This window comes from Leucobacter sp. 1207-22, assembly GCF_052850455.1.
Genome location: NZ_VXCR01000006.1, coordinates 1 through 115,343, shown reverse-complemented (window position 1 = coordinate 115,343; position 115,343 = coordinate 1). Strand labels below are relative to the sequence as shown.

103 protein-coding genes, 2 tRNA genes, 1 pseudogene and 2 riboswitches (1 of these 108 running past the window's edge) are annotated in these 115,343 nt (G+C 61.1%); of the genes and pseudogenes, 36 read left to right on the top strand and 70 right to left on the bottom strand.

Features of this window, described 5'->3' with window-relative positions; translation table 11 throughout:
• From FW756_RS11240 to FW756_RS11220, 5 genes are all read right to left on the bottom strand, one after another.
• Positions 1-109: the start of a class C sortase gene (locus FW756_RS11240; protein WP_446430247.1), read on the bottom strand. It extends 968 nt beyond the left edge of the window; the window shows 109 of its 1,077 coding nt (coding positions 1-109); its start codon is at positions 107-109; its stop codon lies beyond the left edge, outside the window.
• Positions 110-232: 123 nt separating this feature from the next.
• A complete protein-coding gene (locus FW756_RS11235) occupies positions 233-1,783 on the bottom strand; it encodes a SpaH/EbpB family LPXTG-anchored major pilin (protein ID WP_446430246.1) in 1,551 nt (516 codons plus the stop codon).
• A gap of 93 nt (positions 1,784-1,876) precedes the next feature.
• Positions 1,877-5,710 carry an MSCRAMM family protein gene (locus FW756_RS11230; RefSeq protein ID WP_446430245.1) on the bottom strand — a complete coding sequence of 1,278 codons (3,834 nt, stop codon included), beginning with the start codon at positions 5,708-5,710 and terminating at the stop codon, positions 1,877-1,879.
• A gap of 158 nt (positions 5,711-5,868) precedes the next feature.
• The gene (locus tag FW756_RS11225) at positions 5,869-7,611 is read right to left on the bottom strand and encodes a hypothetical protein (RefSeq protein WP_446430244.1); all 1,743 of its coding nucleotides are present in this window, start codon (positions 7,609-7,611) and stop codon (positions 5,869-5,871) included.
• 168 nt (positions 7,612-7,779) lie between these two features.
• Positions 7,780-7,860: transfer RNA gene (locus tag FW756_RS11220), tRNA-Tyr, on the bottom strand.
• A 146-nt stretch (positions 7,861-8,006) separates the two neighbouring features.
• Here FW756_RS11220 and FW756_RS11215 point away from each other — a divergent pair.
• Positions 8,007-8,507, top strand: a complete 501-nt coding sequence (locus FW756_RS11215; protein WP_446430243.1) for a GNAT family N-acetyltransferase — start codon at positions 8,007-8,009, stop codon at positions 8,505-8,507.
• 80 nt (positions 8,508-8,587) lie between these two features.
• Here the strand turns inward: FW756_RS11215 and FW756_RS11210 are convergent, their stop codons facing one another.
• The 3 genes from FW756_RS11210 to FW756_RS11200 form a co-directional block, all read right to left on the bottom strand.
• Positions 8,588-11,203 carry a transglycosylase domain-containing protein gene (locus tag FW756_RS11210; protein ID WP_446430242.1) on the bottom strand — a complete coding sequence of 872 codons (2,616 nt, stop codon included), beginning with the start codon at positions 11,201-11,203 and terminating at the stop codon, positions 8,588-8,590.
• A 119-nt stretch (positions 11,204-11,322) separates the two neighbouring features.
• Positions 11,323-12,561, bottom strand: coding sequence for a glycosyltransferase (locus tag FW756_RS11205; RefSeq protein WP_446430241.1), 1,239 nt, complete (start codon positions 12,559-12,561; stop codon positions 11,323-11,325).
• 76 nt (positions 12,562-12,637) lie between these two features.
• A complete protein-coding gene (locus tag FW756_RS11200; RefSeq protein ID WP_446430240.1) occupies positions 12,638-13,897 on the bottom strand; it encodes a glycosyltransferase family 4 protein in 1,260 nt (419 codons plus the stop codon).
• A 115-nt stretch (positions 13,898-14,012) separates the two neighbouring features.
• Here FW756_RS11200 and FW756_RS11195 point away from each other — a divergent pair, with 115 nt between their 5' ends.
• A complete protein-coding gene (locus FW756_RS11195) occupies positions 14,013-14,324 on the top strand; it encodes a helix-turn-helix domain-containing protein (RefSeq protein ID WP_446430239.1) in 312 nt (103 codons plus the stop codon).
• A gap of 64 nt (positions 14,325-14,388) precedes the next feature.
• Here the strand turns inward: FW756_RS11195 and FW756_RS11190 are convergent, their stop codons facing one another.
• From FW756_RS11190 to dnaK, 5 genes are read right to left on the bottom strand one after another with little or no spacing between them, the layout of a single operon-like run.
• Positions 14,389-15,576 (bottom strand): class I SAM-dependent methyltransferase, encoded by a 1,188-nt coding sequence (locus FW756_RS11190; protein ID WP_446430238.1) that lies wholly within the window; start codon positions 15,574-15,576, stop codon positions 14,389-14,391.
• Complete coding sequence (locus tag FW756_RS11185) at positions 15,561-16,001, bottom strand: heat shock protein transcriptional repressor HspR (RefSeq protein ID WP_446430237.1); 441 nt, start codon at positions 15,999-16,001, stop codon at positions 15,561-15,563. The genes FW756_RS11190 and FW756_RS11185 overlap by 16 nt, the downstream gene beginning before the upstream one ends.
• A gap of 14 nt (positions 16,002-16,015) precedes the next feature.
• A complete protein-coding gene (locus FW756_RS11180) occupies positions 16,016-16,966 on the bottom strand; it encodes a DnaJ C-terminal domain-containing protein (RefSeq protein WP_446430236.1) in 951 nt (316 codons plus the stop codon).
• Positions 16,959-17,564 carry a nucleotide exchange factor GrpE gene (locus FW756_RS11175; protein WP_446430235.1) on the bottom strand — a complete coding sequence of 202 codons (606 nt, stop codon included), beginning with the start codon at positions 17,562-17,564 and terminating at the stop codon, positions 16,959-16,961. The genes FW756_RS11180 and FW756_RS11175 overlap by 8 nt, the downstream gene beginning before the upstream one ends.
• Before the next feature lie 2 nt (positions 17,565-17,566).
• Complete coding sequence (gene dnaK, locus FW756_RS11170) at positions 17,567-19,414, bottom strand: molecular chaperone DnaK (protein ID WP_446430234.1); 1,848 nt, start codon at positions 19,412-19,414, stop codon at positions 17,567-17,569.
• A 248-nt stretch (positions 19,415-19,662) separates the two neighbouring features.
• Here dnaK and FW756_RS11165 point away from each other — a divergent pair, with 248 nt between their 5' ends.
• Positions 19,663-21,051: an MFS transporter gene (locus FW756_RS11165; RefSeq protein WP_446430233.1), complete on the top strand. Its 1,389-nt coding sequence runs from the start codon at positions 19,663-19,665 to the stop codon at positions 21,049-21,051.
• Between the two features lie 373 nt (positions 21,052-21,424).
• Here FW756_RS11165 and FW756_RS11160 read toward each other — a convergent pair whose 3' ends face one another.
• Entirely contained in the window at positions 21,425-22,639 is a 1,215-nt protein-coding gene (locus FW756_RS11160; protein ID WP_446430232.1) for an MFS transporter, read from the bottom strand.
• Positions 22,640-22,698: 59 nt separating this feature from the next.
• Here FW756_RS11160 and FW756_RS11155 point away from each other — a divergent pair, with 59 nt between their 5' ends.
• Positions 22,699-23,982 (top strand): ATP-dependent DNA helicase, encoded by a 1,284-nt coding sequence (locus FW756_RS11155; RefSeq protein ID WP_446430231.1) that lies wholly within the window; start codon positions 22,699-22,701, stop codon positions 23,980-23,982.
• A gap of 8 nt (positions 23,983-23,990) precedes the next feature.
• On the opposite strand, the gene FW756_RS11150 is transcribed toward FW756_RS11155, so the two are convergent.
• Positions 23,991-24,749, bottom strand: a complete 759-nt coding sequence (locus FW756_RS11150) for a FadR/GntR family transcriptional regulator (protein WP_446430230.1) — start codon at positions 24,747-24,749, stop codon at positions 23,991-23,993.
• Between the two features lie 104 nt (positions 24,750-24,853).
• On the opposite strand from FW756_RS11150, the gene FW756_RS11145 reads away from it, so the two are divergent.
• On the top strand, positions 24,854-25,780 hold the full coding sequence (locus FW756_RS11145; protein ID WP_446430229.1) for a carbon-nitrogen hydrolase family protein: 927 nt from the start codon (positions 24,854-24,856) through the stop codon (positions 25,778-25,780).
• An 88-nt stretch (positions 25,781-25,868) separates the two neighbouring features.
• On the top strand, positions 25,869-27,218 hold the full coding sequence (locus FW756_RS11140) for an APC family permease (protein WP_446430228.1): 1,350 nt from the start codon (positions 25,869-25,871) through the stop codon (positions 27,216-27,218).
• A 120-nt stretch (positions 27,219-27,338) separates the two neighbouring features.
• On the opposite strand, the gene FW756_RS11135 is transcribed toward FW756_RS11140, so the two are convergent.
• A complete protein-coding gene (locus FW756_RS11135; RefSeq protein WP_446430227.1) occupies positions 27,339-27,965 on the bottom strand; it encodes a TetR/AcrR family transcriptional regulator in 627 nt (208 codons plus the stop codon).
• A gap of 131 nt (positions 27,966-28,096) precedes the next feature.
• On the opposite strand from FW756_RS11135, the gene FW756_RS11130 reads away from it, so the two are divergent.
• Positions 28,097-29,359, top strand: a complete 1,263-nt coding sequence (locus FW756_RS11130; RefSeq protein WP_446430226.1) for an MFS transporter — start codon at positions 28,097-28,099, stop codon at positions 29,357-29,359.
• Positions 29,352-31,001: an amidohydrolase gene (locus FW756_RS11125; protein WP_446430225.1), complete on the top strand. Its 1,650-nt coding sequence runs from the start codon at positions 29,352-29,354 to the stop codon at positions 30,999-31,001. The genes FW756_RS11130 and FW756_RS11125 overlap by 8 nt, the downstream gene beginning before the upstream one ends.
• A 6-nt stretch (positions 31,002-31,007) precedes the next feature.
• Here the strand turns inward: FW756_RS11125 and FW756_RS11120 are convergent, their stop codons facing one another.
• Positions 31,008-31,190, bottom strand: coding sequence for a hypothetical protein (locus FW756_RS11120; RefSeq protein WP_446430224.1), 183 nt, complete (start codon positions 31,188-31,190; stop codon positions 31,008-31,010).
• A 46-nt stretch (positions 31,191-31,236) separates the two neighbouring features.
• Here FW756_RS11120 and FW756_RS11115 point away from each other — a divergent pair, with 46 nt between their 5' ends.
• A complete protein-coding gene (locus FW756_RS11115) occupies positions 31,237-32,208 on the top strand; it encodes a hypothetical protein (protein WP_446430223.1) in 972 nt (323 codons plus the stop codon).
• 452 nt (positions 32,209-32,660) lie between these two features.
• Here the strand turns inward: FW756_RS11115 and FW756_RS11110 are convergent, their stop codons facing one another.
• On the bottom strand, positions 32,661-33,113 hold the full coding sequence (locus tag FW756_RS11110; protein ID WP_446430222.1) for a DoxX family protein: 453 nt from the start codon (positions 33,111-33,113) through the stop codon (positions 32,661-32,663).
• 161 nt (positions 33,114-33,274) lie between these two features.
• Here FW756_RS11110 and FW756_RS11105 point away from each other — a divergent pair, with 161 nt between their 5' ends.
• Both FW756_RS11105 and FW756_RS11100 read left to right on the top strand, forming a co-directional pair.
• A complete protein-coding gene (locus FW756_RS11105; RefSeq protein WP_446430221.1) occupies positions 33,275-33,955 on the top strand; it encodes a response regulator in 681 nt (226 codons plus the stop codon).
• Positions 33,952-34,983: pseudogene (locus FW756_RS11100) on the top strand (sensor histidine kinase); the annotation flags it as partial. The gene FW756_RS11105 and the pseudogene FW756_RS11100, both read left to right, overlap by 4 nt.
• 29 nt (positions 34,984-35,012) lie before the next feature.
• Here FW756_RS11100 and FW756_RS11095 read toward each other — a convergent pair.
• Together FW756_RS11095 and FW756_RS11090 are read right to left on the bottom strand one after the other, a co-directional pair.
• Entirely contained in the window at positions 35,013-36,101 is a 1,089-nt protein-coding gene (locus FW756_RS11095) for an FUSC family protein (protein ID WP_446430220.1), read from the bottom strand.
• A 20-nt stretch (positions 36,102-36,121) separates the two neighbouring features.
• Positions 36,122-37,219 (bottom strand): biliverdin-producing heme oxygenase, encoded by a 1,098-nt coding sequence (locus FW756_RS11090; protein WP_446430219.1) that lies wholly within the window; start codon positions 37,217-37,219, stop codon positions 36,122-36,124.
• 120 nt (positions 37,220-37,339) lie between these two features.
• On the opposite strand from FW756_RS11090, the gene FW756_RS11085 reads away from it, so the two are divergent.
• Both FW756_RS11085 and FW756_RS11080 read left to right on the top strand, forming a co-directional pair.
• Complete coding sequence (locus FW756_RS11085; protein WP_446430218.1) at positions 37,340-38,596, top strand: serine hydrolase domain-containing protein; 1,257 nt, start codon at positions 37,340-37,342, stop codon at positions 38,594-38,596.
• A 70-nt stretch (positions 38,597-38,666) separates the two neighbouring features.
• A tRNA-Gly gene (locus FW756_RS11080) sits at positions 38,667-38,737 on the top strand.
• 256 nt (positions 38,738-38,993) lie between these two features.
• Here FW756_RS11080 and FW756_RS11075 read toward each other — a convergent pair.
• Positions 38,994-39,722 (bottom strand): LuxR C-terminal-related transcriptional regulator, encoded by a 729-nt coding sequence (locus tag FW756_RS11075; RefSeq protein ID WP_446430217.1) that lies wholly within the window; start codon positions 39,720-39,722, stop codon positions 38,994-38,996.
• On the bottom strand, positions 39,715-41,169 hold the full coding sequence (locus FW756_RS11070; protein WP_446430216.1) for a PspC domain-containing protein: 1,455 nt from the start codon (positions 41,167-41,169) through the stop codon (positions 39,715-39,717). The genes FW756_RS11075 and FW756_RS11070 overlap by 8 nt, the downstream gene beginning before the upstream one ends.
• Before the next feature lie 113 nt (positions 41,170-41,282).
• Here FW756_RS11070 and FW756_RS11065 point away from each other — a divergent pair, with 113 nt between their 5' ends.
• Together FW756_RS11065 and FW756_RS11060 are read left to right on the top strand one after the other, a co-directional pair.
• A complete protein-coding gene (locus FW756_RS11065; protein ID WP_446430215.1) occupies positions 41,283-43,061 on the top strand; it encodes a PspC domain-containing protein in 1,779 nt (592 codons plus the stop codon).
• Positions 43,058-43,507 carry a hypothetical protein gene (locus FW756_RS11060; RefSeq protein WP_446430214.1) on the top strand — a complete coding sequence of 150 codons (450 nt, stop codon included), beginning with the start codon at positions 43,058-43,060 and terminating at the stop codon, positions 43,505-43,507. Before FW756_RS11065 ends, FW756_RS11060 begins: the two co-directional genes overlap by 4 nt.
• Positions 43,508-43,620: 113 nt before the next feature.
• Here FW756_RS11060 and FW756_RS11055 read toward each other — a convergent pair whose 3' ends face one another.
• The 3 genes from FW756_RS11055 to FW756_RS11045 form a co-directional block, all read right to left on the bottom strand.
• A complete protein-coding gene (locus FW756_RS11055; RefSeq protein ID WP_446430213.1) occupies positions 43,621-45,561 on the bottom strand; it encodes an LPXTG cell wall anchor domain-containing protein in 1,941 nt (646 codons plus the stop codon).
• Positions 45,562-45,756: 195 nt separating this feature from the next.
• Positions 45,757-46,404, bottom strand: a complete 648-nt coding sequence (locus tag FW756_RS11050) for a TrmH family RNA methyltransferase (RefSeq protein WP_446430212.1) — start codon at positions 46,402-46,404, stop codon at positions 45,757-45,759.
• 25 nt (positions 46,405-46,429) lie between these two features.
• The gene (locus tag FW756_RS11045; RefSeq protein ID WP_446430211.1) at positions 46,430-47,044 is read right to left on the bottom strand and encodes a LysE/ArgO family amino acid transporter; all 615 of its coding nucleotides are present in this window, start codon (positions 47,042-47,044) and stop codon (positions 46,430-46,432) included.
• A 140-nt stretch (positions 47,045-47,184) separates the two neighbouring features.
• Here FW756_RS11045 and FW756_RS11040 point away from each other — a divergent pair, with 140 nt between their 5' ends.
• Both FW756_RS11040 and FW756_RS11035 read left to right on the top strand, forming a co-directional pair.
• Entirely contained in the window at positions 47,185-48,117 is a 933-nt protein-coding gene (locus FW756_RS11040) for an AEC family transporter (RefSeq protein WP_446430210.1), read from the top strand.
• A 124-nt stretch (positions 48,118-48,241) separates the two neighbouring features.
• A complete protein-coding gene (locus FW756_RS11035; RefSeq protein WP_446430209.1) occupies positions 48,242-48,820 on the top strand; it encodes a nitroreductase family protein in 579 nt (192 codons plus the stop codon).
• 116 nt (positions 48,821-48,936) lie between these two features.
• Here the strand turns inward: FW756_RS11035 and FW756_RS11030 are convergent, their stop codons facing one another.
• The 11 genes from FW756_RS11030 to FW756_RS10980 form a co-directional block, all read right to left on the bottom strand.
• Complete coding sequence (locus FW756_RS11030; protein ID WP_446430208.1) at positions 48,937-50,145, bottom strand: cobalamin-independent methionine synthase II family protein; 1,209 nt, start codon at positions 50,143-50,145, stop codon at positions 48,937-48,939.
• 395 nt (positions 50,146-50,540) lie between these two features.
• The gene (locus FW756_RS11025) at positions 50,541-51,323 is read right to left on the bottom strand and encodes a uroporphyrinogen-III synthase (RefSeq protein WP_446430207.1); all 783 of its coding nucleotides are present in this window, start codon (positions 51,321-51,323) and stop codon (positions 50,541-50,543) included.
• 149 nt (positions 51,324-51,472) lie between these two features.
• The gene (locus tag FW756_RS11020) at positions 51,473-51,730 is read right to left on the bottom strand and encodes a DUF3618 domain-containing protein (RefSeq protein ID WP_446430206.1); all 258 of its coding nucleotides are present in this window, start codon (positions 51,728-51,730) and stop codon (positions 51,473-51,475) included.
• Entirely contained in the window at positions 51,727-52,191 is a 465-nt protein-coding gene (locus FW756_RS11015) for a phage holin family protein (RefSeq protein ID WP_446430205.1), read from the bottom strand. Before FW756_RS11015 ends, FW756_RS11020 begins: the two co-directional genes overlap by 4 nt.
• Positions 52,191-52,538: a YtxH domain-containing protein gene (locus FW756_RS11010; RefSeq protein ID WP_446430204.1), complete on the bottom strand. Its 348-nt coding sequence runs from the start codon at positions 52,536-52,538 to the stop codon at positions 52,191-52,193. The genes FW756_RS11015 and FW756_RS11010 overlap by 1 nt, the downstream gene beginning before the upstream one ends.
• 92 nt (positions 52,539-52,630) lie before the next feature.
• Positions 52,631-53,965, bottom strand: a complete 1,335-nt coding sequence (locus FW756_RS11005) for a hypothetical protein (protein WP_446430203.1) — start codon at positions 53,963-53,965, stop codon at positions 52,631-52,633.
• Positions 53,958-55,151 (bottom strand): CPBP family intramembrane glutamic endopeptidase, encoded by a 1,194-nt coding sequence (locus FW756_RS11000; RefSeq protein ID WP_446430202.1) that lies wholly within the window; start codon positions 55,149-55,151, stop codon positions 53,958-53,960. Before FW756_RS11000 ends, FW756_RS11005 begins: the two co-directional genes overlap by 8 nt.
• Before the next feature lie 128 nt (positions 55,152-55,279).
• Positions 55,280-56,665 carry a glycine--tRNA ligase gene (locus FW756_RS10995; protein WP_446430201.1) on the bottom strand — a complete coding sequence of 462 codons (1,386 nt, stop codon included), beginning with the start codon at positions 56,663-56,665 and terminating at the stop codon, positions 55,280-55,282.
• A 125-nt stretch (positions 56,666-56,790) separates the two neighbouring features.
• A complete protein-coding gene (locus FW756_RS10990) occupies positions 56,791-57,753 on the bottom strand; it encodes a quinone oxidoreductase family protein (protein WP_446430200.1) in 963 nt (320 codons plus the stop codon).
• A 75-nt stretch (positions 57,754-57,828) separates the two neighbouring features.
• Positions 57,829-58,770 (bottom strand): 2-hydroxyacid dehydrogenase, encoded by a 942-nt coding sequence (locus FW756_RS10985; protein ID WP_446430199.1) that lies wholly within the window; start codon positions 58,768-58,770, stop codon positions 57,829-57,831.
• A 43-nt stretch (positions 58,771-58,813) separates the two neighbouring features.
• Positions 58,814-59,758 (bottom strand): NAD(P)-dependent oxidoreductase, encoded by a 945-nt coding sequence (locus FW756_RS10980; protein WP_446430198.1) that lies wholly within the window; start codon positions 59,756-59,758, stop codon positions 58,814-58,816.
• A gap of 98 nt (positions 59,759-59,856) precedes the next feature.
• On the opposite strand from FW756_RS10980, the gene FW756_RS10975 reads away from it, so the two are divergent.
• The 3 genes from FW756_RS10975 (at position 59,857) to FW756_RS10965 (ending at position 63,142) form a co-directional block, all read left to right on the top strand.
• The gene (locus FW756_RS10975; RefSeq protein ID WP_446430197.1) at positions 59,857-60,747 is read left to right on the top strand and encodes an alpha/beta fold hydrolase; all 891 of its coding nucleotides are present in this window, start codon (positions 59,857-59,859) and stop codon (positions 60,745-60,747) included.
• An 18-nt stretch (positions 60,748-60,765) separates the two neighbouring features.
• Complete coding sequence (locus FW756_RS10970; RefSeq protein ID WP_446430196.1) at positions 60,766-61,821, top strand: lipoate--protein ligase family protein; 1,056 nt, start codon at positions 60,766-60,768, stop codon at positions 61,819-61,821.
• Between the two features lie 76 nt (positions 61,822-61,897).
• Positions 61,898-63,142: a D-alanyl-D-alanine carboxypeptidase family protein gene (locus FW756_RS10965; RefSeq protein ID WP_446430195.1), complete on the top strand. Its 1,245-nt coding sequence runs from the start codon at positions 61,898-61,900 to the stop codon at positions 63,140-63,142.
• A gap of 29 nt (positions 63,143-63,171) precedes the next feature.
• On the opposite strand, the gene FW756_RS10960 is transcribed toward FW756_RS10965, so the two are convergent.
• On the bottom strand, positions 63,172-64,584 hold the full coding sequence (locus FW756_RS10960; RefSeq protein ID WP_446430194.1) for an aminotransferase-like domain-containing protein: 1,413 nt from the start codon (positions 64,582-64,584) through the stop codon (positions 63,172-63,174).
• Between the two features lie 22 nt (positions 64,585-64,606).
• Between FW756_RS10960 and FW756_RS10955 the strand changes: the two genes are divergently transcribed.
• Positions 64,607-65,536 (top strand): DMT family transporter, encoded by a 930-nt coding sequence (locus FW756_RS10955; protein WP_446430193.1) that lies wholly within the window; start codon positions 64,607-64,609, stop codon positions 65,534-65,536.
• 15 nt (positions 65,537-65,551) lie between these two features.
• Here FW756_RS10955 and FW756_RS10950 read toward each other — a convergent pair whose 3' ends face one another.
• Entirely contained in the window at positions 65,552-66,268 is a 717-nt protein-coding gene (locus FW756_RS10950; RefSeq protein ID WP_446430192.1) for an MgtC/SapB family protein, read from the bottom strand.
• Positions 66,269-66,335: 67 nt separating this feature from the next.
• Positions 66,336-66,505: riboswitch (M-box (ykoK) riboswitch) on the bottom strand.
• Positions 66,506-66,639: 134 nt separating this feature from the next.
• On the opposite strand from FW756_RS10950, the gene FW756_RS10945 reads away from it, so the two are divergent.
• A complete protein-coding gene (locus FW756_RS10945; RefSeq protein ID WP_446430191.1) occupies positions 66,640-66,930 on the top strand; it encodes a hypothetical protein in 291 nt (96 codons plus the stop codon).
• A 194-nt stretch (positions 66,931-67,124) separates the two neighbouring features.
• Here the strand turns inward: FW756_RS10945 and FW756_RS10940 are convergent, their stop codons facing one another.
• The 7 genes from FW756_RS10940 to FW756_RS10910 all read right to left on the bottom strand — a co-directional run bounded on the left by FW756_RS10940 (position 67,125) and on the right by FW756_RS10910 (position 74,186).
• Positions 67,125-68,018, bottom strand: coding sequence for a CorA family divalent cation transporter (locus FW756_RS10940; protein ID WP_446430190.1), 894 nt, complete (start codon positions 68,016-68,018; stop codon positions 67,125-67,127).
• Entirely contained in the window at positions 68,015-68,959 is a 945-nt protein-coding gene (locus FW756_RS10935; protein WP_446430189.1) for a CorA family divalent cation transporter, read from the bottom strand. Before FW756_RS10935 ends, FW756_RS10940 begins: the two co-directional genes overlap by 4 nt.
• 60 nt (positions 68,960-69,019) lie before the next feature.
• The gene (locus FW756_RS10930) at positions 69,020-69,262 is read right to left on the bottom strand and encodes a hypothetical protein (RefSeq protein WP_446430188.1); all 243 of its coding nucleotides are present in this window, start codon (positions 69,260-69,262) and stop codon (positions 69,020-69,022) included.
• 37 nt (positions 69,263-69,299) lie between these two features.
• A complete protein-coding gene (locus FW756_RS10925; protein ID WP_446430187.1) occupies positions 69,300-70,250 on the bottom strand; it encodes a CorA family divalent cation transporter in 951 nt (316 codons plus the stop codon).
• Between the two features lie 59 nt (positions 70,251-70,309).
• Positions 70,310-70,669, bottom strand: coding sequence for a hypothetical protein (locus tag FW756_RS10920; protein ID WP_446430186.1), 360 nt, complete (start codon positions 70,667-70,669; stop codon positions 70,310-70,312).
• A gap of 47 nt (positions 70,670-70,716) precedes the next feature.
• A riboswitch (M-box (ykoK) riboswitch) is annotated at positions 70,717-70,882 on the bottom strand.
• Between the two features lie 88 nt (positions 70,883-70,970).
• Positions 70,971-72,350 carry an ABC transporter ATP-binding protein gene (locus tag FW756_RS10915; protein WP_446430185.1) on the bottom strand — a complete coding sequence of 460 codons (1,380 nt, stop codon included), beginning with the start codon at positions 72,348-72,350 and terminating at the stop codon, positions 70,971-70,973.
• Positions 72,351-72,431: 81 nt separating this feature from the next.
• Positions 72,432-74,186 (bottom strand): ABC transporter permease, encoded by a 1,755-nt coding sequence (locus FW756_RS10910; RefSeq protein WP_446430184.1) that lies wholly within the window; start codon positions 74,184-74,186, stop codon positions 72,432-72,434.
• Between the two features lie 115 nt (positions 74,187-74,301).
• Between FW756_RS10910 and FW756_RS10905 the strand changes: the two genes are divergently transcribed.
• Both FW756_RS10905 and FW756_RS10900 read left to right on the top strand, forming a co-directional pair.
• On the top strand, positions 74,302-74,685 hold the full coding sequence (locus FW756_RS10905; RefSeq protein ID WP_446430183.1) for an ArsR/SmtB family transcription factor: 384 nt from the start codon (positions 74,302-74,304) through the stop codon (positions 74,683-74,685).
• 39 nt (positions 74,686-74,724) lie between these two features.
• Positions 74,725-75,600: a DNA-3-methyladenine glycosylase family protein gene (locus FW756_RS10900; protein WP_446430182.1), complete on the top strand. Its 876-nt coding sequence runs from the start codon at positions 74,725-74,727 to the stop codon at positions 75,598-75,600.
• Between the two features lie 112 nt (positions 75,601-75,712).
• Here FW756_RS10900 and aztD read toward each other — a convergent pair whose 3' ends face one another.
• The 4 genes from aztD to aztB all read right to left on the bottom strand — a co-directional run bounded on the left by aztD (position 75,713) and on the right by aztB (position 80,063).
• Positions 75,713-76,921 carry a zinc metallochaperone AztD gene (gene aztD / locus FW756_RS10895; protein WP_446430181.1) on the bottom strand — a complete coding sequence of 403 codons (1,209 nt, stop codon included), beginning with the start codon at positions 76,919-76,921 and terminating at the stop codon, positions 75,713-75,715.
• Positions 76,922-77,000: 79 nt separating this feature from the next.
• Complete coding sequence (aztC, locus tag FW756_RS10890; protein ID WP_446430180.1) at positions 77,001-77,960, bottom strand: zinc ABC transporter substrate-binding protein AztC; 960 nt, start codon at positions 77,958-77,960, stop codon at positions 77,001-77,003.
• Positions 77,957-79,183, bottom strand: a complete 1,227-nt coding sequence (locus FW756_RS10885; RefSeq protein ID WP_446430179.1) for a hypothetical protein — start codon at positions 79,181-79,183, stop codon at positions 77,957-77,959. Before FW756_RS10885 ends, aztC begins: the two co-directional genes overlap by 4 nt.
• 64 nt (positions 79,184-79,247) lie before the next feature.
• A complete protein-coding gene (gene aztB, locus FW756_RS10880) occupies positions 79,248-80,063 on the bottom strand; it encodes a zinc ABC transporter permease AztB (protein ID WP_446430178.1) in 816 nt (271 codons plus the stop codon).
• Between the two features lie 105 nt (positions 80,064-80,168).
• On the opposite strand from aztB, the gene FW756_RS10875 reads away from it, so the two are divergent.
• Together FW756_RS10875 and FW756_RS10870 are read left to right on the top strand one after the other, a co-directional pair.
• Entirely contained in the window at positions 80,169-80,858 is a 690-nt protein-coding gene (locus tag FW756_RS10875) for a metal ABC transporter ATP-binding protein (RefSeq protein ID WP_446430177.1), read from the top strand.
• Between the two features lie 114 nt (positions 80,859-80,972).
• The gene (locus FW756_RS10870; RefSeq protein ID WP_446430176.1) at positions 80,973-81,575 is read left to right on the top strand and encodes a methylated-DNA--[protein]-cysteine S-methyltransferase; all 603 of its coding nucleotides are present in this window, start codon (positions 80,973-80,975) and stop codon (positions 81,573-81,575) included.
• On the opposite strand, the gene FW756_RS10865 is transcribed toward FW756_RS10870, so the two are convergent.
• Both FW756_RS10865 and FW756_RS10860 read right to left on the bottom strand, forming a co-directional pair.
• Complete coding sequence (locus tag FW756_RS10865) at positions 81,572-82,648, bottom strand: phosphotransferase (protein ID WP_446430175.1); 1,077 nt, start codon at positions 82,646-82,648, stop codon at positions 81,572-81,574. The two genes, FW756_RS10870 and FW756_RS10865, sit on opposite strands and share 4 nt — an antisense overlap.
• Positions 82,649-82,702: 54 nt before the next feature.
• Positions 82,703-83,386: a GntR family transcriptional regulator gene (locus tag FW756_RS10860; RefSeq protein WP_446430174.1), complete on the bottom strand. Its 684-nt coding sequence runs from the start codon at positions 83,384-83,386 to the stop codon at positions 82,703-82,705.
• A gap of 125 nt (positions 83,387-83,511) precedes the next feature.
• On the opposite strand from FW756_RS10860, the gene FW756_RS10855 reads away from it, so the two are divergent.
• Positions 83,512-84,855, top strand: a complete 1,344-nt coding sequence (locus tag FW756_RS10855) for an aspartate aminotransferase family protein (protein ID WP_446430173.1) — start codon at positions 83,512-83,514, stop codon at positions 84,853-84,855.
• A gap of 76 nt (positions 84,856-84,931) precedes the next feature.
• Here the strand turns inward: FW756_RS10855 and FW756_RS10850 are convergent, their stop codons facing one another.
• The 5 genes from FW756_RS10850 to FW756_RS10830 all read right to left on the bottom strand — a co-directional run bounded on the left by FW756_RS10850 (position 84,932) and on the right by FW756_RS10830 (position 87,792).
• Positions 84,932-85,243 carry a hypothetical protein gene (locus FW756_RS10850; protein WP_446430172.1) on the bottom strand — a complete coding sequence of 104 codons (312 nt, stop codon included), beginning with the start codon at positions 85,241-85,243 and terminating at the stop codon, positions 84,932-84,934.
• A complete protein-coding gene (locus FW756_RS10845; protein ID WP_446430171.1) occupies positions 85,243-85,494 on the bottom strand; it encodes an addiction module protein in 252 nt (83 codons plus the stop codon). Before FW756_RS10845 ends, FW756_RS10850 begins: the two co-directional genes overlap by 1 nt.
• A 132-nt stretch (positions 85,495-85,626) precedes the next feature.
• Positions 85,627-86,394, bottom strand: coding sequence for a hypothetical protein (locus tag FW756_RS10840; RefSeq protein ID WP_446430170.1), 768 nt, complete (start codon positions 86,392-86,394; stop codon positions 85,627-85,629).
• A 65-nt stretch (positions 86,395-86,459) separates the two neighbouring features.
• Positions 86,460-87,128, bottom strand: coding sequence for a hypothetical protein (locus tag FW756_RS10835; RefSeq protein ID WP_446430169.1), 669 nt, complete (start codon positions 87,126-87,128; stop codon positions 86,460-86,462).
• Positions 87,129-87,219: 91 nt separating this feature from the next.
• Entirely contained in the window at positions 87,220-87,792 is a 573-nt protein-coding gene (locus FW756_RS10830; RefSeq protein ID WP_446430168.1) for a MarR family winged helix-turn-helix transcriptional regulator, read from the bottom strand.
• Positions 87,793-87,969: 177 nt separating this feature from the next.
• On the opposite strand from FW756_RS10830, the gene FW756_RS10825 reads away from it, so the two are divergent.
• Positions 87,970-90,162 (top strand): MMPL family transporter, encoded by a 2,193-nt coding sequence (locus FW756_RS10825; protein WP_446430167.1) that lies wholly within the window; start codon positions 87,970-87,972, stop codon positions 90,160-90,162.
• Positions 90,163-90,520: 358 nt separating this feature from the next.
• Here FW756_RS10825 and FW756_RS10820 read toward each other — a convergent pair whose 3' ends face one another.
• Positions 90,521-91,900: a DNA-methyltransferase gene (locus FW756_RS10820; protein WP_446430166.1), complete on the bottom strand. Its 1,380-nt coding sequence runs from the start codon at positions 91,898-91,900 to the stop codon at positions 90,521-90,523.
• Positions 91,901-92,072: 172 nt separating this feature from the next.
• Between FW756_RS10820 and FW756_RS10815 the strand changes: the two genes are divergently transcribed.
• Positions 92,073-93,842 carry a DGQHR domain-containing protein gene (locus tag FW756_RS10815; protein WP_446430165.1) on the top strand — a complete coding sequence of 590 codons (1,770 nt, stop codon included), beginning with the start codon at positions 92,073-92,075 and terminating at the stop codon, positions 93,840-93,842.
• Positions 93,843-94,026: 184 nt separating this feature from the next.
• Here the strand turns inward: FW756_RS10815 and nrdF are convergent, their stop codons facing one another.
• The 8 genes from nrdF to FW756_RS10775 form a co-directional block, all read right to left on the bottom strand.
• Positions 94,027-95,028: a class 1b ribonucleoside-diphosphate reductase subunit beta gene (nrdF, locus tag FW756_RS10810; RefSeq protein ID WP_446430164.1), complete on the bottom strand. Its 1,002-nt coding sequence runs from the start codon at positions 95,026-95,028 to the stop codon at positions 94,027-94,029.
• A gap of 305 nt (positions 95,029-95,333) precedes the next feature.
• Entirely contained in the window at positions 95,334-95,606 is a 273-nt protein-coding gene (locus tag FW756_RS10805; protein ID WP_446430163.1) for a DUF3892 domain-containing protein, read from the bottom strand.
• Between the two features lie 100 nt (positions 95,607-95,706).
• Positions 95,707-95,979, bottom strand: coding sequence for a DUF3892 domain-containing protein (locus FW756_RS10800; protein ID WP_446430162.1), 273 nt, complete (start codon positions 95,977-95,979; stop codon positions 95,707-95,709).
• Between the two features lie 184 nt (positions 95,980-96,163).
• Complete coding sequence (gene nrdE / locus FW756_RS10795) at positions 96,164-98,269, bottom strand: class 1b ribonucleoside-diphosphate reductase subunit alpha (protein ID WP_446430249.1); 2,106 nt, start codon at positions 98,267-98,269, stop codon at positions 96,164-96,166.
• Between the two features lie 230 nt (positions 98,270-98,499).
• A complete protein-coding gene (gene nrdH, locus FW756_RS10790; RefSeq protein ID WP_446430161.1) occupies positions 98,500-98,733 on the bottom strand; it encodes a glutaredoxin-like protein NrdH in 234 nt (77 codons plus the stop codon).
• Positions 98,734-99,000: 267 nt separating this feature from the next.
• On the bottom strand, positions 99,001-99,426 hold the full coding sequence (locus tag FW756_RS10785; protein WP_446430160.1) for a hypothetical protein: 426 nt from the start codon (positions 99,424-99,426) through the stop codon (positions 99,001-99,003).
• 67 nt (positions 99,427-99,493) lie between these two features.
• Complete coding sequence (gene rlmH / locus FW756_RS10780; RefSeq protein WP_446430159.1) at positions 99,494-99,952, bottom strand: 23S rRNA (pseudouridine(1915)-N(3))-methyltransferase RlmH; 459 nt, start codon at positions 99,950-99,952, stop codon at positions 99,494-99,496.
• Between the two features lie 9 nt (positions 99,953-99,961).
• On the bottom strand, positions 99,962-101,836 hold the full coding sequence (locus FW756_RS10775) for an ABC transporter ATP-binding protein (protein WP_446430248.1): 1,875 nt from the start codon (positions 101,834-101,836) through the stop codon (positions 99,962-99,964).
• A 198-nt stretch (positions 101,837-102,034) separates the two neighbouring features.
• On the opposite strand from FW756_RS10775, the gene FW756_RS10770 reads away from it, so the two are divergent.
• From FW756_RS10770 to FW756_RS10745, 6 genes are all read left to right on the top strand, one after another.
• On the top strand, positions 102,035-102,826 hold the full coding sequence (locus tag FW756_RS10770; RefSeq protein WP_446430158.1) for a DUF1684 domain-containing protein: 792 nt from the start codon (positions 102,035-102,037) through the stop codon (positions 102,824-102,826).
• 174 nt (positions 102,827-103,000) lie between these two features.
• Positions 103,001-104,623, top strand: a complete 1,623-nt coding sequence (locus tag FW756_RS10765) for an ABC transporter substrate-binding protein (protein WP_446430157.1) — start codon at positions 103,001-103,003, stop codon at positions 104,621-104,623.
• An 18-nt stretch (positions 104,624-104,641) separates the two neighbouring features.
• Positions 104,642-105,664 carry an ABC transporter permease gene (locus FW756_RS10760; protein WP_446430156.1) on the top strand — a complete coding sequence of 341 codons (1,023 nt, stop codon included), beginning with the start codon at positions 104,642-104,644 and terminating at the stop codon, positions 105,662-105,664.
• Entirely contained in the window at positions 105,661-106,533 is an 873-nt protein-coding gene (locus tag FW756_RS10755; RefSeq protein WP_446430155.1) for an ABC transporter permease, read from the top strand. The genes FW756_RS10760 and FW756_RS10755 overlap by 4 nt, the downstream gene beginning before the upstream one ends.
• Positions 106,530-108,161 (top strand): ATP-binding cassette domain-containing protein, encoded by a 1,632-nt coding sequence (locus tag FW756_RS10750; RefSeq protein ID WP_446430154.1) that lies wholly within the window; start codon positions 106,530-106,532, stop codon positions 108,159-108,161. The genes FW756_RS10755 and FW756_RS10750 overlap by 4 nt, the downstream gene beginning before the upstream one ends.
• A 4-nt stretch (positions 108,162-108,165) precedes the next feature.
• The gene (locus tag FW756_RS10745) at positions 108,166-109,314 is read left to right on the top strand and encodes a peptidase C39 family protein (protein ID WP_446430153.1); all 1,149 of its coding nucleotides are present in this window, start codon (positions 108,166-108,168) and stop codon (positions 109,312-109,314) included.
• 110 nt (positions 109,315-109,424) lie between these two features.
• On the opposite strand, the gene FW756_RS10740 is transcribed toward FW756_RS10745, so the two are convergent.
• From FW756_RS10740 to FW756_RS10730, 3 genes are all read right to left on the bottom strand, one after another.
• Entirely contained in the window at positions 109,425-109,913 is a 489-nt protein-coding gene (locus FW756_RS10740; RefSeq protein WP_446430152.1) for a septum formation family protein, read from the bottom strand.
• A 332-nt stretch (positions 109,914-110,245) separates the two neighbouring features.
• Complete coding sequence (locus FW756_RS10735; protein WP_446430151.1) at positions 110,246-111,055, bottom strand: PaaX family transcriptional regulator; 810 nt, start codon at positions 111,053-111,055, stop codon at positions 110,246-110,248.
• Positions 111,052-111,642: a GNAT family N-acetyltransferase gene (locus FW756_RS10730; RefSeq protein WP_446430150.1), complete on the bottom strand. Its 591-nt coding sequence runs from the start codon at positions 111,640-111,642 to the stop codon at positions 111,052-111,054. The genes FW756_RS10735 and FW756_RS10730 overlap by 4 nt, the downstream gene beginning before the upstream one ends.
• A gap of 129 nt (positions 111,643-111,771) precedes the next feature.
• Between FW756_RS10730 and FW756_RS10725 the strand changes: the two genes are divergently transcribed.
• A complete protein-coding gene (locus FW756_RS10725; RefSeq protein WP_446430149.1) occupies positions 111,772-112,776 on the top strand; it encodes an alpha/beta hydrolase family protein in 1,005 nt (334 codons plus the stop codon).
• Between the two features lie 20 nt (positions 112,777-112,796).
• On the opposite strand, the gene FW756_RS10720 is transcribed toward FW756_RS10725, so the two are convergent.
• Together FW756_RS10720 and FW756_RS10715 are read right to left on the bottom strand one after the other, a co-directional pair.
• Positions 112,797-114,428: a GNAT family N-acetyltransferase gene (locus tag FW756_RS10720; RefSeq protein ID WP_446430148.1), complete on the bottom strand. Its 1,632-nt coding sequence runs from the start codon at positions 114,426-114,428 to the stop codon at positions 112,797-112,799.
• Between the two features lie 164 nt (positions 114,429-114,592).
• Positions 114,593-115,096 (bottom strand): FBP domain-containing protein, encoded by a 504-nt coding sequence (locus FW756_RS10715; protein WP_446430147.1) that lies wholly within the window; start codon positions 115,094-115,096, stop codon positions 114,593-114,595.
• Positions 115,097-115,343: the final 247 nt, after the last annotated feature.

Here is a 115,343-nt window from a genome sequence, read left to right as displayed (position 1 = left end):
TGCGCTTCTTTACGCTTGCGACCGACTGCTGATCCCGCCGTTTTCGCGCACCACGCTGCGAAGCCTCTGCGATGGGGAGTTGCTGAGACTGCGCTGCGTGGCGATTCATAAGACTTCCTACGGTAACGGCGAGGCGTCGGCACGGGGCGGGTGACTCATTTGGGGGAAACAGTAACTTCCCCGCACCGACGAGTACAAGGCTGGGGGCGCGAACGCCCCCAGCGGAGAGGACTTACGCCTCTGAGTTCTGTCGGCGACGAGCGATCATCACCGATCCTGCTGCGATCGAGACAAGCGCGAGCCCGCCGACGACCATGAGTACCTGGCCAGCCGCACCGGTCAGTGGGAGTGACGGCACTTCCTGCTGGCGGTTCGGGATCTGGTTCTCGACAGGAACAGTGGTCACTGCACCAGCGCGAACAATGACCTGAGTCTTTGCGTCGTCACCGGTCGGAAGCACGAAGCCGTTCGGTGCCTTGATCTCTTCAAGTACGTAGCAACGTTCGGTCAGACCGTTGGTCTTGGTGCCGCCCTTGAGTTCGTCATCGCCGATCCACAGACCAGGAATCTCGATTGCGCCGTCTGCGCCCGAAGTCGCGATGTAGTCCGAACCATCAGCATTGGTGACGGGAGTCAACGCATCGTCGAGGCGGCAGTCTGCTGCCTTCTCGCTCATCCACACACGGAACTCAGCGCCGGTCAGGCCCTTCGAGGTCTTATCTGCATCGATCTTCTGCATCTTCACCTGGCCCCAACGGGTCCAGACCTCTTCAGTGGGGGTACCGGGGTTGCCATCGCCATCCATGTCAAGGTCATTCACGTTGACCAGTGCCTGGTTGGCGATTTCACCGTTTCCCAGTGACTTTACGGTTGCCTGGAAATCGACCTGCACCAGGTCACCTTGGGTGAGGTTTGCGAGTGCGCCGGTGAGCTGCACCGTGAGAGTTGAGCGCTCTGGTGTGCCCGCCTGTGACCAAGCCGCGGTGTAGTCAGTACCTGCGACGAGCGCAGTACCGTTCAGCGACACAACTGGCGCTTCGGTACCGGTCAGGCGCTCATCGAGCGTATCGGTGACCACGAACTTTGCGTAGGTGTCACCGGTGACAGCGGGAGCCTTCTGGGTGATCGAGTAGCTCACCTTCGATCCGAGCACGAAGCCGTTCTCAGGCTGATCCTGGATGGTCTTGTGTGGCTTGTCGCCAACATCGTTCTTCGGGTACAGATTGACGTCGTATACCCAGCTGCCGTCACCAGCACCCTGGTTCACGCCGGGGGTCGGAAGCGTCACGATGAATGGCTCTGCCTTCTTCGTCACGTTCGCCGGAGCTGACTTTTCACGCACGACATACGCACCAAGCGGCATGCGCCCACTCTTCGCAATGCCATCGACCGTTGCTGGCAGCTCGGTGCAACCTGAGAGCGTGTGTGCACCAAGAGCAGTACCGGTGCGAGCTCCGATGAGCTGCGCGTCCGTGACCGCACGCAGGGTGTTCCAACCCGCATTCGAGCCATCGAACAGGTTGATGCCGTCGACCTTGCAGTACTCAAAGACGACGCCGTCAATCGGCTTTGACGATGGTGCGGTACCGCTGCCGTCAGGGTTCATTGCGCCCCCGCCCGGGTTTTCAAACTTGTGGATCGTCAGCGATCCGTCCGCAGCAGTGTCAATGTTCTCGGCGTAGGCTGCCGAACCGCCAGCAAACAGACCCAGCGCGCCGACAGCGAGCGCCGCCGATGCTGCGAGGCCGCGGCGCAATGCGCGCGGTGCAGAGTTCTGAGACATGGATATTCCTTTCTGAGCTACCGATATTCGGCAGTGGTGTGATCCGCGCACCCGCTGAGTTACTGGGCGCGGAAGAGTATGAAACTTGTGTGATTAGGCGGTGCGCTTGGCTCGTGCCGAACGGGTCACGAGCAGTGCCGTGATTCCGATCAACAGGCCACCACCGATGAAGAAGAGGAACGAACCGATTCCGCCGGTAAGTGGCAGGCCGGGAACCTCAATCTGGGTATTGGTGATCTTGCCGATTGACACAGCAGTGTCTCCCGCGATCTCGACGACGATCGGGTCACGCAGCTGCACAAATCCTGGTGGCGCCTTGGTCTCAACGAGGTGGTACGTCCCCGGCGGAACATTGGTGAGCAAGAACTTGCCAGCCACTGGGTCAGTATCGCGTCCGGTACAGTCGGCTGCGTCGTCGCGCACGCAGTCGGTCACTGCAATCGCCTCGGCCCCCGCAACCGGTTCGCCTGCGGCGTCGACGGGCTGCAACTCCCACGCGGATCCCGCGAGTCGCTGCTGCTCCGGATCGACCTTCTCCCAGCTCACATTCACGCCGGGCTTGAAGTTGGAGATGGTTCCAAACTCGTAGGTCCATGACGCTTCATCGAGTTTGCCCGGCCCGATCACGATTCGGATCGGCTGCTTCGCCAGCACATAACCCGAGGGCGCCTTCGTTTCAACGAGGTCGTAGGTGCCCCACGGAATTCCCGCGAGCGTGAAGCGTCCAGGCGCAGCGTCCCGATCTTCACCACACGAGCTCGCGAGCTCGCAATCAATGATCGTGCGCGGCCATTCGCCAGTGGGCATGCGTCCACCCTCTGCAACGACCGGAGTCAGCGTCCATTCTGAACCGGCGAGCAGCGTCTGACCGCTCGCACCGTCAACCTTGCGCCACGCGAGATCCGGGGCAAGCTGCAAGCCAACCTTCGACGCTTCACTCGGGAGAATCGCGGTGCCGTTCGAGTTGCGGTTTGCGGCAATCGCGACGTTGTTCCAGGCGATTCCGGTCAGGTCACCGTTCTCACCAGCGACCGCTGGGAAGGTGCCGACGAACGCGTCGGCCGGCTTCCACACTCGTGCTCCGAAGTCGATACGAATACCAGTGACATCTGCCCAGTTTCCGGGTGCGGCTGTCGTCCAGTCATCAATGCATCCGCTTGGTGCACTCGTACGGCTTCCGCCGCCGTTGCCTGCGAGCTCGCCGCGGCACGGATTCGTTGATTTGGAGTACTGCACCACAGCGTCAGCTGGGAGGCCGGTCACCGCACCAGTCATGAAGACGTCAAACTGCGAACCACGAGCGTCAGCACCCGGGCGAACACCATGGTCACCCACGCGTGGCAGCAGGTCGTAGACCACTACGTTGCGCATGTCGACGTTGCCAGTGTTCACCACTGGAATGCGGTAGGTCGCAACACCAGTGCGGTCAGTTGAGCCCACGCCCGGAGAAGGAACGAACTGTGCGTCGTGTACGCCCTGTACCTCTTTGTGCGAGCCCATGCCTGGGCCCTCAACAACCGTGTAGGGCTTCTCGGCACGACAGCCAGTGTCAGCGTCAGGACCCTGCACCTTGTTCGCGAAGCTCAAGTCGCCCCAAGTCGTCGACCCGTTCAACACGTTTGGATCAGCGTAGCGACCAGGTGATGCACACACGAGGTATCCCGTCGCAGCTTCAGCGGCCTGGACCAGGGTGTAGTTCTTGTACGTCGCAGCGGGCACGCTGTCCTTAACGCGCACGTCGAAACCGACGGTCAAGACATCACGAATGTTGAGCTTTTCGTCGTAGATCTTCAGGCCGCCACCGGCAGGCACATTCGGAAAATCAACGACGATCTTGACGCGAGTTTTCCCATCAATCTGCACGTTCGTCACCGTGACACGTGGTTCACCGAGCTTCGCGATGACCGCGTCTTCGCCCCGCATCGGGTTGCCTTCGAGTGCAAGGTGCAGCTTCGACGAAGGATCGTAGGCCAGGTTCTCTGGCAAGATCTCAGTGATTGTTGGGGTGAAGGTTCGCTTCTTGTCAGCTTCGTACTCGGAGTACCAAGTCTCGCGTTGAGTAACGACCTCAACTCGCAGTGCATCGCCTGGTTTTGCAAGCGGCTGCGCGTTCTTTTCGTCGATCGTGTCAGCGGTGAGCGGGTTGTACATGCGCTTCACGGTGTAGATGTTCACCGGATCACGCACGATTCGGTTGTAGCCGCAGCGCCCCTCTTGGTTTGAATCGACAAGCGCGCCATTCCGCGTCATCGATCCGCCATTCCACTTCACCGTGTTGTCAACGGTGCAGTTCTCAATGGTCACCCACAGCGGATGCTCTGATGCGGGTGTGACGCCGCGCACAGGTGTTGGTGCGGCGGTACCTGTGGTGAGGAAATGGGGCTGGTAGACGCCATCGGCCACTGCCTGCGAGTTGTCCAGGGGAATGTCGTCACTCACCGTTCCAAAGAGGAACAGCTTGCCCTTGGTACCGGCCTTCACCGGGTTATCTGCGAGCCAAAACTTTGTGATCCACTCGCCGGCAGCCATAGGGATCGGCTGTGCTTCGCTTGCACCATCACAGAAACGCACAGCGGAGTCGCCAACGACGTTCCCCTCTGCGATCGTGCAAATTCCGGTACGACCCTGATTCGTCTGCCAATGCACCTCAAGCTTCGACATGCTGCCGTTTGAGCCGAACGAGATCTGCTTGTAGGCAGGCTTTGCGCACTCAGTGGACTGCGGATCCGTTGGCGACGTCCAACCGCACGGCAACATGTCCATCAGGCTCCAGGTTCCGCTCGCGTTGCCTGTCCCTTCAATGCTGAACTGGTGCAGGTAGCCTCGCACCCAGTCACCATTCGAGCTCTCGGCACCGCGCCAGAACTGGCGTGAGTTCACATTCGACTGTGCATATGAAATGCCCTTTTGCACAGTGAATTTTCCATCAGCACCGATACGGACGTAATGCGAGGTCGATGCCGCATCAGTGAGTTCGGTATTCGGGCGCAGCCAAGGCGTCGAAGTCGCGGTGACGTTATTGGTCTGCTTGATGTGATTGTTCGCAGCATCAGTAAACTTTGTGGCCGGGAAGTTCACGGTCACGAGCATGCTCTTGTTGAACGTTGATGAGTCACACTTCGCAATCCCCATCGCGTCTTCGGATGCAGAGTTGCCGAGGTTCCAAGTCACAGTGTGTGCTTGAGCGTCATACACGCCACCAGAGGACGCAGATTTGAACACGGTTCCTGGTGGCAACTGGTCAACAACGACGAGATCCTTCATCGCCCAGAAACCCGGCTCCTGACAGATGTTTCCATAGGAGGTGAACGACCCGTTTGCACTCCACTGCTTCGGGTACCCGGCACGCACCTGGTACGTGACGTCGCTATCGACGTATGGATCCTCAGCAGGTGCAATCTTCACCTTGTCGACCTTCAGCGCAATGTCTGAGCGGATCACTGCTGGTGCAGAAGTTGCCGATGCAGTGCCAAGGCTTGAGGTGAGCGTCGCGGTCGGGGCGACGGTCGTGCCATCGGGAGTCACCCAGTTCTGGGTCTTGAGCATGAAGGTCACGGTGCCGGAGTTCGAGCCGGTCATCGTGGCTGGCATGTCCCATACGAGTCTGCTTTCGGCACCGCTGCCAACCAGCTGTACTGGATAGCTCTGGCCGTCTACGGTGACAGCGGTAAAGCCCTCGACCTTGAACACCAGATCATCGGGCTGACCGAGTGGTACCGGCACCTCGATCTTGCCGCCGTTACACTGCGGCGAGTTGGTGCTGCCGCACTGCCACAGCACCTCGAAGGTGATGTTCTCGCCTGAGAGCACTTCAGTGTCAATCGGGCGGATCGCAACCGAAACATCACTATCCGCAGCAAATGCCGAAGCACTGAGCCCGGTGCACAGCACCAACAGACTCATGACCCCGGCAATCACCGCGTTCATCACTCTGCTGCGCCGTACATGCCGTCGCTGTGCAGCCATCTTGTCCCCCGCCCCTGCGTTCAAACTAACGAGGCAATTTTTCCCGATAATTGCCACTCAAGGGAAGAGAGAAAGAGATGAAGTTAATGTGACGCGGTTAAGTAAATATTTTTCATAATTTATTTTGCGACAGTGTTTTGCCTACGCGTGAGGAGCAACAGACCACCAGAAACCACTATCAGCACGCCACCACCGGCCAGGAGGTACGGGCTCGGACCGCCCGTATTGACCAGCGCAGCCCAGCGACTGCGGGCGTTAACGATGGTCACCGGCTGTGGGTGCTCACTCGTGAGTACTGAGCGCGCAATCACCTCTGTGCGCGCAGCCTGACCGCTCGGCAGCACATACCCCCGTGGCGCGGCGATCTCCTCAAGCACATAACACCGCTGCGACAGGCCGTTCTCCATCGTGCCGCCGTCACGTTCGTCATCGCCCACCCAGAGTGCAGGAATCTCAATGAGTCCCTGTGCGCCAGAGACCACGATGAAGTCGCTGCCGTCAGGTGCCGCAACGGGAACCAGGTCGGCGCTACTCACACAGTCAACGGCTTGCGAGCTTGCCCAGAGCCGAAAACGCGCACCCGCAATGCCACGTTCGGGATCACTCGCGTCGACTTTCACCGCTTGCACGCCGCCCCACCGTGACCACACCTCGTTCGTCGGGGCGCCTGGTTCTCCGTCACCGTCAAGATCGAGGTCGTTCACGTTCACGTGAGCGGAATTTGAGAACTCCATCGTCGGCGGCAGGCCAGGCTGCGCCGCCTGGATGTCATCCACGCGTGAATCGGCGTCACTTGCCACTTCCGACGGCGGATCCTGCGCAGGATCCGCCGCTGTCGAGCCATCGGCCGCGCTTCCAGCCGAGTCGGCATCCAGCCGCTCGCCCTCAGACCGGCCAAGACCACCTTCACCATCAGCGTCGGTCGCCGCATCTGGCTCCGCTGGCGGAGATTGGATCTGCTCAGGTACCGGCATTGGCAACGGCGCAGGTGGTTCCATGAACATCGGAATCGCAAGCCCTGCCGCCACGGCGAGCACGCCGATGGATGCTGCTGCAGCTCCCGTGCCGACGAGCGCACTGCGCTTCCAATTCTTGTTCACAGCGATCACACCGGCACTGACCATGCCAATGACCGCAGCCTGCTCGACGAACCGCTTCCAGCGGGAACGGCACGCCTGGCATCCCTCGAGGTGTGCTTCGGCCTCACCTCGTCGTTTGCCGTTCTTTTTACCCCAACGAATCTCGCTAAATTGGGCGACGCACTTTGCGCAATCGCCATTCAGTTCGGCCGGTGGATGCATGCGTTTCAGCCACGACTTCCGCAGCCCTTCTTTTGCACGCTTGAGCAATACCGACGTCGAGTTGGGTGACATCTCGAGTTCAGCAGCCACGTCCTGCACCGAGCGCCCGCCAACCTCAACTTCGAGGATCACGTAGTTCCATCGCTCAGGAAGATCACGCAGAGCCGCTGCCGCTGCAAGCTGCTCTTCACGTTCCGAGAGCAGCACATCGTTCATGGGTGCCGTGGGATCAATCACCACGTCGAGATCTTCGGTGCCTACTGTCCGTTTTTCCACGGTCCAGTGCTTGGAGAAGCCGGTGTTGATTGTTCGAAAGAGATAGCTACGGAAGGAATCGGTTGGCCCCTTACCGCGTAGGAGCTCGCGGTATACCGCGTCAAATGCATCAGCAACAATGTCCTCAGCGGCCTGCGGGTCTTTCCCCTTCGCCCACCGCAAGGCAACCTCGTGATGCCGTTCCCAGAGCACAGCAAGCGGCCAAGCATCGCCCTCGCGGATCACGTCACACAATTCGGCGTCGCTGAAGGCCGCCTCAGCATATCCGAGATCTTCTATCGCCACAGCTGCTCATAGTAGCAATTGACTATGACCGCGCTGCAAGGTTACACAGGACTACCAACGCGTAAGCACGACAGCAGCGCCCACTCACGAGCAAGAGCGGGCACCACCGGGCGAAGACCGGCATCAAACAGAAAACCCCGGTTCCGAAGAACCGGGGTTTTTACCCTGTGGCGGATGCGAGATTCGAACTCACGTAGCTTGCGCGGCTGATTTACAGTCAGCTCCCTTTGGCCGCTCGGGCAATCCGCCAGGTTGAACGCGCGAACGCGAACAAGCATTAACTTTAGCGGCTTCCTCCCGGAAATGGGAAATCGAAGCCAGCATTTTTCTCACTCGGCATGTCGCGCACGACCAATGTCCGGCTGTTTGCACCACCGCCATGGCAGAATCGGCGCATGACACCAAGCAATCGCCAACTCACCTCTGGCCTCACCCTGCATACGGCACACGGCGTCGACGAGCTCCCCCCAGCAGCGCTCTACGGCATCATGCAGTTGCGGCAGGAAATCTTCGTGGTTGAGCAGAATTGTGTCTACCTCGATGCTGACGGTCGAGACCTCGAACCGACAACCATGCAGCTGTGGGCGGTCACCGAAGAAGGCACGATCGCCGCGACGGTACGCGTGCTCGACGAGTCCGGTGAAGAGCCAGGTCTCGTCGCTATCGGACGGGTTGCGACCGCACCTGAGTGGCGCGGCAAGGGTGCTGCGGCAGATCTGATTCGTGAGGCGCTCGCACTCACCGATGGCTCCCCCGCGATTTTGCACGCTCAATCGCACCTTACTCACTGGTATGCACGGTTCGGATTCGTCACGTGCGGCCCAGAGTATCTCGAAGACGACATCCCGCACACTCCCATGCGACGTGAGGCGACCGCCTCCGCACGGCAAGACTGAGTGGGCGGATCCGCGCAGCTCACAAGCAGCAAATGTAGGGGCGGCCCCGGGAAATGCATCCCGGGGCCGCCCCTACTGTGTCAGTCCTGCTTTTCCTCAGTGGCGCAAGCAAGCTTGATTTTTACCTTGGACCCGCTCTTCACCGCGGTACCTGAGGCCGGATCTACGCTCACAACCTTGTTCTTACCTGGATCTGGCTTGTCGCCGGTCTCGCAAACGAACTCGGCGTTCAGGGAGACGGCCGCGAGTCGTTCGCCCGCAACGTTTCCGGTCACACCAGTGAGCCCGTCCGGCACCTTTGTCATGTTGCCAGAGCTCTTGAAGAGCGTGATCGTCGCACCCATCCATGCGTCGCCGCCGGCACCTGGATCCGTGCGAGCCACGAGACCACGAGCGAGCTCAGAGTCGGTGTCACCACCGTCAGCCACGGTGAAGCCCTGCGCCTCGAGGATGCGCGTCGCCTCTTCCACGGATTTGCCCTTTACGTCAGGTACGGTAACCGCGGTTTGACGGAGAGCCGACTCACTCGGTGCGGGGAACGCCTCTCCGCCGTAGATGTTGTCGGCGACCTCGAAGATGCGGGGCATGATTGCGTGACGCGAATTGTTGTAGCCGTAAGGAATCAGGCTGACCTTGCCCTCGACGTTGCCCACCCAGACCGCGGTCGAGACGCGCGAGCTTGACGCAATGAGCCAGGTATCAACGTAATCATCCGTCGAACCGGTCTTACCGAGGTGCGGAACGCCGATGTATGACTGAGCAGAGCTTGCCAAACCACCGTTCACGGTTGCTTCAAGCGCGTATGCCACACCAGCTGCGACCTCGGGTGAGATCGCCTCGCGGCAGTTGCCGCCGGTGAATTTCATTTCTTTACCATCAGAGTCGGTGATCTTTTCGATCGGGACCGCGTCACACACGGTGCCGTCGCCAGCGAATGCCGCGTACGCGTTCGCCATGGTGACAGGTGCGACCTCATCAACACCCGCGAAGACGCCCGAGGGCACGCGGGTCAACTTTGTGGTTCCGTAGTTGTCGAGATCTTCGTTCGTCATCGGAGCAGCACGATGCACGCCGAGCTTCTCTGCAAGATCGAACGTGTCACAGAGGTCCATCTCTTGCTGCATCGAGATGAAGCCACCGTTGACCGACCACTGGGTTGCCGTCAGCACCTGCTGGCCGCCCTTGTATCGGTTGTCATCGTTCTGGAAGCCGAACGAACCGTAGCCGTACACACCGTCGGGCATGCACTTTGCGCTGAAGGAGCTTTCTTGCACGGTACGTGCGTCAACATTCACGCGGTCTCTCACCGAGTGACCAGTGCGGATCCACTCCGCGAGCGTAATCGGCTTGAACGTCGAACCAACCTGGAAGCCGCCAGACCCACCGTAGTCATAGTCCGTGTTGTAGTTGATACTCGTGTAGCCCGGGTTCGCTGCGAGAACGTCTGGGTCCTCACTAAACGGACGGTTCTGAGTCATCGCAAGAACTTTGCCCGTTCCCACCTCAACACTCACCGCGGTCGCACCAATTGAAATGCCGTCCTCGATTGCGGGAACGTTGTCACGCACGGCCGAGGTCGCCGCTGCTTGGAGCTCAGGGTTCACCGTAGCGATGATCTGCCAGCCGCCACGGTTGAAGTTGTAGTCGCGCTCCTGCTGAGTCGCGCCGAAGTTCGGGTCGTTCTGGATATACCGCTGCACGTAGTTGCAGAAGCTACCCATGCCACGTGCTTCTGCCGCAGAACAACCAGCCACGCGAGGCGTGATGTGAGGCTCAACCGGAGTTGCAATGGCCTCTTCGTACTGAGCCTCGGTGATGCGGCCGTGCTTGTACATCGAGTGCAGCATCAGGTCACGACGCTCTTTGTTCGCCTCGAGGTTGTCGGGGTCGTCGATCGCGAGCGCGTTCGGGGCATTCACGATAGCTGCGAGGCTTGCAGCCTGAGGCAGCGTGAGATCCTTCGCAGTCGTGTTGAAGTAGTAGTGTGCAGCTGACTCGATGCCGTACACGCGGTTACCGAACAGTGCAATGTTCAGGTACCCCAGAAGGATCTGATCCTTCGTGTTCTTCTTCTCAATCGAGATCGCGTAACGCATCTCCTTGAGCTTGCGCTCGACGGTCTGCTCCATCGCATCCTCGTACGCTGCCTCACGGTCAGCCTCGTCTGCGTGGGCGAGCGACTCCTGGATGAGTACGTTACGCACGTACTGCATCGTGACTGTCGAAGCACCAGAGAAACCAGAGCCCGCGGCGTTCTGCAATACTGCTCGGCTCGCAGCAAGCACGTCGACACCGCCATGGGTGTAGAAGCGCGGATCCTCCTCAGAGACGACCGCGTCCTTCACATACTGGCTGATCTCGTCCCACTCAACGACCTCGCGGTCCTGCGAGTAGAAGTCAGCGACCTTCTCAAGACCGCCCTCAACGTTCGGATTCTTCGCGTAGATCGTCGATGGCTGAGGGAGCGTGCCTGGATCAATGTGTTCCGGCAAGTTCTCGAACAAGCTCACTGCTGAAGACGCAGCAAAACCGCTCACTGCGACGACTGGCGTCACCGCAGCTGCCACAAGTACACCGGCAACAACGCTCATCGCAATTGCACCAAATACGCCGCTGATCTTGCGGCCGGTACTCGTGGTCACGGTGCGCGCGCGCGAGCTTTTTGCGCGCGTTTTCGTAGGCCTCTGTTGAGTCATACCCTCCAGATTAGGCCACGGAGCTGACGATCAGCTTCTGGCTGACTGAGAAAGTTCGCCTGCGCCGTGAAGATTCTGGCAACAGCGAGGCTCCGATCCGCGCTCCGTTGCGCAACTCGTTAGTGCTTCGCAGGAGATGCGAGATCTGCGGGGTCAGCCCCGCGATACAACGCCTCAAAGGTGTCGAGCGTGCGATCAATGTCGTGCACCTTGACCGCTTCGAGGGACGCAAGCTGCATCTTTTCGTACTCGGCTGGCGACGCAGTAAACACCCTCGTGAGATAGTCAGCAAGTTCGCGATCGTTACCAGGTTGGAACAGGAAACCGTTCTTCCCCTCATCGACGAGGTGCGGCAGCGCCATCGCGTCAGCCGCAATGATCGGCAGACCGGAGGCCATCGCTTCCATCGTCGCGATGGACTGCAACTCCGCGATCGAGGCGATCACGAAGACACTCGCCTCAGTGAGGTTCCGTCGCAGTTCTTCGTCAGTGACGCGACCAGTGAAATGCACGCGGTCTTGCAGGCCGAGCTCTGCAACGAGCTTTTCAAGGTTCTTGCGCTGATCGCCGTCACCAACGATGGTGAAGGAGGCGTTCAGGCCCGCATCGAGGCGACCGAGCGCGCGAATGATGACATCGATCTCCTTTTCCTGAGTGACGCGACCAACAAACACAATCTTGTTTTCTGAGCGTGGGCCCACGACAGCCTCATAATCAGCAGCACGCAGACCACAGCTCACTGGCAGCACGCCACGGCGCTCGGTACTGCGCTCGAGGAAGTCAGCGGCACGGCGGGTAGGCGTCGTGACCGCGCGAGCACGACGCAATACCTTGTCAGCAGCTTTCCAGCCCCAGCGCACGAACGAGCGCTTGGCAATTGGCGGGAGCAGGGTGAAGTCGAGCACGTTCTCGGGCATCACGTGGTTCGTTGCCACGATGGGGATACCGCGCTTTTCGGCTTCCTCGGAGACGCCCTTACCCAACACAATGTGTGACTGGATGTGGATGACATCGGGCTGCACCTCATCAAGCACGACCTTTGCGTAGTGCCGTGCACGCCAGGGCAGCACGAACCAGAGCCAGTCGTGCGGGTACCAGCGGTAGCTCGGGATGCGGTGCACCGTCATCGTCTCGCCCTCGATCGTCTCGACAAAGCGGCCCTTGCGCTTGTACGAGGCAGAAGGCGCGATGACATGCACGTCGTTGCCGCGCCGCACGAGTCCGGCAGAAAGTCGCTCAGTGAACCGTGCCGCGCCGTTCACGTCGGGCGAGAACGTGTCACATGCCTGCAGGATCCGCAGCGGTCGCTGGTCTCCCTTCACAGGCGCAGTTCCGGCGTCGCTCGGTGTAGTTCCCACGGTTCTCACTTTCAGTACATGAGCGGATGCTCACGGTTTCACTACTTCAAGCTTACGAAGCTAACAGGGATTTTTCCTACGCCGCTCGGCAACCTGCCTGCAAGATTGCTGCGATTCCTGCTGCGTGGGCGCTGCCCTGTCGGTCGCGTGCATATGCTTCAGCGGCCTGACCGGCGGCGTCAAGCGCGCCACGATCGATTGCGAGACCGATAAGCACGTTCGCAAGCGCTGCCGCGTCGCCAGACTCGGTTCCGTCGCCCGCCGCGTTGATCGCAGCTTCGCCAAACTCACGTGCAAGCACGGGATCACTCACGATCACGGGACGCTTACGCGCACAAGCCTCTAGCGCGATCATCGGCTGGTTGTCGAATCCGAGCGATGTCAGCACGACGGCGTTGGCGCGTGAAATAAGCTCGCCAACTTCGTCGCTCTCAAGCCGTCCGTGATAGGTGACGCCCGGCTCAAACTCGCCATGGCCACCGGCGATATCGATGTGAATGGCGTTCTCTCCAGCGCCGGCGCTCGCAAGGCCAGCCCGCGCGAGGCGGATCCCCTCAAGTACCACTTCAATTCGCTTTTCTGGCGCGAAGCGACCCGCCCAGACCAGCCGAAGATGGGCTGTGTCAGGCGCGTGGGGTTCACCGTCGAGCCCGTCGACACCGGCCTCTGGCGTAGTTTCTGAGACAAGCGGCTGCACGACATTCGACAAGGCATGTACGTTCTCAACCCCGGCAATACGTAGCGCGTCAGCCTGATGGCGTGACGGCGAAATGACCGCGTCCGCTTCGACTGCCAATCTGTGGGTCATACTGCGGAGGGCATTATTGATGGTCGTGCTGCCGCGGAACTTCTGCTTTCCAGGCAGCCCGGTCAGCGTGCGGTGGAACGCCGTCACCACGGGAGCGACCGGTGCGAGTGCCTTCGGCGCATCCCAGAAGTAGGTATGCACGGTGTGTAGAAGTGGAACATCCAGCTCTCTTGCCGCTTCCAGCGCTGCTGCCGCAAGGGCAAATTCCGAGTGCACGATGATGCCATCAATGTTCTGTTGCTTGCCGAGCTTCACAAGCGCACGGCTGAGTCGGCCTCGGGTCGGCAGCATTGGCAAGTCGAGACCGGGCAGCGTAAAGAGCACTTTGGGGTCGCGAGTCGCGAGGTTGGTTGGGCGATCCGCCCGGAACGTCTGCGTGGCATCTGGCGCTACAACAGTCACGCGCCAACCAGCATCTGCAAGCGCCCGGGCTTGTCGCACGAGCGCGATCTGCGCACCACCAAGATAGCTCAGTGAGTAGTCGCACACGATCATGACGCTCGGTTCCGGGTGCAGTGAGTTGCTCATGCGTTTCATCTTCCCACCGCTAGATGCGGAATTCGCCATACGCTCGCACTAGGTTATTTTTCCCTAGGTGTAAAGACATTGGTGTTATTTGTTCAATACGGGCACTCTTGGGTACGTGCCCAAGATCCACTCACAGGCCGCCGTTCAGATCGGCGTCCGCATGCGCACTGCGCGCCAGGCGTTTGGTATTTCTCTCGAGGATCTCGGTGAGCTCGCCAATATCAATTGGACGACAATCGGCAAGATTGAACGCGGGGCCTCAAGCCCCACCGCTGAGACTCTCGTGCGAATTGCCTCTGCCCTCGAGATTGATCCCGCAACGTTCATTACCGGGATCACTTCAGATTTGTACGGGCCAAGCACACATCAGGTCACCGCACGTGACCTCATCGATGAGCGCGCCCGCAAGGCCACTGAAGAGCAATAACGAGCCGGTCAGTTCACGTCACGAAGTGCATGAGACAGCGAGCACGGTTCGCTCATTCGCGTCTTCACTGGGCGCGGATCGATGACAGCACGGTAAAGGTTTTGTCTCTCGCAACCTGACGGGTTGTCCCAATTTGACGCTCCACGAGCGGACGGTACCGCATGTGTGAATTGAACACGATGCGTAGCTCGCCGCCGGGCGCAAGCGCGCGTGCGCATGCCTTAATGAGCCGATGCGCCACCTCAGCATGCACCGTTGCACCGGTGTGAAACGGCGGGTTCAACAGCACCAGATCAGCCCAGCCGTCTGGCACGGCCTCCATGCCATCAGCACGGTGCACCGTCATTCGATCCGCGATGTCAGCCCCCGCACGCTCCGCAGTGAGTGTGGTCGCCGCGACAGCGGCCTGCGACTGGTCGGTCGCAATGATCTCAGCCTCGGGGTACAGCAGCGCAGCAGACACCGCGAGCACCCCGTTCCCGCAGCCGAGATCGACAATACGTCGGGGCGTGGATCGCAGCGAGGCACTGCCAGTGTGCTCAGCACGGAGGCCGGCGAGCAGCAGGCGACTGCCGTGATCAAATGTTGGCCCACCGAAGGTCGCCCCAAACGACGCAAGCTCAAAGCTGAGTTCTGGGTCGCGGCCCCATCGAGGGAACGCAACACCTGCGGCATCAGCCCGAGGTTGCGTCGCCGTCAGCACTCGTGCCTTACGCACGCCACGGCCAGCGGAAACTTCACCGAAATAGCGAGCAAGAATGTCATTCATAGAACGGGACATATGCTTGTCGCGACCACCGGCGAACACTACGACATCTGGAGCAGCTTCCGCAGCAATCCACGCAGCAATCTCGTCAAGCGCATCGAGAGCGCGCGGAAGCTGCAGCAGCACCACACGCGCACCTGCGAGCAACGCAGAATCGAGCGAGTGCGACGTGTAGACCTCTCGGGCAGTCGCACCAGTGAACCCAAGACGCTCTGCGTTACGCGCGAGCGCCCGTTCGCCGAGCACCGGGTCCTGATAGGTACGAATCCCGCGCTGCCCTGAGACCTGGGCAGCACCGAGCGTTAGCGCGCCGTGGCGGTCACCAATCACGACAAGTTCGCCCGGAGCCAGACCGCCCAGATGTGGCGCCGCGGTCTCAAGCAGGAGGTGATCCGCCGCGTCATACGCGAAGAGCTCGGGCGCGTCCACATCTGGATCGCGCCCGAGCATCGCAAAGCACTCGTCGAGCGTCATTCGCTCTTCCACACCACTCCTGGCTGCCAGACCATGACGTCGGCATTTCGCTTCGTACGGGTGCCACGCTTGAGCGTGACTGCCGCGCCAGCAGAGCCCGCAGCGAACACACGTCGCTCAGGGCGCTGCATGCGCTCCTGCGCGAGCGCGCGCTCAAGATCGTGCACCTGGTCTTCAAGGTCTCGCACGCGGTCCTCCAGCTGGAGAACGCGGCGAATCCCCTCAAGACTCAGCCCCTCAGCAGACAGACGAGCAATCGTCTGCAGCTGCGAGACGTCGTGCAGCGAGTACCGCCGAGTGTTGCCCCGGGTGCGCTGCGGCACTACGAGCCCAATGCGGTCGTATTGCCGCAGCGTCTGCGGGTGCATCTCAGCGAGTTCGGCCGCACCCGCGATGGGGAACATCGGGGTGAAACGATCAATCTGCGGGTTTGCCATTGTTCTGCCTTGCCTTAGCCGCGCGCCCGCGCGAGGAGGTCCTCACGCGGATTCTCTGCGGGTTCAAGGTCGCGGAACGCTGCAAGCGCTTCCTTCGCTTCGTCACTCAAGTGCGAAGGAACAACCACCTGGATCTCAGCGAGCAGGTCGCCGGTCCCCTTCGAGCTATTCACGCCACGGCCCTTCACGCGCAGCACGCGGCCACTCGGGGTGCCTGGCTGCACCTTCAGCTTCACAACCGACCCACCAAGCGTCGGCACCTCAACGGTTGCGCCAAGCGCAGCCTCAGTGAATGTGACAGGCAGCTTGAGCTTGAGGTTCAAACCATCGCGCTCGAAGACGGGGTGCGGACGAACGCTCACTTTGAGCAGGAGGTCGCCTGCAGGACCGCCGTTCGGGCTCTTCTGGCCTTTGCCGGCAGCGCGGATCTTCTGGCCGTCGCTCACACCAGCTGGGATCCGCATTTTCACGGGTCCATTTGGCGTATCGAGTGTGACCGTCTTGCCCTGCGCTGCAGTCTCAAAGTCGAGCGTCGTCGACGCAGTAATGTCTGACCCCCGCTGCGGACCGCGCGGAGCGCCACCACCGAACATCCCGAAGATGTCCTCGTAGCTCTGGCCGCCACCGCCGAAGCCTGCGCTTCGGCCGCCACCGCCACCAAACATGCCGCCAAAGACGTCCTCGAAGCCCTGACCACCATGGCTGCCCGATGTGAATCGTGCGCCACCGGCACCCATTGCTCGAACCTGGTCGTACTCTGCTCGCTGTTCAGCGTCAGAGAGCACCGAGTATGCCTCGCTGATCTCTTTAAACTTCGCCTCAGCCGCCGCATCTCCCGGATTTGAGTCTGGGTGATACTTTCGCGCGAGCTTGCGATAGACCTTCTTCAGCTCTGCGTCGCTGACATCCTTCGAGGTGCCAAGCGTCTTATAGAAGTCTTTATCTAACCAATCTTGACTAGCCATCAGCTCCCACCGCCACCGCTACCTTCGCGGGGCGCAGCTCAACGTCACCGATTCGGTATCCGCGCTCAACCACGTCAAGCACGGTTTCACCCTCGGCGCCGGGAACCGGCACCTGCGCGATTGCTTCATGGATCTGCGGATCGAAGGTTTCACCCTTCTCGCCGAAGCTCACAAGCCCAACGCGCTCAAGCGTCGAACGGAGCTTCTGCGCGATTGCTGCGAACGCGCTGCCCTCAACGAGGTCACCATGCTGCTCAGCACGATCAAGATCGTCGACCACCGAGATGAGCTGAGTCACGACGGCAGCGGTTGCGCGCTGCTTGTCGATCTCAACGTTTGCCTCGGTGCGCTTGCGGTAGTTCGCGTACTCCGCGGTGAGACGGCGCAGGTCCTCAAGATACGAGTTCTCTGCGTCGTCTGCAGCATCTGCAGCAGGAGCAGACTCGTCAGCGCCTGCGGCTGCGTCAGTCTGCTCAGCGTTCAAGATGTCCTCAACAGTCAGGTCGTCCCCCTGATGCGGCTGAGGGCCGGATGCATTCGCCTCCGGCCCCGCCGCCTGGGGAGCCTCACCGTTGTTGTGCTGCTCCTCATTCGTCATGGTTACTTCTGCTCCTCGTCGTCTTCAACGACCTCTGCGTCTACGACGTCCTCATCAGCGGGAGCGTCAGCCGCATCAGCGGTCGGTGCTTCTGCCTGTGCTGCAGCGTAGATCGCTTCGCCGAGCTTCTGCTGGCTCTCGCCAAGCTTGTCAGCCGCGGTCTTCACTGCTGCGTCGTCTTCGCCTGCGAGTGCCTGCTTGAGAGCATCGAGATCGCCCTGGACCTCAGTCTTGACGTCTTCAGGAAGCTTGTCTTCGTTCTCGGAGATGAGCTTCTCGACCGAGTATGCGAGCTGCTCAGCGTTGTTGCGCTGCTCAGCTGCCTCGCGGCGCTGCTTGTCTTCAGCTGCGTGCTCCTCAGCCTCGCGGACCATGCGCTCGATGTCCTCCTTGGAGAGGGTCGAACCACCCGAAATGGTGATGGTCTGCTCGGTGCCGGTGCCCTTGTCCTTCGCCGAAACCTGAACGATGCCGTTTGCGTCGATGTCGAAGGTGACCTCAATCTGAGGCACGCCGCGCGGAGCCGGAGCAATACCGGTCAGCTCGAACGTACCCAGGTTCTTGTTGTCACGGGTGAACTCACGCTCGCCCTGGAACACCTGGATAGCAACCGAAGGCTGGTTGTCATCAGCAGTAGTGAAGGTCTCCGAACGCTTGGTCGGAATAGCGGTGTTGCGCTCGATGAGCTTCGTCATGATGCCACCCTTCGTCTCGATACCGAGGCTCAGGGGGGTCACGTCGATGAGCAGAACGTCCTTACGCTCACCCTTCAGCACGCCTGCCTGCAGAGCTGCGCCGATTGCGACGACCTCATCAGGGTTCACACCCTTGTTGGGCTCCTTGCCACCGGTGAGCTTCTTCACGAGCTCGGTCACAGCGGGCATACGAGTCGAACCACCAACGAGGACGATGTGGTCGATGTCGCTGACCTTCTCGCCTGCTTCCTTGATGACGTCCTCGAAAGGCTTGCGGGTGCGCTCAAGGAGGTCCTTGGTGAGCTCTTCGAACTTTGCGCGGGTCAGCGTCTCGTCGAGGTTCGCAGGGCCGTTCTCAGTGAGCGAGAGGTATGGCAGCTGAATCTGGGTGCTCATCGAGTTCGAGAGCTCCTTCTTCGCCTGCTCAGCAGCTTCCTTCAGACGCTGGAGAGCGATCTTGTCGCCAGCAACGTCAACACCGGTCGACTGCTTGAACTGAGTGATGAGCCACTCGACAACGCGCTGATCCCAGTCATCGCCACCGAGGCGGTTGTCGCCCGCGGTTGCTCGCACCTGAATGGTCGAGAAGTCGTCGTCCTTACCTACCTCGAGGAGCGAAACGTCGAAGGTACCGCCACCGAGGTCGAACACGAGGATGAGCTCGTCCTCATTACCCTTGTCAAGGCCGTAAGCGAGTGCCGCTGCGGTCGGCTCGTTGATGATGCGGAGCACGTTGAGGCCGGCGATCTCGCCAGCTTCCTTCGTTGCCTGACGCTCAGCGTCGTTGAAGTACGCGGGAACAGTGATGACTGCGTCGGTGACCTTGTCGCCGAGGTAGGTCTCTGCGTCGCGCTTGAGCTTCATGAGCGTACGAGCGCTGATCTCCTGCGCGGTGTAACGCTTGCCGTCGATCTCTTCGGTCTTCCAGTCAGTGCCCATGTGGCGCTTCACCGAAGCAAGGGTGCGGTCAACGTTAGTAACGGCCTGGCGCTTTGCGGTCTCGCCGACGAGCACCTCGCCGTCCTTCGTGAACGCAACGATCGAAGGGGTCGTGCGGAAACCTTCTGCGTTTGCGATAACCGTGGGCTCGCCACCCTCGAGAACCGAAACGACCGAGTTCGTGGTGCCGAGGTCAATACCTACTGCACGTGACATATGTGTTCTCCTTTACCTAACTGCTGGTCGGCCAACTGATCACACTGGGGATCGAACGACCGAATTCTTGTCGACTCAAAGCTGAGCCTGATGCACTCAAGTTTACTCAAGTCGGATGTCAAGTCAAGTACACCAAGGCAAACTTGAGCCAAACTCACTCAACTTTCAGGTAACGCACAAGTGAACCTCCGGAATGCAGTGTGATCCGCGCCCCAGCGGGCGCCACGACACCGGGTACGCTCGCTCTTATGAGCGCAACGATCACGACCGAAGAGGCCACAATTCCCAAGCGGACTGTGCGGTCGTGGGCATTTTGGGACTGGGCTACGCAGCCCTTCAACTCCGTCATTCTCACGTTCGTGTGGGTGTCGCTGTACCTCGTCTCGGACGCGTTCCTCGCCCCAGAAATCGCCGCGCAGAACGCGGACGGCACCATCACGTGTTCGCAATCAGCGGATGCCTCGACCGCGTATTGCACCGGGCTCGCCGACCTGTCAGCAACGTACGGCTGGATCACCTTCGCCGCTGGCATCATCGTGCTGCTCATTGCACCGATCCTTGGCCAACAGGCTGACGCACGCGGCAATAAGAAGAAGTGGGTTGTTGGCTGCACCGCTGCGCTCGCGCTCATCCAGTTTGCGATGTTCTTTGTTGAGGCGGATCCGCGCTACTTCTGGTTCGGCGCAATCGCCGTGGCGGTGGGCTCAGTCGTCAGTGAAATCGCAGGCGTCAGCTACAACGCGATGCTGTTCGACGTATCTACGAAAAAGACTGTCGGTCGTGTCAGCGGCCTCGGCTGGGGCCTCGGATACATCGGTGGAATCATCGCGCTGCTGCTCGTCGTCATCGTCACCGAGCTCGAGTGGTTTGGCATGGATACCTCGAACGGCATGGCCTACCGCCTCATCGCCGTCGGTGCTGGCCTGTGGACAATTGTCTTCTCGCTGCCATTCTTCTTCTGGGTGCCAGAAACCGCCGCACGCACCGAGCGCCCCCGCGTCGGATTCTTCCAGAGTTATGCGGTGCTCGTGAACGATCTGCGCGGCCTGTTCCGCCAGGATCGCCAAACGTTCTGGTACCTCATCGCAAGCGCAATTTACAGAGACGGTCTCGCCGGAATCTTCGCATTCGGCGGCATCCTCGCGGCAGTCTCGTTCGGCTTCTCAGCGACCGAGGTCATGATCTTTGGCGTCGCGCTCAACCTCGTGGCTGGTGTTGCGACCATTTTGGCTGGTCGACTTGACGACCGTTTCGGCCCGCGCGCAATCATCATCTGGTCGCTCGTCATTCTCATCGCGAGTGCGCTGTTTATCTTCTTCCTCCGAGAAGAGGGCAAGGTGATCTTCTGGATCGGCGGGCTCGTCCTCTCCGCAGCAGTCGGACCAGCGCAGGCCGCAAGTCGTTCGTTGCTCACACACCTCACGCCAGGCAACATGCAGGGCGAGGTCTTCGGCCTCTATGCGACGACCGGCCGTGTCATGAGCTTCCTCTCACCGTGGCTGTGGTCGTCGTTCATCCTCTGGTTCGGCGCAACGCACTTCGGCATCCTCGGCATCACGATCGTGCTCGTTATCGGCCTCGTGCTCATGGCCTGGCTCGTGAAGAAGCCCGTTCGCCAGGCCCCTGCGCAAATGTGAGCATCAAAACAACGCATGCCGCACCTACCTCATAAACCAAACCTGCCCACGGCAAGGGTGGCCGCGAGGTCACCCGCGGCAGCATCATAGGCGGCATGGCACTGGCCAGGGCTGACCGAAACTGGCTGCCGCAGTTGGTCATTCGACCAACCTTGCCACTAGCTTGCCCTCGCGCAGCCGCAAGTTGGGCGCGCAGTCTCCCTGCCCTTGCATCAGTCAGGACTGGCCGTGTCAACAACTGCCTAGATCTCGAGATCGGCCATCCTCCAGACATTTTCGGCGAAATTCATGCTGAGGAAGGCCGTTTTCCAGACGAGGGCAACGTCGCGAACCCGAAGCAGCAGACAGCAGACAGCAGCCAGCACCCCACCCACTACACGACGGGCATGCCGCCGGTATCGAGACTCCGAGCCTTGTCGCGCCGCTCGAGCCCGATACTCACGAGCATGAGCACGAGACCAGCAGCCGCAAGCAACGCACCCACCCAGCCCGGCGCCAGGTAGCCGAGGCCAGCCGCGATCACGAGTCCGCCGAGCCACGCGCCGAGACTATTGGCCATATTCGAGGCGGCATGGTTCATAGATGCACCGAGCAAATCTGCCCCATTGGCCACACGAATGAGGCGTGCCTGCACCGCTGGCCCAAACATCATGGTTGAGGCACTCACGAGGAACGCGAAGACAAAGAGACGGATCGGCGACCCAGCAAACAGCGAGTACGCGATGAACACGGCCACCGCGAGTGTGAGCCCAAAGATCGCCGCGCGGTTGAGGTGTCGGTCTGCAAGAACTCCGCCGAGGAAGTTTCCGATCACCATGCCAAGGCCAAGCGTCGCGGTCACCCAAGGCACGACTTCGGGTCCAAGACCAACTTCACGCGTCGTGACGTCTGCAATATAGGAGTAGACAGCGAAGAAGCCACCACTCCCCACCGCGAGCGTGCCGATCATGAGCCAGACGCGGTAATTGCCGAGTGCGCGGATCTCGCCTCGCGCCGTCCGCTCTGGGTTGCCTGGCAACTTCTCGACGCACAGCACCACGAGCAGCAGTGCGAGCGCGAAGAGTGCGGCGACAACGCCGTAGACCCAGCGCCAACCAAAGGCTTGGCCGAGCATGGTCGAGGAAGGCACGCCAACGACGTTCGCAGTCGTGAGACCGATCATGGAGATGGCGATGCCCTTGCCCATGTTTCCCGGCCCAAGCGTCTTCGCAGATAGCAGCGCTGCGACACCGAGGTAGATGCCGTGGGGCAGCCCCGAGACGAAGCGGAAGGCAGACACCAGCTCAAACGTTGGCATGAGCGCGGATGCGAGGTTCGCCGCCCCGAGCACGACGAGCGCCCAGCGCGCGAGGGTCGTGAGCGACATTCGCACGCACAGGATGGCGATGACCGGCGCACCGATCACCACTCCGAGCGCATAGAGCGAGATGATCGTGCCGGCCTGTGCGATGACGCGTTGCGGGTCGGCTTCGTAGCCGTGCAGCATGTCACTCGCAATGTCGGGCAGCACCCCCATGGTGGCGAACTCGGTGATACCGATGGCAAATCCACCAAGTGTGAGCGCGAAGAGAGCGAGGAATCGTTGCACCAGTAAATTATCCCCCGGGCGGCCAGCAGCGCCCCACCGAAACCGGGTACCCTAAATGGGTGTCGCGCCCCGAACTCAGCTCTGAACAACTCTCGGTCTACGAGAAAATTGAGCACACCCGCGAACACATTTTTGTCACTGGCCGTGCTGGCACGGGTAAGTCGACGATCCTGAATCACCTGTCGTACAACACGTCAAAGATCATTGCGGTCTGCGCCCCCACGGGTGTTGCCGCGCTGAACGTCGGTGGTCAGACGATCCACTCGCTGCTGCGCCTCCCCACTGGAGTGATCGCGGATCACGAGCTTGATCAGCCTTCCGAGCTGAAGAAGATGCTCGCTTCAATTGACACCCTCGTGATTGACGAGATTTCGATGGTGTCTGCCGATCTCATGGACGCGATCGACCGAGCACTGCGCCTCGCTCGCGGCAAGAAGCACGATCCTTTCGGTGGCGCACAGATCATCATGTTTGGCGACCCGTTCCAGCTGCCACCGGTGCCGCCGCGGGATCCGCACGAGCGCGCCTACTTTGACGACACGTACCGTTCGCTCTGGTTCTTTGACGCGAAGGTGTGGGATGCCGTTCCGCTTTCGGTCATTGAACTGAACGAGGTGCATCGCCAGCGCGATGATGCGTTCAAGCGAATCCTCGGAGCCGTGCGCCACGGCATCGTGGATGAGAACCAGGCCAATGCTCTAAACAAGGCGGGCGCGCGACCGGCTCCGCGCGATGTCATCACGCTTGCTTCGACCAACGCGACGGTGAACCGCATCAATGCCGAACGTCTTGCCGAGATTCGCGGATCCGCGCTCCGTGCAGTGGCCGAGGTAACGGGCGAGTTCAAGGAAAACCTGTTCCCAGCTGACGAGGTACTTGAGCTCAAGCCTGGCGCTCAAGTGATGTTCTTGCGGAATGATCCAGACGGCCGTTGGGTGAATGGCACGATTGGCACGGTGTCACGCGTCGAAGGCACGGTCTGGGTCGAGACGGGCGATGACGAGTACGAGGTTGAGCCCGCGGTGTGGGAGCGTTTCCGCTACCGCTACGACGCCGATACCAAGAAGCTTGAAAAAGAGGTCGTCGCCGAGTTTGAGCAGTTCCCGCTGCGGTTGGCTTGGGCGGTCACGATCCACAAATCACAGGGCCACACCTACGATTCGGCGTGCGTCGATCTTGGCCCGCGTGCGTTCACCGCCGGCCAGACGTATGTCGCGCTCAGCCGCGTGCGGTCACTCGAAGGCCTGTATCTCGCGCGCGATCTTCGGCCGAGTGACGTGATTGTCGATCCGAACGTGGTTCGCTTCATGCGAGAGCGCGGCGCGAGCGCACCAGCAGCGTAACTCCCCGCTCACCTGGGCAGCGCGACGAACATCTCTCGGTGCAGCGCGCCGACATGCTCGCGGGTGATGCGCACGGCTTCTACCGGATCGTTTGCACGCAGCGCGGCGACAAGCGCACGGTGTTCGTCGCGTCCCTGCACAAGCTCTTCGAGCGGATACGGCACGAAGTACTTCAGCAGCGCATCATAGGTTGCGAGATAGGTCGGGATCGAAGGCAATCCACTGATCTCGGCAATGAGCGTGTGAAATCGCGTGTCTGGGCCGTGATGTTCGAGCCAACTTGGGGCATCCTGGGACTGCTGAATGAGCGCGTCGAGCTCGTCACACTGTTCAGGTGTCGCACGCAATGCCGCTTCGTGAATGATGCCGCACTCCATGAGGCTTCGCTGGTCAATGAGGTGGCGGATCGCCTGCGCGTCAGCGCGGTACGCCGTTACCGCAGAGTCATTGAGTTCGGGTGGCACGTCGGCAACGAAGGTGCCACCGCCACGTCCGGGGCGCCGAACGAGCACGCCGTCTTCGACGAGGCTTTCGAGTCCGCGACGGGCGGTAATGGCGCTCACCTCAAGACCCTCTGCAATGTGCTGCAGCTTCGGCAACTTGCTTCCTGGGGCGAGCAGACCGTGCTCGATGGGGAGCAGGATCCGCGCCCGCACGGTCTCGACAGCAGAGAGCCTGGTCATTGCTGCTGAGCCCGGAACGACGAAGAGGGCATCCACTTCTTCCGCGGTACTCACGGCAGCTTCTGCCGAGGAATTCTTGCTCATAGTTTGATCCTAGCGAGACTCGTGTCTATAGTGATCAAGTTGATCATGATCAAAATGATCAGTTTGCTTGGACGCACGGACGTGCGCTGGACAAGGAGGTCGTCTTGACTACCCGCGGAATCGAAGTTGCGCTCGCGCAGCGCTCCCCCGAGCCCATCGACGGCACGCTTGATGGCTTCGCCGCCGACGTCGCCGCAACGCTCACCGAGCATCCGAACACCGGTCTCCTCGTATACCCAGAGATGCACCTGTGCGGCACAGAGCACCTGCCAGAGGCAGACCGCCCAGCAGCACTACGTGCAGGCGCGGTCCCCCTCGACAGCGAATATGTCGCAGCACTTGGCGCTATCGCCGCACGCCACAATGTCTGGCTTTGCCCGGGCAGCATCGGCGAGATTGGCTCAGACGGCAACTTCTACAACACTCAGCTGTTGTTCGCTCCCAATGGCGAACTCCAGGCGACCTATCGCAAGATGTTCCCCTGGCGCCCCTTCGAACCACACGTTCCTGGTACGCATTTCACCGTGCACGATCTCGACACTTTCCAGGCCGGAGGGAATGGACAGGACGAATCAGCAGCGCAGCCAACCGGCATCGTTGGCCTCTCAATTTGTTACGACGCGTGGTTCCCTGAACACAGCCGTCAGCTTGCGTGGCTCGGCGCAGAGCTCATCTTGAACATCGTGAAGACGACGAGTCCTGATCGCGAGCAGGAGCTTATTCTCGCTCGAGCGAACGCAATCACCAATCAAAACGTCATGGCCAGCGTCAACTGTGCTGGCCCGGTCGGCCGCGGCCGCAGCATCGTCGTGGGCCCAGAAGGCTTCGTCATCGCTGAGGCTGGCATCGGTGAGGAGACACTCACCTTCACGTTCAACCCCAACGACGTGACCGAGGTGCGCGAACGCGGCACCATGTTCAGCAACCGCGTGTGGAACCAGTTCACCCCAGAAGACGCACCGGTCGCCCTTCCTATGTATGACGGTCGAATCAACCCGACCGAGTGGGCACCGCCTTCGCGGCAGTCCTAACCAGGCGGCGCGGTGGCTGCCCCGCTTTGCGGCAGCCACCGCGCACCGTATCCCTGCCCCAGACACACGTAACGACAGAGGAGTCTCCGTGTCATCCAGCCCAGCAACATCCGCAACACTGACTCGCACGCTCAAGCTCCCTTCGCTTGTGCTGTTTGGCCTTGCCTACCTCACCCCGCTCATTGTTCTCGGCATCTTCGGTGTCATCGCCCAGCAGACGGGCGGAGCAAGCGCGAGCGCCTACCTCATCGCGCTCGTCGCGATGCTCTTCACCGCGAGTAGCTACGGCCGCATGGCGAAGGCGTACCCGGTTGCCGGATCCGCCTACACGTACGTGCGCCGCACGATCGATGGCCGCGTGGGTTTCCTCGTGGGCTGGGCGATCATGCTCGACTACCTGTTCCTCCCGATGGTGATCTGGCTCATTGGCGGATCGTACCTGCAGGCGCAGTTCCCTGCGGTGCCAATGCCGGTCTGGATCTTGGGCTTCATCGTCATCACAAGCGCGCTGAACATCATCGGCATTCAGATTGCTGACAAGGCGAACCTCATCCTCATGTCGTTCCAAATTCTGGTCATTGCATTCTTTGTTGCGCTCTCGATTGCTTCGGTCGTGCGCACCGACGGCGCAGGCGGACTCTTCAGCAGCGGCCCCTTCGTTGGTGACGGCGTTGGTTTTGTTGGCATCGCTGGTGGTGCCGCCGTTGCCGCATACTCCTTCCTTGGCTTTGATGCGGTGACGACGCTCACCGAAGAGACCGTGGATCCGAAGCGCACCGTGCCACGCGCCATCCTGCTCGTTGCACTCATTGGCGGCGGCATCTTCGTCGTCGTTGCATACGTCACCCAGCTCGTGCAGCCAGGCGGCACCTTCGCTTCACCCGATACCGCGGCATTCGACATCGCCACGAAGATCGGCGGTAACCTGTTCGGCGCGGTCTTCCTCGCGGCACTCGTTATCGCGCAGTTCACCTCTGGGCTTGCTGCCCAGGCTTCGGGTAGCCGCCTCCTCTTCGCGATGGGTCGCGACGGCGTGCTTCCGAAGCGGTTCTTCGGCGCGCTCAACTCGCGCTTACACACCCCTGTGCTCAGCATCCTTGCGATCGCGGTTGTCGGCCTCATCGCCATGTTCATGAACGTCGCGACATCGACCTCGTTCATCAACTTCGGCGCGTTCCTCGCGTTCATCATGGTGAATACGTCGGTCATCGTCTATTGGGCCAAGGAACGTCGCGCTGGCCGCGCACACAACCCGGTCCTGTACCTCGTGTTCCCAGTGATCGGCATTCTGGTCATCGCGTACTTGCTCGCACAGCTCGACCTGCACGCGATCACGCTTGGGTCGATCTGGCTTCTTGTTGGCGTTGCTGTCCTAGCGATCACGACTCGCGGCTTCCGTGTTCAGCCGCCTGAGCTCGCAGTCGATTCGGCAGAATAGCCAACTTCAACGGGCGGATCCGCGGCGCAGCCGCCCAGCTTCCCTCGGCAGTGGCCGGTCATGCACCTCGCGTGCGTGACCGGCCACTGCTGTGTGGTGTGCGGCCCGCCGACAGTGAGGCTAGTGGTCGCCTGGGATCCGCGCCCGTTCTGCACGAAGCTCGACGCTCGTGAGGATCAAATCAACACCGTGCGTAAAGAGCTGCTCGTTGCGCGCCTTGCCCGTTGGATGCTTGTCGATCAGGGCATCAAGTGACGGATGCAGTTTGTTGCGCGCGAAGATGCTTTCGGGCGACAGCGCATCAAGTGCCGACCCGAATGCGAACGCGTCGAGAGTCTCAATCGTGACGAGGAGTTCGTCGTCTGGCACACCTCCGAGTCGCAGCGCTGCGGCAATATCACCATAGAGTTCGAGCGTTTCTGGCTCTTCGATAATGACAGTGAGCAGCAGCTGCAGAGTGCGCGGGTGGTCTGAGTACAGGCGCCACAGCGTGTTGATGAGCACGCGCACCTGTTCTTGCCAGGGCAGCCCCGCGACCGACGGCGGCGCATACTCGGTCGAAAGTGATTCACGCATGGCGTGGATGATGCCGTCACGGCCATCGACGTGATGGTAGAGCGAGGAAGGACTCACCCCAAGCTCACGGGCGAGCGTCACAATCTGCAGATCGCGCCCAGATTCCACGATGTCAATCGCTTTTCTCGCGATGACGTCACGGCTCAACAGGGCCACCTTTGGACGCGCCATGAACCCTCCTCGGTGGTACCGGTCGCTCGGTTTGACAATGCGACCCCTTGCAGTGGATCATATTGCCAAAACCGAAATCAATTCGGTTAATGCTGTGAAATGCAATGACGCACTGAGAAAGGACTCTCACGATGAGTTCGAACACACACGCAATCCAGGGGTCCGATCCACGTCACCCGCTCGGAATCAAGAACGGCGCAGCCACCTTCATGCTCGCGCTCGCCGGACTCATGATGGCGAACCTCGCACCGCTCATCATCACCGCGCTCGAAGGACTTGGACTCTCCGGCATTGACGCTGGGGCGGTATTGACCTGGGGCCTGCTCGCGTCGGCCGTCGTGGGCCTTGGTAGTTCGCGCCTTGCCGCAGGGAGCCGACGTCGCATGCTTGCCCTTGCAGGCCTCGCAGTTGGCACCGTCGGGTTCGCGCTCGCGGCGTTTGTCTCAGACCAATCGGTTGCCGTCACCGCGTTCATCATCGGCGGCGCTGGTGTCGGCGCAGCGATCTCAACGTCGGGTGCAGCAATTGCCGCGCTTCGCAACCCCAACCGTGTGAGCGCGATGAGCGGCATCATTAACCGAATTCTCGTGATGATCGTGCTCGCCATCATTCCGATCATGGGGCTCAGCCAGGTCAATGTCTTCGGCGCACTCGCGGTTATTTCACTGCTCGGTTTCATTGTTGCAGCGTGGCTCCCTGATGCTCCCGAGCATGCAGCACCTGTCGATGTCACCCAGTCGCTCAAGATTGCTGAGCCCCGCCGCATTACTTGGGCGGGAATTGCCATTCTCATCGTTTTCCCGCTGTGGGGAACGAGTGAAGACGCCATCTGGACCATGGCAGGCGTCCTCGGCGACTCGGTCGGCCTCGCGCCAGCAGCACTTGGCACCGCTCTCAGCGCTGCAGCAGGCGGCGGTCTCATCACCATGCTCATCGTGCTCATCGCAGGTAAGAAGCTTGGCCGCGCAGTCCCGCTCGCACTCGCGCTCGCGCTCGGTGGCGTGCTGAAAATCTGGGTGGGCTTCACCGCGGATCCGACCACACTCGCGTGGCTCATCATCCTCATCAACACCGTCTACGCGTTCGCGTTCTCACTCTTCATCGCCACCGCTGCTGGCTTGGATGCTCGCGGCCGCTGGTCAGCTCCGCTCTCTGGCGCTTACCTCGTCGGATCGAGCTTCGCACCGCTCATCGGCGCGTGGCTCATTGAGACCGTTGACATCTCGACCTTCTGCTTGCTCATGGGTATTGTCAGCTTCATCGTCATTGTTCCGACCGTCATCATCGCCCGCGTCTCGGTGAGCGCAGAACGCGCGCTCGAACGCGAACACGCAGCAGCGCACCGCACCAATGCCACCGTCAACACCAACCCGGCAGGAGTCACCAATGACTAACGTCACCCTCTACCGCAACGCCAGCGTCTTCACCGGTCTCGCGGATCGCCCCCTCGCAGAAGCCTTCGCGGTTTCGGCAGGGCGCATCACCGCGGCGGGAACGCTTGCAGCCGTGCGATCCTCACTCGGCACCGGAGCCCAGCCAGCAGACGTGACCGAAGTGGACCTCGCTGGAAGCTTCGTCATGCCGGGCATGATTGAGGGGCACTCGCACCTGCGCATGCTCGGCGAAGCACTCGACAAGGTGCAGCTTCGCGGCTGCGAGACGCTTGCTGACATTCAACGTGCGCTGAGCGAGCGTCGTGCAGCCCAGCCCGATGCGCCCCACGTGCTTGGGGTGAGCTGGCTGTTCAGTGCGCTCGGCGATGAGCGTCCGACCGCTGCCATGATCGATGAGGTCATCTCAGATGTACCGGTGCTGCTTGATGCCAACGATCTGCACTCAGTCTGGGTCAACACCGCCGCGCTTGCAGCGATGGGTATCGACCGCGATACCCCCGACCCGGTTGGCGGCGAGATCGTGCGCGACGAGAATGGCGACGCGACAGGCTTCCTGCTCGAGACTGCCGCGATGCAGTACGCGTGGAGCTACCTTGAAAGCGTCACCTCAGAGGCTGATGAAGACCGCTACCTTGAAAACGCGTTCAACGTCTACCTCGAGACGGGCGTCACTGGGGCAACAGATATGGCCTTTGATGAGAGCCTGATCCGCCCCCTCGTGCGTCGACTGCGCCGCGACGGCAAACTGCCGTTCCCCATCACAGCGCACTGGCTGTTGCGCGCATCGGGCGACTCAGCAGAAGATCTTGCGCAGGTCGCGACTGCGGCTCGGTTGCGCGACGAGATTCACGCAGAGTTCGGCGATGAGTGGCTGCGCATCAACGGCGTGAAGTTCATTCTCGACGGCGTGATCGACGCCTGCACCGCAGCGATGCGCGCCCCGTACGCGAACGGCGAGAACGCTGCTCCCATTTGGAGCTACGAAGCAGCACTCCCCGTTGCGCTCGCAGTCGATGCCGCTGGTCTCCAGTTCGCGTTGCACGCGATCGGCGACGCTGCGAGCGAGATGGCGGCCGATTTAGTCGCGGAATGCATTCGCGTCAACGGACCCCGCCCAGACCGCCGCCCCAGAATCGAGCACCTCGAGTCGGTCGGCACCGACACCATCGCACGCATGGCCGCGCTCGGCATCACGGCCTCGATGCAGCCGGTCCACTGCGATCCCGCAATTCTTGATAACTGGATCGCAATGCTCGGTGACGAACGTGGCGAGCAGGGTTTCCCGTGGCATACCTTCTGCGAGCACGGCGTCACGCTCGCGCTCGGCACCGACGCCCCGACGGCCCCCCATCACGCACTGGACAACCTGTTCATTGCGTTGACCACCCGATCTGCGCTCGATGCATCACTGCCCGGATATCACCCCGAGCGCGCATTCACACCGGGTGATGCGCTGCAAGGACTCACGCACGGACCGGCATACGCCGCGAGCCAGGATGCGGATCACGGCACCATCGCCCCAGGCAAACGCGCGAACATTGCGGTGCTCAGCGTGAACCCTTTCACCGATGCGCCAGACGCGCTGCGTGACGCACGCGTACTCCTCACACTCGTCGACGGCGAGGTCGCCTACAGCGCCTAGGTTGGCTCATTTCCCGTAGGGCGTGCGCACACCAGTGGTGGCGCGGATCGACCAAGTGATCCGCGCCACCACATTGTTTGAGTTACGCAGCGATGAATGGTTCAGACGATCCGCGATGACGGTGAAACCGCTACCTGAGTCAAACTGCGGACCATTCTGAACCGTTTTCCCTGCGATCAGGCTCCCCATGTTGTACTTCTACATCCCACCATTTCAAAGATCAGGATGGTTGAAGATGTCGTTGAAAGCCTCCATCATTCCTCACTGCCTCTGGCAACAAGTCGCACCGATGCTTCTTGTTGGCCTACTCACACTGTCAGTTACAAGTCCAGCGCGGGCTACCCCGTCTGACTCTCCTCAAGAAGCTGCAGACGCCTTAGCTGCGCATATCGAAGCGGTTGCACCTGACGCTGGGGTTCCAACGTCAGGAAGCCTGTCGAATGATCAGGTCACTACGGAAACCCATTTTGGTGAAGTCGTTATCAACCTGGACCCGGCCGAAGGCATATCGATTTCGGGTGAAGTTAGGAGCAACCTCTTCGAAACCAAAATACATCTGCCAGACAATGTCGACATAGCAAAAGGCACAGTGGCTCAAGACGGCACTGTCGTCTTTGCTTCAGATCTTTCATCTGCGGATACACAGCAAGACGCGATTGCAGTACAAACACTTGACCAGCGCTCCACCAGAATTCAAACCATTATCGCCACTGCCCAAAGCGAACATTCCTTTGAGTATCGCATGGACGGCCTAGTGCCGTCCCAGGCCGACGATGGCTCGTGGATTTTCATCAGTCCTGATGGTTCAGGCCTCTATGTTCCGGTCGATGCGCCCTGGGCGGTTGACGCACATGGCAGTCCAGTAGAAACATTCTTCGAGATAAAAGACGATGCCTTGGTGCAAGTAGTTTCACCCACAGATACCGTTACCTACCCGATTACCGCCGACCCAACCTGGCAGTGGAATGGTGGCGGGTACGGTTTGAAACTCAATCGCACAGAAACGCGCAATGTGCGAACGTACGCAGCCGCAAGCGGAATGTGCACCATCATGTCCCGACGATGGCCTGGCGCAGCAGTGGCTTGCGGCGGCTGGACTGCTTACTTGGTGTTGCAAGCGAACTTTGCGGAAAGTGACAGGCCACGGAGCTGTCTCTTTGCAGTCGCCGTCCCCGCGCCAGGGACTATCTGGCGAGTGAAGTGCTGAGAAGATCGTATCCTCGAGCGCCATCGCGTCTGACATGCTTCTAGACTCAATTACCAACACCCCAGCGGGTGTCTATACAAGTAGCGCCATCGCGGGTCTGCTTGTCGGAATACTTCTGGCAGACTCAAGCTTTCCCGTCAATCGATGGCTGCCAAAGCTCACAGCTATCGGTGGTGTTGGCTTCTACACGCTTTATGCATTCGCGGTTGTCGAGATTGCGCCGTTCTCCGCACCGATCTTCGTTTTGGCCTGCACCATTGCGAGGTGCGTCTGTACGGCCTGTCTCCTGAAGAATGATCCAAGCATTTCTCACCTGACCTTTGTCAACAGACTGCGACTCTCTGTGAAAGTGCAGTACCGCCCTCCTCACCCGTAGCGCGTGCGCACACCAGTGGGGATGCGGATCGACCAAGTGATCCGCACCCCCACTGGTGTTGCTCCGTGATGAGGACTTACCGCAGGCATGCGGGGATACGACCGTGCAGCGTTGCGAGCGCAGAGAAACGGCCAGGGCCGAGGAGCGCAAGCGCGACCAGGGCAGCGGCGATGATCGCTGGCAGCTCCCAGCCACCACCGTCAGCGTAGAACCCTGCACCAGCGTGCGCCGTCACAATCGCAACGAGCAGTTCGAGCGCTGCAAGCACGGCGAGGGGGCGCACAAAGACGCCAAGCACGAGAAGCGCGCCGCCAACAAGCTCGAGTACAGCAACGACCACCGCTGCCACCTCTGGCATCGGCAGACCGAGCGAGCTGAAGAAGAGACCCACCTGGTCAACTCCCATGCTGAAGAACTTCTGCCATCCGTGTGCAAAGAGGGCGCCACCGAGTGCAATGCGGAGCAGCAGCTTCGCGATATCGTCCGACATCACGGCACGGGCGTCGGTGGGGGCAGGCGTCTGGGTCATAGAGGTCTCCTTCACTGGCGGCGCGGACATCGCGCCCAAATCTAGTGTTGGCCCAGGCGTCGGCGTGCCGGTATCCCCCAACTGGCCGAAACGCGGCACCAACCGGCTGAACTCTGCGCACACCCAGTGAGGTTTGGAGCCGCGCGACCTAGCATTGCCTTATGTCACCTCAGCCTCGGGACCAGAGCATTGCCGTCGTCATCATCGATGATGAGGCGCTTGTGCGGCAGGGACTCACCCTCATTCTCGAGGCAGCGCCCGACCTCACAGTCGTCGGAGCAGGTGACGGTACCGAAGCGCTCGACCTCGTTCGCGACTGCCGCCCGCAGGTCGTCCTGCTCGACATCCGGATGCCTCAGGTCGACGGGCTCACGGTGTTGCGCGAGCTTTCTGCGCTGCCTGATCCGCCCCACGTGATCATGCTCACGACCTTCGACATGGACGACTACGTGCGCACCGCGCTCGACCTCGGCGCCGCTGGGTACCTGCTCAAAGACACCGACCCCGAGCAACTCCCCCAATACGTACACACGGCCGCAGGCGGTGGCGTTGTACTCGCCCCAATGCCTGCGCGCCGCATGCGCGAGGCCGTACGCGAGGGCGGCACCGATCACGAGGCAGTGGCGCGGATCGCACAGCTCACCGAGCGTGAACGCGAGGTGCTCGTCCGCCTCGCACACGGCGACTCAAACACCGAGATTTCCCGGCAGCTCTTGCTCAGCGTCGGCACCGTCAAAGACCACGTCTCAGCAATCCTCGCAAAGCTCTCAGTTTCTGGCCGCGTACCAGCCGCGTTGCTCGCCGAACGAGCGGGAATTCTTCGAACGGAGACCACACGATGAAGTCGCTCACCCCAGCGTCGCTTCCACGCTGGACCGTCGAAGCCGCACTGCTCGTTGCCGCAGCAGCAGAGGCGGCGATCACCCTGTTGGATTCTGACCTCCTCAGTACGGTCTTCTCGTTCGTTGCTGCTGCTGGCCTGCTGCTCAGACGCCGCGCCCCGTGGGTATCCGTGGTACTCGCGCTTCCCGGACTCGTTTTCGGCTGCGCCTCGATCGCCGCAGTCATCGCGCTCTATTCACTCGCGGTGCAGCGACCACGTCGCCTCGTGCTTGGCGGTGCCATCGTGGTGATGTTCGTCGCGCACGTCATCGGCGCAACGTGGGCGGAAGCCCCGCAACATCCCGTCGGCCTGCTCACGACCGCAGCCATGTTTGCGCTCGCACCCGCCGCAGTTGGCGTGCTCGTTGCGACCCGCTGCCAGCTCGTCGACAGTCTTGCTGCGCTCAGCGATGCGCACGAGGAACAGCGCCAACGCGCCGCAACCGAAGCCGTACGTCACGAGCGCGAACTCCTTGCGCGCGAGATGCACGACGTCGTCTCTCACCAGGTCAGCCTCATGGCGGTACAGGCCGGTGCACTCCAGGTGCGGGCAGGCGACGAAGCATCACGCACAGGCGCGCGAACGATCCGCCAGCTCTGCGTCACCACCCTCGAAGAGCTCAGGACCATGCTCACGGTGCTGCGATCTGGTGATCGATCCGCGCCCCAAACTGCACCGCAACCCTGTCTGTCAGACATCGCCGCGCTCACCAAGGCTTCGGGACTCGACGTGACCGTCGATCTTGAGCTACCGGAGGATCTGCCAGCTCCCGCCCAGCGCGCGGCCTACCGCACGATTCAAGAGGCGCTCACCAACGCGCGAAAGCATGCCCCAGGAGCCACCGTGCGCGTCAGTGGCCACGTAGCCGACGGCGAGCTTGAGGTTCAAGTGCGCAACTCCGCACCGCACATGCCTGCGCTCGGACTCCCCGGCTCCAAGCTTGGGCTCGTTGGCCTCAGCGAGCGCGCCCACATTCTGGGCGGGTCGGTCATCTCAGGCGAGACCGCTGACGGCGGTTACGAAACCACCCTGCGAGTTCCGGTGGAGGTGGTGACCCGAGGCGGGTGGACGAACGCCGTCAAGATCGCGAGCGCCGCACCAACGAGCGTATCGATGACACGCACCTCAGCCGTCGCTCCCATGCCAGCGCCCGAAGCCGCCGACGCAGCCGACGAAATGAACAGCACAAGCGGCGTAATGAATACGAGCGCAAACGCGTAATTACGCACGACCACGATCTCAATTGCGAACTGGAAGATCGCGATGATGAGCACGAACATCCACGGGTTCGCACCGAGCGGCGCAATGAGCATGAAAAGCGCGGCACCGAGGATCGTTCCAAGTGACCGATGCAGACCGCGACCCACGGAATGCCTGCGCACTGTGCTGAGCCCGATCACGGCGACACCGGACGAAACCGTCCAGTAGGCACGCGACGGCTCGATCCACAACTCGCTCACGACCGTACCGACGATGGCAACAATCGCAACACGAAGCAGCAGTTCTTGCTCGCCCCTGCCCAACCAGAACCTTGGGATGATCTCGCGGAACGGTCTCGTCGGGCGGTCCCGCTCCACGCGGCGAAGGAGCGGCAACAACGCAATCACGTAAGCAAAGACAATGCCCACCGCGAGCGCCAGCAAAAACTCGCCGAGTGGCACCGGGCTCTGCGGGCCGGCAATCGTGCCAGCAAGTCCGTACATGAGCACGAAAAACACCGGGCCAGGCGGGCCAAAGCGCAGACCATAGCTGATCGCGCTCGAAAGCACCGCGGCGAGTACCAGACCAATCGCTGACGCGAGCGGCCACTGCGCGAGCCAACCGCCAAGCGCAGCGCAGCCGAACAACAGGGCGCCAACGAACGGCAGACTGCGGGCACGCTCAGCAGCGGGAAGATCCGCGAAGAAGAGCGCAGTAAACGCTCCCGTGCCGACCTGCAGGCCGATGCCAGGCCCGCCAAGCAGCGTGCCAATCGCGAGCGGAACCCCCATTGAGGCCGCTGCGCGTAGCGCGATCCACTGGCGTGGGCCGGGGCCTGCGGGCAATGCCCACAGACTCCGGAAAGCTTCGGAGAGCACTTGGCGCAGGTTTGCTTTCCTGCTCATGCGGCTCCCTTCAGCGGCACTCAGTTTGCTGCTCGGGCAGCCTTCTGCTTGCCCAGATCAATGAAGACCTGCGTGTTGAATGCGTACGCCTGGCGCACCTCGTCGCACATGCGCTTCTGCTCTTCCTCGTCAAGGGTGTCGCCAAACGAGTCAAGAACGGCACGGTAGTTGGTCTTGAACTCAACAAGGTCGCCGAGCTCAGCGAAGTTGTAGAACGAGATGCCGCGACCGTCTGCAAAACCATGCTGCTTCGCAACGCGCTTCGCAATCATCTGGCCGCCCGACAGATCGCCGAGGTAACGCGTGTAGTGGTGCGCAATAACGCCAGCTGCCCAGCCCTCTTCTGCGATCTCGGTAATGCGAGCCGCGTATGCAGCGGTCGCGGGAACCGCCTCGATCTGCTCACGCCAGTCAGCGCCGAGGAGGAACTCAAGGTCTTCCTCAAGCGCAGGAAGACGGACAAGCGCCGCAGGGTGCAGCTGCTCGGCATCGTCGCGAGTTGCGAGCTGGGTCGCGGCAGCCTCGAGCGCAACGTACATGAAGTAGTGCTGGATGACGAGGTCGATGTAATCCTGCTTCGTGGCGACACCGCGCATGATGTCTTCCATGAAGGTCGCACCCTCGCTGTCAGAGTGATCGCCCCACGAGCTTTCACGGATGACCTGCGAGAACGGCTTGGGGCCGGTGTGCTCTGCAGCAGCCGCGTGCGGGTTACCGCCGTGTGCGTGGGGGTTGCCACCGTGGCCGTGCGCGCCGTGGCCGTGGGCGGATCCGCCATGACCGTGATCACCGTGCGGGTTCGCATCAGCTGCAGGCTTGTGCTCCTCGCGCGCAGGAACACCGAGCGTCTTGCACGCTGCCTGGTACACGAGAACGACGTCGCGACGAATCTGGGGGCGCTCAGTCAGCGGAGCGTTCGGCCAAGCGACCGTAATCTCGCGAACGCCTTCGGGACCCTCTGCTCGCCAAACACCGGCATCCTGGTTCAGATCCGCCATCACACTGGCAGTTGCACCCGGATAACCGTTTGCGCGTGCGATGAGCAAATTGTCATCGTTGTGGTCGTCATTCATGTGGGCGAGCACTGCGTCAATAACGGCGGCATCAAAGTTCTTCACGACACCATTCTATTAACGACTTGATCAAAGAGGCCATTTTCACGGGTTACCGCTGGTACCACAGAGTAGACTTTCACCGACTTTGCCTCGCGCAACCAGTAAGCAGGATTGGCGGTTTTCGTGTTCGCAACCTTTGCCCGACGCACTCGCGTCGCCACCGTGGGTGCCCTCGCGGTCGTCGCCCTCAGCCTCACCGCATGCAGCGGAACGGGTCAGATCGGCGGTGATTCAAGCTCCAGCACCGTCAGTGACGGCCTTGCAGGCAGCTTCGAGACCGCAGTCAAGAACGCCATGGAGAAGAGCGGATCGACAGAAGCCGTTGTTGGTGTCTGGACGTCCGAGGGCGAGTACGTACAGGGCTTCGGCGAGGGCATTGACGGCGGATCGCAGTTCAACGCTGCGCAGACCGCGACTCCGTTCGCGTGTGCCATTCTCCTCGACAAGGTCGGCAAGGGTGAGCTCAAGCTCGATCAGCCTGTCGCCGATGTGCTGTCGCGTCAGGCTCACCTCGACGACATCACCTTCGAGCAGCTGTGCACGCAGCGTTCGGGTCTTGCCGACTACAAGAAGGGCTTCGAGAACATCAACCTCGTCACGCCCGAGCGTCGTTTTGAGGAGCAAGAGCTGCTTGCGAACACCTTTGCACGCTCGCCCCTCTCCTGGCCAGGCCTTGACTTCCATGAGTCAGATGCGAACGCACTTCTTTTGAGCCGTGCACTTCGCATCGACTCAGCAGTGTCAGAACGTGACCTCTACGCAGACTCCCTCTTCGGTGTCGTCGGCATGAAGTCGTCGTACATTCCCGCCGTTGACGAGGTACACCTCGCTGAAGATGGTCTCTCACCGCTCGCTTACCCCAAGAGTGGCGGCGATGTTGTGTGTGACGCAGAAGATATTTCTGTTTCTGGCGTCAGCACTTCGATGATTTCAGGCCCAGGCGCGGCAGTGACCACGGTTACCGACATGAAGCGCTTCTACGACGCATACTTCGACGGCACCTTCGGTGGCCCGAAGCAGGCGGGCGTCACCACCAAGGTTGAGCCAGCCACGAACCCTGAGCGCGACAAAGAGGGTAACCCCACCAACGAGATCGAAGCAGGCGGACCTGAGTGGGGCTTCGGCGTCGAGAAGGTCGGCCCGCTGCTCGGCCACGCTGGCACGCTTACCGGCACCATGAGCGCCGCATACCAGGACCCCGAGACCAAGTTCACCGTCGCAGTTGCGCTGAACAACTCGACCGCTGGTACCGGTTTCGCTCGCGCGCTTGCGTTCGAGCTCGCTGCAATCGCAGCTGAGAACGGCGCAGCGCCCGAGATGGGCTGGACCGCAGAAGCACAGGCGAACGTCATCGCCGAGAAAGCAGTCTGCGGCGCATAATTACGGCGTCAGAATGGGGGCTTGCGGGCTCTCATTCTGATACGCTCGTAGGGTTGCGGCAACGCAATCTGGGATCGTCGTCTAATGGTAAGACATCAGCTTCCCAAGCTGAGAACGCGGGTTCGATTCCCGTCGGTCCCTCTGATGAAGGTGGTGGGTCTCGCTGGCGCGAGGCCCACCACCTTTTGTGTGTGCCGCACTGCCCTTCTCTGAGGCGCAACTCTGCCAGCTTTTGCCCGTGTCTGGCCTCATCAGCCCTCGTCTGCAAATCTGCCGTCGACAAGACGTTTTGAGCGATATTCGTCTTATCGACGGCAGATTTCAAGAGGTAGGCAGGCCCCGTCGTCAACCACGACCAGAAATGGCCGAGCGTGACTGAATCTGAGCAGCACCCGCCCTACAACAGCCGCCGCGACAACGCCCACGCGGTAAGTTCATGCCGGTTCGACAGCTGCAGCTTGCGCAACACCTTAGAAACATGGGTTTCCACCGTCTTTACCGACAGGAAGAGCTCAGCAGCTACCTCCTTGTACGCATAGCCACGGGCGATCATGCGCATGACCTCCTGCTCGCGGGCAGATAGCCGGTCAAGCTCGTCATCGGCAGCCGCGGTCTCACCCCCGCCGGTTCCAAAGGCATCAAGCACGAACCCAGCCAGCCGCGGCGAGAAGACCGCGTCGCCACCGTGCACGCGCACCGCAGCGGCGGTGACTTCTGCGCCAGAAGCCGCCTTCGTGAGGTACCCCCTGGCACCAGCGCGGATCACTGTCACCACATCATCTGCAGCATCAGAAACGCTCAACGCTAGCGCACGGGCGACGGCGCCTGAAGGCGTGCCTGCGATGCGTTGCAGCACCTCGGCTCCGCCGCCACCAGCGCCGCCAGGCAGGTGCACGTCAAGGAGCACCACCTCGGGAAGCGTCTCAGCAATTACGGCGACGGCCTCGTCAACGGTTGCTGCCTCCCCAACGACATCAAGTTCCGGCCCGAGTTCGGCACGCAGTCCCGTACGGAAAATCTGGTGATCGTCCACGATGACGACGCGGATCTGGGCACCCGGACCGCCCTGACCACCCGGGACGCTCTGGGCACCTGGAACGTTTTCGGCACCTTGCAGCTCAGTCATTCGTGGTTCCTTCCGGAGAATCTGGGCTCGCGGCGGCCGATACCACCCGAGGAATACTCAATCGCACCGATGTGCCTCCGCTCGGGCCCGGCACGATCCGCGCCGTGCCACCGGCACGCTCCATGCGCCCGAGGATCGACTCACGCACCCCCATTCGACCGTCAGGGAGGCTCGTCAGGTCGAGGCCGGGGCCGCGATCAGTGATGTCGATGCGGATCGTGTCTGCGGTCGCCTCCAGGTACACCGTTACGTCACCGCCCGCATGCCTCGCCGCGTTGAGCATCGCTTCGCGAGCGGCACCAATGATCGATTCTGGGGCGATGCCAGCGGAACCCACTTCGACCACCTCGAAGCGCACCGCATGCGCTTCCTCGAGCACAGAGGCATGGGCGCGCAGCTCTTCGCCAGCGAGTTCTCGCTCGCGCGCGGGAGCACCATCGCCAGCGCGGAACAGCCACTCGCGGAGTTCGCGTTCTTGACCGCGGGCGATCCGCGCCACTTCACTCCCGGGTGTGGATCGCTGCTGGATGAGCGCGAGCGTCTGCAATACCGAGTCATGCAGGTGCGCCGCGATCTCGGAGCGCTCCTCTTCGCGGGCGCGGGCGGATCGCTCCGCAACAAGCTCCCGGTTCAGGCGCAGGAGCCATGGCGCGATGGCGAGGGCGACTCCGGCCAGCACGGCAAAGGCTGCGCTGATGACGGTGAGTGCGCTCGGTTCGCGAGAGGTGACGAAGAACATGAGCACTCCGGCGGCAACAAGCGCGAGGGCGCCGAGCACCCGGGGCACCATGTTGCGTTCGGGATTGCGGCGGTCGGTGAATTGCCACCAGGTGAGTCCGACGCCAACGAGCACCGCGAGTGCGGGAAGGATGAAGGTGAGGTCGAAGCGTACGCCGAAGCGGTCGAGCACGAGTGCGATTCCAGCGATGAGGAATCCTGCGCCGAGGAGGAGTTCGGCGACGGGCCAGCGGAACACATTCACACGGTCAGGGGCTGGCGGATCGCTCAGCTCCGCCACGGCAGGCCTGGGAGTGGCCTCGGGCGCTGCGGGCACGGGGGCAGCCGTCGACGGTGAAGCCACACTCACAGCAGCCGCCACAGCAGCCACATCAGGCGCGGCAACGACTGCAGGCGCAACAGGTGCCACACCAGCACCAGCAGTTGCCGCGGCCGTCGCTCCAGCACCAACGCCATTACCCGCCCCCGCATCAGCAGCTGGCCGCGTCAACGCCCGGCGCAACGGCACAATCGGCTGCAGTTCTCCCTCGGGAGGCACCGTTGCCCACAGCCACACGTAGAGGAGTGGCCCCGCGCCTGCGGCGAGCGCGAGCACGGCGAATGCGATCCGCACCCCGATGACTGGTACGCCGAGGTGCGCGGCGAGGCCAGCACAGACTCCTGCGAGGACACGGTCGTCCTTCGCGCGTACGAGCGGGGGTCTGTTCATGGTTCTATCAAAGCAGCCAACGGGGGCACCCCGCACCCTCAGGGGCGAGGATCAGGGGTCGCTCAGGGGAAACCCCGATGGCAGGGTTCGCGCGCATCCAGCAAACTCGAAGTATGAACACCACACCCGAACCGAATCAGAACGGCAATGCCCCCTTCGGCACCCCGTTCTTCACGTGGCTACGTGGACTCGGCATCACCCGCGGCAGCGACCGCTGGTTCGCCGGCGTTGCCGGTGGCCTCGCGGCAAAGGCGGGCATCGATCCGCTCATTGTGCGCGGAATCTTTATCGTGCTTGCCGTACTCGGTGGCCCCGGCCTGCTGCTGTACCTTGCAGGCTGGCTCTTGCTGCCTGATGCCCATGGGCGTATCCACCTGGAGGAACTGTTCCGGGGGCGAGCGTCGGCCGGAGTCGTCACCGCCGCAGTAATTATTGCGGTCGTTGTGGTGATTCCGGCGATCTTCCGAATCCTCTCACCCGGCTCGGTAAGCCCGTTCGGCCTCTGGAACTGGGGCTGGGGCTGGAGCACCTCGATGTTCCCTGACTGGCTGCAGGTGCTCTTCACCATCGCTCTGTGGGTTGCCATCGCGAGCGGCGCTGCATGGTGGATCAGCCGCGTCGCGCTGAAGCACGGTCGCAAGCAGAACGCAGCGAGTGCGGCTACAGATGCGACTGCAAACATGAACGCAAGCCCGGGCGAATACACGACCGCGGGTGAGCCTACGGCGACAACGGCCACACCCACACCTACGCCCACGCCCACTGGAGAGCCAACGGCGACGACCACGCCAACGGCGGCTGGGTTTGCTGCGTCGGCTGGCGGATCCGCCCCCACAGCTGGCACCACCCAGCCCACCTGGGAACAGCGCATGAGCGGCTGGGAACAAAATGTCTCTGAGTGGGGCGAGCGTACCGGTGAAAAGGCATCCAAGTGGGGTGACGACGTCGGACGCAAGGCAGACGAGTGGAGTGCGCAGTATGCAGCACACCATGACGCTCGCAAGCTCGGTGCAGGTCACGTCATCATCACCCTCGCGTTTGCGCTTCTCGCCGCTGGTGCCTGCGCGATCTGGGCACTCACATTCAATGCGCATTTGCCGTTTGAAACGGGAGTGCCTGCCTCACTCGTCGCGGGTATCACTGGCGCACTCGTTGTGCTGGCGGTATCGCTCATTGTCGCTGGCATCCGGGGCCGCAGTACCGGGGTCGTTGGTTTCTTTGCAACGGTCGGTGTCGTTGCGCTCCTTGTCACGGCAGTGTTCCCCTGGGGTTCGCGGTTCCAGCCGTTCGGCAACATGTACGTTCCCGCTGGCCAGGCTCCCGGTGCCGTGGTGATTGCTGGCGACATGGATCTCGACCTCACCGACCTGCAACCAGAAGACGGCGACCTCACCGCTTGGCTCGGCGCCGGACGCGTGAATGTCTCGCTCCCGGTCGAGACGCCTGCCATCGTCACGCTACGTGTGCTCGCTGGCAATATCGAGGAGCCGGGTATCGCGGGCGCCAGAACCGCAGGACCACTGTTGAGCCGAACCATCGAAGTGAATGGCACCGACCGCCCTGGGCGCAAGGCTGCTTCTCAGTCGGGCGCGGATCTCCCCCACATCACCGTCTACGTGTTGGCAGGCAATATCCGCGTTCTGCACCAGGTAGCGAGTTCAGAAACGTCGTCATCTTCGTCAACGCTTCGCTCGGTGGACGAAGATGCAGAACGAGTGAAAGCCGAAGAAGCGGCTCAGCGAGCTGCCGAGCAGATTACCGAGGAGCTTGATCACGTACAGTGGCAGCTCACCGAGCCTGGCCTCTCTAACAAGAACCGCGCCGAGCTCGAAAACCGTGAGGCCGAACTCGAGACGAAGCTCGCCCGCGTTGAAGAGGAGGTCAGCCGATGAGTCACACAGACGAGAATCTGCCAGCCGCAGACTCAGAAAAGAACTCAGAAATTACCGCGGAAACTGTCGCGGAGCCAGAACAGCAAGCGGCAACAGCCGTTCTGCCAAGTCAGGAAGAAGCGCAGGCAGCGCCCACTCAGGCGCAAGCGACAGCAGCTCCGACTCCGACTCCGGCTCCGGCTCCGGCTCCGGCTCCGGCTCCGGCTCCGGCTCCGGCTCCGGCTCCGGCTCCGGCTCCGGCTCCGGCATACCGTACCGGGCCGCGCACCGGGCCCATCATTTGGGGCGCCCTGATCCTCGCGTTCTGTGCATACGTTGGCCAGCGGGCGTTTGGATCAGGAAGTCTGGATGCGATCACCTGGATCACCATCACGACAATCGGACTCGGCGTGCTGCTCCTCATTGTTGGTGTCACCGTCGTGCTGCGCGGCCGTCGCAACAAGTAGCGTCCCCGCAACGCAGGCATCCTGTAGCAAGAAGGCCTGCAACAGCAGTGGCCCCTGTAGAACATGTGTTCTGCAGGGGCCACTGCTGTGTCCGAGGACAGGTCGTGAACGAGTTACTTCACTGCTCGACGACGCAGCAGCATGACGGTGCCGCCCGCAAGCAAGAGCGCTCCCGCTGCACCAAACAGCCAGGCGCTCTCGGCACCTGTGTTCGCGAGCCCAGTCGCTCCCTGGGTCTGAGTATCCTCAGGGAGGGGCTTACTCCCGGCGCCGTCGATGTGTTCTTCTTCACCGTCGGTATTCGTGCCGGGGAGCTTGTCCAGTGTCACCGTGAAGGTGGCGGTCCCCGTCACCGAGTCGAACTTCCATCCAGCGGGGAGATTTGCTCGATCAAGTGCAAACCCGTTCTGCGGGGTTGCGGTGATGGTGACCTTCTCCCCCGCTTTCGGGTGCGCATTCGAAAGCGTGTAATCAATACCGTCGGTGGTGGCGAGTTCGAGGCGCGGATCAATCACCGAACCGTCCGCATTGCGAACCGCCTGGGAAACCTTCGGATTCTCCGGTACAGCGAGCTTCTCCTTCACCGTGTTCGAGAAAGCACAGTTCACAGAGGTTCCGCCCGCAACCCTCGCCTCAGCGACCAGTCCGGTACCAGCAGCGACCTTCGCACCACCCGCGTCAACGCAAGCCCACGATGTGGAGTATGCATCAGCGTTCGCCGAAACCTGCTGCGTCACGGTGTAGGTGCCGGGGGCAACGGGCAACGTCAACTGTGCGTTGAGCGCACCTGGTGTCGTCGAAGTGTTTCCGAGCTGCGTTCCTGCCTGGTCTGCAACGCTCATGCTGAAAATGTCATCGTCGCCAACCAGTGCCGAAACCTCAAGCGATGCAGAGAAACTGGTTGCGAGCCCTGACCCAGCAAGGTCGAAGGGGTAGAAACGTGCCTCGTCGTTCCCCAGCGCCGGGTCGAGCTCAGAAACAGCAATCTTCGACACCGATTCAGTGCCCGGAATCGTCGTGAGCGTGGTCACGTCGAGCTGGTTGAACACGGCCTGCAGCGGCGCCTCGGCTTCATGGGTGAGCCCAATCGACATGACGTACATGTCACCTGAACCGGTGTATGCCGTTCCCATGTAAACCGGCTGCGCAGCGTTCTGCGTGTAGAGCGTCGGCTGAACATCAACACGTGGCACCGGAAGGTACTTTGCCGCACCTGCCTCACGCCATGTGCCAGGGATCGACTCGAACTGGGCCGCGGGAAGCACCGCAGACAGCTGCTCATTCGATTCAAAGCCTGGGTTCTCGTAGCTTGTGTACAAGATCATGTTTCCGTCAGCGTCGAACGCAAGATCGCCGTACAGCTGGATGAACGCAGCGTTTGTAAAGACCTCTGGGTCCACCGCGATGTCAATATGTGCCACTTCACCAGAGCGCTCATTCGGCTGCGCCACTGCCTGCGGGTCGGAGCCCGGGGTGAATGCATAACGGTAGAGGTGGAAGCGCACGACCTCGCCCTCAGCGTCGGAGTTGTCTGCCGCAGTGTTGCGTGAGAGGTATCCGAAGTAGTACTCACCGTTGGGCGCCACCGCGCCAGCGACGACGTTACCCGTCGTGGGGCTATTCATCGACATGTTTGCCTGAACAATTTCAGGCTTGCTGTCGGTGTTCGGGTTGTATCGATACACGTCGACCGAGCTTGGGGTTGCTGACGTGTTGTTATTCGAAACGAAGTAGAACGAGCAATCCTGCGATACGCCGAGCGCGTCAAAAGGCGCGACCTGCTGGCCTGGAACCTTGTTCTTCGCCGTCATCATGTCACTGAACGGCGTCCAGCTGCCACCGTCGACGACACCATTCGAGTCAACCTGGTATTCAAGGATCTGCCCCTGAACAGTGTCAGACATGTCGTACAGGTTGCTCAGCGCATAGAGAGAATCTGGCGAGCAAGTCTGTGCCGGTGCCGCCTGAGCGGGAGCCGCCACCGGAGCGAGAGCAGCGATTGATCCAGCCATCACCGCGGTAAGCGAGAGCATGCCAATCGATCTGAACTTCATTGCTAAACTGTTGTTTTTTATATGTTTAGGCATACTTTCTAGACTACAAGTGTTTATTAAAATCAAAAAATCGTGATGAGCACGCTGATTTCTTGGCGACTGAGAAAGCTGAGTAGACACACAAAAACGCAGGGCCTCCGCAACTGTCATGCGGAAACCCTGCGCAAGACCCCCTCAACGCGGGGCCAAAAATCCTTACTGACGCGGTCGCAGCGTTGAGTGCTGCATGACCCAGTTGTGCATCGACACTGCGGCAGCCGCAGAAGCGTTGATCGATCGCGTCGAACCGTACTGCGTGATCTCCACGACTGCTTCAGCCGCTTCGATGGCTTCCGCACTGAGGCCGGGACCCTCCTGCCCAAAGAGCATGACGCACCGCTCGGGCCACTCGAAGGTTTCGAGAGGAACACATCCGGGAACGTTGTCGATCGCAATGATCGGCAGGCCCTCCGCCTGAGCCCAGACAACGAGGTCGGCAACGGTCTCCCGATGCTCGACGTGCTGGTAGCGGTCAGTCACCATCGCACCGCGCTTGTTCCAACGACGACGGCCCACAATGTGCACGGTGTCTGCAGCAAACGCGTTGGCGCTACGCACGATCGAACCAATGTTCATGTCGTGCTGCCAGTTCTCGATCGCGACGTGGAAGGGATGCCGATGCTCATCGAGATCCGCCACAATCGCGTCCATCGTCCAGTATCGGTACCGGTCGATCACATTGCGTGAATCACCGTTCTCGAGCAGCTCTGGGTCGTAGTACGACTCGGTCGGCCACTCTTCGCGGCCGCCAGGCCACGGCCCGACGCCTGGACGGTCTTGGATGGGTGCGCTCTCTTCAGTCACACCTCTATTCTTTCAGGCTTGCTGGCTAGCCAACCGCGCCACCGAAAATCAGGCGAGCGGCAATAACCACCATCATGATCGCCACAATCCAGTCAAGCACCTGCCACGCACGCGGAGTCGCGAAGAATCTCGTCAGCAATCGAGCGCCGTACCCGAGCAAGAAGAACCAGCCAATGCTCGCGAGTGCGCCACCGAGAGCAAACCACCACCGGCCAGGGTCACCCTGCGCGTTACCAATCGACCCCATGAGCACCATCGTGTCGAGGTAGACGTGTGGGTTCAGGTACGTAATCGCAAGACACGCAAGCACCGTGCGCTTGAGCGAAGATTCCCCGGCACCATCTGCAACGAGCGCGGACGGCTTCATTGCACGACGAGCAGCCGAGAACGCGTACCAGAGCAGGAAGATCACACCGCCCCAGCGGATGATTTCAAGCAGAACGGGAGCACGCTCAACAACGAACCCAATGCCAGCGACACCAAGCGTCTCAAGCACCGCATCAGTGAGGCCACAAATGAGCACGACCGGAAGCACATGCTCTCGTCGGATTCCCTGTCGCAGCACAAATGCATTCTGCGCGCCAATCGCAACGATGAGAGAGAGGCCACTGCCGACACCGACAAGAAGTGGAACGATCACTCTGTACAGGGTACGTGCCCGCCGGTGGCGCGAACAGTGCCTCTGATTTCAACTCTGCAACGGTTCGCCTGAGTCAGCACGCCTCGCCGCATACGATTGACCTGCGGGCTTGACCCCGCACGATCTAGGAGGACGCGTTCATGTTTGGCGTATTGCAGGGCTTCACCGTCATCCTCGTCATCATCGGAGCGGGGTATCTCACGGGGCGGCTTGGCATCGTCAAGGGCGAGCAACGTCGGGTGCTCAACAACGTGGCGTTTTACGTCGCGATGCCGGCGATGCTGTTCGGGGTGTTGTTGCGCAGCGATCCGAAGGTGCTTACTTCTCCGGTCATGCTCGTCACGACGCTCTCGGCCATCGCCGTCGCCCTGCTGTTTGTTGTCGCCTCCAGACTGTGGTTCAAGCGTGACTTTGCTGCGACTACGCTCGGCGCAACCGCTTCTGGGTATGTGAACTCGAACAACCTGGGCTTGCCTGTCGCCATGTACATTCTCGGCGATGCCGCATACGTCGCTCCCCTGCTGCTCGTGCAACTCATTGTGTTCGCCCCGGTCACGCTGTCGATTCTCGATTTCGCCCGGTCTGGCGGATCATCCTCAGTTTTCAAGACCGTCACACAGGCGCTCGGGCGCACACTCCGCAGCCCCATCATCATTGCGACGGCAGCCGGATACCTCTGCGCGCTCTTCGCCGTCCCCGTACCTCAGCTCATCGTCGAGCCTCTCGACATGCTCGGCGCCGCCTCAATCCCGATGGTGCTCTTGAGCTTCGGCATCTCGTTGCACGGGCAGCGCCCGCTCAGCGCGGGAAGCGGACGCGCTGCCGCGTTCACAGCTTCCGGACTCAAGGTGGTCGGCATGCCCCTCGTCGCGCTTGGCCTGTCGATCGCGTTTGGCCTTGATCCGCACGCCACGTTCGTCGCCACGACAATCGCCGCGCTGCCCACCGCGCAGAACGTCTACACCTATGCGGTGACATACCAGCGCGGTGAGGTGCTCGTGCGCGACACCGTCTTTCTCACCACATTCGCTTCGCTGCCGGTGCTCGCAGCAATCGCATTATTGCTGGGCTAGTTGGCCGTCGTCGGGTCAACAACCTCACTCGTCGCGACGACTTCGATCGAACTTGCTGGAATACTCCGGCAACATCTGATGTTGCATCTTTCGTACATCACCGTATGAAGGAGTAAGCCTCAATATGAGCCCCCGTACCGCGCAGACCAGCGCCCCCATTCTTGACACCCTCAGCAACCGCTGGAGCCCCCGCGCATTCGACGCGAGCCACGAGTTCCCAGAGAACGCACTTCGCGGCATCTTCGAGGCAGCTCGCTGGGCACCGAGCGCAAACAACGTTCAGCCTTGGCACTTCATCGTTGCTCGCCGTGGCTCCGAAGGCTTCGCCAAGATCACTGACGCGCTCGTCGGCTTCAACCAGGCATGGGCTGGCAGCGCATCGGCACTCATCGTTGCCGTCGCAGAGATCGCTGACGAAGAGGGCAACGAGCGCCCCTGGGCACACTACGATCTCGGCCAGGCAGTCGCGCACCTCTCCATCCAGGCGCAGAGCGAAGGCTTCTACGTTCACCAGATGGGTGGTTTCGACCCCGCAGCTCTGAAGGAAGCATTCGGTCTCGGCGACAACCAGGTCGCCGTGACCGTTTCGAGCCTCGGCACCCTCGCCGACTCGGTTGATCACCTCCCCGAAATGCTCCAGGAGCGCGAGACCGCTCCCCGCGAGCGCCGCCCCCTCGACGAGATCGTCACCGTCGCGGCATAGTTGGCACCCACGCGTCAGTGTAGGCACCTTGTGACCTCACAGACGTGACGAGGGGCGCGGATCAGACAGGCAATGTCCGATCCGCGCCCCTTATGTGTCTGCGCGAGTGCGTGCCGTTAGATTCGTGCACCCGCGATGCGTGCGCCTTCACCGAGCGACTCAAGCTTTGCCCACGCGATCTGTGGGTGAACACGACCGCCAAGACCGCAGTCGGTTGCAGCAATGACGCGTTCTGGGCCGACAACCTTTGCGAAGCGCTCGATGCGCTGCGCGACGAGTTCAGGATGCTCGATGAGATTTGTCGAGTGGCCAATCACACCGGGAACAAGAATCAGGTCGTCAGGGATGATGTCCTTGTTTTCCTCCCACACCGCCCACTCGTGCTCGTGACGAGCGTTCGCGGCTTCGAACGAAATCTGGCCGACGTTCGCGCTGAGGATGGTCTTGAGGATGTGCTTGAGCTCAATGTCAGTCGAGTGCGGACCATGCCACGAACCCCAGCACAGGTGCAGGCGCACGAGTTCCTTCGGCAGACCCTTGATCGCTTCATTGATCGCATCAACGCGGATCTGCGTGAACGCGAGATAGTCCTCGATCGAAGGCTCCGGATTGATCTGATCCCAGTTCTCAGCAAGCGAGGGGTCATCGATCTGCACAATCAGGCCTGCGTCGGTGATCGTCTTGAACTCTTCGCGCTGCACCTCGACCCACGCGTCGATGTGTTCCTGCTCAGTCTGGTAGTACTCGTTCTCGATGCGCGCACCACAGCCGGGCGCGAGCGAGGTGATGAACCCCTGCTCACCAGGAAGCAATGCGGCCTTGAGGTTGCGCACGTCGCTTGCCACAGCTTCCTGGCCGATGAAACTCAGTGGGCCAGTCGTCGCAGGGAACTCCGTCGCGTTCTTGCCGGTGCCGATGCCCGACTCCGGGTCCTGGTACGCATCGGCAAAGATCGTCCAATCACGACGGTCGGGGAACGAGGTCAGCTTGACGTCTCCGGGGGCTGAACGCTGCACTGGCGCGGTGAAGATGTTTCCACCCGTGAGTGAGAGACCAGCGGTGCGTTGGAACGAATACGCCCACCACGCGCCGTAGTCCACAGAGTTCGACATCGCCTTGCCGAATTCTCCGTCGCCGGGCTGGGTAATGCCGAGATCACGCTGACGCGCGACGACATCGCGCACCGCCTCTGTGACGAGGGCTTCAAACTCGGGGGTCGACTTGAGCGTGAAGCCGTCGTCCTCGAAGGCACGCGCCTTGTTCGCATCAATGAGCGCCTGGGTACGGGGCAAGCTACCAGCTGTGGTGGTCTCGATCTTCGTCATGAGTCGAACCTATCCGCGGGCCCATTCGGGCCTCAAAACTGGTTTCGCCGCGTGACGACTTGTGTCGCAGGGTTACGCCGGAGTGGGCGGTGAGCTGGCATTGGGTGGTGTGGGTGGTGTGGGTGGTTGTTGTGAGTGGGTTGCTGGGGCGCTCGACCCGCACGGCCGCTCAGCCCACTCAGCCCACTCAGCCTTCCACTCCACCGAAAAGGGGCGCTTCTCACGAAACCACCCGCTTCATGCGCAAGAAACCCCTCGTTTCGACGGAAACTGTCGATCTCGAGGGGTTGCGAGCAAAGCAACACAGAACGCGAGAAAGCAACACAGAACGCGAGAAAGCAACACAGAACGCGCGCAAAACAGCACCCTCACTGCTGAGGGAACCGTGAGAGCAATTAGTCGAGCATGTCGCTGTGGTCGATGGTTGCTTCGACCGCGTCAGCGATGACCTGCTGCTGCTCAGAATTCACGACGTCTGGGGAGCGAAGGCCAAGCTCTTCAGCCGCACGGATCGTGTCGGGGCCGACGCACGCAAGAATCGTAGTCTCAGGGCGGTCAGGGAATTGCTTCTCGACCTCAACGGCGATCTTGGGCGATGCAACGAGGATCGCGTTGATGTGCCCAGATTCGACGTCTTCACGGATCTGGATACCGGCTGGGACGCCAACGGTGCGGAACGCGAGCACCTGTGAGACGTCGTGGCCGCGGCTGATCAAGCCTTCAGTCAGCACGGGACGTGCAACATCTGAGCGAAGGGTGAGTACCTTGAGGATCTTGTCCTCATCGATCTCTTTCCATTCGTTCAGCAGCTGGTGAGTCGTGTTGTTGAACTCATCAGGAGTGAAATCTACGGGGTAACCTGCGTCGCGGAACGCGACAGCGGTTGCCTCACCCACGAGAGCCACCTTGGTGTGCTCGTGAATGACTGCACCGTGGTGCTTCAGGACGTCTGCAACGGTTGCGCTCGTCGCGGTCATCCAGTCAAACTCGCCAGCCTCAAGACGCTGGAGGTTTTTGACGAGTGTCTCTTCCTCACTGGTGTGCGCGAAATCCACGAGCGGTGAAATCACCGTCTGTGCTCCACGCTCGCGAAGTGCCTGCGAGACGAGTTCGCCCCACGTACCTCCACGGGGAACGAGCACACGAAGGCCGCTTAGCGGCTTCGTCTCATTCGACATAATCCCCACTTCAACACATCAACGGACTGAACCACTGTATACGAATCCGACGCCACAACGAGCGACGAACCGATATCTCTTTTCCACCACGCTACCCGCGAATTCGTCTAAAACCGAATCGAGCGTTTTGTGGCGGATCAACTAACGCATCAGCGTTTGCGTGTCAATCCAGCCGCGATTGCCCAAACAACAACGCCCGCAGTCACCGCTGCTCCTGCGACGATTGCCACTGCTTCGACGGGCTTTTCGCTGCGCAAACGGGAGAAACGAGCCTTCGTGCGATCTACTGCGTTGTCGATGCGCTGCGCATAGTTCAGTCGGTCTGTAAGGAGCGAGAGCGTGTCGTACAGCTCTGCTCGTGCGGTCTGCGCCTCTGCGACGCCCGCGGCACGTTCTTGCTGATTCATCGCCAATTCCCCTGTTCGCCAACCTGCGGTACTCGATGCGCTGATGGCTGCGGCTTTGCGCTCGCGTTGATCTGCACTTCACTGAGAGCTTCAAGGTCGCCGTTCAGGCGGCCAAGGGTCTCGTCAGGCACTGGATTTCCACGGCGGATCAGTGCAATGCCTCCAGCAATTGCGCCAGCGGCAAGCAACAGCAACGCACCTGCAACGGTGAGCGCAGCAAGCCACCAGGGCCACACAATCGCGAGTGCGGCAATGGCCGCGATCACGAGCGCTTCAAGCATGAAGAACAAGAAGAACAATGCGATAACGATCGCACCAGCGCCGATTCCAGCTTTCTTCGCCTTGGCGATGACCTCAACCTTGGCGTTGTTGATCTCAGCCTTCGCAAGACGAACAATCTGGTACGGAAGTCGGGCGATCAGCTCGACTGTTCCGGGGCTGCCGTCTTTACGGGGACTCATTACTTCGCCTCCTGCTCAGCTACGGGCTTCTCAGCCGCCGCAGCCTTCACGTCGTCCGATGCAGGCTTCTCAGCCGTCGCAGACTTGGCAGTTGTCGTGGGCTTCGTCTCGGTGCCGTTCACGACAGCGGTGAACGCACGCTTGCCTGCGTCGATCAGCGTGACTTTGACTCGCTCAACCTGCGCGCCGACGGCGCCGTTGACTGCATCAACACCGCTCTGCACCGGTGCGGACTCCCACACCTGTGTCGCGCCGCGCTTAATCTGCGCATACCGTTCACGCCCAGCTCGCGTACCCAGTACGTAGCCGACGGCCGCTCCCAATACGAAAGCAACTTTGCCCTTCATGTATGCGCCTCCCGATCGCGGGTGAATGTGTGCATTCGCAAGCCTATAACGGACTCTTGATTCACCACTGGTGTCTTTTGTGAAGTTGGTGATTACTTGCTAATTCCAACGAGTCGGCGGCGCAGAATCTGTGCCTGCGCACGCGCATCGCCAACAGCTGCGGCCAAATCTGCACCGTGCAATGCTGGTCCGCATATGAGCAAGGTCAGTTCAGCCTCTGCAAACTCAGCGCACGCGGCTTCTGCTGCATCACGCTCAGCGCGCCGCGCAAACGGTGCGACTTCGATCCGCGCACCAATCGCTTCGCGCGGTTCAAGCGCCACGCTCTGAAGCGCCTCGCCCATGCGCATCGATGCTGTCTCAGCTGTCAGCATGTCTGCCCCGACAGCGAAAACTTCACCGGCGATCTCTGCGTGCCAGGTGCCGTCATCGTTCTTGCGAGTACGGATCGACCAGGTGTGACCCGCGCCATCCGTTGCAAGTTCGAGCGATGCAAGTTCACGGTCTGGCGAAGCAATCACCGTTTCTGCGATCGCTCGGTGCTGCGCTGGCTCAGTGGAGAGCGCCTGCAATGCGTCTGCCAAGTCGCCAGGAGTTGAGGCAAGTGCATGGTCTGCGTCAACGATGACCGCGTCAGCGTGGAATTCGTGGCCAGTGATGTCGCGCCCGACCCAAGCATCGCCGTCTCGGCGCAGCGACGCCAGTGGCGCAGGCAGCATCTCTGCGCCGTACGGCTCCAACCGTTCGAGGAGTGCGGCACGCAACTCGTCCCAACCAGCGACCGGGCGCACGAGTGTTTCGTGCGCTTCAGCCTCGGGGGCAGTGGCAAGTACGGCACCCGTGAGTGAGCCGACGCGTGTGAGTGCCTCGTTGAGGCCAGGCGCTGCCGTTGCTACCTCGACATCAGTTGACTGGCGGCCAAAGCGCTCAAAGACAAACGGTTCAACGAGGAGTTCACGCGCCACAGCGCCAACACGAGTCTCGACGAGGTGACTGAGCTGAGATTCTTTGCCGATGGTAAGCACTGGCTTCACCCGGTCAAGGTACGCACGTGCTGACGCACGACCACCGATCAGCGCGGTCGTCTTCGTAGCGAGCGGCACTGCGGGGATGCCAACGACCGAAGGCCACGGCTGCTCTCCCCACGATCCAGTACGGCCGCGAAGGGCCACCGCTGTCGGCGCGGTACGGTGTGGACGAGTGCGCTCTTCAGCCGCGCCGCCCTCGCCAATCGGCGCTGAGACGTGCTCAAGAAACTCGGTAAATGCACCGTGCTCATCTCGAACGCCTGCGCTGCGGATCCCCAGCGGATTCGGCTGCTCGCCTTCGGCCTCCGGCGCGATCCGCACTCGGATGCCAACCTGCGCGCACTCAAGTGCCGCTGCAAGCACGGTGGTGCTCGTGCCGGTGACGATGACTTCACGCATTGGGGGTGTCCTTCAGAGAATCAGAATCAGTCGAGGTGGGAGCATCGGGAGCCCCAGGGGCTTCCGGCGCAGCGGGTGCCGCATAGGCAACTGCCGCATCGGTGACCGGCACTTCGCGCACGACCAGGTCAATGCGTTCGCGGCCGTAACCGTGCTTCTTGAAGCTTCGAATGACCAGCCACGCGAAGAGACCGAGACCCGCGACTTCGCCAATGATCGAGCCGAGGCTTCCGCCCTCCGCAACCTGCGCGGTCTCACCGCTCGTGCCACTTGCCATGAAGCCAAACGCAACGAGGTTGTTGATCACGTGGATCGCGATTGCTGCTTCAAGGCCGCCTGTGCGCCAGGCCAGCCATGCAGCAACGAGACCCATCAAGCCAACCGCAAGCATGCCCCAGATGTCGTAGATGTGCGCCATGGCGAACAGCACCGATGGAACAAGCACTGCAAGCCATGGTGACTTCACCCATGAACCAAATACCTGCATACCGACACCGCGGAACACCACTTCTTCAGCGGTTGCCTGGATCGGCACGAGCAACAGAATGAAAATGCCAGAGAGCAGCGCCGCATTCAGGCTGAAGTCGGGGAGAACATCGTCGCTTGTCACTGCAAATGAGCTCGGATCAAGCGCATACGTTGCTGCGATACCGACGATGTTCATCGTGGCAACGCCCGCGATCGCAAAGAGTGTGGTGCGACCAAGCAGTCCCCAGCGGATCCGCCCAGCGACAGACCACACACGACCAGTTGGGCGAATGCCCATGCACAGCATCGCCAGGATGACTGCTGGCAGCATCGAAGAGATCGCGAGGAGACTGTACAGCACGCTCAGCGGGCGCTGGGTGTCAAGAACAGACTCGCCACTCGCTGTCTGCATGAGGAACTCGGGATCGAACGCCATGATCAACGGCATGAGCACGAGGCTGAGCAGCAGGCTGAAAGCGATATAGAACGCACCCGCAAGCAGCACCAGCACGAGCGGCTTCCACCACTGATACTTCGCAGCACCGCGGTACAGACGGTGGTATTCGAGTGGCTCAGTTTCGACGACGCGGGGCACCATCACCTGTGCAGGCTTTGCCCATGCCCAGCTTTGCGGAACTGCCGCGCCAGGTGCTGGCTGCGGAGTTGGTTCAGGCTGAGCGGCTGGGTCTGGGTTGTTCTGAGGTGTTGAAGAGGTCATGCTGGCCTTTCGATGCGCTCAGAAACCGTTGCAGGGCGCTGAGCTGCGGGTGGTGCGATGTTCGGGTTTTGGCCCGAAACAAGCTGGGCGGAGAACAACCTGTGTTGTGCTCCGCCCAGCCTCATGTCTTACGCGCCGCGAAGACGCTCTGCGAGGAACCCGAAGAGCTCCGAGCGCGGGACGCGCGTCTGCTCCATCGTGTCGCGCTCGCGGATCGTTACCGCGTCGTCGTCGAGTGAGTCGAAGTCAACCGTGACACAGAACGGGGTGCCGATCTCGTCCTGGCGACGGTAACGGCGGCCGATAGCACCGGCGTCGTCAAAGTCGATGTTCCAGTCTTGGCGCAGGTCCGCAGCGATTTCACGCGCAAGCGGCGAAAGCTTCTCGTTGCGGCTGAGGGGCAGAACTGCGACCTTGACGGGCGCGAGACGCGGATCGAGGCCGAGCACGGTGCGCTTGTCGGTGCCGCCCTTCGAGTTCGGCACTTCCTCTTCGCGGTATGCGTCGACGAGGAACGCCATGAGCGAGCGAGTCAAGCCTGCCGCGGGCTCGATGACGTATGGGGTGTAACGCTCGTCCTTGTTCTGGTCGAAGAAGCTGAGCTCCTTGCCCGAGTGCTTCGAGTGCGTGCTCAGATCAAAGTCGGTGCGGTTCGCGATGCCTTCAAGCTCGCCCCACTCGCTGCCCTGGAAACCGAAGCGGTACTCGATGTCTGCGGTGCGCTTCGAGTAGTGCGACAGCTTCTCTTTCGGGTGATCGTAGAAGCGCAGGTTATCTGCGTCGATGCCGAGGTCGACGTACCAGTTCCAACGCTCGTTCATCCAGTATTCCTGCCACTCTTCGTCAGTGCCGGGCTCGACGAAGAATTCCATCTCCATCTGCTCGAACTCACGGGTGCGGAAAATGAAGTTACCCGGGGTGATCTCGTTACGGAAGCTCTTGCCGATCTGGCCGATGCCGAAGGGCGGCTTCATGCGAGCTGCCTGGAGCACGTTCGCAAAGTTCACGAAGATGCCCTGTGCGGTCTCTGGGCGCAGGTAGTGCATGCCAGCTTCGTCATCGACGGGGCCGAGGAAGGTCTTGAGCAGACCCGAGAATGCGCGCGGCTCGGTCCACTGACCGCGGGTGCCACAGTTTGCACAGACGATGTCTGCCATGCCGTTTTCGGGTGCGCGGCCCTTCTTCTCTTCGAACGCTTCGAGGAGGTGATCTTCACGTTGACGCTTGTGGCAGCTGAGGCACTCAACCAGCGGATCGCTGAAGACCTCAACGTGGCCCGATGCTTCCCAGACCTGCTTCGGCAAAATGATGCTCGAATCGATGCCGACGACGTCGTCGCGCTTCTGCACCATCGACTTCCACCACTGGCGCTTGATGTTTTCCTTCAGTGCGGTACCGAGGGGGCCGTAGTCCCACGCAGAGCGCGAACCACCGTAGATTTCACCTGCCTGGAATACAAAACCGCGGTGGCGGGCAAGCGCGATGACTTTGTCGAGACGGGACTGTTCAGCCATGTGAATATCACTCCAAGGGGCAAGCGGGGATCTTGGTCCTGCGTGCTTCTGCACGCACGCCCTCCAGCCTACTCTCTTGCCTCTGCGAGCGGGCTTGACGGCGGAATATGGGTGGGTTGGGCTGGCTACGGCACGAGGATGACTTTGCCGGTAGTCTCCCGACCAGCGAGCGCACGGTGAGCGTCAGCCGCATCAGCAATCGCGAACTTCGCGCCAACGCGTACGCGCAGTGTGCCTGCATTCACCGCGTCGAACAGCTCGTTGTACCGCCACGCGCGCTCCTCTGGCGTCAACATAAAATGCGTCAGCGTTGGGCGGCTGATGCGCAGCGAGCCACCGGAGTTCAGTCGCTGCAGGTCGAATGGTGGCACCTGTCCACTCGCGCCACCAAACAGCACCAGGTCTCCACGTACGCGAAGCGCCGCGAGCGAACCGTCGAAGGTGTCACGGCCGACGCCGTCATAGGCGACCGCAGCACCTTCGCCATCCGTAATCTCTCGGACTCGCTCGGCAAAGTCTTCGTACGGCAGCGCATGCTCGGCCCCAGCGGCCAAGCACAACTCGCGTTTTTCATCAGTCGACGCGGTCGCAATCACCCGCACACCGTGCGCAACGAGCAACTGGATCAGCAGCTGACCGACGCCACCGGCGCCTGCGTGCACAAGCGCCCACTCGCCAGCCTGTGGCTGCGCCGCAGAGAAGGCGAGGTAGTGAGCCGTGCAGCCCTGCAAAGGCAACGCCCCCGCGACCTCAAGATCGATGCCTTCTGGCACGTGCACTGCCTGGGCAGCATCAACAACAAACTGCGCTGCGTAGGTGCCGTGAGCGGCTGCGGTTGCGACACGGTCACCGACAGAGAATCCATGCACGCTGTCACCCACAGCAACGACAGTGCCGGCAGCTTCTGCGCCAGGAATATGCGGCAGCTCCATCGCGTAGACACCACTACGCTGATAGATCTCAATAAAGTTCACACCGACGGCGGCGGTCTCAACCACGAGTTCACCGGGCCCAGCGACGGGAGCCACCACATCTTGCGTGGTCAGGACTTCTGGGCCACCCGTTTGGGTCACGACGATTGCCTGCATCTTTGCGTTCCTTGTCTGCTTGAAGTTCTTACTATTCAGAGTGATCTGTTCGTGCTGCGCGCCCAGCCGTTCGGGTTAGACCGTCACAAGATTTTCGAACGCTTCACCCGCGCGCAGGTGTTCCACCTGGCGCAGCACGAGCGCACGCATGCGAGGCAGCATCGAGCTTGCACCGCCGCCAACGTGCGGCACCACGATCGTTCCAGGCGTGCGCCAGAGCGGGTGATCAGCCGGAAGCGGTTCTGGGTCAGTCACATCAAGCGCCGCCCGAATTCGACCAGTCGACAACTCTGCAACGAGCGCATCGGTGTCGATGACCGGGCCACGCGCAACGTTCACCACAAGTGCGTTATCTGGCAGCGCAGCCAAGGCGGCAGCGTCAATGAGATGCCGGGTCAACTCAGTGAGCGGCGTGATGAGGACCACGACATCGGCCTGCGCGAGCCGCTCGTGCAACTCATCAAAGCCGTGCACGTGGACCTGCTCCCCCGCAAGGTTCTGTTCGACTCGCGAGCTACGGGCGAGGCGTGAAATCTCGACCTCGAAGCCCGCCAACCGCGCCTCGATCGCCTTGCCGATACCGCCGTACCCAACAATGAGTACCCGACGATCGGCAAGGCTTGGCATGGACGCATACTGCCACCGCTGCTCATCTGCTGTACGAATAAAATCTGGCAACCCACGTTGTGAGGCCAGCATGAGTGCAACCGCGAGTTCTGCCGTCGACGTATCGTGCACGCCTGACGCGTTCGCCACGAGCTGCCCCGGCTGCAGATAGTCACCAACGCCTTCGTACCCATTCATCTGCAACTGCACGAGCCCAACCTCACAGCCAGCGAGGCGTTCAAGGCGGCGAAGCGAACTACGGTAGGGCGGCACCACGATGTCGAAGGCACCGCGCGGAGCAGGACCATCGCAGTCCCAAGCGACCAGGTCAATGCCGGGCAGGCCGACCAGAGCGTCGTACAGCTCACCGCTCGGCACTGAGACTGCGATATTGCGCTCGTTCGTGTTCATGAGTTCATTCTCCTTGCACCCACCGACATTCAAAAGCCCCGGCCTATGCGCCTGGCCCGAGCACCAGGTTCACAGGCGCTTCTCCTGACTGCAAACGCGTGATCTGACGACGAATCAGTGCCGCCATGCGCGGCAAAAGCGCATCAGTGTCGGCGCCAGCGTGCGGAGTAATCAGTACGTTCGGTGCGCTCCACAGCGGGTGATCCGCTGGCAGCGGCTCGGGGTCGGTGACGTCGAGTGCTGCCCGGATCCGCGCCCCTGACAACTCAGCAACAAGCGCATCAGTGTCAACGACGCCGCCGCGCGCGACGTTCACCAGAAGGGCGTTGTCTGGCAGCGCTGCCAACGCTGCTGCGTCGATGAGGTGGCGGGTTTGGGCCGTGAGCGGCACCGCAAGAATCACCACGTCACTCACCGCAAGGTTCGCGTGCAGGTCAGCGAAGCTGTGCACCTCGACCTCATCACCGGCAAGGTTGCGTTCGGTACGGGCGGATCGTGCCATGCGCGTGATCCGCGCTTCGAAGCCCTGGAGTCGCGCGTCAATGGCTTTTCCGACGCCGCCGTACCCGACGATGAGAATTCGCTTGTCGCACAGGCTTGGCAAGAAGGTGCTCTGCCACTCGTGCTGATCCGCGGCCCGAACGAACTGCGGAATGCCACGCTGCGCCGCAACCGTGAGCGCAACCGCCAGTTCGGCTGTTGGGCCGTCGTGCACGCCTGCCGCGTTCGCGAGCGGAATACCCTGCGGGAGATAGGCAGGAACTTCGTCGTAACCGATCCACTGCCACTGCACGAGCCGCGGGTTCACCTCAGCGAGATGCGCAAGTCCCTCGAAGTTTCCGAAGTTACTCGCAACCACCAGATCGATATGAGATTCGGGTGCTGGGCCGGTGAGATCCCAATCAATGAAACGAACATTGCGCGGATCACCAAGCGCTTCACGGAGTCCCGGATCCTGCGGCAGTGCAACAACGAGAGGTTCTGTCATGACCAGAGTGTATCGACGAGTGCGCGTTGTCAGGGGTCCCGTCTACCATCGAAGATATCCGGCAACCACCCGCCCCAGCGAGAGATCAAGAGGCCGACATGAGTGCAAGCACCAACCACGTGAGTTTCCAGTCAGTGAATTACGTCGATGACTACGACGTCGAGATCTCGGCATACGCCTGGCTTCCAGACAGCACGGTGAACGACGGCGAGCTCCTTGGCGCGGTACAAATCGCGCACGGCATCGGTGAACACGCGCTGCGATATGACCACTTCGCGCGACGGCTTGCTCTTGCTGGGTTCGCCGTTTACGCCGACGACCACCGCGGTCACGGCGAGACGGGGCGTGCTCAGCACGACGGCGATCTCTCGCGGCTTGGCAAGCTCGGGCCGGGCGGGCTGCGCGCAACCGAGGCCGCAATTGTGCAGTTCACCGGGATCATTCGAGACCGTCACCCTGGGCTGCCCGTTGTCATGTTCGGCCACTCATGGGGTTCGCTCATGACCCAGCGCATCTTGAACGAGCACCCCCGGTTGTGGGATGCCGTTGTGCTTTCGGGTTCTGCGTTGCGCAGCCTCCGCTTCATGGAGTCTGGCGATCTCAACGCGCGCTGGGCAGGCGATGGTGCAAGCGGGTTTGAGTGGCTCAGCCGAGACCCAGAGAACGCAGCACGGTTCATTGCTGACGAGCTTTGCTTCTCAGCAGACATCCTCAAACTCTTCGGCGTCGCAGACGGCCTTCGGCTCTTCGGCAAGCCTGGCCACGGTCTCGCGTCCGACGTGCCACTGCTGCTTGTCGCTGGCGATGACGACCCGCTCAGCCGCGGCGACGGCCTCAGCCGGCTCGCAGACCTGTACCGACAGCGCGGTGTTCGCGACGTCACCCTGCGCGAGTACCCAGGCGCGCGTCACGAGATCCTCAAAGAAACCAACGCAGACGCGGTTGAGACAGACATCATTACCTGGATTCTCGAGCGCGTCGGCGACTAATAGGCGTACCCTGAAATCATGAATGTACACGGCGAATACAAGGTCCCTGGCGGCAAGCTAGTCGTCGTCGATTTCACGATCGTCGACGAGAAGATCGCAGACTTCAGTCTGTCTGGCGACTTCTTCCTGGAGCCCGACGAAGCGCTCCTCGATATCAACGCTGCGATCACTGGGCTCAGCCCCAACAGCACCATCGAAGCCTTTGGCGATGCGATCCGCGCAGCGCTCCCGGCAGAGGTGCACCTGCTCGGTTTCACTCCTGATTCGGTTGGCGTCGCCATTCGACGTGCAATCACCGGTGCGGCGCACTGGCGGGACTACGACTGGCAGATCATCCACGAGCGTGCGGTCGCCCCCGTACTCAACGCCGCACTTGACGAAGTGCTCACAACCGCGGTCGGTGAGGGCCTGCGTGGCCCAACGCTGCGCATCTGGGAGTGGGATCGCCCTGCCGTATTCATCGGCAGCTTCCAGTCAGTGCAAAACGAGGTCGACGAAGAGCAGCTCAACGCTCGCAACGCACAGCTCGTTCGCCGCATTTCTGGCGGCGGCGCCATGTACATGGAGCCCGAGGCGTGCATCACCTACGCGCTCTACGTACCGGGTGAGCTCGTGCGTGGCATGAGCTTCGCCGATTCATATGCCTTCCTTGACGAGTGGGTGCTCGAAGCGCTGCATTCCCTCGGCATCGATGCGGTGTACAAGCCGCTCAACGACATCACGAGCCCGCAGGGCAAGATCGGTGGCGCTGCGCAGAAGCGCATCGCGTCAGGCGCCGTCCTGCACCACGTCACGATGGCGTACGACATGGACCCTGTCGCTATGACCGAGGTCCTGCGCATTGGCCGCGAGAAGCTTTCCGACAAGGGAACCGCAAGCGCACAGAAGCGAGTCGATCCGCTGCGCAGCCAGACCGGGCTGAGCCGTGAAGAGATCGTTGAACGTCTCGTGGAGGTCTTTATCCGCAGACACGGCGGCACCCGCAGTGAGGTCACCGAGGGTGAGTGGGACGCGGCAGAACAGCTCGTCGAGAAGAAATTCTTGACGGAAGACTGGATCCGCCGGGTCCCCTAGGCGCTCCAGCGGCCCCCGCACTGCGTGGGCACCGCCACCAGCCGTCCATTCAGCAACCCGACCCTAATCTGGAACTGTGCCTACGAAGTCGACCCGAACACACAAACTGCTCACACGCGGGGTCCCCGTCATTGCCGTGCTTGTCGCCGGTGCCTACGTCGGTGCCTGCGCGCTCGCACCGCTTGATACCCCGACGCTCAAGGTCTCCATGAACCTCGAGCAAGAGGTCACCAATGACGCGCAGATCGCACAAGACTTCGTCAACACCTACAGCGCTCCCACCGCGGTGAGCTGGTCCGATGGCACAACCTGGGTGAACGACGACACCGTACGTCCGCTTGCGAGCATCTCGAAGCTCGTGACCGTGCTCGTGAGCCTCGAGAAGCAGCCTCTCGCTGCCGGCGAAGACGGCCCGATACACGTCTGGTCACAGGCAGATGTTGCACAGCAAGACATCTACCGCCTTGACGACGGGATTCTGTACGAAACCCCAGTCGGCACCGAGGTGACGACGCGCCAGATGCTGGAGCTCTCGCTCATCATGTCGGCGAACGACTATGCATACGCCTACGCAATGTCGGTGTTTGGCAGCCAAGACGCCTTCCTCGCCGCGGTTGACGAGTGGAAAACCAAGCACGGCCTCGACTCACTCACCTTTGTCGAGCCGACCGGCATGGATGCTGGCAATGCTGCTGCCCCGACCGACATTATGAAGATCGGTTGGCTCGCAGCTCAGAACCCCACAATTACTGAGATCACCAGCATGTCATCCGCGACCATGCCGTGGAGCAGCAAGCCCGTCGAATCAACCAACTGGTTGCTCGGTGATGTTGCAGGCACGTTCGGCCTCAAGACAGGTTTCATTGAAGAAGTTGGCTACAACTTCGTCGTCGGCCAGCATGTCGAGGTGAACAGCCGCCCACTCACCCAGCTCACCGTCATGCTTGCCCGCGACAGCGAGGAAGAACGCGCAGACCAGGCAACCGACATTGCGGCGTCGCTGCAGACGCTTCCCAAACAAGTTGATCTTCTCACCGAGGGCACGAGTGTCGGCACCATGACGAGCGTCACAGGTGAGTCAGCTGCAGTGAAGGTGGGTGGATCCGCGCAGGCCACTCTCGTGCCAGGTGAGACCGCGACCGTCACCGTCGACTGGCAGAAGCCGAAAGATGGCACCAAGGGCACTGTCGGCACGGCAACCGTCACGAGTCCCGAGGGCACGACCGAAGTGCCGATAGAACTCACCAAAACCCTTGAAGGTCCCGACCTGTGGTGGCGTCTCACCCATCCCGGCGCAGTGACTGGCGCATTCTTCGGCTAGCTCAGCACTTGACCCAGCTGATCTGATCGTCAGTCCGTCACCGAGGCCAACACCTCACCGAGCACCTGCGCTGCACGCTCATACGCTCCGGGATTTGGTCCGGAATAATTCAGTCGCAGATACTGGCCAGTCGGTTCAGCCGGGAACCAGTCGTTCCCAGGCGCGACGATGACTCCGCGCTGTTCGCATTCGCGAGCGACGGCGGCAAGATCCGCGCCATCAGGCAACCGCAACCACAGGTTCAACCCGCCCCTGGGAATGTGGGCAAGGTAGGCCGTTGGCGCATACGTTCGGAGCGCATCGACCAGCAGGTTCCGACGCGCGGCGAGTTGCCCACGCAGTCCGCGCACGTGGGTGCGCCAGGCTGGCTGGGTGACAACGTCGAGTGCCGCCGCCTGCAGCACGCCGCTCACGTACATGGCTTGGGCTTGGGTGTCGGCAAGGATCCGCTCACGGGCCGGACCGCGCGCGACAACGCCCGCAACCCGCAGTGCGGGGGAAACGCTCTTCGTCAGCGAACGCACGTAGACCACATGACCGGAATCGTCGAGTGCGGCAATCGGGGTGATGTCTTCATCGATACTGAAGTCGTGCGCCCAGTCGTCTTCGATGAGAAAGGCTCCGCGCGCACGCACAATATCAAGCACACGTTCCGCAAGCGCAGGTGACCAGTGCGCACCCGTTGGGTTTGCGAAGTGAGGCTGCGCATACAACGCCCGCGCGCCGGTTCGCGCGAACGCACGATCGATCTCATCAGGATCTGGCCCGTCGGGACCACTCGGGATCGGGACCAGCTGCACCCCGACCTGCGCAGCAGCAAGAATCGCGCCCCAGTAACTCGGTGACTCGATGAGCATCGGTTGCCCGGCCCCAACTAGGGTGCGAAACAGCGTGCTCAGTCCGGCCTGGCTGCCTGGCAGAATCACCACGTCACTCGCCAGTGGCGGGGTCACACCGCCAGGTGTATCGGAGGCAAGCTCTGCCGCAAACCACGACTGCAGGTCGGGCAGACCGGCGGCCGGAGCCCGCACCACCGCAAGCTCGCTGCGGGCCGCACGCGCGAGGGCAGCACGCACCTGGCGCTCGGGCAGCAGACTCTTGTCTGGGTACCCAGAATGCAGTCCAATGACATCGTTCGCTGTCGTACGTAGCGCGCTCGAAAGCTGAGGCAACCGCTGTTGCGGGGCACCGAGCGCTGCGGTCTGCCAGCCAAAATCATGCGGCTTCGGGGCGCGGATCCCCCGCACGAACGTACCAACGCCAGGCCGGGATTCAATCACACCCTGGGCAACGAGCGTGCGCAAGGCTTGCTGCACCGTCACCGGACTCACCTCGTGTTCAGCGACGAGCGCACGCGTCGACGGCAGCTTCGCGCCCGGAGCGGCGTTCGCAATCCACTCCCGAAGTATCGCCACAATTCGATCACTGCTACTGTAGGACATGAAGCAACATAGTACCGCTACTGTGAATAATCAGCTACCGCTATCGCATGCGAAGCGTGCGAGTGGCACTGGGCGCGCAGGCCTCTGGTGGGGCCTGCTTGGCGTGACCGCATTCTCGTTCACCGTGCCCCTCACTCGCGTTGCCGTCGAAAACGGCCACATGTCGCCGCTATTCGTCGGTTCCGGTCGCGCCGTCATTGCTGCACTACTTGCCGCGGCGGCCCTGTGGCTCACGAAACAACGACTCCCCCGCGGCAAACAATGGGTGCAGGTCACCATCGTTGCTGGCGGATCCGTCATCGGATTCCCACTCCTCACCTCCTACGCACTCACGAGCGCACCGGCAAGCCATGGCGCTGTCGTGATTGCCGTCTTGCCTGTTGCAACCGCAGTCATCGCAGCCCTTCGCACCGGCGAGCGTCCTGCCCGTGCCTTCTGGATTGCCGCCCTCACTGGCGCAGTCGCAGCGGTGGCGTTCGCAGCAATCCAGGGCGGCGGATTCGCGGGCCTTGGCATCGCAGATCTGTTGCTGTTTGCTTCGGTGCTTGTCTGCGCAATCGGATACGCCGAAGGCGGAGTACTTTCGCGCACACTCGGATCCTGGCAAACCATCTCATGGGCGCTAGTCCTTTCGGCACCCGTCTCGATCGCGCTCACCGCATTCGCGATCGCCGAACACCCGCCCACCGGCACCATCACCGAGTGGGGCGCGTTTGCGTACCTCGCATGCATCAGCATGTTTCTCGGCTTCTTCGCCTGGTACCGCGGGCTCGCAATCGGCCCAATGGCGCAGGTCAGCCAGGTGCAACTCGCGCAGCCGGTCATGAGCATCTGCTGGGCCGGACTGCTGCTTGGCGAACACATCGGCTGGGCAACCATACTCGGCGGGCTCGCAGTCGTGGGGTGCGCGCTCCTCGCCGTTCGAGTGCGCAATCGAGACGTGCGTGCGTGAGACACGCAGGGAGAGCTAGTCCTCCCCGCGCAGTTCGGTCGCGTACCACCGCACTGACGTCACCTCAGGCACGGGAACCACATCAGCAATCGCGGCTTCGAGCGCAGCATCACTGCGTTCGAACGCAGTGATGCGCGCGGTCAGTTCGACCTCGTCACCGCTCAAGTCGGTTGCTTCAAGCGCGTGCATCGTAAATTCGGGACGCTGTAGTGCGGTCACAATCTGCGACCGCACGCTCACTTCGGCATCGGTCGCGGATCGCACCACAAAGACATACTCCGTGGCAACTGGCTCACGGCTTCCGGCACGCACATTGCGGTCGAGCAGCCGGCCGATCGGCCGCAGCAGCAGGTTCGAAAACACCACCGCAGCAGTGCCACCAATGGCAACGAGAATCATGCCGCCACCCGCAAGCGCACCAATCGCGGCCGATGCCCACAGCGTCGCAGCAGTATTGAGTCCCGAAATCGAAGCACCCTGCTTCATAATCACACCGGCACCGAGAAAGCCGATACCGGAAACAATCTGCGCGGCAACGCGAGTTGGGTCAGCGCCAGGCCCATCAAAGCTAAACGCACCCATGATGACAAAGAGTGCAGCGCCAAGACTCACGAGCGCGTTCGTGCGCAGCCCTGCGGTGCGGGAACGCAGCTGCCGCTCGAAGCCAATAAGCACGCCGAGCACCAGCGCAAGCGCAATACGCAGGGCAAGATCTAGGGTCAGTTCAGTCACGAGAACCTCCGGTGGGTTCGGCACCCAAGGGTGCGGCGGATCGCAACAGGCAGGCACGGGCCTGTTGCACACGCTTCCACGTCAGAGCTTTGGCACTGCGCGACGTATCCACACCACTGGAATCCGCTTGGGGCCAACCCTTAATCCGGGAAAGCCTGTCCTCATCCTGGGCGTCTCTCGACGTCGTCGGATGAGCGGACTGTGTTCACGCAGGAGCCTCGCCGAACGAAGCGCTACTCCCTCCACTGTAGCCGAGCACGCACATTTATTCAACACTTGCGCAAACGCGCAAGTGTTGTACGCTTGAAAAGGAAACAGCGCCACGCTCGCTGAGCAGGTGCACGAACATCACTCACCACGAGGGGGCGCACATGCGCAACACCAGCAGGTTCTCGAGCCGTCCAGACCAGACTCAAGCTCTCTCGCCCGAGCGTTCGTTCTCAGCCCAGCGTGAGCTTGACGAGGCTGACTTCCAGAAAGCTTCACGGCGCATCTGGCTGCGCAGCCTACTCGTCGTCACCGTCATGTTCCTTGTGCTTGCTGCAGTCATTGAGTGCGCGGCACTCGCGCTCGGCCGCTCCGGGTCATGGCTCACAGCGCTTGCCTGCCTCGCCGGCGCGCTGCTCGTCAGCGCAGGCCTCGCAGTTACGCGCCAGCGATAGCCGCGCGAATCACCACTTCGGTGTTTGGACATCCGTCGATGTGCAGCAACTGAAACTTCATGCGTCCATTCTCAGGCATCTCGCCGTCAATCACCCGACGCACCAGGGGCGCATCTGGCCCTGCCAGATACGCCCCTGCGATGTTTCGTTCGAGATGCGCAGGGGCTCAACTGCGGTGAACCCCTGCGTTGCGCCTAGCGCAACTGCCCCGCCCGTTTGACCGTGTAGATCGGCAAGACCGCGAGACAGAAGACGCCAAGAATCTGGATCCAGCTCGAGAACTCCCAACTCAGCTCTGGCATGTTCTCAAAGTTCTGACCATACCAATTGATGAGTGTCGTGCCAGGGATCAAGATTGCCCAGAGCACGGTGAAGATCTTCACGATGTTCAAGTCGCTCGTCGAGATCTGCTGCGAGGCACCCTGCGAGTGGAACCGGTGTCGCCCGACAAGAAATTCAAGCCGCCGAGTGAGCGCCTCGCCCTGCTGCACGAGCAAGTCAACCTGTGGCCTACTCACGTCAGCGGAAGCGCTGAGATCACGTCGCAGCAATCGCGCAAACTGCACAAATCCGTTGATGGACAGCGACACATGCGAGAGCGCATGGTCAATATCGATGAGCATCTCGCTCACCCGCGGCAGGTCGCTCACGCCAAGACTGCCGGCAACTGCTGCCTCGCGCTCGATACGAGCCATCTGGCGCCGCACCCCATTCACGTCGTGTTCGAGCAGCGCGAGCACACCGACGTTTGCCTGCAAACCGGCCTGCGCGATCTCGAACCACACACGTTCGATGCTTTGTTCTTCACCTTCATCCCACTGCAGTCGCGCTTCAACATCTTGGAAGACTGGAATTCCTGCACCCGGCTCAATAGTGACGAGCTGGGTTGGCGAGGCGAGAACTGCGAACTCGTACACGCGAACCGACGCAGCCTCGGCGGCAACGACCCGAAGTACGAGCTGGTGTTCTTGGGTTTCGTCATAGTCTCGCAGCCGACGAGCGATCAGGCGATCCGCCATCTCAATATCGTCATCGGTGTCCACAAACGCGCGCGTCCACGACGACCGGGTGATGCTTCGCATGCTCATCGCAGCCACCCCTTCTTCTTGATGTACCAGAGCGGCACCAGCGCAAAGATCGCGGTCGTTCCCATGACGAACCACTCGCCCCACGGAAGGGCAAGCTCAGGCATGTTCGCAAAGTTCTGCCCGTAGTACGCAGCGATCAGCGTTGGCGGGGTGAAGACCGCCGTGACGACGGTGAACACCTTAATGATCTGGTTCTGCTTGAGGTCGAGCGTCGTCATCAGCGACTGCTGAATGTTGCGCACCTTGGCATGCTGGAAGCGTGCATGCCTGCGGCCACCCTGCATGTCGGAGAGGATCGTCGAATACTCTGCGCGTGATGCGCCGTTGACCCGTCGGCTCCAGCGCGCGGCGCGCTCAAGCATGAGCTGCCCCTGCACCGTGCGAGCGATGAGTTCTTCAGCACCTCCAAGCGACACCGCGGTTTGGGCAATATCAGCAACACCGACCTGACGCCCCTCCATGCGGAAGCCGCCGCTGCTATCAACAGCTTCGTCGGCAAGCGTGTTCAGCACGAGCGAGATACGGGCAACCGTCTCTTGCATCGCATCATTCAGCCCTTCAAGGATCTTCTGAATCGCGGCCGCACTTGTCACTTCTGCCGAGTCACGCGCGAGCCGTTCCTGTGCCGCGCTCAGCGCAGCAATGGGCATATCCGGCTCGACGGTGATCAGCACGCCACCCGTGAGCACGAGCAGAATGCGTGCCGCCGAGAACGACGTGCCGGTGCCACCGTCTGCGGTGTCAAGCAATGGCAGTTCAAGCGGCAGCAAAATGAAGCCCTGTTCTTCAACGGGGTGCCGCACCGGCAGGTCAAGTCGCACACCGTACTGACGATAGATACTCGCAAGCATTTCGGTATCTGAGGCACGCACGCGAATCCATCCGTGCTGCGGCAGCTCACGCGCTTCTTCTGGCGCGGCGATAACCGTGTTCTCTTCCATGTTTTCACTTTCACAACTGGATCGGTGCCGCTCGTGGGCCCCATCGCTGACTGGGGGTGGCTACCCGAGGGTGAGGCCGAAAATGTGCAGTCCCGCGAAGCACGCGATGAGTCCCGAGTAGAGGACGACGACAGCCCAGATGATTTCTTTCTCAATTTTTGAGCTGCCTTGCTGGCGCTCGGCACCAGTCTCAGAGGTGATTTCAGCGGCTGGCCCATTGCCAAGGTGCTGAATGTCGAGGCGTGAGCTCCATGCGACCGGGGTCGTTGCCTGTTCGGTGGGGGAAGTATTCTGCTTGGACATGTGAATTCCTTTGTCTAACAAGTGAGTGGTGGATCGCTTACCGCAACCAGCCGCGCTTACGCACGTAGATGAGCGGCGCCAAGGCGAAGATGAAGCTGAGCACGATGATCATTGGTTCAGCGTGCTGCCACGCGAGGATCGGCATGAACTCGAAGTTCATGCTGTAATACGTCGACAGCAACATGACCGGCAAGAACACTGCAGTGACCACGGAGAAGACCTTGATGATCTGGTTTTGCTTCACGTTCAACGCAAGGTTGTTCGTCTGCTGCAGCAGGCGAACGCGGTCGTGCACGAAGTCAATATGCGGTTCAATCGCTTCAATATCGTCGATCAGCATCTCAAGATCGGTACGCGCCTCGATGCCCCGGCTCCAGAGCTTCGCGCGCAGGTGGCGAGCAGCCTCAGCAAGTTCAAGCTGGCTCTCCATGCAGTGCGAGAGCAGCTCCTCCATGTCAGCAAGTTCCTGCTGCGTGTAGGTCACATCACTCACGCCGAACTCACGTGATTTCTTCGCCTCAAGGCTCTGCAGAATGGCCCCGGTTTGGGTCATCATTCGTTCGGCGCCTTCACTCATTGCGGTAACGAGCTCGTCAGTGGCGTCTGCCATTGCCTGCAGCAGACTTGCCACGATTTCCAGGGGGCTGTCTTCTTCGCGTCCGTCGCGCTCCATGCGGGCAAGCGCAAGATCGAACGGCGTCGCTGAACCCACCGGTTCGACAGTGAAGACTCGATCCTCACTGACTGCGATGAGCACGCGGGTGGTCTGGAACCCCCGTCCCGATCGATCGACGAACGACAGCGGCATGTAGCTGTAGCCGCCCGCGGAGCTGAACGAGACGTTCGCGCCCCCCGCAAGGTCGACGCCATAGCTTTCGCGCAGCTTCGCCATTACCTGCGCGTTATTGCCGCGCATTCGCTGCCACCGGCCGGTCAGCAGGGACTCGACCCCTGCCTCGCGTGTGGCCGTGTGCTGGGAAGTAGTCATGTTGTACTTTCTTGGTCATGCGCCCGAGGGCGCAAGCGATATCAGGCCCGATGCGGGGCCTACTTCTCGTCTTGCTCCTTGTAGAAGCCGCCGTGAGTGCCTGACGTCGACGACGTCTTGGTCTCGAGGCCGTAGTTGAAGCCGTACAGGCTTGCGGTGACGACGAGCACCAGCACGCTGCTCACGAGCACCATGGTGGTCGTGAAGCGTTCGTAGCGAGTGGCGCGGCGCTTGTTCGCGCGTTCTTCAGGGCGAGGAGCAAACAGCTGGCTCTGCCAGGTGGGTGCTCCGCGGTGCGGATCCGGCTGCGCAGACGGAGTCTGCGCCACCGGGAGAGTGGTGGAAGACGATGCTCCCCCACCCACCAGCGAATCGGTCGCGGATGAGATCAGGAGGTGTTCGTAAAGTGCTGCACGCATAACTGTCTGGTCCTCTCAAGACAGGCCGAATCAGCGATCGGCTCGGGATCGCGCCTCCATGTCAGAGCTTCGGCATTGCATGACGTAGTCGTAGTGCAGCCACTTGGGGCGTTCCCTTAATCCGAGAACGCCTGTCCTAATCTTGGGCATCTCTCGATGTCGTCAGATCAGTGGCCTATGTTCATGCAAGAGCCTCACCGAACGAAGCGCACTGCAAACATATCAATACTCAATCACTTGCGCAAGTATTGATCTGTTTTGTGAATCCGCACGCACAGCAGCGGAGCAAAATTACTGAAATCTAGCGGTCGAGATCTCCATCGAGCAAGGCAGCAATTGCCGCCGCAACCTCAGAGAGAATCAGTTCACCCGTGTTCGCGTCGAAGTCATACAGCTCACCGTAACGCCCCCACTGGATCGCGGTGTCGAGCTGCTGCTGCGCATCTTCGGCGGTGAATCCACGCAGCAACAAGTCGCGGAAGAAGTCATCACGCAACGCGCCATCATTACTGTTTTCCAGGGCCCGCACAATCGTTCGCACGAGTGGCGCGTGCGCAACGGCGAGCTCGGCAAACACCTCTTTCGAGTCATGCATGCCAGCAAGATGCCAGCGATACCCCTCCGCTGTGAGAAACGCTTGTGCGCCCTCAACTTCGAGCAGACCCAGCATTCGCGCTGCGTCAACAAGTGGCATGAGGTCATCGACCTCGAACGAGAGTTCGTCCGCAAGGTCTGGGAGATCCGCCTGCCCATCATGCGAATAGACAATCTCAGTGAACCCGGCAAGGCCGCCCACGCTCGCGTCTGGGAGTGGGTGCGTCAACGGCCCAGGAACCGAACCTTTCCGGGGAGCAGCCGCCTCGTCACGATCAGCGAGAATCGCGTACAACCGATCCACCATCGCCTCAAACGTTGGGCTTCGCCGGTCACGAGGCCGCGGCAGCAAGACCGGCACTTCGGCCTTGATATGCCCAGGGCCAGAGCCCAGAACCAGCACCCGATCGGCCATGAGCACGGCCTCTTCGATGTTGTGCGTCACGATGCAGATGCACGATGTCGGGAAGTCAGGACGCCCCCACAGCATCATCAGTTCGCTGCGAAGATTCTCGCCGGTCAATGCATCGAGTGCCGAGAACGGCTCATCCATCATGAGCACGTCAGGCTGCAACACGAGTGCGCGCGCAAATCCGACCCGTTGCCGCATGCCACCAGAAAGCTCTCGCGGGTAGGCCTTTTCAAATCCTTCGAGGCCGATTTGTTCGATTGCGGCGAGCGCGCGCTGTCGCCGATCCGTCGCCGATACTCCCGCAGCACGCAGGCCCAGCTCAACGTTTTCGAGCACCGACAGCCAGGGCATGAGCGCGAACGACTGAAACACCATCGCAACCCCGGGGTTTGCGCCTGTCAATTGCTCTCCGCGGTAGCGCACAGCACCACTGCTCGGCGTGATGAGCCCTGCAAGGGTACGCAACAGCGTTGACTTTCCCGAGCCTGACTTCCCGAGAATCGCGACCACTTCACCGACTCGGAGCGTCATGTTCACGTCGTCGAGCACGTGCAGGATCGATCCGTCAGCTGCAGGAAATGAGGTGTGCACGCCGACTGCCTCCACGAGCGCATCGTGCGCGCTGTGCGCGTCGGGCGACTGCTTGCTCGCCGAATCACTGCTGTGTGCAACCACGTGCGCCACATCCTCTCCCTACACAAGCCGGGCGCGCATGCGACACGTCACACGCGATTTGCCCGACGCCTGACTGCTGCATCATGTGAACGAATACCTCCGCTCAGCGAAGCGATACATCCGCCGCCAGAACACTCGATTTACCGTAACAACGAATACGCTCATCACGGTGACCCCCACGAGCGTGCGGGCAAAGTCGCCCGCAGCCGTCGACTGCGCAATATACGAGCCAAGGCCAAGCGCCGTGATGGTGGTATCGCCGTAGCTCACCACCTCAGCAACAATCGAGGCGTTCCAAGCACCGCCTGCGGCGGCAATCGCACCGGTCACCCACGACGCAAAGACCGCAGGGCCGTACAAGGTTTGCCAGCGCTGTCGCCGGTTGAGGCCAAGATTCACCGCGGCCTCCCGAAGGTCATTCGGAATCGCCGCGGCTCCCGCAATGACGTTGAACAGGAGGTACCACTGTGAGCCGAGCGCCATGAAGAGGATGCCGACGGTGTTGAGATTGCCACCGAGCGAGACGAGCGCAATCGTGAAGAGCGGGAAGAGGAAGTTGGCGGGAAAACTCGCGAGAATCTGCACCAGCGGCTGGGCAATGCGTGTCACTCTCGGGTGCAGCCCGATCCACACCCCGATGGGTACCCAGATGAGCGAGGCAAGCACCACCACCACGAAGACACGCGCCGCAGTGATGAGGCCGAGCACCCCAGCAATGCCGAACTGCTGCAGGCCCGTCTGCGCGCTGACGTACGAGAGCATGCGCCAAAGCCCGACACCCACGACCAACGCAACGATCACCAAGAACAGCACGTCACCGCGGCGACGCCCTGGCTGCTGCTCGGCTGTGCGCGCGGGACGCGTCGTGACACCGAACCCTCGCGTCGCGCGGTCAAGCCATGCCCCAACCGGCCGCAGCGCACGCGCGACAAGCCCTGGGATCGCTGAGCGACGCAACAGGTCGAGCACGACGCTGCGCTGTTGGTCAACGGTCACGGTGTCCCCCGTGCGGAACCGCTCGACCCACGCTGTGAGAGGTCGCCAGAACACGATGTTGACGCCAAGCACCATGACGACCATGACGCCGATCGCAAGCACGAGCCTGCCAATTTCTTGCTGCGCAGAGGCAGCCGCCACATACGAGCCAATGCCAGGCAGGGCGTACACACGGTTGTTCACACTGATCATCTCGGAGGCCACCAAGAAGAACCAGCCGCCACCAAAGCTCATCATGCCGTTCCACACGAGCGGGATCGTCCCGTGTGGCACATCTACGTTCCAGAACCGCTGCCACTTGGTGAGTCGCAGCAATCGAGCCGCCTCATCAAGATCTCGCGGCTGCGTCACCAGTGATTGGTAGAACGCGAAGGTCATGTTCCAGACCTGGCTGGTGAAGATCGCAAAAATCGCCGCACACTCGACCCCGAGTTCGGTGCCAGGAAAGAGCGTCAACCAGACGGTAAGCGTGACCGACAGGAACCCCAACACCGGAACCGACTGCAGCACGTCCAGCACCGGCAGCATGACCATTTCTGCACGCCGCCACCTCGCAGCGATCAGCGCGTATACAAAGCTGAAAACGAGCGCGAACCCAAGCGCGATAAACATTCGCAGCAGCGAGCGTCCCGCGTAGTACGGCAAGTACACGGGGTCCGTCGAGATCGTCGCTGCCGTCGCCACCTCGTCAATCGGGCCTGCGATGCTGCCAGAGAATGCAAGCACCAGCCAGAACATGACGACCACAGCAGCAAGCACCACGAGGTCAACCGCGAGACTACTGCGGCCACGAATCGACGCGTCATTGCCCGTGTAGGTGAACGGACGAAGAGACGCCATCACGGAATTCCTTTCGCCGCTTCCCTCGGCTCCGTGTACCGGGAGAATACTGTGCATTCAGCTTAGTCAACACTCAATAACTTGCGCATATTGCAGATCATTGGATGATAGAGGGATGGAGTCTCATTCTGCGCACCAATCCGTGACCGACGAGCAGCTCGCCGCAGCTGCCGCAACGTTTGGCATGCTCGCGACTCCATCACGACTTCACCTCGTCTGGCTGCTCGCTTCTGGCGAGTACGACGTCTCGACGCTGGCCGAGCTCTCGGGCTCAAACGTACCTGCGGCAAGCCAGCACCTCTCGAAGCTGCGAGCAGCGGGTATCGTTACGGCTCGCAGAGAGGGTCGCCGACAGTTGTACCGAGTCGAGGATCCCCACATCCTCACGGTCATCGAGCAGATGTTCTCGCACATTGCCCCCGACGGCACGCTCGCGGCCCCGCTCGACGAGCGCCGCCCACCGCGGCTGCCACGCTTCGAGCCCGCTCCGGCGGCGTAGCCGACTTCACCCGCGAAGCACCACGTGCCATCTCGTCCCGTGAGCACCGCAACCGCGTCTACCGCGCAGATGCCAACTTTCATCCCGTTCAACGTGCCCGCGCGCGGAGCCTTTCACCACGAAGCAGCACTTGCCCTGCTCACCGCACACGCTGTTCCCGGCCTCGAATGTGTCGATGCCACTGTCTACGAACGGTTGCTGCAGATCGCGGGCACGCACTACCGGGTGCGGATCACCCTGCACGCCGAAGGGGTCTCAGGCGAGGCGGCAGTGCCAGTTGAACTCCTGCCACAGCTCGTAACAAAGATCAGCGCTTGGTTCGATCTTGACACTGACATTGCAGGTATCGAACGAACGCTCGGCACGGATCCGCTCCTCGGCCCCCTCATTGCCAAGCGACCTGGTCTGAGACTCATCGGATCACCGCGCGAATTTGAGGCGGTCGCCGCGACGATTATCGGGCAACAGGTCTCACTCGCAGCCGCACGCACCTTTGCTTCGCGCATGGTGCAGGCCTACGGCGAGCGCCACGGTGATCTGCACGCCTACCCCACACCACAGGTGCTTGCAGCGCTCGATCCAGAGGCGCTGCGGGCGACCATCGGGCTCACGAAGGCACGGGCGCGTACACTGCATGCAGCCGCTGAACGCTGGGCCAAAGGACCGGTGTTGGCCGGCTTGACCGCAGACGAAGCACGGCCGCTCTTGCTGGCGCTGCCGGGTATCGGCCCCTGGACAGCTGACTATCTGCTGGTGCGCGAACTTCAGGATCCTGACACATTTGTGCCGACCGACCTGGTCGTACGCCGCGCGCTCGCACTCGATGCACGGGCCGCAGCGGATCGCTCAGCATCTTGGGCTCCCTACCGCTCATATGCACTGCTCCACCTGTGGACCGAGGCGTCATACTTGTAGCCCCGCGCAGTCAGGCAGGATCAGCGACCCGGCAGTGACGCCCAGCAGACAGTCTGGGCACGTGGCAGATGCGTCGGCACCACCCCAAGCTGTGGTGCCGACGCAGGCTCACTTAGTGCGCGTGCACGTGCGGGACAGCAACACCGCTGAGTTCGTTCGGTGCCGCATCAAGCTCGGTCTCAGCCAGTACCTTGCCCGTTGCGCCGTCAATGCGCAGCACCTTCTTCGTCTGCGGCTCGGTCACGTACAGGTCGTGACCACGCGCGAACAGTGCGGGGCGCGCAGCCTGCCAGTCCATCGGTTCCTGCCAGCTTGAAACCACCGGCCACGATTCAGTGACCTTGCCTGCAGCGGTGTCTACGACGTGGATCTTGCCGTCAGTTCCGAGGATGTACGCCTCACCGTGTGCACCTCGGCCGAAGGAACGGAAACTGTAGCTTGCTCCGTCTGGCATCTGCACCACGTCGAGCTTCTCGTGCTCGGTATCGACCAACGCGAACTGGGTCGGGAACTCACGCTCGGCATCGGGATCGACCTTGTAGTCACCAAGAATGATGGGCGACTCCTCGCTTCCCGCCTGCGTCGACACCGCCGCGTATTCAGCAGCGCCCTGAATCTTCACAAACTCACCGTTTTTGAAAAGCAGTACTCCGTCTTTGCAACCAAAGGCAACGGTCTCGCCCTCTGCAACAGCTTCACCGTGCACCCCTGGGCAGGATTCACTTCGCGCGAACTCCTTTCGAGCACCGTCGAGTGCGATGGCTCCCGGCCGCTCTTCGGCGTTCCCCAGCGTCGTCACGAGTGTGCCGTCTGCGAGTTCGACCGCTACACCGTGGTGCGCTTCAGCCGACAGGTAGGTCTGCGCTTTCGGCTGCCCCGCCGCAATGGCGTCTGAGTCGAACGAGGTTACGGTGCCCGTGCCGTCATGGAAGAGAATAGTCTTCCCCTCATGCAGCACCACATGCCCGGGTTTCTCACCGGGGAAGGTCGTGCCAGTAAACTCACCAGTTACCGCGTTGAGGACGTCAAACCCGTCTGCCGTTGAGACAAACACATGCTCGGCGTCACCAGCGCCGTTCACCCGGTTAAATCCTTCGAGCGGGACCGTGCGTTGTACCTCAAGGGTCTCGCCATCGAGCAAGTAGATGCCGCCGTCATACGTCACCGCGATCGGTTCGTGGACCGCAGCCGTGTCGCTCTCGCCCTTCGCTTCGTCTGCGGCAGCACCTGTTTGCGGATCGGCAGCGCAGCTTGAGAGCAACGCCGCGGTAAGCAGCGCTGCGAATGGCGCAAGCAGCAGCCGGGTGGTGGAAGGTTTCATGTGCATTATTGCCTTTCTTGTGAGTGGTTTCCGCAGATCGCGGAAGGGACCGTGCCCGAGCTCTCTCGGCCACGAAGTCTTATGTGAGCGCGTCTGCAATCTCGGCGCTGTTGAAGCGCATCATGTGTAGGTAGGTGTCACCGTCGCTGCCAGGCACACCGAGCGATTCGCTGTAGAGCTCGCGAATGTCGACCTGCACACCGGCTTCTGCAGCGAGCACCTCTGCCAGTCGGGCAGGGTGAGAGGAATCAATAAACAACGCATTGATCTCGTTCTCCTGCATGGCCGACACCAGTTCGGCGAGGTCGGAAGCACTCGGCGAACTCAGCGTGGTTCCACCCGGAATAATCGCGCCGACGACAGTGAAGTCATACGCCTCTGCGAGATACGCGAACACGTGGTGGTTGGTGATGAGCTTGCGCCGCTCGGCAGGAATCTCCGCGAAGGACGCCGACATCTCGTTTTCCAGGGTCTGTATTTTCGCTGCATACGCCACCGCGCGTTGGTGTACGCGGTCTGCATTGATGCCGGGCACCTGCTCGATGACGGCATGCTCAATCACGTCGACCGCCGCGCGCATGCGGCTCGGATCCGTCCAGAAATGCGGATCCCACTGTCCCGAGCCTTCGCCGCCAGGTGCGGGCAGCGGATCAACGTGCTCACCCACAGCAAGTACCGCTATTCCTGCGTTCGCTGCGGCATCAACATGATGCTGCAGCCCCTCTTCGAGTCCAAGACCGTTGCTCACAATGAGTGATGCCGAGCGCAGCGCGTTTGTCTGCTGCGCCGAGATGCCAAATGAGTGCGGATCAGCGTTCGGTTGCATGAGCACTTCAACGCTCGCTTCTTCGCCGACGATCTCGTGCACAACATCACCAAGAATGTTGGTCGTCACTACGATCTCTGGCCCCGCAGGCGTGCTGGCGCAACCGGTGAGGAGCGTGCCCGTTATGCCGCATGCGGCAAGCAGCACAACGAAGCGACGAACGAGTCCAACACGGCCAAGGGCGGACCGCGTTCGAGTGTTTGCAGCCTTCATCGTCCGATCTCCAACATAAGGTCAGGCTGCTGCGACAGCTCAAGCGTGCGCGCGACGCGCAACTCATCGACGTAGTCGATTTCGGCGACCGTACGCGGATCAGCCGCCACAACATATGCGCGAGAGGGATCCAGCGAAATCACCCCGTTGGATGAGCCAGCGGGGTGTTCTTCGGCGGGCCTACTCGCAAACCCTGGTCGCGCGGCGACCTCTTCACCGGTATCAAGCTCAACGCTGCGCAACGTCCCTGCTTCACCAAGGCTGAGGACGTGTGCTGAGTTTGCTGGCGAGGCAACGGCTGTCGCGGGCTCGGATAGCGGCACGAACGTCAGGGTTTCCCCTGCCGCATCCACGCTCCAGGCTCCCCCTGTGCCTGCAACTGCAGCAGCCTCGTTGCTGCGAGGGCGTGAAACGAAGGCCTCCGCTCTGGCATCAGATCCGGTGTACGGCAGCAGTGTGGCGGTCACTTCAACCCCGGTTGACTTGACGAGCAGGACTCCGTTTTCACAACCAATCACTGTGCCGCTGCGCAGGATCGCCCACCCAGCAGGGTCGATACATTCAGCACCAACCTCGGAGACCACGGCTCCCTCCTCGTCAACCACGGTGACTCCGGTTGCGTTTGCCAGCAACAAGCGCACGTCAAACGGCACCGCAAAATCACTGTCTGCGAGCGTGCCAAGCTCACGAAGCTCACCGTTTTCAAGCGCGTGCCGGTCGAGCAGCTTCACATCTTGCCCTGCGCTCACAGTGGTGCGCGTGCCATGGCCGATCACGTCACGCACCGGTGCATCGAAGTGCAATACCCCGAGAGAGCGCGGCTCTGCTTGGTAGTAGTGCACGTGGTCGCCGTGATCCATCGTCCACACTCCGGTATCAATCACCTCGAGCGCGCCCCGCGCATCACTCACGTATACGAACCGCCCGTCTTCGTACATCGCTTCTGCAGTGACCTGCAGCGCTACCGTCTGTTCGGTCTCCGTTGCGAGATCAAACAGCGCCAGCTCTCGCGCGCCGTTCGCGACGTAGGCGAGACCCGTCTGCGCCTCACTCATTTCGGCAGCGCCCTCGACATATCCGTGAGGCACAGGAGCATCAGTTTGTGGCGGAGTTGTCACGGCGCATCCGGCGCAACCGGCTATGAGCGCAGCAGCCACAGTCGCGCCCCAGATGAGCAGCGCCGGTGACGAACGAGAGGCCCTGCGGGCGGCATGTGTGTACATATGAGTCTTTCTAGTGAGGAAACGAAACGGTGAGTGGCTTGGATGTGGCTGCTCGGCTACTCGGCTACTCGGTCGCACGGTGAATGCGGAGCCAACGCAGGCTCCCGACCACAAAAAACTGCGCAACTGCGGCGAGCGCGATCGAAGCGCCAGCCGCGGTGCCGAGGTACCAAGAAGCCAGCACGCCGATGACGGTCGCTAGGGAGCCAAGGACGAATGCACAGAGCATGACCACTGGGATTCGTCGAACCAGGAGGAGCGCTGTCGCGCTCGGAGCGATAAGCATGCCGAACGAGAGCAGGGTGCCAACCACGTTGAACGACACCGAGATGGTGACGGTCAACGTCACGAGCATTGCGATGTTCGTGACACCTGGTCGTATACCGAGCGTCTGTGCCTTGCGCGGGTCAAAACTTAACGCGACAAAGGAGCGGTGCAGCAGGAGTGCCACCGCCGCGACCACCACGAGAGCGACGGCCAGCATGCTGAGATCGGCTGGGGTGATCGCAAGCACATCGCCGAACAAGAAAGCCGTGAGGTCGGTGGCAAACGACTTCGAATGCGACACAACGATGACACCGAGTGAGAGCATGCCGACAAATGCGAGCCCAATGCCGGTGTCTTGCCCGAAACTCTGCGTCTTGCGTAGCGCATTCACTCCAAGAGCCATCGCGAACGCGCTCACCATTGCGCCGATGACGACGTTGCCACCAAGCACCGATGCGATCGCAACGCCGGGCAGCATGCCGTGACTCATTGCTTCACCGAGAAACGCCATCCCCCGAACGATCACCCAGACCCCGACGAGGGCGCTGATCGCAGAGACCAGCACGCCACCGGCGATGGCCTGCAGCACGAATGTGGCGGTGAACGGGTGCACGAATCCACTTCCTTAAGTGATAATGAGAATGATTATCAGTAACATAGCAGACGTCCACCACTTCCCCACGCCGGGAACCCGCTCGCCACCACCAGGAGCCACTGCATGACTTACATCCACCCCACCATCTCGGTCCGCCACGCGAGCTTTTCGTACGGCGCGGCGCGCGTCATTGACCGCCTGTGGCTCGATCTCTTCGCCGGTGAAGTGACAGCCATCCGCGGTAGCAACGGCTCAGGTAAAAGCACCCTGTTACAGCTCATGAGCGGCACGCTCAGCCCATCTGCAGGCACCGTCACCCGGCCGAAGCACCCACGCATAGCCGTGGTCTTTCAACGCTCACGCGCCACCGATGCGCTCCCGCTCACCGTGATGGAATGCGTGCGCATCGGACTCACCCGCCCGAGGACGCGTTGGCAACCATTCGTTTCGCGCGACCAAGCAACCGTGCAAAACACCCTCGAAGCACTCGAAATTGGCCACCTGCGTCGCCGCCGACTTCGCGAGCTCTCCGGCGGTCAACGGCAGCGCGTGCTCATCGCCCAGGCACTCGTGCAAGATGCCGATGCACTTTTACTCGACGAGCCAACAGCAGGGCTCGATGCCGCAGCTTCAGAACTCATCACTGCCCAGCTGCACGCACGTGCGGCTGCCGGAATGGCAGTCATGCACATCACCCATGAGCAGTCAACCGCAGCTCAGCGGCGCGACGCTCACCTCACCGCGCTTCACCTCGATGACCGGGTCATCACACTCGCGGGTGGCCGCGTGTTGAACGATGTACGCAACAGTTGACTGGCTTCTCGTCCCCCACAGGCTTCCTCATGCTCGGGTTCATTGGGGCAATGAAACTGCGACGAGCATCAGAATAATCCCCGCAATGAGCGCGGATCGTTGGATGATAGAGAGATGGAGCCCGAACCAACGCAGCACCCGGCGCGACCCGCAACCACTTCGGCAACCGTGCCCGATCTCGCTCACGCTGAGTCAGTCCCCGTGGCCGAGCCTCGTCACGCGCTCGTCGAGTCGGCGCTCGGCAACGTGACGATCGTTGCCATTGAAGATTCACTCACCGGGCTGTACTTCGATGAGCACACTCGCCGCCCGCCCGCGGACTCGTTTGGGCAACGAGTCGACCTCGCGGCAGACCCAACGCTCGCGGCAGCAGCACGGCAGCTGCACGAGTACCTCGCAGGCACGCGCACTCAGTTCGAACTGCCGTTTGCACCGGCGGGCGACGACTTTCACCAAGCAGTGTGGTCGATTGTTGCGCGGATCCCATTCGGCGGCACCATCACCTACGGCGCAATCGCGACCGAGCTCGGCAACCCGGCGCTCGCGCAGCGCGTCGGGCAGGCCGTTGGCGCGAACCCACTGTGCGTGTTCATTCCGTGCCACCGGGTCGTTGGCTCAACGGGCAAGCTCACCGGATACGCAGGCGGCATCGAACGAAAGCACACCCTGCTCACCATCGAGGAGCCCGCTCCCGAGATCGCCGGTCGACTCTTCTAGATTGTGAGCAACGCTGAGCGCAGTGCGTGCCGCACGGCATCGAGATCAGCATCAAGCAGCAACTCAAGTGCGCGCGCCGTCGATTCTGACCGCGCTCTGGCATACTCGCCACGATCGCTCGACGAGCGGGCAGTCCAGATACTGAGATTCACGGCCAAGCGACCGATCGATGCCGGGTAGAGCGCGTCGACCTCGGCGCACGTGAGTGACGCGGATTCGCCTGCCCGCACAGCCTCAGCCCAGGCATTTCCCCACCCCGCAGCCACTTCGAGGTACGCGGCAACCGGATCTGCGGCGCGGCGGCACGCATAGCCCGCAGTGATTGCGAGGTCCGCGATCCGCGGCCCAGAGACCATGTCACCGAAGTCGAGTACACCGGTGACGGCGCTGCGATCAGCGTCGATCAGCAAGTTTGAATCGTGCATGTCGTGGTGGACGACCGCGCGGGGAAGATCCGCGAGAACTGGCGCGACCCGCTCCAGGTACAGCACACGCGCACGGGTGAGCAACGCTGAAATGCGCGAGTCCTCCGCCGCCCCCATGGAGGCGTCGAGCGATTCGATCGTGCGCACGAGTTCCCACGGATGCGTCACGGGAGCTGGCGGCTCAGGCCACTCAGCAAGCGCGAGCGTAGCCCTGGCCGCGGTTTCGCCGACGGCGCGAAGCAGCTCGGGGGTCAGCGGCGCGGCCTCAAGCGGCACTCCGGTCAGCCACTCCCCAACGTGCGCAATGACCGGGCCAGCTGGCGACGCGACAACTGCGGTCGCTTCGCCCGCAAGCGAGGGGAGCGTACGCCCGGCAGGGATGCCAAGATCCTGCAGGTGGTCCATCGCAGCGACCCGCCACCGTGCGAGTGCGTGCTCATCATCGGTGTGGTGGATCGCTTTGAATGCGACGCAGCGTCCATCGGGCTGGCCGTCGTCGCCTGCGAGCGCGACGCGGTACACCGTCGATAGCTCGCTTTGGAAGGGCTGCATGCTGGCCGCTCGCAGGCCATATGCGCCGACCAGGATCTCCGCGACAGCCTCGGGTGCGAGTGCGAGCGAGTTCGGTGCGATCGTGTCAGCGGTCATGCGAAGTCCTTACGTCGTTGTGGAGACGAAGGAATCGTATCGCAAGATTGGTCATCAATCCAAGGGTTGCGTGCGCTCTAGTAGGCCGAGCAGGTAGCGCTCGTTGAAATCGATGTGTTCGAGAATCGCGCGCTGCGCCTCAATGACGTCCCGCGCCATGAGGGCTGCGTGGATCGTGCGATGGTCGGCGATGATTTGCTCAGGCGTAAGCCCATCTACGCTCTCACCGCGGCGGATCACCGCAAGCACCATCTCCATCTCAGGACTCATCTGTGCGTAAAAGCCACTCAGTCTGGTGCTCCCAACGAGCCCAACAACTGCGCCGTGGAACGCGAGATCCGCATTCACAATCTCGCGCGAATCAGTGCCGTGCACCGCGTCGTGCAGACGCTCATACGCCGTCTGCAACCGGGCACGGCCTTCGTCACTCGCGAGCGGAGCACTGCGTGCGCCCTGCAGCTCAAAGGTTCTACGCACGCGGTACATGTCAATGACGTCCTCGGCGCCGAGTGATCGCACGGTCGCTCCGCGGTTGCGTTCGTGCACGACGAGCCCCTGCGATGCGAGCAGCAGCAGGGCCTCGCGCACCGTTCGACGTGAAACGCCCTGCGACTCCGCGAGTGAGACCTCACGCAGCGGAGCGCCTGGGGCAATATCACCCGAATACACCGACTCACGGATCTCTGCAGCGAGACGCTCGGCGGCCGATCCCTCGGCGTCGTGATGGTCTTGTGGCATTGATCCGCTCCCTGCATTGCGCACCAGCAATCACCGGCACTGCTCACCACCCTAACCTTGCGAAGGGCATTCTCGTGTGACAAACTCAGAATATTGGTCATCAATCTACGAGGGAGTGCGGCCAAATGAACGAGTCACCGGTGCACGCAGGCGTCCACATGGCAAACGGATTCGACCCCACGAGCGGCGTTGAACTCGACAAGGCGGCGGCCGATCTGCTCGCCCGCCGCGACCGCGTGCTTGGCCCGTCATACCGTCTCTTCTATCGTGAGCCCGTCGCCATCGACAGTGCCTCCGGCGTCTGGCTTTACGGAGCTGACGGGCGCACCTACCTCGATGCGTACAACAACGTGCCAGCGATCGGACACAGCCACCCAGCAGTCACCGCAGCGGTTACCGCGCAGCTGTCGAAGCTCAACACGCACACCCGATACCTCACCGAGCCGATCATCGCCTACTCTGAGCGGCTGCTCGCGAAGTTCCCAGCCGAGCTCGACCGCATCACCTTCGCGTGCACCGGCAGCGAGGCAATCGACCTCGCCGTACGCACCGCACGCGCGGCCACCGGCAAGCAGGGCATCATCATCACCGAGCACGCGTACCACGGCACGACGGTTGCCGCGGCGGGGCTCTCCCCCTCGCTCGGGCCGAACAATCCGCTCGGCGAACACGTCGTCACCATTCCCTCAATTGACGCCGCGCGTACCCCCGCCGATGAGGTCGGGCCGCGACTGCTTGCCTCGGTGGAGTCGGCGATCCGCGCCCTCAATGCGAGCGGATCAGGCGTCGCCGCAATCATTCTCGATTCGATCTTCTCGAGTGACGGCGTACAGACGGATCCTGCTGGTTTTCTTGCGCCGGTCGTTCAGGCTGTGCACAACGCTGACGGACTGTATATCGCCGACGAAGTGCAGCCGGGATTCGGGCGCACTGGTGCGTGGTGGGGCTTCGAACGTCACGGCATCGTCCCTGATCTTGTGGTGCTCGGCAAGCCGATGGGCAACGGCATCCCCATTTCTGCGGTCGTCGGTACTTCAGCTGCGCAGGAAAAGTTCGGCTCGCTTGTCCGGTACTTCAACACGTTTGGCGGCAACCCTGTGAGCATCGCTGCCGCAACGGCCGTGCTCGACGTGATTGAACAGGACGATCTCGTCGCTCACGCGGCGACCGTCGGAGCGCAGTTGCTCACAGGCCTGCGTGAAATTGGCGCATCGCACGAACAGGTGATCGACGTGCGTGGCGCCGGGCTCTTCCTCGCTATGGAATTCGGCGCTGATGATGCCACCCGCACCCCCGACGCGGATCTCGCCGCTCGTGTCGTCAACGGCATGCGGGAGGAAGGCATCTTGATCAGCGCTTCTGGTCCTGCCGCGAACGCACTCAAGATCCGCCCGCCGCTCCCATTCAGTTCTGAGCACGCGGATCAGCTGCTTGAGACGCTTGATCGGGTGATTGGGCGGGTGGCGTGATCGGTTCGGCCCGGACACGGCACAAATGACCCTGTCTTGATTCGCATACAGCTCGCGAAGCTGCCAGCGAGCGAGTTCAGACTCGATCTTTCCAGTAATTTGGCTTGCGTCGATTGTGAGCAAAGGCGACAAGGACAAGTTCGCGAGCTGTGAGGTAGTAGAGCGCTTGGTACGGGAACCTTGCTATCGCTTGGGTGCGCACGACAGGTGTTTGCTCCCAACGCGAAAACACCGGAGCAATTCGCGGCCAGGCAAGAATCACGTCGAGCGCTTCTTCACCCTGCTCAAGGAGATCATTACCGAGACCAGGTTGTTGGTCTTCGTACCATTCGATGGCCGCTTCCAGTTCTAGCTCCGCATCAGGATGGAAACGACGAACGAGTGTCATTACGGACGCGCCGCGAGCTTCTCACGCATCCGAGTAAACACGTCTTCAGCGGGGACGGTGTCGACTCGTCCGCTCTGAATATCATCAACGCGCTCAGCAAGCTCGTCGCGCCAAGCCGCATCGATCTCTTCTTGCGAAGCTTCTGTGTCACCGTGATCAAGCGCCTGAATGCCGCGATGAATGAGCGCTGCAAGTTCGCGCCGGTCAAGCGCAAGCATCGCTTCTTCAACCTCTGCGACATTCATGGACATGACCTCATTGTAAAGCAGCGTCTCAACAGCGGCTACAAGGTTCAGCAAGTTGGTGGAGAGTCAACGACCTCGAGTCAGTAATGATGGTTCCGGTCGGAATTGGCCTCGTTTATTGAGCGAGACCGGACGAAGTCACCAGGTGATCTCAGTCGTCACCTCAATCGAGCTGATCGACTCAACAGCTCGAGTAAAGTTGCCTCCCGTTGTCATCGGGACCTGAAGAGCAACGGCCAGGTCGAAACCGGCTTTCAGTGTGTTAGTAGACTCCCGAAGACCGTTGATCTTCACTCGGTGCTTACGGAGTGGGTTCCCGGTAGCGCACAGGTCGATCAACCCAACAACATCAGGATCGTTCATCAGCCGACGCGCAATCATGAACTCACGAGCGCCTGCTACGTCGGCTTCCTTTCCTACATATTCTGTACTCGCATCGAACCGGCCCTCCAAGTTCTTCTTGACCGATTGTCCGACATCAGCAGCACCTGTGACTGCTTTCATATCCGACTTGACCTTGGTCAGAAAATCAGACTTCTCCTGCTCGATCTCAACCTTCACAAACTTGACAGATGTCGCGCCGAGCAGCCCCGCAATCGAAGCCAGATGGTAGTACTTAGCTTTCACGAACGTTTCAACAGCCTCGTCCGCAGGAGTGTACGCGGACACATCGTAGGGATTTCTCACAAGCAACTGATCGACGTTCAACATGTCACGAGCAATGAGCTTGTCTCGAACGGCCAAAACGCTTTCAGCTCGGGCGACGGGCTCGGCAGAATATGGCACCACCAAGGAGTCAGGTGCATCCAAGAGATGAACTCTGAGGGGATCACTCGCGATCGCCCGATACGCCTTATCCGCGACGACAATTGCCGCCGGTGGCAAGGCAGTGACGATTTCAGTCATATGATCAACCCTTCAAGTCTGAGCACGGTGACGTTCTGTGCTCGTCTGCAGAAATGTAACGGCGCCTAGTCTTGGAAACAATCTGCAATTCGACGCACCAGTTCTTGAGCTGACTCTTGCGACCCAAGATCACCGACAATAATGTCTGCGTTTCCGAGCTTCACTGCTTGCAGCCGCAGCGCGTCAGACGCCCTGACAAGGCCCACAAACTCTTTTTCCCCAAGCCCTTCGTCTCGCTTATCTGCGAATAGACCAATGAGCAGGATTCTCGGTGGCGCTTTCTTGGCGGCGAGGAGATCACCGCTCCAATCAGCCAGATATTCCAAGTCACTCTTGACCCGATTCACCACTGATTGGTCGCCAGCGACGATGAGGTCCGAGCGGAACACATACAAAACGTGATCTGCGGATTCAACGCTTCGACGCCAATGCTTCCGGCCAGGTCCCGCATAACCCGAAAGGTCTTTCGACACACGGAAAGTTCTCGTGCTCGGCCCCGGGGTATGCAACGTGAACGAGTAACCAACGCTTGGCTTCGACAACCTCGTTTTCTTCTCCGAGATGTCATTTGCAGCGAAGACCGTCAAAAGCTCAGTCTTGCCCACGCCTTCATCACCAAGGATCGCTAGGTTCTCTACCTTCGCATGCCTCTTGAATTTCTTCACGACGCCAGCCTTGGTACCAGCCAACGCGACTGCACCGATTCCAATAGGAATCAACAAAGGCAACGGCATGCTACTCCCTAGAATTCAAACACTGATTTGAGCATACGATCAAAGTCGAAGAAACGCAGGCATTGTGGCACCAGACCTTGCACCCCAGCGCCTAGCCCCGCGCCCACTCCGCATCATCGCCGAGTGAGATCTCACTCGCCATGTCGTCGAGGAACCGCGTCACAACCTGACGCTCCTCAGAGGTCAGTCGAGCCGCAGCGAAAAAGCGGCGAGCGTGCTGGCGTCCGACCGACTGCATCGCGGCCTCTCGCGTCTCAGGCGTGATCGAGATCGTGAGCGCGCGTCGGTCAGACGGGTGCGGAGCCCTCGTAATGTGCCCAGCTCGTTCAAGCCGGTCGAGCAGCTTCGTCGTTGATGCGCTCGAAATGTTCAAGTGAGCCGCGATACCGCTCGGGGTCGCAAGTTCGCCCTGGTTGCCCGCGACGATGAGATAGTGCAGCGCCTGCATGTCGGTGCGACCAAGCTGCATGTATTTCATCGAAGCTTCGGAGACCTGCTGTTCAGCGTCGCGCAGGCGCCCGAGCGCACCCATGAGCTCGCTGATTTCAGCGACTTCCGCTGGCTGCAGCGCCGAACGATCAATGAGTTCAGAGCGTGGATCACTCTTATCCAAGTGGTACAGGCTCGCCGGAGCCGCTTCACGGGGCATCTCGGCTGCGGTCATGGGTTCATTCTATCCGGGGCAAGTAGCTAACTTTTCATATTGCTAGCTTGGCTAATAATATGCTTAGGTTAATACAGGTCGTCAACCCCAACGAGTTGCACGATCCACGGCACAAGATCGACGCCGAACGCAAGGCCGTGTTTGGCCGCCCAATCACCTCTCTGAATGGAAGCTCTCATGACTCGAACACCAAAATGGCTCCGCGTGTTCTTGCCGGCGGTGTTGATCATCGCTTGGTTCGCCGCGGCTGGCGTTGGCGGACCTTACTTCGGCAAAGTCAGCGAAGTCTCATCAAACGATCAGACCACCTTCCTGCCAGAGTCAGCCGATGCCACTCAGGTGCAAAAGCTGCTTGGTGAGTTCACCGATTCTGACGCGATTCCCGCGATCGCAGTTGTCGTGGGTGACCATAAGCTGACCGCAGCACAGGTCGAGCAGATCAGCGATGCGGTCGCGGATCTCACCTCACTCCCCGGTGTCAGTGACGAAGTATCGCCCGCACTGCCGTCAGAAGACGGTATGGCTATTCAGGCGTTCGTCCCGATCCAGTCGGACGCCGAGCTCAGCGACACAGTAGCTGCGGCGAGCACAGAGCTGCAGGCCAACGTTCCCGACGGAACCTCCGTGTACATCACTGGCCCCGCTGGCCTGAGCGCCGATCTCAGCTCAGCCTTCGCAGGCATAGACGGGCTCTTGCTCGGCGTCGCGCTTGGCGCGGTGCTCATCATCCTCATCCTGGTGTACCGGTCATTCCTGCTCCCCATCGCCGTCCTGTCGACGAGCCTCTTCGCGCTCTGCGCAGCGTTGCTCACAGTTTGGTGGCTCGCGAAGTGGGAGATCCTCATGCTCAGCGGGCAGACCCAGGGCATCCTCTTCATCCTCGTAATCGGTGCGGCAACTGACTATTCGCTCCTGCTGGTCGCTCGCTACCGTGAAGAACTACGCGTCAACGAAGACAAGTGGACGGCAACACTCAAGGCCGTCAAGGGCTCGGTCGAGCCGATCGTCGCATCCGGCGGAACCGTCATCGCCGGTCTCCTCACCCTGCTCCTCAGTGACTTGAAATCGAACAGTGGTCTCGGCCCGGTAGCCGCAATCGGCATCGTCTTCGCGATGCTCTCTGCACTTACGCTGCTTCCCGCGCTGCTCTTCTCGTTCGGCCGCGCGGTGTTCTGGCCACGCCGTCCGCATTTCGAGCCCGAGGTTGTCGCAGCGGAGAACGGCATGCCCACAAGGAGTGTCTGGACCAAGGTCGCTCGTTTCGTGCAGAAGCGCCCACGCACGATCTGGATCGCCACGACCGTCGTCCTCCTCATCGGCTGCCTCGGAATCACGCAACTCAAGGCCGATGGCGTCCCCGCCTCCGACTTGGTGATTGGCACCTCGGAGGCACGCGACGGCCAAGTTGCACTGGGCAAGCATTTCCCCGGCGGATCAGGCAGTCCCGTCCAGGTCCTCACCGACGAGTCAGAGCTCGACACCGTTGCTGACGTGCTGCTCAGCAATAACGGGATCGCGGGCGTGAGCGTCACCTCGGCAGACTCGCCGACCGGATCCGCGCCCATTACTACCGATGGCATCACCGCGTACGGACCTCCCGGCACCCCCGCGCCCGCCCCGACCGTGGTCGACGGCCAGGTGCTCGTGCAGGGTACGCTCAACGCGGCGGCCGACTCTGACGAGGCAGCCGACACCGTGCGCGAACTGCGCGCCGAGTTCGCTGATGCTGCTCCTGGCACCCTCGTCGGCGGAGTCACCGCGACCGCCATCGACACGAACGACGCGTCGATTCACGACCGCACGCTGATCATCCCGATCATCCTGGTGGTGATCCTGCTGATCCTCATGCTGTTGCTGCGCTCGATCCTCGCGCCCGTGCTGCTCGTCATCACGACCGTGATCTCGTTCGGCACCGCGATGGGCGTCTCGGCGCTCGTATTCAATGGCGTCTTCGACTTCCCTGGCGCGGATCCCGCTGTACCGCTCTTCGGCTTCGTCTTCCTCGTGGCCCTCGGAATCGACTACAACATCTTCCTCATGACCCGCGTGCGCGAGGAATCAATCAAGCACGGCACCCGCGAAGGCGTACTGCGCGGACTCACCATCACCGGCGGAGTCATCACCTCAGCAGGCATCGTCCTCGCGGCGACGTTCGCAGCTCTCGCGGTGCTCCCGATCCTGTTCTTGCTGCAGCTCGCGTTCATCGTGGCATTCGGCGTCCTGCTCGATACCTTCGTGGTGCGCACGCTGCTGGTTCCGGCGCTGACGTACGACATCGGCCAGAAGGTCTGGTGGCCTTCGAAGTTGGGGAGCGGATCGGAAAGGCCTCGCGGGGTTGAGGTCGAGGCACCTGCCCCTGTGGCGCGGTAGGCCGGCCGGCGCCTGAAGCTAGAGGGGGTGTTGCCCACAATTTGTTGCGGGCAACACCCCCTCGTTCTTTACACGCTCATCTGTTAGGAACTTTCGTGTCCAATAAGCCTGATTCGCTCTTGAATCTCTTCGCTGGTCATTGGCGCGGATTCCCCGAACTGGAGCCACGCTGGCTTGGCCACGGTGCCTCTGGCTCCGCACATGAAAGTCCGTGGACCGTTCTCATTCGTACCGTCCGCTGCGAGGAGCACAACTCCGTCTTCACGCTGCACGATGAGAGCCTCTGCCCCAAGGGCGATCGTCCGAACAGCCCCCACATAGCTCAGGGATCGCAAACCTTGTTCAACTCAAGCCCCCATCAAAGCGATTCTTCAAGTGACTGCTGGACGTGGAGCGGAGACAAGACCGGCACAACAGTTGGAGTCCCCGCTTGACGAATCCAGCCTTCTACTTCATGACTGGGCAGAACCAAATCTGCATACCAAGTGCGCCCCTTTGTGTATACAGAAACATCCTTGCCATCAATCGCTCTTTCAACGTCACGGGCTCTTACCAGGCCACATTCCGCTTCTAGGCCGTACTTAGAAAGCGGTGCCTTCTTCATAACGTCTTGAAGCAGCAGCAGCAGGCGCTCCCGATCAGCTTCCGTCACCCCATCATCGATAATGACCGAGCACTCGATCGCCCCATATGAAGTTCTCGCAGGCTTGTAATTCACAGATTTCACATCCATCAGGACAGCATTAATCTGGCCAGAAGTGAAACCACCCCTGAGAAGCTGTTTTGCAAGCTCTTTGGGGTACTTGAGCATTCGCAGTTCCAGGAGTCTTTGAGTCATAAGGCCCACCGGCTTAGGCTCCGGCTTGACTTGGTTCTCTAAGCGAACTTGGTCATGGAACCGCGCCACATAGTCTTGGTTGAGTTCGAGCCCCAGTCCCTTTCGGCCTTCGCGCGTAGCCCCGTTCACGACCGAACCGCTTCCTGCAAAAGGATCAAAGACGACATCGCCTTCGTTCGATGACAACAGAACCATGCGCCGCACGAGTTCCGGCGGAAACGGACAAGCATGACGGAACGCAGCGTCGTTCCAACTGCCTTGAACAGGAATCGGAATTTCCCAGACGTTGTCCGGAGACATGCCCCAGGGGTTGTGACGTTCGGGATATTTCACCCACCAGGACTTGAGGTTTCCAGTATCACGGAGCCTATCCTCGTTAAAAACGTAATTATTAGATTTTACAAAAAAAAGAACATACTCGAACCCGTTACGAAGCTTGCCGCGATGAGACCAAGGACGAGTCCTATCTTTTCTCCAAATCACGACTTCACGCAATATCCAACCAACAGATTCCGCTTGCGCAGCAAGTTCAAAGGGAAGTGGCACTAGCCGTGACGGCTTTCCCTTCTTCGGCCGACGCTCAAGCAGACTGTCGGCCACAACCCACATAGACCCCGTGTCCAAGGTCCATCGGTAGAGACTCTGGAAAATCGACTTACACGATTCAAGGTAATCTTCGTAGGACTGTCCAAATCCAATCTGATTGTCACTGCCATAGTCAACGAGCGTCGCATACGGAGGAGACGTAATCGTCGTTTGCAGGAACGGCGTATTCTTGTCAGCTGCTGCTCCGCTGAGCAGGTTGTCGACATCCCTTGCGTCACCTTGGTGAACAGTCCAGAAAGCAGACTCTGATGCGTCAATGCCAGCCCATCCAGGCGCACCGGCAGCATCAACCATTATCTTGCCTTCTCTCTGCCGAACACGTTCCAGCTACAGGCTCACTCTAATGGCTCCCCCAAGCAGCAAATACCCACGCGCGCCGAAACGACATACACACTTTTCACAGGATACGCTTAGCTCGCCCGGCGCTGATGTGTGCAGCCGGTTCGGATCAAGGGGGGAGCCGCTAGTGACAAGCCCAACACCCAAGTCAAAGTCTCAGAAAAAATCGAGTGCCGCTAAAGACGGTCAGAAGGAAGCTGCTAAAAAACGCCGCTTCGCTCGTTCGATCAAGACAGTGTTCACCAATATGGGATTCACCTATGTACCCGTAGAAGGCAAAGAGGCCAGGTTCGCAAACAAGACCGGTGAGTTAGATGCGGTCTTTGTTTATGAAAACATATTGCTCATTGTTGAAGACACAACCACCAAGAACGTCTTCGAACACGCAAAGAACAAGAAACTCCTCGCAGAGCAGATCCTAGGCTCGAAAGGGGCTTTCATCGATTGGTTGCGCAAGGAGTTTCCCGAGCACGAAACCGCACTTAACGCCTACACCCCCTCGCGTTTTAAGGTTTTCTTCCTGTACATTCCACTACTGGATTTTAACCGCGGTGAAGAAGACTTGGCTCTACTACACCCAATGACTCTAGTGCCTCCGAAAGCTTTGAGCTATTTCGAAAAGCTCGCTAAAACGATCCAGCACTCCGCAAAGACGGACCTTTGGCGATTTCTTGGCTTGACTTCGCGTGACATTGGGGCAACGAATTCAACTAGTGACACCAAATTGATTGACACGGCAATCATTTCGCCTGATGAAAGCACTGGCTTCAGCAACGGTGTCCGCCTCGTGTCCTTCATGATCTCAGCTGACGTACTTCTCAGAAATTCCTACGTCCTTCGAAAAGACAACTGGGGGTACTCTAAGGACCTCTATCAACGACTCATTGATGACGGGCGGCTAAGGAAGATTCGCGAATACGTTGCAACCGAAGGTGCCGCCTTCCTTAACAACATCATCATCGGGCTTCCTTCAGGGGTAATGTTTCAAAACTCTGACAAAGTGCTCATTCCACTTGAGGAAGCACAGGACTATGGCGCGTACCGAATGATGATTCCTGATGAGTTTAATTCGTTGTGCATAATTGACGGCCAGCACAGGGTCTTTGCTCACTATGAAGGCACGGACAAGCTGGAACCAAAGGTCGCCGCGGTTCGAAGCAAAGTTCACCTGCTAGCAACGGGCTTGGTCTTTCCTGACGGCATGAGTGATCATGAAAAGCTAAAGCTTCAAAGCTCGATATTCTTGGACATCAACTCGAACACCAAGCCTGTTGCCCCAGACGTACTCCTCGCGATCCAATCGCTTCGTGAACCTCGCGCGGACGATGCAGTGGCGCGACAAGTACTCGAACGCCTAAACGACATGAGTGCATTTAAAGCGATGTTCCAGCTTTCCCAAATGGATCAAGCTCCTATCAAAATCGCCTCTATCGTAAAATTCGCTCTTCGCTATCTGGTAGATATCAATTCGAAGTCAGGGCTATTTGCAATTTGGGCCAAGGAGGATCCTTCCCGAGAGAAACTTAGAACAGAGGACGACTTGTCTCTCCTTGGGAACTATGTCGACTACTGCGCGGGTGTCCTGAATCTCTATTTCAATGCACTAAAGGTCCACCACAATGAGGCGTGGGCAGACCCGAACTCCAAGATAACGTCTACGACGGCCATCAATGGAATGATTATCGCTTTTCGACGTTCTCTACCTGCGCTCGGTGTCCTGCCTTTCGACATGTACAAACAGCTTGCCGGCGAATGGAACATCGACTTCGCAAAGGGCGTATTCCCTTACTCATCAAGCCAATACGCGCGGTTCTCACAAGATGTCCTCAGGGACATGTTCCACCTGATCGAGGTAAATGGCGAATGGGGCGCCGCACCTGAGCAAACAGAACAGTAGCCACATCGCATGCCTAACCTTAAGCAATAGGAAGCTCGCCTCAGGCGAGCTTCCCTCAAGGCGAGAATCTGTTCACGTCTCCCAAACCGTAAAGCCAGTGTCGCTACGAACCATTGACTACGCAACAAAACAGGCCCTAAAGGCAGCTAGATCCACCTTCAGGGCCTGTTTACACGGTCCAACCTTAGAAGTCCCAGTCCTCATCCTCGGTAGCAACTGCCTTACCGATGACGTACGACGAGCCCGAGCCTGAGAAGAAGTCGTGGTTCTCGTCAGCATTAGGCGACAGAGACGACAGGATGGCCGGGTTGACGTCGGTCATCTCCTTCGGGAACATCGGCTCGTAGCCGAGGTTCATGAGCGCCTTGTTCGCGTTGTAGTGGAGGAACTTCTTGACGTCTTCGGTCAGGCCGACACCGTCGTAGAGGTCCTGCGTGTACAGCACCTCGTTCTCGTAGAGGTCGTAGAGCAGCGAGAAGGTGTAATTCTTCAGCTCTTCCTGGCGCTCAGGAGTCTCCTTCGCCAGCGAGACCTGGTACTTGTAACCGATGTAGTAGCCGTGAACTGCCTCGTCGCGAATGATAAGGCGGATGAGGTCAGCAGTGTTGGTGAGCTTTGCGCGGCTCGACCAGTAGATCGGGAGGTAGAAGCCCGAGTAGAAGAGGAACGACTCAAGAAGCGTCGAAGCGATCTTGCGCTTCAGGGGGTCATCGCCTTCGTAGTAGTCGACAATGATCTGAGCCTTCTTCTGCAGGTAGGTATTCTCTACCGACCAGCGGAACGCATCATCGATCTCCTGCGTCGAGCACAGGGTCGAGAAGATCGACGAGTAGCTCTTTGCGTGCACCGACTCCATGAAGGCGATGTTCGTCATGACGGCTTCTTCGTGCGGCGTGATTGCATCAGGAATCAGCGAAACAGCACCAACAGTGCCCTGAATCGTGTCGAGCAAGGTGAGGCCGGTGAAGACGCGCTCGGTAAGACGCTTTTCTTCATCAGTGAAGGTCGCCCACGACTGTACGTCGTTCGACAGGGGCACTTTCTCAGGCAGCCAGAAGTTGTTCACCAGACGGTTCCAGACCTCAAGGTCCTTCTCGTCTTCAATGCGGTTCCAGTTGATCGCCTGGACTGCATGACCCAGCTTGAAGTTCATCGGCTCCCTCTGCTTCTCTGACGCGCGACGCACCCCAGCAAAACGCCCTTTCGAGAGAAAGCACGGAGGGTGACGTCGCAAAGACATCGGGCACGCGAGCGCGAGGCGCGGATGCGTGCACTGTCTACTGATCTTACTCGGCAGAGCACCGCGACGCCATACGCCGCGCATACCATTTGAGTTCAATATGTTGTGCTTCTTACCTCCGTCAACCCCTACATGATGTGGATCACCGCACAACGCTCCGGGGGTTGGGGCGGGGCGGATCCGCGCACAAAAATGCCGGGACCCACTGCGTGAACAGCAGATCCCGGCACATTGCCGAGCAACAGTGCGAGTTAGAACTCGCGGAGGCTCGTGAGGTTGTTCTTCTCGGCCGCATCGGCCTGAGTGCGGAGGTAGTTCTGGAAGGAGCGCACGACGCGCAACCAAGCCCGTTCTGGCCCATCGCCAACGTAGGCACGGGTGCCAGCGTCGACCCACTCAACCAGGGTCTCCTTGTCGGCTTCGCTCACGACGCCCGTCTCAGGGTTTCGCAGCTGGTACCGAGTGATCGTCTGTTCGGTCTTGCGGCCTCCGCTGTATCGCACCGCAGTGATCTCAAACAACATTCGAGAGTGTTCCTCTGACCTTCCTTGAAACCTGTCCCCCGTTTTGGCCCACCGACGCCCTCCACCTCACCCAAAGGAAAACCCATGCAAGGTAGCTCGTTCAGAACGTTTGAAGGCTGAGCAGGTTGTTGCTGCTAGTGCGATCCGGGACCGTTCGCACGTACTTCGCAGACCCGGTACCCACTACCTGGACTGCAACTTGGGAGGAGCCAACTCCCACATAAGCTTTGTTACCCCTTTGAAGCCAAGCGATCATCGTGGGCTTGTCCCAATCGCCGGTACGCCCCATGGAATCCCGCCACCGGTAAGCGACGATAGTTTCCTCCTTTTTCGGGAAACCACCAAAACGAACTGCGTAGATTTGAATACTCATTAGACGAGCTTCCTTTCACTTACTAAATTGCCTAAAAGGCTCGGATGAAGCCCTCGAAGCCCGATCAGGAAACCCCAAACGGTCATGTAGTAGAGTGAACGAGCCAAGATCTCATTTTGGAAGTTCACGGTCTACCACCGAGGGCTATTAAGGTCGAACGTTGGCGCGTTCGACCTTAATTCTTTTACAACATGCAGCTGACGCACTCGGTCATGTCAGTGCCTTCAAGCGCGAGCTGACGCAGGCGGATGTAGTAGATCGTCTTGATGCCCTTACGCCATGCGTAGATCTGCGCCTTGTTGATGTCACGCGTCGTCGCAGTGTCCTTGAAGAACAGCGTGAGCGACAGACCCTGGTCGACGTGCTGCGTTGCCGCTGCGTACGTGTCGATGATCTTCTCGGCGCCGATCTCGTAGGCGTCCTCGTAGTATTCGAGGTTCTCGTTCGTCATGAACGGAGCTGGGTAGTAGACGCGACCCAGCTTGCCTTCCTTACGGATCTCAACCTTCGAAGCGATCGGGTGGATCGACGAGGTCGAGTTGTTGATGTACGAGATCGAACCGGTCGGCGGGACCGCCTGAAGGTTCTGGTTGTAGATGCCGTGCTCCATGACACTTGCCTTGAGCGCGAGCCAGTCTTCCTGGGTCGGGATCTCAACGCCAGCGTTTGCGAACAGCTCAACAACACGGTCAGTCTCGGGGAACCAAGCCTGCTCGGTGTACTTGTCGAAGAACTCACCCGAAGCGTACTTCGAATCTTCGAAGCCACCGAAGACCTGCTTGCGTTCGATCGCGATCTTGTTCGACGCGGTGAGCGCGTGGAAGAGCACGGTGTAGAAGTAGATGTTCGTGAAGTCGATGCCCTCAGGCGAACCGTAGTGCACGTGCTCACGTGCGAGGTAGCCGTGCAGGTTCATCTGGCCAAGGCCGATAGCGTGCGACTTCGCATTGCCGTCTTCGATCGAGCGAACCGACGAGATCGAGCTCATGTCGCTCACTGCGGTGAGCGAGCGGATCGCGAGGTCAACGGTCTCAGCAAGGTTGCCGCCGTCCATCGCAGTGGCGATGTTCATCGAACCGAGGTTGCACGAGATGTCCTTGCCGATCTCGTTGTAGCTCAGGTCTTCGTTGTAGGTCGTCGGAGTGTTGACCTGCAGAATCTCAGAGCAGAGGTTCGACATGTTGATGCGGCCCTTGATGGGGTTCTCGCGGTTCACGGTGTCTTCGAAGACGATGTACGGGTAGCCCGACTCAAACTGCAGCTCAGCAACGGTCTGGAAGAAGACACGTGCGCTGATCTTGCTCTTCGTAATACGAGCGTCGTTGACCATCTCGTAGTACTTCTCGGTCACCGAAATGTCGCCGAAGGGAACGCCGTAGACCTTCTCGACGTCGTACGGCGAGAAGAGGTACATGTCTTCGTTGCGCTTTGCGAGTTCGAAGGTGATGTCGGGAACAACAACGCCGAGCGACAGCGTCTTAATACGAATCTTCTCGTCAGCGTTCTCACGCTTGGTGTCGAGGAACTTCATGATGTCGGGGTGATGTGCCGAGAGGTACACCGCACCAGCACCCTGACGCGCACCGAGCTGGTTTGCGTAGCTGAAGCTGTCTTCGAGCAGCTTCATGACGGGAATGATGCCAGACGACTGGTTCTCGATCTTCTTGATCGGTGCGCCAGCCTCACGAATGTTCGAGAGCGAGAGCGCAACGCCACCGCCACGCTTCGAGAGCTGCAGCGACGAGTTGATGCCGCGCGAAATCGACTCCATGTTGTCTTCGACGCGGAGGAGGAAGCACGAAACGAGTTCGCCGCGCTGCGCCTTGCCGAGGTTCAAGAAGGTCGGGGTCGCAGGCTGGAAACGACCAGCGATCATCTCACGCATGTAGCCACGTGCAAGGTTCTCATCGCCCTGCGCAAGACCGAGCGAGACCATTACGACGCGGTCTTCGAAGCGCTCGAGGTAACGCTTACCATCGAAGGTCTTGAGCGCGTAAGCGGTGAAGAACTTGTATGCGCCAAGGAATGCGGGGAAGCGGAACTTCAGGGCATATGCCTCGTCGGTGAGCTGCTCAACAAACTTGGGCGAGTACTGATCGAGAAGTGCCTTCTCATAGTAATCGTTGTCGATGAGGTAGCGCATGCGCTCTTCGAAGTTATGGAAGAACACCATGTTCTGGTTGACGTGTTGCAGGAAGTACTGGCGCGCAGCTTCACGATCTTTATCGAACTGAATCTTGCCGTCTGCGTCATACAGATTCAGCATCGCGTTCAGCGAGTGGTAATCCATCTCACTGATCTTGGACGACTCGTGATTGGTCGCGACGTCAGTTGCCACTTTCCCCATCCATCTGCGCGGGAGCGCTGTCTTAATTCTTCCGGTAATTCAAAACTTCAAGGCGGCGCAGCGTGCACCGATACTTTTCTGGGGTTCCCCGTGCGCCATTGCGCGGGGAACCCCAGAGTCAGTATGTGAACTCGCGGTGCCCTCTGCCGTAGAACGCCCCGTGAGATACGGGCTTAGGCCAGGCGGCTTGCCAGCTCGGCGATCTTGTCGGGGCGGAAGCCCGACCAGTGGCCGTCTTCGGTCACCACAACGGGAGCCTGCAGGTAGCCGAGCTCTTTCACCGTCTGCAGTGCAGTCTCGTCTTCTGAAAGGTCGAGCACGTCGTACTCAATGCCCTTGCTGTCGAGCGCCCGGTAGGTCGCGGTGCACTGCACGCACGAGGGCTTGGTGTAGACCGTAATAGCCATGAACTTCCCTTCTCGCAAAAACTTCGGTGACCTCGGTGAGGCACAACATCTAGTGAACCACATGACTGCCAACCACAACATGATGTAGTTACAAGGATGTAGTTATCCACCGATTTTCCACCGGTGGATAACTCTGGCTGGGGAGAACAATTGGCGTAGTTTCGCCCCAATTTCGGAGTTATCCACAGGCACTGGACCTCACATCTCGTTTCTCTACACACCCTCTTGCGGCGTGTCGCCTCTAGTGGTGAAACTGGCTCTTGACAGTTAGAACGCAATGGGCCACAGCAGCTCCTCTCCATCGGGTTGGAACCACCTCAGCATGAGCATTGCGCCACCTGCATCAGCGATATCAGGATCGTGAATACCGCGCACAATCACCCGCAGTCGGTCGCCTGGTTCAAGGGTGCACGGCAACGACAGCGCAAGCATGCCGGCGCCCGCGAGCGCAAAGCGCGCAAGGAGCAGCCGGTCGGTACTCCGATTCTCGATCTCGATCGCCCGCGCACTTCGATCAATCACGCGCACGGGAACGCGCACAGGCAAACTCACCGGGGTTGGCACTGACCTTCGCCGCCCGGAGGCGCCACGTGCGGCAGCAGCCACCGCCAGTGATCGCTTGCGCACACGCGACGATGCGCGTGAGCACTGAGATGCTGACAGGTGGCGCGTGGCGAGGCGGATCGGGTTCATGTCAGTAGCGTAGGTGGGACCACTGACATTTCAGGGTTGGAGCTGATCCGCGCCCCGCGTGCGCTGGTTACACGTGGTGGTACGGGCGGTTGCCCGCGATCTCCTGCGCGCGATACAGCTGCTCAGCGAGGATCAAACGCACGAGCTGGTGCGGGAACACGAGCGCCGAGAGGCTCCACACGAAGTCGGCGCGCTGGCGCACCGAGTCGTCGACGCCGTAGGCGCCGCCGATGACGACCACGACCGAGCGTCCAGCGTCGAAGGCGCCCTGGAGCGTGCGAGCGAGCTTCGGCGAATCAACATTCTTGCCGCGCTCGTCAAGGAGCACGAGAAACGCGTCGCGGTCGACCTTGGCGAGAATTCGCTCGGACTCCTCGGCGCGGGCATGCTCACCCTCGCGAGATGAGTGAGGCAGCAGCTGCCAAGCAACGTCGAAGGGCTTACGGAGCCGCTTCTCGTAGCGCGCAATGCCGTCGCTGACCCAGCTCTCGTGCTTTTTGCCAACGGCCAAGACTTTTACGCTCACATCACAAGATTACCGTTGCTGCTCGGTGAGCTCCGCGTATGCGCCACCGCGAGCAAGCAGCTCAGCATGGGTGCCAGACTCGACGATCCGCCCCGCTGAAACGACGTAGATGCGGTCGGCACCGACGATGGTCGAGAGGCGGTGTGCAATCGCGATGGTCGTGCGCCCGGTGCGTGCAGAATCGAGCGCGCGCTGCACCACGCGTTCGTTCACGGTATCGAGTGCGCTTGTTGCTTCATCGAGCACGAGCACACGCGGATCTTTGAGCAGCACACGCGCAATCGCGATGCGCTGCTTCTCACCACCAGAGAGCCGGTAGCCGCGCTCACCAACAATCGTCTCGTAGCCGTCGGCAAAGCCGACAATCGTGTCATGGATGTTTGCCATGCGAGCAACACGTTCGAGCTCTGCGTCTGTTGCGTCTGGCTTCGCGTACCGCAGGTTGTCTGCGATCGACGCGTGAAACAGGTAGGGCTCTTGCGTCACCACACCGACGCGTTCAACGAGCGCCTCGTGCTGCAGTTCGCGCACGTCATCACCCGCATACTTCACGGAACCAGAGGTCGCATCATAGAGCCGTGGAATGAGTGACCCGATCGTCGTCTTGCCCGAGCCAGATGGGCCGACGAACGCGACAAACTCTCCCGCGCCGACTGTGAACGAGATGTCGTCGAGCGTTGGTCGCTCGTCGGGTGCTGCGTCGTCGTAGCTGAAGGTAACGTTTGCGAATTCCACACAGCCAGCACGGCCATCGGCGTCTGATGGCACACGCGCCTGTTCAGCATCGCGGATCGCGGGCTCGAGATCGAGGTACTCGAAGATGCGAGCAAACAGTGCCTTCGAGGTTTGCAGGTCGAGCGCCACCCGCATGAGGTTCGTGAGGGGGAAGAGTAGTCGCGCTTGCACCGTGGTGAAGGCAACGATCGTACCCGCGGTGATGTCGACGGCACCTGCGCCACCGCGCGCGAGGATCCACCCGGCACAGAGGTAGACAATCGCCGGCACGGCAGACATAAAGACGGTCACAAGGGCGAAGAACACCTGGCCACTCATCGTCTGCTTCACCTGCAGCGCGATCTGATTGCTGTTCTCTGCCGCGTAACGCTCGCTCTCCATACCCTCGCGAGCGTAGGTCTTCGCAAGCAGCACCCCAGATACCGACAGTGTCTCTTGCGTGATCGCCGTCATTTCTGACAGGGATTCTTGCGTGCGCCCCGCGATGCGTGCGCGCACCTGGCCGACGCGACGCTGCGCGATGACGAGCACGGGCATGATGACCACCGCGATGAGCGTGAGCTGCCAGCTGAGCAGCAGCATGGCGACAAAGGCCGCAATCACGGTGACGGTGTTGCCGATGACGCTTGAGACGGTGTTCGACAGCACCCCAGCAACGCCGCCAACGTCATTTTGAATGCGCGATTGAATCACGCCGGTTTTTGTGCGCGTGAAGAACGCGAGCTCCATCGATTGCAGGTGCGCAAAGAGGCGCTCACGCAGATCACCCATCACGCGGTTGCCAACGCGGGCGGTCATGTAGGTCTGCAGCACCCCAATGCCACCCGACACGATGAACAGCGTGACCATGATGACGAGCAGCCGAGTGAGCTCTGGCATGTTTGGCCCGCCGCCATCAAGCGGGAAGAGCCCAACGTCAAAGACCTGCTGTGTGAGCAACGGTGGCAAGACACCGAGCCCAGCTGCCGCGATCACCAGCACAATGATGATGACGAGCGGCACGCGGTAGGGGCGGAAGAGCTCTGCGATCCGCGCACCGAGACGGTCAATCTTCGGGGCCTCGCGGTTGCGCTCACGCTGGGCAGCGGCATCACCTGACGCCACGCGACCGCCACCTCTGACGCCGCGTGCTGCTGGCCCGCCGTGCATACTCATGATGTTTGGAGCGTACTCCGCACCACTGACATTTGGCGGCGATTTCGCGGCTGGCGTTCCTGCGTCTGACGCTGCAGTGAGCGCGGCAGCACACACTGCGGCGAGCGCGCATGTCGCCGCGTGACGCTGAGGGTTCCGTTCAGGGGCGCGGATCACAATACTGGTACACAAGCAGCAGCGAGAGGATTCCCCATGTCAGCACAGGACCCGCAAGCATTCGCAACCGAGCACGCAGCTTGGCACGACACCGTTGAGGCGGGCCGCACGAGCGCCCACGGGCCGCTGAGCATGACGGCGTTGCACTGGCTGACGGCTGAACCAACGGAGCTGCCGGGCCTTCCCGGTGTCTGGAGCGCTGCGGCTGACGGCGTCGTGACCGTCGAGTTCTCGGCGGCTGACGGCGTTGCTCACAATGGCGAGCCTGCGGTTGGCGCGATCACGCTCGGCCCGTTCGAAGAGCAGGGTGCAACGTTGCTCACCTGGGGCGACGTGAAGATTTTGGTTGCAGAACGCAGTGGGCGGATCTCGGTGCGCCCGCAAGATCCGGCATCGGAGATCCGCGTCTCATATGAGGGAACTGCAACGTTTGCCGCCGATCCTGCGTGGGCGGTCACTGCGCGCTTCGAGTCACTCCCCCGTGAACGCATCGAGGTGAACTGCGCGATTCCCGGCGCGAAGCAGTACTTCGACTCTCCCGGTCAGGCGGTGTTCGAGGTCGATGGCGAGGAGCACGCACTCACGCTCTTTGGCTCTCCTGGCAACCTGCGCGTCCACTTCACTGACGCCACGCGAGGCAGCGAAACCTTTGAGTTTGTGCGGTTCCTCGACGTACAAGAACAGCCAGACGGAACCTTGCTGCTCGACTTCAACCGCGCGACGAACCCGCCGTTCGCGTACAACCCCAACACGACGTGCCCATTCACCCCGGCAGAGAACGATCTCACCATCCCGGTACGTGCGGGCGAGCGGCTTCCTGCCGCATAACGAGGCGCATCTCAGGCTCCGCCCGGGGCAATTTTTCGCCCCGGGCGCGCCGTTCCGCAAGGCGGCGCAACACACATCACGCGAAGCAATAAGTAACCCGACGAAATCTAATGGGGCATGGGGGCTCTTCACTCTGTAGGCTCATGCGCACAGACTCAGTGAATGGAGAGCCCCATGCGTCCCCTCCCCTCGATTTCCCGTGGCCGCGGCCGAGCCCTGCGCGGCGCCGCAATTGCTGGCACGCTTGCTGCCGCACTCGCGCTGACTGCCTGTGGCAGCGCCGGAGGTGGCAATGATGCCGCTCCCGCTGACAGTGGCAAGCAGCTCGACTCGGTCACCGTCGGTTTCCCCGGTTCGCTTGCGAACCTGTCGATCACGCAGGAAGCCGGAATTCTCAACTACAACCTCAACGCGACCGTGCAAGAGGGCCTCGTCGGTATCTCGACAACGGGCGAGATCGTCCCTGCTCTCGCGGCTGAATGGACGACACCAGACGACACCACCTACGTCTTCACACTGCGCGCAGACGCGAAGTTCGCGAACGGCGACCCTGTCACCCCGGCAGACGTGGTCTTCAGCCTGAAGAATGCGGCGGATCCCGCAGCAGCGCCGGGCACCAACTATTACCTGACGGGTCTCGCCTCGGCAGAGGTCACCGGCGACAACGAAGTCACCGTCAAGACGAAGGCACCTGAGGCAGCGTTCCTCGCGAATCTCTCGAGTGCTGGCGCGCTCGTGGTGACGTCCGAGAAGTACGCGGCAGAACACGACAACAAGCTCGGTACGAGCACCTCGCTCCTGATGGGCAGCGGCCCGTACCAGGTCACCGAGTTCTCACCCGATTCGCACGCACTCCTCACGCCGAACGAGCACTGGACGGGTGACCCGGTCAAGGCGAAGGAGATCCGCGTCGATTTCATCTCTGATGAAAACACCCGCCTGCTCGCCGCGCAGAAGGGCGATCTCGATATCGCGCTCAACGTTCCCCTCACCCAGGTGAGCCAGTGGGAAAAGATTGACGGCGGCCGCGTCGAGGCGCTCAATGACTTCTCATACGTCGGCCTGCAGTTCGATCAGACCGTTGCTCCGTTCGATGACCCGAATGTGCGCGCGGCTATCGCAAGCGCGGCAGATCGCGACGCCATCGTTGAGAAGCTGCTTCGCGGCTACGGTGAACCAGCAAACACCATCATGTCGCCAGAGACCCTGAGCCAGGTGTACTCGCCTGAAGAGGCTCGCAAGGTACTCGGCGAAGTGAAGTCGCACAGCTTCGACCTCAAGAAGGCCGCAGAATACCTCGCGAAGTCGTCAGTGCCAGAGGGCTTCACGACCGAGCTGACCTACCCGAACACCGGTCAGCAGCTCGGCACCGCGGCACAGTCGCTCGCAGAGAACCTCAAGACGATCGGCATCACCGTGAAGGTGCGCGAGGTTCCCATCGAAGAGTGGCTCGCAACCGTCGGCGACGGCGAGCACGGGCTCGGCTTCATGTGGTACCTGCCGACGACCGGCAACCCTGCAGAGATCAACAGCTACCTGGTTGGCCCAGGAAACCCGAACCACTTCGAAAGCGAAGAGGCCGCAAAGCTCGTCGCAGCTGCTGGCGCTGCAACCGATCCGAAGGAGCGCATCGACCTGCTCCTCCAGCTCGAAGAACTCAACGCTGCTGAGACCGTGACCGCGCCGCTGTGGTGGGGCCAGAGCCTCACCTATTTCTCTGGCAACGTCGGCCTCACCGACTTCTCGCCGTACTCCTTCATCGGACCGTGGGGCGCAGAGCTCTACGCGGCTGAGTAAGTCAGACCCCGACAGCGTATGAGCACAACCCAGACGGACGCCACTGCCGTCACCCTCGCACCGCCCCGACGCTCCGGCGCCGTGGGCGGTGCGCTCGCTCGCACGATTGCGGTCCGCCTGCTCGGCGTACTCGTGATCCTGCTCCTCATCTCGTTCCTCACGTATTCGCTCGTCTACCTTGCGCCGGGCGACATCGTGAAGAACCTGCTCGGCAACCGACCTGCTTCACCAGAAGCGGTTGCTGCGATCCGCGCCCAGTATCACCTCGATGATCCGTTCCTCGTGCGGTACTTCGACTGGCTGTGGGCTGCGTTGCAGGGTGACTTTGGTGAGTCGATCCGCATGCAGCAGCCGGTGACCACGGTCGTTGGTGACCGGTTGGGCAGCACGGTTGCGCTCGTCTTGTTGTCGTTCATCGTCGCTGTCGTGACTGCGATTCCTCTCGGCATCATTGCCGCTGCACGTGAGGGCAAGGCAACCGACCGACTGACGAGCGCGCTCGCGCTCCTCGGTCTCTCGGCGCCGTCATTCGCACTCGCGATTTTGCTGCTGTACCTCTTCTCGATGCTCATTCCGTTCTTCCCCGCGTACGGTGGCGGAAAGGGCGCACTCGACGTGCTCTGGCATCTCACCCTTCCCGCGATCGTGCTTGCCTCAGGCATCGGCGCGATTCTCATGCGCATGACCCGCGCCGCGGTGCTGCGCGAGCTCGGCAGTGACGCGGTCACGTTTGCCCGCTCACGTGGCCTCTCCGAACGAGAGGTGCGCACCATTGCGCTGCGCTCAGCCGCGATCCCCATCATTACGGGCGCAGGCCTGATCCTCACCTTCATCGTGGGTGGCACGATCATCGTCGAGACGGTGTTCTCCTTGCCTGGCATCGGTTCGTTGCTGCAAGAGTCGGTGCTCTTCAAGGACCTGCCCGTCGTACAGGCGCTGACGCTGCTCATCGCGGCAACGATCGCGATCATCACGATTCTCGTGGACCTCAGCTACCTGCTGCTCGATCCGCGCGTGCGAGGAAGGGAGCTCAGCGCATGATTCGCCCCACTACCTCGCTCTCGCAGGCGCAGTTCTCACAGGCTGGCCTCGGCCGCAAGCGCCGCGGCAACACGGTGGTCATCATCTCACTGGTGTTCCTCGCACTCGTCGCCGTGCTCGCGGTGGTCTCACCGTTCTTGCAAGACGCGGCGACAAAGCAGAGCATTCTCGACTCGCTGCTCCCCATGGGCTTCGATGGTCACCCGCTCGGCACCGACGAGCTTGGCCGCGACATTCTCCTGCTGACGCTCGCGGGTACCGGTTCTGCAGTTGCAGGCCCCCTTGCGATTGCTGCGGGCTCGATGATCCTCGCGATCATCTTCGGCACGCTCGCTGGGTACCTCGGCGGATTCACCGATACTGTCATCGGGCGGATCGTCGACATCCTCCTCTCTCTGCCGGTTATGCTCGTCGCAATCGTCGTCGCCGGTATCTTCGGTGCCGGGTACTGGGTCACCGTCGGCATGCTCATCGTGCTCTTCGCGCCTTCCGACATTCGTATCGTGCGCGCCGGAGTCATCGAGCAGGCTCCACGCCCCTACGTCGAAGCTGGTCAGATGCTCGCGCTCTCCCCCGCGCGCATCATGTACGTGCACATCGTGCCGAACGTGTGGCCACTCATCGTGACGAACTTCATGCTCAACCTCGGCATCGCACTCGTGACGCTGTCGTCACTGTCGTTCTTGGGTATCGGCGTCGCGCCCGGCACACCTGACTGGGGCCGCCAGATCGCTGACGGCCGCACGCTCATGCTCGACAACCCGTCGATGCTGCTGCTCCCGGCGCTCCTCATCATCGCGGTGACCATGGCCGTGAACCTGCTCGGCGATCACCTCGGTGAACGCCTCCGAGCGAAGGGAATCCAATGACCCACGCAGCTGTCACACGCGACGAGGCCGCTCGTGCGGTCACCGTGCGCGGACTCACGGTCGAAGGCCCAGCTGGCACCATCGTGCAGCCCCTTGACCTCGATATCACCGCTGGCACCACGCTCGCGATCATCGGCGAATCAGGCTCGGGAAAGACCATGACCGCGCGCGCAATCACCGGTCTGCTCCCCCGCGGGACGGCCGCTGAGGGCGAGATGCGGATCGACAGCGACAGCTTCGACCTCGCCAGCACCGCCGAGTCTGACTGGGCAGATATCCGCGGGCGACGTGTCGTGCTCCTGCTCCAAGATCCGTTCACGAGCCTGAGCCCCGTCATCAGGTGTGGGGAGCAGATCGCTGCGACGATCCGCGCCCGTGCACGTCACGCAGGGACCAAGCTCAGCAAAGCCGAACTCGCAACCGAGGTCACCCGGCGTCTCGCAGAGGTGCACCTGCCAGCGGAGGTTGCGCGGCGCTTCCCGAGTGAGCTCTCTGGCGGCATGCGGCAGCGCGTGGCAATCGCCGCCGCGCTTGCTGCAGAACCGCGACTCCTCATCGCTGACGAGCCAACGACCGCGCTCGACGCGAGCAACCAGGGCGAGGTGCTCGACCTGCTGCGCGAGCTGCAGCGCAAGCATGACATGTGCGTGTTGCTCATCAGCCACGACCTTGGCATCGTCTCGGGTCGCGCCGATGAACTCGTCGTCATGCGCGGTGGCGAGGTTGTCGAGCGCGGACGCACCGATGCAGTGCTTGCCGATCCACGGCACGCGTACACGCGCGCGTTGCTCGCAGCGAACCCCTCGGTCACTGATTCGGGCGATGGGCGCGGATCCGTCAGCCCCACCGCGCCCGCCGTGCTCAGCGCGCGCGGCATCGCAAAGCGCTTCGGGTCACGCACCGTGCTGTCGAACGCTGAGGTTGATGTCGCCGCTGGCGAGATTGTCGCGCTCGTTGGAGAGTCAGGCTCAGGCAAGTCCACCTTTGCCCGCTGCATCGCGGGTCTCGACGTGCCAGACGCTGGCACGGTGACGCTCGGTGGCCGACAGCTGTCTGCAGGTCGTCGTGGGCGCAAGCCTGGCGAGATGCAGATTGTCTTCCAAGATCCGTACTCGACGCTCAACCCGGCCTTCACTATCGGTCGCTCACTCATCGAGGCATTGGCAGCGGTCGGCCGCCCCGCCTCAGACCTGGATGAACTCATGCGACTTGTCGAGCTGGACCCGACGTTCGCGTCGCGTCGCCCAGCGCAGCTCTCTGGTGGGCAACGGCAGCGCGTTGCCATCGCTCGTGCGCTTGCGCCAAACCCCGAACTGCTTATCTGCGATGAGAGTGTCTCGGCGCTCGACGTCTCGGTACAGGCGCAGATCCTTGAGTTGCTCACACGCCTGCGAGATTCGTTTGGCCTCGCAATTCTGTTCATTACGCACGACCTCGGAGTCGTTGCCAGGGTCGCCGCCCGTACAGTGGTACTTCAGTCAGGCAACATCGTTGAGTCGGGGGCAACCGAACAGGTGCTCCGGGCTCCCGCGCACCCGTACACGCAGATGCTCGTTGCAGCGGCAGAACGCGAAAGCGTTGCGGCGAGCGCAGTTGCACCGTCCTCCACAGCTTCGAAGGAGCACTAAAGGTATGTCACTCACCACAACCGTCGTCTCAGGTTCGGTGGCACCCGCCGAGCTCACCGTGGCAGACGCAGCAGATCGCTTTGCACTCTGGACGATCGAGCGCGACCACTGGTCGCCCCGCACCGTGACGGTTACTGATGCCAATGGCACAGTGCTCGCAGCCGCGCTTACTGCTGGCCGCCCACACACTGCCTACCGCAAGATCGTTGACCTGTTCGTTTCGACTGCCGCGGGTGAGCACGCTGCGGCTGCCGCGCAGGCAGCACTCGAGGCAGCACGTCATGACCGCGTCGCAACCGATGATGCTGCGCAGCCTGAGCCGATCGTGATCCGCTTCGAAGAGCATCCCGCGCAGGCTCCGCTGACCGCGGCTGTCCGATCCGCACTTGAGGCAGTCGGTTTCACCCGCGACGCTGACCCGCTGCCCTCTGTGCCAAGCACCCGCCCAGCAGACCCTGCGTACACCCGCAGTTGGTCACTGTGGCTTGGCGCGGCGCCCACTCACGCAGTGCCGTACTACGGCCAGACCACCGACGTCACTTGTGGCGCGGTGACCTCGCTCATGATGTTCGAAGAGCACAACCTCGGCGACCTCGGTGACAACGGCACCGATAACCACACGGTTGAACTCGATTTCTGGCGGCGTGCGACGAACATGCCGGCGTGCGAGCCTGTTGGCCTCGCGGTCACGACCGCAGAAGAAATGCTTACTCGCACTGGTGACGCCGCGCGCAAGCCTCGCGTGATTCTCAGTGCTGAGGGCCCGGTCTTGCTCGAGTGGTACACCGACTTCTACGAGCGTAAGCTTCGCGTACAGCTGCAAGAGGAGTCGCTTCGCACCGCTGAGACCCTCGGGCTTGAGGTTGAGCGCCGGTGGGCGTCGACCGAAGAGATCCGCGATCTCGTCGCCGCTGGCAACGACGTATTCTTGCTCATTGCGCTCGAGCCACTCATTCAAGATGCCGCACCGCACTGGGTGCTCGCACACGACGTCATTGGCGACAGCATCGTCATCTCAGACCCGTGGGTCGAGCAAGAGCACGGCGAAAGCTGGGTAGACACGAGCGCGCTGCCAATTCCGCTCGCTGGTATCGATCTCATCACCCGCTGGGGTGACCCGGCGTACCGCGGCATCATCGTCGTCCCGCGCTAATTCACCATTGAAATCAACAACGGCCGCGAGCCCAGGTGTGTACCTGAGCCGCGGCCGTTGCCGTTCACAGCTTTGCATTGCGCTCACCTGAGCGCGGCTGAGCGAGTTTCTTAGCGACCAGCGCCAGCGAGCGATCCCTCGACGAGGCCAGCGGGGTCGTATGCGAGGCAGTACACCTCACGGTCGTTCAGGCCTTCCCAGCTGCCCTGAGTCGGCGACATGGGCCACCAGTCGAGTTCCGACGCGTCGTACGAGACGCCGACGAACTGTTCGAACTGTGCCACACAGGTCTCTTCTGCTGCTGCCATGACTGCGTCTTCGCCTGGCCATTCGCCATCTTCGAGATCAAACGCGTGGTAGACCTCGTTGTCGTGCGGCTCTGCACACGGCACGACGGGAAGCACGTCTGCCTCGGTGCTCGCAATGTCGTTGGTGCAGTCACCAACGCGGATCGCGAAGACGCTGTCCTCGCCAGCCTCGGTGACCTCACGGGTCTCAGCATCGCGGGCTGCGGGCGCGCCTGAGCAGCCAGCGAGTGCGCCGGTAAGTGCGAGCGCACCGATGAGGATAGAAGCAGAGGAAATACCACGGAGGCGCATCAATGACCCTTTCGAGGAGCTAAAAGTATTCAGCCGCGCGTTCCAACATTTGTTGTCTTCGCACGGGCAGCAAGAAGTCTATGTATTTCCCGGATTCTTTCCAAAATAATCACACCCCAAACAATCAAGACTGTGTGTAACACACAATGTTGGCTTAGGCGTCCCGTATGAATCCCTTTGTAGACCCCTGATTTACGCGTCACTTGTAATTCTGGGTTTAGCCACGTTTTGCAACTTAAAACTTGGCCAGACCGGCGCCAAAGCAAGGCTGACGCCACCGCTCATCAGAGAGTTTCACTCGCCGCGTGTTGTCGCAATCGACTGTGTGGCCCCTACTGAGCTGCGGAATCGTCGAGATCCCAGCCAGCGAATAGTTCTGGTCCGGCGCCTTCCGCTGCATCACCTGCCGCGTTCCAACACTCACGCCATGCCCGTCGAATCTCAACGGGCGACCACGCCTCGGTACGCAGCTCAGCAGGAATCAGGGGATCCTCGCGCACGGCACGCTCAAGCGCATCAGCCAAATACAGTCTGCGCAGCGTGAGGTTGGGCTCTTGGCGCAGCAATTCGACCTCTTGAGCGAGCGTCACATAGGCCGGCATCGTGTCAGCTGCTGGCCAGAGCTTTGCTGCAATCGCGCGCGGATCACGCAGACCTCGCACCACAAACGTGTGCGCGGTTGCTGCCACAACATAGGGTTCGGTGGCGGGCGAAAGAAGCTCGTCAAGATCATGTGGGGTGACGTAGAGGCCAGTCGCACAGGTGACGGCGCCCAGTGACCGCATTTCACGCCTGAAAGCATCGCGCACCGCACGCTCACGCTCAGGAGCACTCAGACTGTACAGGTGCCACTCACCATCCCACGGGGCGACTCCTGCGTCTTGCGCGCTGAGCAATCGCAGCGCCTGCCGGTCACGTTCGAGCGCGAGATGGCCTTCCGCGGTGAGAGAGATCTGGCCCGACCGACCCCGACCCGTCTGCGTTATCTGGCCCGCACCGATTGCTCGGCGGAGTGCAAGCCGCAGGGGCTGGTCGGCTATCCCCGCAAGGTTCGCGGTGTCATACACGACGCCTAACGCAACAGCGCCCGCGGCAGGCAACAAGGCCTCGATCACCGTGCGCGGCGAAACTTTTGGCGTCATCCACGCACCTCCTGCTCCATAACCGTGTACCCATCGAAACCGTACACGCTCGCGAGTCCATGTAGCGAACCACCTGAGACAGCACGATACCCCTCGCGTCGGTACAGTGCTGCTGCGCGTGGGTTGGCGTCGATGACGGTCAGCCTCACCGCACGCATGTGACGCTCGGCCGCAAGCGCGTTCGCAGCCTGCAGCAGACTGGTGCCAATCTGCCGCCCGCGCCAGTCTGCCGCGACGCAAATGCCATCAAGCACGAGCGTCTGCGCCTGTTCTCCGCGGGCAAGCACGCCACAGACCACGAGTGCGCGGATCGCCTGCCACCTGCCAAGCACACGTCGCAAAGCTGCCCAGGTGAAATCAATTGCTCCTGCACCAGCGAGCTGAAAGCCGCACATGCCTACGACTTCACCACCGATGCGCGCGACGAGCACACGATCCGCGCGCATGAGCTGCTGCATGACACGCAACCCCTGGTCGGCGTCAGTGAACGCATGCCGAAACTTGCGTGAGAACGCTTGCCAGTACAGTTCACCGATGCGCTCACGCTCGGCGTCGGTGAAGCCCAAGTCGATAACGGTCGCTGCCATGAAAGAAGAGTATCAAAATTGTCACGTTCGTGTGGAATGGGATACATGCTCAACAACAGCCTGGGTGACCACCGCTACCATTTCTCAAATGGTATCATCTAGAGTACGATCGTGAGCAAAAAGAGAGTAATGCAGTGGTTGAAGATCGTCGTGAGCGCGATCGTTGTCGTCGGAATCCTCGGCACCGGCGCCGTGCTCATCGGTAACCACTTCCGCTTCACCGAGACACAGCTGCGCATTTCGGTCCCCTCTGGTGAACTCGAAGGCGTCCTCACCCTTCCTCGCGAAGGTGATCCGCGCGGGCTAGCAATCATCGTGCACGGTGATGCCGCAGTCACAGCGACGCACGACGGCCTGTATGCGCCATGGTTCGAAAGCGCAGCAGATGCTGGCTATGCCACCATTTCGTGGAGCAAGCGGGGCGTCGGCGGATCAGCAGGCAACTGGCTCGATCAGTCTCTCACCGATCGCGCGACCGAGGTAAGCGAGGTCATCGATTGGGCGAAGACGCAGAATAATATCCCGACCGATCGCATCGTGCTCTGGGGCGCGAGTCAAGCGGGATGGGTGCTCCCCCAGGTGGTTCACCAGCGAGACGACATCGATGGGGTTGTCGCCGTTGGCACAGCAATCAACTGGCTCGATCAGGGCCGGTTCAATCTACTCGCAGAGCTCGACTATTCTTCGGCTACCCCGCAGGAACGAACGGCCGCCATCAAGGCAAGCGACGAGACCCGGGCCATGCTTGAGCGTGGCGCATCACACGAGGAGTATCTTGCCGTCACTCAGGATGATCCGCCCATGACCGCAGACCGCTGGGCCTTCGTCGCGCGCAACATGTACGCTGATGCGACCGAGGATCTTGCCAAATCAGCGACGGCTCACATTCCGATCCTGCTGCTCGTCGGCGAACACGACCGCAACGTTGATGTGGCTGAGACCGAGGCTGTCTATCGTGAGATCTTTGGGGCAGATCTCAGCGTGCTTCGCGTTGATGCCGTTCACTCGATGGCGCGCCCGATCATTGACAGCAATGAGCCCCTCGCACTCGCCACGGCGGTGTTTTGGCCGCGCGCGCTCCTGGCGCCCGAGGCACTCGACGGATACCGTGGCTTTCTGACCGAGCTTGAGTGAGTTGACTCAGTGACGCCCCCCTAGGCACGCTTCGCATAGGTGATGGATCGATCACGCGGCGCAAACCCGAACTTCGTGTACATCTGCAACGCACCACTCGGGTTTGCCGCGTCGACGTCCAGCGCCGCGTGCTGAAGATCCGCTTCCTTGTAAGCACGCAGGGTCTCAGTGATGAGCGCGGAGGAGAGCCCCCTGCCACGCCACGCACGCACCACGCCAATGGTGGCCATGTAGGCAAACGGTCCACCGTTCTTCTCCCACTCAGCCTCATCCATCATGCTGAGGACCGCGCCAACGACCTCGAACGGGCGCTCATCTGTGCCGTCTCCGACCACCGCAATGCGTGACAGTGACGCAGCGAACTCGTCGAGGGCGTGCCAATCGTTCCACTCTTCCTGGGTGGTGGGCTGCGATCCCCAATGGTCACGAAACGCGTCATTGATCGCGATGCGAGTCGCCTCAGACAGCTCGCTCGTGAGTGGGCGGATCGTGACGCCCTCCGCGAGCTGCTTGCTTGGAATTTCTTCTGCCAGCGGTCGCCAGAGCTCCATCCACCAACGCACCGGCTGAAAACCGGCGGCCCGGTAGAGCGCCAGATGACCAAGGTTCTCTTCTCGAGCACCAAGATCAAGCATTGCCGGAAGATCACTCCCAGTTTCCGCGAGCAGCTGCCGAGCTCGTGCCTCCTGCCATGCGATGAGCGCACGCCCGACACCCTCCCCGCGCCAATCAGGATGCACAGTGCCGTCAAGCGATATCGCGGTCTCTGTCTCCGCAGTATCACCAAGGTGGGCCTCGCCATAGGCAATCGCCTCGCCTGCGTTGTTCAGACCAACGATCGTGTCAGTTGCGAGAGTGAATCTGTCGCCTTTGAAACCGAGCGCGATCGACGCTCGTGAATACACCTCGGTTGGGTGGTCGACGCGACCAGACGCCACGACCAACTGCTGCACGAGGTCTACGTCATCAGCTGTCAGTGCACGCCAGTGGATCCGCGCCCCTCGCACCTCGGCTGGCAACGCGGGCAGTTGCTTCGGCGCAAGCGCGCGATCCGCAATCGGAACCCCTACGCCAGCAAATGCCCTGGCATAGATCTCTCGGGTGACCGCCTGCTTTCGCTCGTTGTAGGTCACGACCGAGTTGGTTGCCTCGCCTGCGGCCTCGCGTTTGCGCTCGGCGTAGAGTTCTCGGTCGGTCGTGTGTTCGCGCAACCAGTCACGGAACGGTAGGTGTCGCGCTGGTTCCGCAGCACCAACACCATAGACGTGGAGGTTCACACGCGGATCGAGGCCCCGCAACATGCGATGCTCTTCGAACTCAGGCTCACGAACCGTATGCACATAGCCGAGCGCTTCAAGCTCAGGCAGGTACGAGGCTTCATCTGACGCGTCGACAACGATGAGGTCGATGTCGACAACATCCTTTGCGGGAAGCCCTGCAACCGCCGTGGAGCCAATGTGGTGCAGCTCCTGCACCCGATCACCGAGGATATCACGGATATCAGCGGCGGCCTTTGCAAAGCGTTCCTGCCATTCAGGACGCGGATCAACAACCGCAATGTCTTCCGTGGGCGCGGCACCACTCACCCAGGGATTACCCACTTGCTGCCCATCGCGGAAGTCCGCGAACCCTACTGGGAATACTTGAGACATACGCCCCTCCTCATCGCTGCACGCCAGCGTGGTCACGCGCCAGAGCTCGCCGAGCTGGGCACCCATACAGCGTATAAGCGCTCGGGTGCCCAGCTCTAGCGGTCTCTCGAAACGCTCAGCGAATCTTCGGTGGTGCGACCGTTATTGTTCCGGCAGGTATCGACCTACCGACCGGAAATGAGCATCTCCGCGAAACCGGTCGCGCGCAACACCAGATCGTCAATCCGACGTTCACGCGCCGCGGCGACGTCGTATCCTTCGTAGGCCGGGGGCGGATCATTACGCACGTTACGCGAGCACTGAAAGTCGCGACAGATCAACGTTCCAACCGTGTTGCCTTTGCGTCCCGCAGCGCCAACACGTTTCGCGCTCCAAAACACGACATCATTCGGCAACCGAACGTCGCGACACCAATTACACATCGCTCTCGACCTGGGGCTCGCCTCGGCCTGCTGCAGCAGAACGCCCGCGGGAGCCTCATCCAGTCGCGGAAGTATCACGTACGCGCGACGAACAAACTTGGGATCACGCCAACCAAGATAATCGAGCTGTTCCCAGTCGGCTTCTTGCAGCGCAAGGATGGCGTCGGTCACCTGCATTTCAGATGACTCGCGACGCGAAGCATTGATCAGCGACGTACGCAGGTACGCCTCGGTAAGGGGTTGCATGAGTATGCCTTTCGAGCGTGCGCATAAGAACGCACACGAAGAGTGGGTGACTGAGACGATCACCGAGGGCACGAATGGGCTCGGTGATGCGACTACGGCTAGTCACAGTCGGCGATAAGTTCGCCGACGACCTCCTGACGCTGGGAGTACAGCTCTCGATAACTCACATTGCTACTGTAGCTCCCCAAGCTGAGTATGAGAGCTTCCCTGGCGCTGGCGGCGCCTGCGGCGTGCAGGCCTCAGCACG

What these genes read in the sequence shown, in the direction of transcription:
- FW756_RS11235 (WP_446430246.1), bottom strand. Translation starts at nt 1,783, where the DNA reads ATGTCTCAGAACTCTGCACCGCGCGCATTGCGCCGCGGCCTCGCAGCA.
- FW756_RS11230 (WP_446430245.1), bottom strand. Translation starts at nt 5,710, where the DNA reads ATGAACGCGGTGATTGCCGGGGTCATGAGTCTGTTGGTGCTGTGCACC.
- FW756_RS11215 (WP_446430243.1), top strand. Translation starts at nt 8,007, where the DNA reads ATGACACCAAGCAATCGCCAACTCACCTCTGGCCTCACCCTGCATACG.
- FW756_RS11210 (WP_446430242.1), bottom strand. Translation starts at nt 11,203, where the DNA reads ATGACTCAACAGAGGCCTACGAAAACGCGCGCAAAAAGCTCGCGCGCG.
- FW756_RS11200 (WP_446430240.1), bottom strand. Translation starts at nt 13,897, where the DNA reads ATGAGCAACTCACTGCACCCGGAACCGAGCGTCATGATCGTGTGCGAC.
- FW756_RS11185 (WP_446430237.1), bottom strand. Translation starts at nt 16,001, where the DNA reads ATGGCAAACCCGCAGATTGATCGTTTCACCCCGATGTTCCCCATCGCG.
- FW756_RS11180 (WP_446430236.1), bottom strand. Translation starts at nt 16,966, where the DNA reads ATGGCTAGTCAAGATTGGTTAGATAAAGACTTCTATAAGACGCTTGGC.
- FW756_RS11175 (WP_446430235.1), bottom strand. Translation starts at nt 17,564, where the DNA reads ATGACGAATGAGGAGCAGCACAACAACGGTGAGGCTCCCCAGGCGGCG.
- dnaK (WP_446430234.1), bottom strand. Translation starts at nt 19,414, where the DNA reads ATGTCACGTGCAGTAGGTATTGACCTCGGCACCACGAACTCGGTCGTT.
- FW756_RS11165 (WP_446430233.1), top strand. Translation starts at nt 19,663, where the DNA reads ATGAGCGCAACGATCACGACCGAAGAGGCCACAATTCCCAAGCGGACT.
- FW756_RS11150 (WP_446430230.1), bottom strand. Translation starts at nt 24,749, where the DNA reads ATGAGCAAGAATTCCTCGGCAGAAGCTGCCGTGAGTACCGCGGAAGAA.
- FW756_RS11135 (WP_446430227.1), bottom strand. Translation starts at nt 27,965, where the DNA reads ATGGCGCGTCCAAAGGTGGCCCTGTTGAGCCGTGACGTCATCGCGAGA.
- FW756_RS11130 (WP_446430226.1), top strand. Translation starts at nt 28,097, where the DNA reads ATGAGTTCGAACACACACGCAATCCAGGGGTCCGATCCACGTCACCCG.
- FW756_RS11125 (WP_446430225.1), top strand. Translation starts at nt 29,352, where the DNA reads ATGACTAACGTCACCCTCTACCGCAACGCCAGCGTCTTCACCGGTCTC.
- FW756_RS11120 (WP_446430224.1), bottom strand. Translation starts at nt 31,190, where the DNA reads ATGGGGAGCCTGATCGCAGGGAAAACGGTTCAGAATGGTCCGCAGTTT.
- FW756_RS11115 (WP_446430223.1), top strand. Translation starts at nt 31,237, where the DNA reads ATGTCGTTGAAAGCCTCCATCATTCCTCACTGCCTCTGGCAACAAGTC.
- FW756_RS11110 (WP_446430222.1), bottom strand. Translation starts at nt 33,113, where the DNA reads ATGACCCAGACGCCTGCCCCCACCGACGCCCGTGCCGTGATGTCGGAC.
- FW756_RS11105 (WP_446430221.1), top strand. Translation starts at nt 33,275, where the DNA reads ATGTCACCTCAGCCTCGGGACCAGAGCATTGCCGTCGTCATCATCGAT.
- FW756_RS11095 (WP_446430220.1), bottom strand. Translation starts at nt 36,101, where the DNA reads ATGAGCAGGAAAGCAAACCTGCGCCAAGTGCTCTCCGAAGCTTTCCGG.
- FW756_RS11075 (WP_446430217.1), bottom strand. Translation starts at nt 39,722, where the DNA reads ATGACTGAGCTGCAAGGTGCCGAAAACGTTCCAGGTGCCCAGAGCGTC.
- FW756_RS11070 (WP_446430216.1), bottom strand. Translation starts at nt 41,169, where the DNA reads ATGAACAGACCCCCGCTCGTACGCGCGAAGGACGACCGTGTCCTCGCA.
- FW756_RS11065 (WP_446430215.1), top strand. Translation starts at nt 41,283, where the DNA reads ATGAACACCACACCCGAACCGAATCAGAACGGCAATGCCCCCTTCGGC.
- FW756_RS11060 (WP_446430214.1), top strand. Translation starts at nt 43,058, where the DNA reads ATGAGTCACACAGACGAGAATCTGCCAGCCGCAGACTCAGAAAAGAAC.
- FW756_RS11055 (WP_446430213.1), bottom strand. Translation starts at nt 45,561, where the DNA reads ATGAAGTTCAGATCGATTGGCATGCTCTCGCTTACCGCGGTGATGGCT.
- FW756_RS11040 (WP_446430210.1), top strand. Translation starts at nt 47,185, where the DNA reads ATGTTTGGCGTATTGCAGGGCTTCACCGTCATCCTCGTCATCATCGGA.
- FW756_RS11035 (WP_446430209.1), top strand. Translation starts at nt 48,242, where the DNA reads ATGAGCCCCCGTACCGCGCAGACCAGCGCCCCCATTCTTGACACCCTC.
- FW756_RS11030 (WP_446430208.1), bottom strand. Translation starts at nt 50,145, where the DNA reads ATGACGAAGATCGAGACCACCACAGCTGGTAGCTTGCCCCGTACCCAG.
- FW756_RS11025 (WP_446430207.1), bottom strand. Translation starts at nt 51,323, where the DNA reads ATGTCGAATGAGACGAAGCCGCTAAGCGGCCTTCGTGTGCTCGTTCCC.
- FW756_RS11020 (WP_446430206.1), bottom strand. Translation starts at nt 51,730, where the DNA reads ATGAATCAGCAAGAACGTGCCGCGGGCGTCGCAGAGGCGCAGACCGCA.
- FW756_RS11015 (WP_446430205.1), bottom strand. Translation starts at nt 52,191, where the DNA reads ATGAGTCCCCGTAAAGACGGCAGCCCCGGAACAGTCGAGCTGATCGCC.
- FW756_RS11010 (WP_446430204.1), bottom strand. Translation starts at nt 52,538, where the DNA reads ATGAAGGGCAAAGTTGCTTTCGTATTGGGAGCGGCCGTCGGCTACGTA.
- FW756_RS11005 (WP_446430203.1), bottom strand. Translation starts at nt 53,965, where the DNA reads ATGCGTGAAGTCATCGTCACCGGCACGAGCACCACCGTGCTTGCAGCG.
- FW756_RS11000 (WP_446430202.1), bottom strand. Translation starts at nt 55,151, where the DNA reads ATGACCTCTTCAACACCTCAGAACAACCCAGACCCAGCCGCTCAGCCT.
- FW756_RS10995 (WP_446430201.1), bottom strand. Translation starts at nt 56,665, where the DNA reads ATGGCTGAACAGTCCCGTCTCGACAAAGTCATCGCGCTTGCCCGCCAC.
- FW756_RS10990 (WP_446430200.1), bottom strand. Translation starts at nt 57,753, where the DNA reads ATGCAGGCAATCGTCGTGACCCAAACGGGTGGCCCAGAAGTCCTGACC.
- FW756_RS10985 (WP_446430199.1), bottom strand. Translation starts at nt 58,770, where the DNA reads ATGAACACGAACGAGCGCAATATCGCAGTCTCAGTGCCGAGCGGTGAG.
- FW756_RS10980 (WP_446430198.1), bottom strand. Translation starts at nt 59,758, where the DNA reads ATGACAGAACCTCTCGTTGTTGCACTGCCGCAGGATCCGGGACTCCGT.
- FW756_RS10975 (WP_446430197.1), top strand. Translation starts at nt 59,857, where the DNA reads ATGAGTGCAAGCACCAACCACGTGAGTTTCCAGTCAGTGAATTACGTC.
- FW756_RS10970 (WP_446430196.1), top strand. Translation starts at nt 60,766, where the DNA reads ATGAATGTACACGGCGAATACAAGGTCCCTGGCGGCAAGCTAGTCGTC.
- FW756_RS10960 (WP_446430194.1), bottom strand. Translation starts at nt 64,584, where the DNA reads ATGTCCTACAGTAGCAGTGATCGAATTGTGGCGATACTTCGGGAGTGG.
- FW756_RS10945 (WP_446430191.1), top strand. Translation starts at nt 66,640, where the DNA reads ATGCGCAACACCAGCAGGTTCTCGAGCCGTCCAGACCAGACTCAAGCT.
- FW756_RS10940 (WP_446430190.1), bottom strand. Translation starts at nt 68,018, where the DNA reads ATGAGCATGCGAAGCATCACCCGGTCGTCGTGGACGCGCGCGTTTGTG.
- FW756_RS10935 (WP_446430189.1), bottom strand. Translation starts at nt 68,959, where the DNA reads ATGGAAGAGAACACGGTTATCGCCGCGCCAGAAGAAGCGCGTGAGCTG.
- FW756_RS10930 (WP_446430188.1), bottom strand. Translation starts at nt 69,262, where the DNA reads ATGTCCAAGCAGAATACTTCCCCCACCGAACAGGCAACGACCCCGGTC.
- FW756_RS10925 (WP_446430187.1), bottom strand. Translation starts at nt 70,250, where the DNA reads ATGACTACTTCCCAGCACACGGCCACACGCGAGGCAGGGGTCGAGTCC.
- FW756_RS10920 (WP_446430186.1), bottom strand. Translation starts at nt 70,669, where the DNA reads ATGCGTGCAGCACTTTACGAACACCTCCTGATCTCATCCGCGACCGAT.
- FW756_RS10910 (WP_446430184.1), bottom strand. Translation starts at nt 74,186, where the DNA reads ATGGCGTCTCTTCGTCCGTTCACCTACACGGGCAATGACGCGTCGATT.
- FW756_RS10905 (WP_446430183.1), top strand. Translation starts at nt 74,302, where the DNA reads ATGGAGTCTCATTCTGCGCACCAATCCGTGACCGACGAGCAGCTCGCC.
- aztD (WP_446430181.1), bottom strand. Translation starts at nt 76,921, where the DNA reads ATGAAACCTTCCACCACCCGGCTGCTGCTTGCGCCATTCGCAGCGCTG.
- aztC (WP_446430180.1), bottom strand. Translation starts at nt 77,960, where the DNA reads ATGAAGGCTGCAAACACTCGAACGCGGTCCGCCCTTGGCCGTGTTGGA.
- FW756_RS10885 (WP_446430179.1), bottom strand. Translation starts at nt 79,183, where the DNA reads ATGTACACACATGCCGCCCGCAGGGCCTCTCGTTCGTCACCGGCGCTG.
- FW756_RS10875 (WP_446430177.1), top strand. Translation starts at nt 80,169, where the DNA reads ATGACTTACATCCACCCCACCATCTCGGTCCGCCACGCGAGCTTTTCG.
- FW756_RS10870 (WP_446430176.1), top strand. Translation starts at nt 80,973, where the DNA reads ATGGAGCCCGAACCAACGCAGCACCCGGCGCGACCCGCAACCACTTCG.
- FW756_RS10865 (WP_446430175.1), bottom strand. Translation starts at nt 82,648, where the DNA reads ATGACCGCTGACACGATCGCACCGAACTCGCTCGCACTCGCACCCGAG.
- FW756_RS10860 (WP_446430174.1), bottom strand. Translation starts at nt 83,386, where the DNA reads ATGCCACAAGACCATCACGACGCCGAGGGATCGGCCGCCGAGCGTCTC.
- FW756_RS10855 (WP_446430173.1), top strand. Translation starts at nt 83,512, where the DNA reads ATGAACGAGTCACCGGTGCACGCAGGCGTCCACATGGCAAACGGATTC.
- FW756_RS10850 (WP_446430172.1), bottom strand. Translation starts at nt 85,243, where the DNA reads ATGACACTCGTTCGTCGTTTCCATCCTGATGCGGAGCTAGAACTGGAA.
- FW756_RS10845 (WP_446430171.1), bottom strand. Translation starts at nt 85,494, where the DNA reads ATGTCCATGAATGTCGCAGAGGTTGAAGAAGCGATGCTTGCGCTTGAC.
- FW756_RS10840 (WP_446430170.1), bottom strand. Translation starts at nt 86,394, where the DNA reads ATGACTGAAATCGTCACTGCCTTGCCACCGGCGGCAATTGTCGTCGCG.
- FW756_RS10835 (WP_446430169.1), bottom strand. Translation starts at nt 87,128, where the DNA reads ATGCCGTTGCCTTTGTTGATTCCTATTGGAATCGGTGCAGTCGCGTTG.
- FW756_RS10830 (WP_446430168.1), bottom strand. Translation starts at nt 87,792, where the DNA reads ATGACCGCAGCCGAGATGCCCCGTGAAGCGGCTCCGGCGAGCCTGTAC.
- FW756_RS10825 (WP_446430167.1), top strand. Translation starts at nt 87,970, where the DNA reads ATGACTCGAACACCAAAATGGCTCCGCGTGTTCTTGCCGGCGGTGTTG.
- FW756_RS10820 (WP_446430166.1), bottom strand. Translation starts at nt 91,900, where the DNA reads ATGGTTGATGCTGCCGGTGCGCCTGGATGGGCTGGCATTGACGCATCA.
- FW756_RS10805 (WP_446430163.1), bottom strand. Translation starts at nt 95,606, where the DNA reads ATGTTGTTTGAGATCACTGCGGTGCGATACAGCGGAGGCCGCAAGACC.
- FW756_RS10800 (WP_446430162.1), bottom strand. Translation starts at nt 95,979, where the DNA reads ATGAGTATTCAAATCTACGCAGTTCGTTTTGGTGGTTTCCCGAAAAAG.
- nrdE (WP_446430249.1), bottom strand. Translation starts at nt 98,269, where the DNA reads ATGGATTACCACTCGCTGAACGCGATGCTGAATCTGTATGACGCAGAC.
- nrdH (WP_446430161.1), bottom strand. Translation starts at nt 98,733, where the DNA reads ATGGCTATTACGGTCTACACCAAGCCCTCGTGCGTGCAGTGCACCGCG.
- FW756_RS10785 (WP_446430160.1), bottom strand. Translation starts at nt 99,426, where the DNA reads ATGAACCCGATCCGCCTCGCCACGCGCCACCTGTCAGCATCTCAGTGC.
- FW756_RS10775 (WP_446430248.1), bottom strand. Translation starts at nt 101,836, where the DNA reads ATGCACGGCGGGCCAGCAGCACGCGGCGTCAGAGGTGGCGGTCGCGTG.
- FW756_RS10770 (WP_446430158.1), top strand. Translation starts at nt 102,035, where the DNA reads ATGTCAGCACAGGACCCGCAAGCATTCGCAACCGAGCACGCAGCTTGG.
- FW756_RS10765 (WP_446430157.1), top strand. Translation starts at nt 103,001, where the DNA reads ATGCGTCCCCTCCCCTCGATTTCCCGTGGCCGCGGCCGAGCCCTGCGC.
- FW756_RS10760 (WP_446430156.1), top strand. Translation starts at nt 104,642, where the DNA reads ATGAGCACAACCCAGACGGACGCCACTGCCGTCACCCTCGCACCGCCC.
- FW756_RS10755 (WP_446430155.1), top strand. Translation starts at nt 105,661, where the DNA reads ATGATTCGCCCCACTACCTCGCTCTCGCAGGCGCAGTTCTCACAGGCT.
- FW756_RS10750 (WP_446430154.1), top strand. Translation starts at nt 106,530, where the DNA reads ATGACCCACGCAGCTGTCACACGCGACGAGGCCGCTCGTGCGGTCACC.
- FW756_RS10745 (WP_446430153.1), top strand. Translation starts at nt 108,166, where the DNA reads ATGTCACTCACCACAACCGTCGTCTCAGGTTCGGTGGCACCCGCCGAG.
- FW756_RS10740 (WP_446430152.1), bottom strand. Translation starts at nt 109,913, where the DNA reads ATGCGCCTCCGTGGTATTTCCTCTGCTTCTATCCTCATCGGTGCGCTC.
- FW756_RS10735 (WP_446430151.1), bottom strand. Translation starts at nt 111,055, where the DNA reads ATGACGCCAAAAGTTTCGCCGCGCACGGTGATCGAGGCCTTGTTGCCT.
- FW756_RS10730 (WP_446430150.1), bottom strand. Translation starts at nt 111,642, where the DNA reads ATGGCAGCGACCGTTATCGACTTGGGCTTCACCGACGCCGAGCGTGAG.
- FW756_RS10725 (WP_446430149.1), top strand. Translation starts at nt 111,772, where the DNA reads ATGCAGTGGTTGAAGATCGTCGTGAGCGCGATCGTTGTCGTCGGAATC.
- FW756_RS10720 (WP_446430148.1), bottom strand. Translation starts at nt 114,428, where the DNA reads ATGTCTCAAGTATTCCCAGTAGGGTTCGCGGACTTCCGCGATGGGCAG.
- FW756_RS10715 (WP_446430147.1), bottom strand. Translation starts at nt 115,096, where the DNA reads ATGCAACCCCTTACCGAGGCGTACCTGCGTACGTCGCTGATCAATGCT.